Source organism: Nostoc sp., from assembly GCF_036919895.1.
Classification (GTDB): domain Bacteria; phylum Cyanobacteriota; class Cyanobacteriia; order Cyanobacteriales; family Nostocaceae; genus Nostoc.
On sequence record NZ_JBALBW010000097.1, the window covers coordinates 1 to 83847 of the forward strand.

The window sequence follows — 83847 nt, forward strand, 5'->3', positions numbered from 1 at the left end:
TCACTAGGAGTCCTCTTATGCTCAAGCAAGCAACTCCAAAACTATTTTTCTCACTGCTGCTACTGTACTAGTTAGTCACGCAAAGTGCTGTATATAGATAAAATTAACTAAATTCCAAAAATAAATTTTCAAAGAACAAATTATATTCTATTTTAAAATATTAATTATAAATTCAAAAAGCCAAATTTTTATTCTGACAGTAGCAGAAGAAAACTAAAACCACGGCTAGATAAACTCTTGGCTGCTACAAAGTTGTGATCCTTACTTTAAAGCATCTAGTAAATTGTGGCGGAAGTTATTTACCTTTTTAAGGAGGCTTTGCCCAAAGTCCTGTTAATCCAGATGGTAACGGGGTTTACGCCATGTTAGCCACCCTGTGGGTACTCTCTTGAGGAATTCGTAGAGTAACCACAGAAGCATCTAGAGAATAAAAGTCTACTTACTTTATATTTACTTGATAATTACTCTATTAAATCGGCACGAAAAAACAATTTTTCTTAAAATAGAGAAAGATTACCTAATATTGGTTGTGACAATATCTACTCAAATACTACCACTGGTTAAAGAACCGGAACGACTGGAAAACCGTTTAGCCGAAATTCCGCCGGAACCGGGAGTTTATTTCATGCGCGACAACAGCGATCGCATTATATATATAGGTAAGTCACGGAAGTTGCGATCGCGTGTCCGTTCCTATTTCCGGGATGGCTACAATAAGACTGAACGTATCGCTACGATGGTCAAGTTGGTGACAGAAATTGAATTTATCGTCACTGATACTGAAGCCGAAGCTTTAGCATTAGAAGCAAACTTGATCAAGCAGCACCAGCCATACTTCAACGTGCTGCTCAAAGATGATAAAAAATATCCCTATCTCTGCATTACTTGGTCAGAAGATTATCCGCGAATTTTTATTACCCGTAAACGTCAATTCGGTAAAGAAAAGGATAAATTTTACGGGCCTTATACTGATGCTGGTTTATTGCGAGAAGTTGTCCGCATCTGTAAACGCATCTTTCCCCAGCGACAACGACCTCAACCACTTTTCAAAGATCGTCCGTGCTTAAATTATGATTTAGGGCGTTGTCCGGGTGTGTGTCAAAAGCTGACTTCACCAGAAGAATATCGCAAAATTGTCCAAAAAATAGCGATGGTATTCCAAGGGCGAACTCAGGAATTGATTGATATTTTGACTCAACAGATGAATGCAGCATCTGAAGACTTGAACTTTGAGTCAGCAGCCCGGATTCGCGATCAAATTTCTGGGCTAAAGTCCCTGAATGCTGACCAAAAAGTATCCTTACCAGATGATACAGTTTCACGGGATGCGATCGCACTGGCAGCCGATGAAGAACACGCTTGTATTCAACTATTCCAGATTCGCGCTGGGCAATTAGTAGGACGTTTAGCTTTTGTGGCGGATGCTCATGCAGAACCAGGAGCTATTTTACAACGAGCTTTGGAGGAACATTACCAAACTGCTGACTCAGTGGAAATACCTTTAGAAATTTTGGTACAGCATGATTTACCAGATGCGGAGATATTGGCGGATGTCTTAACTCAACGTAAAGGGAAAAAAGTCACGATTTTGACTCCTTTACGGCAAACTAAAGCAGAATTAATTGAGATGGTAGAGCGAAATGCTCAGTATGAATTGCAAAGAATGCAAAAATTTGGCGATCGCAATCACCAAGCAATGCAAGATTTAGCCGCCATCCTCGATTTACCAGATGTACCCCACCGTACCGAAGGTTATGACATTTCCCACATTCAAGGGTCAAATGCTGTAGCTTCGCAAGTAGTGTTTATCGACGGATTACCAGCCAAGCAACATTATCGCCATTACAAAATTAAAAATCCCACGGTGACGGCGGGACATTCAGATGATTTCGCTAGTCTTGCTGAAGTTATTGGACGACGGTTCCGTAAGTATGAGGAAGATCCACAGTTGTCACGTTTGGGTAATCCAGATTGGCCTGATTTAATTATGATTGATGGCGGTAAAGGTCAGCTATCATCGGTTATCGCCGTTTTGCAAGAGATGAATTTACTAGAAGACTTGCGAGTTGTGAGTTTAGCAAAGCAGCGAGAAGAGATTTTTTTACCAGGAGAATCTAAACCCTTGACGACTGACGCAGAACAACCAGGGGTACAGTTGTTACGGCGACTGCGGGATGAAGCGCATCGGTTTGCAGTGAGTTTCCATCGTCAGCAACGTAGCGATAAATTAAAGCGATCGCGTTTAGATGAAATTCCTGGCTTAGGACATCATCGACAAAAGCAGCTACTAGGGCATTTTCGCTCAGTTGATTATATTCGCCAAGCTACAACCCCACAACTCGCTGAGGTTCCAGGAATCGGGCCGCGTTTGGCTCAAGAAATTTACGATTATTTTCATCCTGCTTGAGGAGACTAATAATCTGTCAAATTTCAATTTATGGGTAAACAATTTTGTAGTAAGGACTTGAGTACTTAGAAAATAAGGACTAAAGTCCTTACTACAAACCCTAAAAACTAGCTTGAAGTTCCACTCTCACAGAGCATTCAGTTAAGGTTGTCTGCGAAAATTTAAGATGTGTAAATACCGTAAATTTACGGTATCTCATCAGTATGCTAATTTTAATTAAATTATCTCACTAGAACTTAACCTCATAAATATTGTTAGGAAATATTAACTAAATATTAAGATAGACATTTTGTAACTAAATATACAGTAATTTATTGGTTTTAATTTTTGAATACAAGAACAGCTTTTTTTTATTAGTCTGAAATGACTATAAATAAGGCTCTCTCAAGGCATTCATTATAGGGATCAGTAAATATCTAAGTGGGATTTAATTAAAAAATAATTTATGTATCTAAAGTAGGAGGGTAAGAACGCTTAAATTCTCGGATAATATACAAAGATATCGAAAAGTTTTCAAACCTGAAATTTTGTTTAAAATAATCAGCCAATATTAAAGTCGTTTGTTAAGTTGGGTCAAACCAAAATTATTGCTACTTTAACTAGCAGTTTTCTCAAATAAAAAAGATTTACAACTAGGGGTTTTAAAATGCAGATAGTACAAAAAATTTACTGCCCAAATTGTGGCTGCCAAGCAGAACGTTATTATATTTCTGATAGTCAATTGACTCGGACACAATGCTCTAGTTGTGACTACTTGATGATTAGTTGCACCCGCACTGGCAAAGTCATTGAGGCTTATGCACCAGGGATTTATGCAAAGCGCTAGATAATAGAAATTAAAAATTAGAGAATATATTCTCTAATTTCTAATAATCAAAGTTACTTATCATAAATTTTGAAGAGTTTACTTTACAAATTACCCTTCTGTTGTCTGAGTTGTTGCTGTCGTATCTGTTCTTGTAATCTGAATTGTTGCTGTTGTCTAATTTGTTGATCTTGTCTAAGTTGTTGATCTTGTATTCTCAGTTTTTGCTGTCGTGAAAATTCTTGCTGTTGTAATCTAGTTTCTTGCTGTTGTAGTCTAAATTGTTGCTGGCGGATCATTTCTTGCCGTTGTCGCGAAAATTCTTGCTGTTGTATTCTTTGCTGTTGTTGTAGTTGTGGTTCCTGAAGGTTTAGCCGTAGCCATGTTTCCTTCATTTGTTCTTGTGTTTGCTGATTTCGCTCCTCTTGTTGTTGTCTGATTCTTTCTTGAAAAGACTCAGGTTGCTGAGGATTTGTCTGAATTATTTGTCCATAAGCAGGAGAATTAATCAGCAAAGTTTTTGCAGTAACAATCACTAGTAACCACAGTTTAAGCATCAATGGGCGATTCAACATACAGTTATTTGCTACGGGTTGGGTTGAGCGATCGCTTAACCTTAATATAACAATTTTTACCGCAGTCTATTTTGCAGCAATTGCGATTAACGTCCAGATATCTGCAAAGTCAAAGTAATTAAAGTTACTGACTGCAACGGATTTAATTCTTACTTGCTCTTAATTGTCCGCAAGCAGCATCGGCTTCTAAACCACGAGAATAACGCACACTTACAGCAGTATTTTGTTGCTTAAGGACGTTGACAAATGCTTCAATGCGATCGCGGTTGGGGCGTTTGTAGTCTACTTCTTGAATTGGGTTGTAAGGAATCAAATTCACATGACATTGAAATCCTCGCATACATTTTGAAAGTTCTAGTGCGTGTTCTGGTAAATCGTTGACACCAGCCAGGAGAACATATTCAAAGGTAACGCGCCGTCCAGTGATTTCTACATATTCTCGACATTCAGCCAACAAATCTTCTAGAGGATAGGCGCGGGCGCTGGGGATGAGTTTTTCTCGCAGCGCTTGGTTGGGTGCGTGGAGACTCACAGCCATAGTGATTTGCAAATTATTTTGCGCGAACTCACGAATGCGATCGCGAATACCCACTGTAGAAACTGTAAGCGATCGCTGCCCAATACCAATATCTTGATTTAGAGATTTTAGGGACGCTAGGACATTCTCAGTATTCAACAACGGTTCACCTAATCCCATAAACACGACATTGCTAACCCGTTGCTGAAAATCTTCTTGCACAGTCAACACTTGATCGATAATTTCGTGGCGTGCTAAGTTACGTTTGTAGCCTCCCTTACCAGTAGCGCAGAAATCACACGCCATTGGGCAACCCACCTGAGTAGAGACGCAAACTGTCAGACGGGCTTTTGGGCCTTCTCCCCTTTCTGCGAAGGTGGGGATGCCTACAGTTTCAATAATTTGGCCGTCTGTTAATCGCAAAAGATATTTGATCGTACCATCGGGAGCCTCAGAGCGGTAATGTAAAATTGAGCGCCCAATGGGGATTTCTGCTACTTCCGCACGCCATTGCTTAGAGAATACAGAAATATCAGCTAGCGATCGCACTCCCTTATCATAGATCCATTCATGCAGTTGCTTTCCTCTGTAAGCAGGTTGTCCTTGTTGCTGCACCCAAGCGCTTAACTCTGCCAGAGAAGCACCGAGAAGGGGAGGGATTAATTCTGATTTTTCTGGGTTGTGTGAGTCAACCTGAGAGACAAGAGGCGTAGCAGACATAAAAAAATCACGAGTTGATGTAGGATCTCTATCCTACACCTGCTAGATCGAGTTAGTCTTAACCAAAGTAGATGGGGAATTAACCAAAGGTTGTGCCGTTCCAGCCCCACATTGCACCCTTGGAGTCTGCAAACTCAATGTAAATCCGATTTTTAGGTACGCCCAGCGTTTGATTAATCTGTTGGCAAAAGTCCTGACTCATTGCTGCGGTTTGCTCTGGTTTCATCGTGCCAACACTCTTAATTTCAATGTAGCAAACCGGATCTGTATTTCCCGCAAAAGTCATAGGAACTTCTGGCTCAAAAGCAGTCATTACATAAGATTCTGGTTTTCCCAAATGTTTCGCTAACTTGGCTGATAGGTTTAAAAGCATTGACTCAATTTCAGCTTTTTGAGGAGCAGATGCAGAAGTTTGCACTTTAATTAATGGCATATTACTGAATTAGAAATTATTCACACTGTTTAAGTTTACCGAACTGTGGAGGCTTACAAGGGAGTTTGTAGTAAGCACTTTAGTGCTTAAATCAGGGCTAGAGCCGCTAACTACGAACCTATTAAAATTAATGAGACGAGCGAAACAGGTGACTATGTTCGGGATGATATAAACGCGATCGCCCTTTTGCTGTCGAGAGGGCTGGACTAATTATATAAAGCGTAGTCCGAATTAGTTTTTCTTTCTGAGTACATTCCGCCATTTCATTCAGTGGAACAACCTTAATTTTCTCATCAGGCCATCCGATGCGGAAGCAAATTGCAATGAGGGTTTCGGCTGGATAGTGTTCGAGTAGTTTAGCTTGGGCATTTTCGACGTGACGCGCACTGAGATATAGGCAGAGGCTAGCTTGATGTGCCGCGAGAGTGGCTAATTCCTCATTGGCTGGGACTTCTGTACGTCCACTGATGCGAGTCAAAATGATAGTTTGGACTAAACCGGGGACAGTCAATTCTACTTTGAGCTTGGCAGCAGCAGCTTGAAAAGCGCTGATACCTGGTATGACTTCAAAAGGAATATTTGCCTCTCTTAGGAGGTGCATTTGCTCGTGGATGGCGCTGTAGAGACTAGGATCGCCAGAATGGAGACGGACTAGAGATTTTTGCTGCGATCGCACCCTATCAATCATAATCGGCAAAATCTCTTCTAAAGTCTGATTCGCAGTTTTAATAATCTCCGCATCTTTTCGGCAAAGTTCTAAAATCTGTTCGGGTATTAAAGAATCAGCAAATAAAATCACATCAGCAGCAGCCAGTAGTTTCTGCGCCTTCACCGTCAATAAATCAGGATCTCCAGGGCCTGCTCCCACAATATACACAGATGCTTCTATGGCATATAGTGTTTTTTTATAACTCAGGTTTTCTGTATATTCACTTTTAGAAGAACCCACAACAATCCCTCAAAAAACTTTTTTGATATTTTCTCAGTATCTTTCCGGATTCTCTCTCTTTCGCTGGTAGAGAGTAATGGTAGATGCACCCTGGTTAAGCCCTAGAAAATATTCTGGGGCATTTTTTATTTTTGGTAATTGGTAATTGGTAATTGGGTAATAATCAATAGTTCTTCTTCCCCTGCTTCCCCTGCTTCCCCTGCTCCCTCATCCCCTCATCTCCCCATTCCCCTTGGGAGTCGGCACTACATCGGGTAAAGGACGTTTGAGTAAGTAAAGCCAAGCTAATCCAACTAATCCCAATAAAATCCCTAGAGTACTGACTACTTGTGCCATTCGTAATGGCCCCAGCATCAAGCTATCAGTGCGGAAACCTTCAATCCACAAGCGTCCTAGACTGTAGGCTGGCCAATAAACTAAAAATAGCGTGCCTACCTTTAAACGTGGCTTGCCGGATAAAGACCGGAAAAACAACGTTATTAGTAGCGCAAACACCATTAAATCCCACAGAGACTCGTACAAAAAGGTGGGATGGAAGTAGTCGAAACTAGCATATTCTACAGGACGATGATCTGGTGGAATATACAGCTTCCAGGGTAAATTGGTAGGATCGCCAAAAGCTTCAGAATTAAAGAAATTGCCCCAACGTCCGATCGCTTGCCCTAAAATCAGCGAAGGCGCTACTAAATCTGCTAGTTGCCAGAAAGAAACCTGCTTGATTTTGGCAAAGATTAACGCAGCTATAACGCCACCAATAATTGCTCCGTGAATGGCAATACCACCTTCCCAGATAGCAAAGATTTTTCCCGGAGTTGGGGCATATTTCGACCATTCAAAGAAAACGTAATATAGCCGTGCGCCAGGAATTGCCCCAATCAACAACCAAAAAAACAAATCGCCTAGCAACTCAGGATTGACGTTACGGCGCTTTGCCAACTCCTGGGAAAGAATTACGCCAATTAACACTGCCGTAGCAATCAATAAGCCATACCATCGAATACTTAGTGGCCCTAATTTCACCAGAATGGGCCCTGGAGAAGTAAATTGAAATGCCAAGAGCAAGGTGGAAAAATCCAGTGCCATGAGAAATTACCTAGAAAAGTTCGTTAACTACCCGCGCACTTTGCTAAGTACGGAGTTTCTTGCATCTCGAATACTAGAATTACACTTAAAATCCAGTATCCATATTTAGGAGTCTAATTCCTAACGCCTAGTTGAGCATAACTTTTACCACTAAAACAATTGAGTTTACCATTCTTGCTTAGAGCGCAAGATGGTAAATTTGAGTAAGTTACACAAAAGAGTTTCGATATAATCACCTAAACAACTTTGATATATATAAAATTGTGATTGCTATTTATCCTGGTAGCTTCGACCCCATCACTTTGGGACACCTAGACCTCATCGGGCGCGGTTGTCGGCTGTTTGAGCGGGTAATTGTCGCGGTACTGCGGAACCCGAACAAAACGCCACTTTTTAGCGTACAACAACGGCTAGAGCAGATCCGTCTTTCTACACAACATCTACCTAATGTAGAAGTAGACAGCTTTGATGGTCTTACCGTCAACTATGCCCAAATGCGACAAGCACAAGTTTTGCTTCGGGGTTTACGGGCTGTGTCAGATTTTGAAGTGGAACTGCAAATGGCTCACACCAATAAGACTCTTTCTACCCAAATAGAAACAGTTTTTTTAGCAACCTCAAATGAGTATAGTTTTTTAAGTAGTAGTGTGGTGAGAGAGATTGCAAGGTTTGGCGGCTCTATCGATCATCTCGTTCCCCCACACATTGCCCTAGATATATACCAATGCTACAATCAGAAATCTCCAATGTTGAACCCAATCTCAACGGAAGCAATCCCCCCCCTGAAGAATATCTCGGTGGAGAGGGAAGCGTAGATATTCAGCAGGAACTCAACCGCCTAGAGGAAATAGTTCTCTCTAGTCTCAGAATTCCTCTGACGGGACGCACTCTTATAGATGAAGAAAAGCTGCTGGAACAGCTTGATTACATCCGGCTGGCTTTACCATCACTTTTTCAAGAAGCAGCAGCCATCCTCGATCAAAAGGATGAAATTCTGCTAGAAGCGGAAGAGTATGGACAGCAGGTTGTTGAGGCCGCGCAAGCAAAAAGAGCGCAAATTTTAGCTGAAAGCGATATTATTCAACAGGCAGAACAAGAAGCTGAACAATTGCGGCGACAAGTGCAACAAGAGTGCGAGGGAATAATGCAAGAAACCCTCGCCGAGATTGAGCGCAAGCGGTATGCTTGTCAGCAAGAGTTAGAACTTATGAGGCAAACTGCGATCGCTCAGGCTCAAGACATTGAAGATGGTGCTGATGCTTATGCTGATGGCATTTTGGGCAATATCGAGCAGGATCTCAAAGATATGTTGCGAATTGTCACCAACGGAAGGCAACAATTGCAAATTGATAATCTCACGCAGCGCAATTCACCTCCTAGTAAAAAGAAATAGAGATTCTAATAATAGATGAGGAAAAATTCTAAGTTGGGTTTCGCCATTGCTTAACCCAACAATTTTTATTAAACAAAACTTTTTAGGAAGCTACTTGGTAATAGATTTAATATTTTGGCTTGTAATTAAGCAGGATTTTTTAGAAATGCTTACTTTCGCTCAAGTTAACTTTGGAGCAAATTTAGCTAGTCTACTGGGAATTATTTATTTTCTCTGGGCAATTATTTACTTGATTTTAACAGTAGCTTGGTTATCCCAACGTGGAACTAGGCTTAGAGGTTGGGCTTTAGCTCTTTACATTATCCAACTTATATTTACGCCAATTATAATGTTGTTAATTGGAACAATCTTGTTTTTTCAAGGTTGGCGCTTAGACCCAATTCTTCAATTTGGGCAGTTTTTATCGTTGCTATTAATTCTTTACCTGAGTATCAAAGATATTGTAATTAATGCAGTTTACAGAGATAGGTGATTTGATAATTTGCTGTAGAGACGTGAAATTTCACGTCTCTAGCCAAAATTGGGTGTTGTTATACAAGACAACTACAAAGTATATGTAAAATCTTCCACTAGCATACCGGGAACTAAACTACCTCCTAGTTGGCGACTTTCATAAGTACCAACTTCAGGTATGAATTCTTGAAAATCGGTCAAATCTACTAGGTTTTCTCCCCAGAAGCGATAAAGACTTTCATCAAAACGTAAGTTTTCAATGGGGGCGATAATTTCTCCATTTTCTACCCAAAAGCAAGCATAGCGGGTCATACCTGTGATTCTACCAGTTTGGCGATCGCTCCAATTCAAGTAATGCAAATTTGATAGATACAATCCTGTATCCAATTTCGGAAGAATCTGCTCAAATCCTAAATTTCCTGGGCTGATTTCTGGCGCACGTAGAGCCTCTGAACTATTAGCGCCATTGGCAGTTTTCTGATATTCCTTAGCAGTGCGAGAATTCACTAGAGTGTTTACCAAACGTCCTTTTTCGATTAAAGGTAACTCCGGTGCTGCCATTTCTCCCAATTCATTAAATCGCGGTACTAATCCGCGCTGAAAGTTTTCTTTCAAACTAAATGCTGTCGAAAGTTGTTTTTCTTGACGCGATAAAGCAGCTAAGGCGCTATTTCCCTGTTGGATATCAGCTTCGCTGATAGCTCCCCAAGAAAGCATGACTAATAAATCTGCAACAGCAGCAGGTGCAAAATAAGTTTTGTATTGTCCCCGTGGTAATTCTTTAGATGGCCGAGCCAGCAATTCGAGTTGCTTTTTGGCTTCGTTGATTTTGGCTATATAAGCAGATTCATCCCAATCACTTCCTGCAAATGTCCCCTTAACGGCTTGTCCAGAAGGAGAAAATAGAGAATAATCTAAGGTAAAAGAATCAGTAGCAAACCAGTGTTTTTGACCATTAGAATCACCATAAGCTTTAATTACTATTCCTCCTGCATATATACCAGTAAAATCTAATTCAGTAACTTGTTCTAATACAGTTTGTACTACTGCTTCCTCTGCCAATAAATTCCCAGAATGTACTTCCCGACTGGTATTAGTTTCTGATGGTAAAACTAGATATGGATCGATGGGTAATATAATAAGTTCGTCGCGTAGTTCCTGCAAAGCAGGATATGCTAATTGCCAGTCTAACTCCCAATTTCCAGTAAAGGGAAACTGCCGAACACTGCTGCGTTGATTTGCCATCAAAGTCAGTTCTATCCAACCATCAGCAACACAGCCAGTTTGTCGCACTTTTGCATGGTTGAAACGAGTAAATTGACTTCTTTCACTACTAAGTCTCACAGTGAATTGTTCATTTTCTGCTTTTTTTATAAGTAGAGTTTCAATCAGTCGATTAAAGCTGACTTCTAACGCAGATAATTCCTCAATTTTCATGGATATCAAATATTAATAGGAAATAGGGATGGGGAAAGTTAGGAGTTGTAAATTAGGAATTAGTAGTTATTATATTAAAGGTTTTTTAAATTCAAAACCCTAAGTAGGTAGGCGTAAACAAATTAAAGTTTGTAGTCAGGATTTTAGTCCTAATAATCCCAATACTGCTCGGTTAAGGATATTTGTAGGTTGGGTTTCGCTAAAGCTCAACTCAACAAACCCCGGAAGATGTTGGGTTTCGTTCCTCAACCCAACCTACACATTTTTTATTTTTTGCCTTAACCGAGCAGTATTGCTAATAATTCTTATTTTGAGCGATGAATCGCTTACTAAGAACTAAGATTTTATTTTACGTTCAATTATACCTACTTAACTACCAACTATTCACTCCTAACTCTTTCAACTTCCTCCACCAAAAACTTCGACATTAGCAAATACACAAACAGGTGAACCGTGTCCTACCCAAATAGCCTGATTTGGTTCTCCTTTGCCACAATAAGGAGTACCATACATTTGCCAGTTTTCAGCATTTCCTACTTGGATTAAGCTATGCCAAAATTCTGGTGTTGTGGCGCGATAGTTGGGATTGCGGAGGGTTTTAGTGAGTTTACCATTTTCAATTAATTTAGCGTACTCGCAACCAAATTGGAATTTGTAGCGGCGATCGTCAATTGACCAAGATCGGTTAGATTCCATGTAAACGCCGTATTCTATACCGCCAATAATGTCTTCAAAGCTTGCATTTAGAGGCTCTAAATTCAAGTTGCCCATGCGATCGATCGCTGGCCGATTCCATGAGGAAGCACGGGCACAGGCTACTCCTGCTACACCTGCTCTAGCTTGACTCTCTAGACTGCCTAAACCCCGTTGGAGTACTCCTTCTTTAACCAAATACTCGCGCGTTGCTACTGCACCCGTATCATCAAAACCATAGCTAGCAAATTCACCAGCCACGGTGGGATCAAAGGTGATGTTCATTAATGGCGAACCATATACCAGATTGCCAAAATCGCTTTTATTAACGAAGCTACCACCAGCATAGTTCCGCTCATCTCCCAAAATTCGGTCGATTTCTAGGGGATGCCCGACACTTTCATGGATTTGCAGCATCATTTGGTCTGGGGCTAAAACTAAATTGGTGCGGGTGGTTGGGCATTCTTCTGCTGTCAAGAGTTCTACTGCTTGGTCGCCAATTTGCCGCACCCGATGCCATAAGTTTTCTTGTTTTAATAGTTCTAGTCCACCTTGGTAACAGTTAGCTTGCGAACCATTGTTGCTGCGCTGCTGTATAATCACGCCATCTTGGGCGGTGGCTCCGTAATGAGTAGCTATAGATAGAGTTTTTTGATAAACTTCTGAGCCGTTGCTGCTAATAAACCAGGACTCCCTGTGAATGGTGCTAGCACTGGCTATGGTTTGTACAATCTTGTCGTCAACTTTTAGGGTTTGGCAAATACGAACCAGTAAATCGTTGATTTCTCCTGGACTTAAAGCATCTAATGGTTCAAGAAATGGAGATTTATATTCACCAACGACTTTAGGGCGTTCACTTTCACGAAAGGGATGTATCCACCATTCACTGGCTGCTAGTGCTTGTTTATAGGCTGTTTCGGCAGCAGCTTGTAGGGAAGACAGTTCCAGAGAGTTTGTTGCTGCATAACCCAGACAGCCGTTGACTAGAACTTCCAGCATGGCTCCGACAGTGAAGGATTTGCCATTTACTTGGGGTAAGCCATCACGGACTGCACGGGTTGTAGAAGTCTCCTTTACGGCTCTGATACCGATCCAATCAGCAGGAATGTCGAAACTAGCGATCGCTTTTTTTAGAGTAATCAACATAAGAATTTAAAATTTAATTCCGGTGCCAGCGTGTACCATCACGGCTATCAATTAGCGTAATACCTTCTGCTTGGAGTTCGTCACGAATGCGATCGCTTTCGGCAAAATTCTTACCTTTACGTGCTTCTTGCCTTTGCTGAATTTTCGCCTCAATTTCCGCATCGCTTAAACCACTACTCTTGTCAGTTTCGGCTTCTATCTCAGCTTCTAAACCCAAAACTCCAGCCAATGTGACAAGAGTTTGCCATTGACGCTTTAACTCATCTGGTGAGGTTTCGGTTTTCCCTTCATGCACAAGAATATGTCCTTCACGGCGCAATTCTTTGGCTAATTCAAACACCACTGTTAACCCACCAGGAAAATTAAAGTCGTTATTCACAACTTCTTGGAAACGCTCAAGATCGGGATTAGGTACTGGGTATTGGGGACTGAGTATTGGAATATTCCCATCTCCTAAATCCCAGCCTAGTTTTTTGCCGTATTGGTAGCCGAAAAGTAAACCTTCTTTAATGGTGTGCCAGCCATTGGTTGCTGCGGCGATCGCTTCGTCGGTAAAATCTATGGGTGTCCGATATTGAGCAGTCAGTACAAACAACCGCACAGCCATCGGGTCAACTCCTCGATCCAGCAATTCTCGAATAGTAGTGAAGTTGCCCAGAGATTTGGACATTTTTTCACCATCTACCTTCACCATGCCGTTATGCAGCCAGTAACGCGCTAAGGGTTTTCCGGTGACAGCCTCAGATTGGGCAATTTCGTTTTCGTGATGGGGAAAAATTAAGTCAGCACCACCAGCATGAATATCTATGGTATCACCCAAGCGATCGCGCACCATTGCCGAGCATTCTATATGCCACCCCGGACGACCTGCGCCCCAAGGTGACTCCCAAGCTGGCTCTCCTGGTTTTGCTGCCTTCCATAAAGCAAAATCAAAGGGGTCTTTCTTTTTCTGATACTCTGGATCTTCTACGTTGACGCGATTGCTTTGCCCCGCTTGCATATCTTCTAACTTGCGTCCTGAAAGCTTACCATACTCAGCAAACTGCCGGACTGCATAATACACATCGCCATCAGCAGGGTAAGCAAAACCTTTGTTTTCCAACTCATGAATCAACCGTTGAATGCCATTTATTGTGTGGGTGGCGCGGGGATATTCATCAGCTTCTTTGATTCCCAACCGCGCCATATCCTCAAAATATGCTTTGATAAAGCGATCGGCTACAGTTTCCATTGAGGAATGTTCAAGACAGGCGCGATTGAGAATCTTGTCATCAATATCAGTAAAATTTTGGATATATCGGACTTCATAACCGATAAACTGGAGGTATCGGCGCACTACGTCCCAAACGATGCAAGCTCTAGCATGACCCAAATGGCAGTAGTCGTAAACCGTCACGCCACAGTAATACATCTTAACCTTGCCTGGTTCGACTGTTTCAAACGGTTCTTGACGACGGGTGAGGGTATTGTAGAGTGTTAGGGTCATAACAGAGTAATGCTGAAATAAGAAGATACGTAATAATAGGGTAAAGCAGCTGGGATGGCAGTCCAGCATCCCTATGCTAGTGTTTTATGGACTCTCTGCGCTACATTACTATTTTTTGATTATTTGATAACAGCGCTATGCAATCAGCAGTTACACCCGAATCTTCGGCAATGGATACGCCCAAACAAGGAATGCCAGTAACAATTATTACGGGATTCCTCGGTAGTGGCAAGACGACTTTACTTAATCATATCCTCAACAACCAGCAGGGTTTGAAAACCGCCGTTCTCGTGAATGAATTTGGCGAAATTGGCATCGACAACGAGCTAATTGTTTCCACTGGTGAGAACATGGTGGAACTAAATAATGGTTGTATCTGCTGCACTATTAATAATGATTTAGTAGATGCAGTTTACAAAGTTTTAGAACGCCAAGAAAATCTAGATTATCTAGTAGTAGAAACAACTGGATTAGCAGATCCGTTACCAGTTGCTTTAACGTTTCTCGGCACAGAATTACGAGATTTAACTCGCTTAGATTCGATTATTACCGTGGTAGACGCGGCGAATTACAGCCTAGATTTATTTAATTCTGAGGCTGCATACAGCCAGATTGCTTATGGCGATGTCATTGTGCTGAACAAGGCTGATTTGGTTGATGAAGCCACTTTGAAGGAGTTAGAAGGAAAAATTAACGAAGTTAAGGAAGGAGCAAGAATTATTCGCGCCACGCGATCGCAAGTGCCACTTCCTTTAATTCTCAGTGTTGGTCTGTTTGAGTCTGATAAATATTTTGACACAGTGGTGGATGAACACGATCATCACGATCATGAACATCACGATCATCATGACGATCATGACCACTCAACATGCGGTCACGATCATCACGACCATGACCACGATCACCACGATCATCATCATTCTGACCATTTAGAAAATGATGGTTTTACTTCCATCTCTTTCCAGAGTGACAAGCCTTTTTCTATTAGGAAGTTTCAGTATTTCTTAGATAACCAACTACCCTCAAACATCTTCCGAGCGAAGGGGATTATGTGGTTTGATGAAAGTCCGAAGCGTCATATTTTCCACCTTTGCGGTAAACGCTTTACTTTGGATGATGATGATTGGCAAGGTCAACTGAAAAACCAACTTGTGCTGATTGGCCAAAATTTGGATCGTGAGGCTTTAATTACTCAACTCGAAAACTGCATTTGTTTACCTTCAACCTTTCGCGGTAAAGGGTTTGGGAAATAAAAGTTAAGAGTTAAAAGTTAAAATTTTGTACTCATTCCCAGGTTCTACCTGGGAATTCATTTTCAGATAATCTGTTATCTGTTCTGATGATTCGCTTCCTCACTTACATAAACATATCCATCGAAATTCTCTCTTTGAGCTAGATTCATTGCTACACCCCGCACTTCTTTAGTAAGGATGACTTAATTTTTATTTAAAGTTATTCTGATGGGTTAAGAACGACGATTATTTCTGATAGCCTGATTCCCAGAGGTTTCCAGTGAGGATTGCTAGAAGAAAAAGTACTGTCCCCAGAAACTGCTTGATAATCATTGGCGAACTTTTCGTAAGCATTAGGAGCAGCATCTACTCGCAAGATAACTTTACCCTGATAGCGGGCTAATTTGCTATTATCCAGCAAAATAGTACCACCGTAATCCCATGCTAATCCATAGAGTTTAAAGTTACCTAACTTCTTGCGTAACTCACTTAAGGAAGTTCCAACACCAATACCTTCGCGGGTTTTCCAAGCTGAACCCAGGTTACGCACATCTAGAGGTTTACTACGAGTATTATCACTCCAAACTACTAGCAGCGTAGATGCGGAGCAGCTTGTCGTTAGACATCGCCCCTGATTTAGGTTTACCTGAGTAGCTGCAAAACTACCTATTCCTTCAGGGCCAGAAATAGTTTTATCAACGAGATGGGATGCACCAAACAGCTTCACTAAATCTTTCTTGGTGGTTGTTCGTGTTATTGGCCCCACTCGTTCGCCAGGAACAATCAAGGTGTCTGTTAATGTTTGCGATTTAGCAACAGTAATTGGATGGTTTATTTTCTGTGGTAGTGCAAAGGCTGGATTTGCTGAATAATTTAGTAGTAGAGCTAAAGTAGCTGTAGCAATGCCTTTGATTGATGAATTCATGGGTTCTATTCTGGGTAGCAGCTTATGAGTAAGAAGCGTTAAAGAAACAACTCTTTACTCTTCAATTTTAACTACTACAAATTTCCAATTACTGATTCCCGATTTGCCAATAATTTTATTTCATCACTCTAGTAGCGTTGAAAATTGCTAGTAAAGCTACTCCCACATCAGCAAAGACAGCTTCCCACATTGTCGCTATACCAAAAATACCTAATCCAATAAATACAGCTTTAATTACTAAGGCAAAAATGATATTTTGCCAAACAATTGTACGAGTTTTTCTAGCGATTTGTATGGCTTCTGCGACTTTTGAAGGTGCATCTGTCATGATGACAATATCCGCAGTTTCAATGGCTGCATCTGAACCTAAGCCACCCATTGCCATACCAACATCGGCTCTAGCAATCACTGGCGCATCATTAATACCATCCCCAACAAAGGCAACTTTACCGTGCTTGCCGGCGGTGCTGAGTAACTTCTCAATGGCATTGACTTTTTCTTCAGGTAATAATTCGGCTTCATAAGCATCTATGCCTAGCTGTTGAGCAATCCGGGATGCGATCGCTTGATTATCTCCTGTCAACATTACTGTTCTCTTTACACCCATTCGCTTGAGTGTTTGAATAGCCTGTCTCGCATCTTCTTTGAGTTCATCAGCAATGACAATATACCCAGCGTAAATATTATCCACTGCTAAATGAACAACTGTTCCCTCTAGCTGGCAATTATCATGAGCAATATTCTCTCTGTGGAGTAGGCGATCGCTACCTGCGATCGCTACCCGATTATCAACCTTGGCTCTAATTCCATAGCCTGCAATCTCTTCATAATCTCTCACCTCAGAATCATCAATCTTTCCACCATAAGCCTTAAGGATAGATTGAGCGATGGGATGATTTGAGTGCGATTCTACTTTGGCAGCTAATTGCAACAATTCTGGCTCATTGTAGCCATTCCTTGGTACTATTTCTACTACTTTAAATACGCCTTGAGTTAAGGTTCCAGTTTTATCAAACACAACTGTATTAACTGCATTTAGAGTATCTAAAAAAGTAGAGCCTTTAACTAAAATACCACGTTTAGCTGCACCTCCCACACCTCCAAAGTAACCTAATGGAATACTGATAACTAGTCCACAGGGACAGGAGATAACTAGCAAAATTAGAGCGCGATAAACCCATTCTGAAGAAGTTGCACCAGGAATGAATAAAGGCGGTAATATTGCAACTGCTAGAGATGTAAAAACTACTATTGGCGTATAATATCGGGCAAATTTAGTAATAAATTTTTCTGTTTCTGCTTTTTTACTTTTGGCATTTTGCACTAAATCTACAATCTTGGCAATGGAAGAGTCATCAAAGAGTTTTGTGACTTTAATGCTGAGAACACCCATTTTATTAATCATTCCAGCCAAAACTGTCTCACCCAGCCTCACCGATCGCGGTACAGATTCTCCAGTTAATGCAGATGTATCAACTTGCGAATTTCCATCTATAATCTCACCATCTAAGGGAATCTTTTCCCCAGGTTTGACGACTATGATATCTCCAATATTTACTGTCTCTGGTGGGACTTTTTTTAGTTCTCCCTCAATTTGGATATTTGCATAGTCTGGGCGGACTTCTAATAAAGCTTTGATGGAACTACGGGAACGACTGACGGCAATATCCTGGAATAATTCGCCAATTTTATAAAATAGCATGACTCCTACAGCTTCGGGCAATTTATGAATTGCGATCGCCCCTAGTGTCGCTACTGTCATCAAAAAAGTTTCATCAAATACTCTACCTTTGAGTATATTACGTCCAGCAGTTTTTAAAACACTCCATCCACTTAATAAATAGGCAGGGATGAAAAGTAGATATTCACCTATTGAGTAGAATGTATTGTGTAATTGATTTTCAAAAATTACACCAGGCACATATAAACTTAAAATCGCTACCAAAGGCAATACCTCATTTTTCAGATTGAATTCTCCATCGTGATTATGGTCATGGTTATGATTATCATGATTATGATTGTGGTTATGATTCTCATGATGTTTGTGTTCATCGTTGCAACAACCTGAAGATTCTGAATGTAGTTTTTGTTTCATATTTTTTGTTGAGGCTAGTAAATTACTTGATGTATGAGCCTTTTTCTAAATGTAATAAAAAAAATATGTTTTTACAAGTTAAGTATTTAAGAATGAGAATCTATATCAGCTTTGAAGTTAAATATTTATGCTATATTTTGATTTAAATTAGAGCTTAAATCTTGTAAAAATAGCGATAAGGGTTCTCAATTATCTAGAAGAATCTTAAGATATAACTTTTGCTCTTAGTGAGCGTTATATCGCTCTGCATCAGATTTCAAAGGTGACTACGAGCTTTAATTTAATTAATGCTCCTATACTTACATCAAGCAAACAATCACTATCTTAGGAATACAAGTAAGTAGGCAAGAATAAATCAAACTATAATATGCAATATAAAATTAATTAGATTGTTTCTTGTTAAGTTGCTCCAGCCCTTAACACTAACCTCTAATTATTCATGCCCACTTGCTGAAGTACACAATTTAGATATTAAAGCCAGACTTCAAGCCTAGTTTGACTGCTTAATTCTGCTGTGGCAACTACTTTGCAATCAAACTGAGTCGATATGGAACTTTCTTGGATAATAAGTGTCAATCTGGCTATTCTTAGGCAAAACCCACTTGAAGTTTGAAAGTCAATAGAATACCCTAAACTAGTAGACAATTTTCTCAAGGAAATCTATGAACAAAAAAATTCTTCTGAATTTGCTTTCCACTTCCTCAATCTTTGTGTCGATGATGTCTACACTGGTGGCATTTCATCCTGCCCATGCTAGTGGTAGCATTACACAGCGATTGATGCACACACAAGACGGTCGTACCTGTATCACTAACCCGCATGGTGGAACAGATTTTGTGTGCATTCGAGATTCAGAGAGAAAAGTACCCTATACCTCATCTACACGTTCCTCGACCATTGTGACATCTGTATCAGATAAGAATATTGCTATGTTGAACTTTACTGATGAGGAAAGTGATGCTGCAATTAAGTTATTTAAATGTGACTGTCCATTGTGCATAAATTCCTTGCGTCAGTTGCAGGGTACTGGAAACTTGGTGTACTAAGGTTGAATAGCGCTTATAGCGATTACAACTTCTGTTAAATACATGTGATTAATTACGTATAGAAGGTATACGAAACCAAAAAAGCATTTTTAACTAAGTACCACTACTATTAAATCTAAATTCATTCTTGGGGCAGTTTGTAGGGGCAATTCATGAATTGCCCCTACAATGTCTAATTTTGGGTAAGTCCTGAAATAAAAAGACGCACAGAACTCTGTAGCTAAGAGTGTCCTGTTTATTCAACCACCTCATTTACAGGGAATCTATCAATCAACTGCATCGCCCGATAAGCATTACGCTGGAAAGAGTCTGGTAAATGGGGGACGTGGGGTATTTGTGATAATAAATCCAACGTCCGGCGGAGAATTCTCACCACATCGCCTTCATCTAAGGTGGTGTTTTCGCAGAGTTCTGTCCACTCCATTCCTAGCGCCCATTGTTCGACTATGGCAATTAACTCAAATTCCAACCATATAGGCAGCGCTACATTATACCGCCGTTGTAGTTGAAACATTTGGCGGCGAATTCCCCGCAATTTTGCTAAGGCTTCTGCCACTTCATTACTAAGCTCAAAGTTAACCTTGCTATCTGGACGAGGGGTTTCCATCACCAAACCTGCGGCGGCGGCGGCTAAGTGGTGGGGATCTAAGTTGTCCAATTCACCACTAGCGAATACTAAACCCAACCACAATTCATTCTCACCCCGAATGGCGGCAGCAATTCGCCCTAACACTGTGGGTACTAAGTTATCTAAAGCGCCAAAGTGTTGCAGAATTAAGATTAAGTTGAGAAATTCTTCCCAATGACGTTGTGACTGTTGCTCTACTTGCCCTTGCAACTGTTCGAGTTCGGCTTCTAGTTCGACATATTTGGCGCGACGCTTGAAAAGCGTGGCAGCATTGCCTGATTGATGTAAGGGATGAGCTTCTAATTGCTCTTGGACGGCAGTAGTGCGACTGAGTTGTTCTGCTACTTCTGGTGCCAGATGCAAAGATTCTATCGGATTGGGAATACGCATTGCGATCGCAATACTTTCTTCGTTCCCACGCCGCGACTGTCCGGGCTTCAAGGGCATCTCTGGCGGTGGTAGTATATCCGGTGACACTTCAATTCGCGGCAGTTCAGCATACAAATCGACTACATCCCCTGTGGTTGCCACATACCAGCGATTATCATACCCTAAGCATACCAAGTAAGGAGCTTGACCAGAACCCGGCGATTTTCCCACTAACACTGCGGTTACGGGTGAAGACACTGTGATGTTTTTGCCCTTGAGACTCAACAGAGTTCCTGATACTGCAAAGTCCAACATCATCCCCAGTTCTTCTTGTCTATCTTCCTGTGCTTGCTCTTGCAGAGTTTTCAATATCTGGCGTTCTACTTTTAAGCGTTGCCGCAATTTCTCATAAATAGCCAGTTCATTTTCATCAACTGCGGCGATTTGCTCGTGAAGTTGAGCTAATTGTTTTTCCAGTTCGGCCATCTCATCGTATTCTGGTCTTAGATGCAAGGTGGCCATGTACTGCCCAAAACTGCGTTCTATCAGTTCCCTGGTTTGGTCTAGGGTGTGCGTTTGCAGCAAGTTGAGTACCATGCCATAACTGGGCGTAAACTGGCTTACAAGGGGGTCTGGCTTGGATGTTCCCAAATACGCCGCTTCTTTGGCTCCTTCAAAGGGTGTTTGGACTGTCACCACATGACCTTGTTTATCCATCCCCCGGCGGCCTGCTCGTCCTGCCATTTGCAAAAATTCGGAAGCATTTAACAGGCGGTGTCCGGTGTCAGTCCGCTTGGAAAGGGTAGAAATTACTGTTGTCCGAGCGGGCATATTAATTCCCGCGGCCAGTGTTTCCGTGGCGAATACTACTTTAATCAGCCCTTGCTGAAATAGTTCTTCTACCAATGCTTTCCATGCAGGCAGAATCCCAGCGTGGTGGGCAGCAATTCCCCGGTATAGGGGTGCAATTTGTCCAGAACGCCCAGCTTCGGGATTGCGGGCTAAAAAGTCATCAATCTGTTGCCGCAAAATCTGGGATTCTTCATTATTTACCAACCATAAATCACCCACTTCTGCCACTGCTTTATCACATCCCCGGCGGCTGAAGATAAAGTAAATGGCTGGTAACATATCCCGTTGCTCTAACTGGCTCAAGGTATAAATTATACCAGGAGCTTCCGGTCTACCACTTCTCCCCCTGTCCCTTTCTCCCCCTCTGCCCTTCTTCTTCTGAAGAAGACGGGGGTTAATTTTGGTTTTGCTATCATTGAGCAGGGGAAATAACCCTTTAGGATTGCAAAAGTGAAATTCTAAGGGGACTGGGCGAAAATCGGAGTAAATTAGGTCAGTTGGGCCGTGAACGCGATTTAACCAATCGGTGAGTTGATCGCTATTGGCAACCGTTGCTGAGAGGGCTGCCAGTTGGACTTCACGGGGACAATAGATGATGGATTCTTCCCAAACTGTACCGCGCTGGCGATCGTTCATGTAGTGGCACTCATCAAGTATTACCGCTTCCACGTCTACTAATGAGATGCCTACTTGCCCGATGGGTGTGCCATAGAGCATATTTCGGAAAATTTCTGTAGTCATCACCAAAATCGGTGCATCCCTGTGAATGGAGGCATCTCCAGTTAACAGTCCGACTTGCTCAAACCCAAATTTTTCTCGAAAGTCACGTAATTTTTGATTCGACAGCGCCTTTAGGGGAGTGGTGTAAAATACACGTTTCCCTCTCGCTAGGGCGCGATAAATGGCGTATTCCCCGACTAATGTTTTGCCCGAACCTGTGGGCGCACAAACGACTACGGAGCGTCCGGCGTTTAGGGACGCGATCGCTTCTTTTTGAAACTGATCCAGATCAAAGGGAAATATAGACCCTAAGTCAAGTTCTGGAGACGGCGCAGGATAATTCACTCAATCACATTTGCAACCAGATTGTTTACTATACTAACGAGTCTTTTGTCAACTTCGTTAGGCATTGGGTACTGGGGATTGGGTACTGGGTATTTGGAAAACTCTTTCCCAGTCCCTAAGCCCTTAGTCCCCAGTCCCCAGTCTCTCATTTTCCCAGTTCTTGCGATCGCTCTGTGGCAGCTTTGACTGCTTCAATTAAAGCTGAACGAAATCCTGCTTGTTCTAGTTTGGCAATTCCCGCAATGGTTGTACCTCCGGGACTGGTAACGCGATCTTTGAGTTCTGCTGGGTGCATTTTAGTTTCATCCAACAGTTTCGCTGTTCCTAGTACGGTTTGCAAGGCTAGTTGATTAGCAATTGCTCTAGGTAAACCTGCGGATACTCCTCCATCAGCAAGTGATTCTACTAGCAGTGCCACGTAAGCGGGCCCGCTACCAGATAACCCTGTGACTGCATCCATCAGCCCCTCTGACACTTCCACTACTTCGCCCACAGCAGAAAAAACTTGTTGTGCTATTTGGTGATGCTTGGCATTGGTATATGCACCTGAACAAATGGCGGTAATTCCTGCTCCCACAGTGGCTGGGGTGTTGGGCATTGCTCTGATAACTGGCAATTGCACAAATGCAGCTTCTAGCTGACTTAAATGCACACCCGCCAATATAGAAATTATTAAGGGTAATTGTTCTCTATTAATAATATCAATATCTGCTAATTCTTGAGCGATCGCGCTGAACACCTGCGGTTTCACTGCCAAAAAGACTACTTCTTTTGCTTGGGTGAAAACCTCACTATTATCTGTCGTCACAGCAACACCGTATTGCTGTTTCAAAAAATCTAGGCGTGAAGGTAGCGGTTCGCTAACTATGACTTCTGATGGTTGATAAATTCCACGCGCGATAAGGCGGGATAAGAGCGCTTCTCCCATTACCCCACCACCAATTAACCCAAATTTTATAGTCATTATCGATCGTTAGTCATTTGTCATTAGTCGTTTGTCGTTTGTCATTTGTCACTATTATCAAAACCCAGAACAAATGACGAATGACAAAGGACTAACAACTAATTTAACTTTATTGTGCCATCCGGTTAGTTTCGTTACCCCAGGTTTGATTATTTGGAGAACCTGTAGGACGAGAGGAACGGGCTGGCGGTTGTGGTACTTCATGAAGAACGCCACCTTGGGTGCTAACTTGGACACAACTTGGCGTAAACAAGAAGATGCTCTCACCGATGCGCTCTTGATGTCCATCTAGTGCGTAAGTACCACCTGCAACAAAATCTACTGCTCGTTGAGCTTGATCTGGATCCATAATTGTCAGATTTAATACCACTGACTTCCGTTCTCGCAACGCTTGAATTGCCTGGGGCATTTCTTCAAAGGTGCGTGGTTCGAGAACTAAAACTTCCGAAATTCCGTTAATTGCTCCTGGCATACCAATCACATTCCCCATTGGCTTTGAACCTGCTGCGATATCATCTCCCATTGTAGGCACTGGTTCCCGCCAGCGTCGATTTTGAGCGGTTGCGCTCTCTTGTGGGGCTGGGGGTTGGGGATTTTCTTGCTGATACAGATTTTGGTAATTATTATTGTCTGTTTCTGGTTCTTCTTCGTAATACTCATATTCCACTTGCTCATTTAGACCTACAAAGTCTCTGAGTTTGGAAAAGATGTTGTTCATTGTGTGTGTACTCTCCTGGTGCGAATAGCCTGTTTGACTTGGCTTAGGATTTATTTAGATCGGAGCGATCGCTACATCGGTGGATACTTCAGCAAGTATTTTGCTATTTGTAACCCATACTACTGGTTTTGGCGATGAACTGACTACTTTTTGGAAAGGTCTGTGCATCGCCTAAACATAATAATGAGTCAAGATTATATCCTAAGGTTTGTCCGAAGGAAAGCTCTTTTTATCCCATTTCCCCTTGACGATTGCTCTTGTCAATACTATATCCTTTGTTTCTAATTGCACCAGTCTCTTACAAAATTCTTGTCATCAAATCCCGATCTCTATTAATACTGGCCTGGAAGGCTGACGATCGAGGGCTAAGAGCGATCGCCAAACAATATTGTTCCTAATCGCACCATCGTTGCGCCTGCTTGCACTGCTAGTTCGTAGTCGCCTGACATACCCATAGATAGGTGCTGCATTTTAATGTGCGACCAGTTTTGCTCCTGAATTTCCTTTGCTAGCTCACGATTGAGATTAAACACATTCAAAATTTCCGGATCTTTTAATCCTGAAGGTGGAATTGTCATCAAACCTTGAATTTGTAAATTTTTGTATTGATCGAGTGTAGGTAAATCAGCCAAAAGTTCTGGCACACTCCAACCAGACTTGTTGGGATCTGGGAGAATTTTCACTTGCAGGCAAACCTGGGGACTCACTCCTAGCTGTTGGGCTAATTGATCTAAGCGCTGTGCCAGCTTCAAATTGTCCACGGAGTGAATCCAAGGGAATTGTTCGAGGGCTTTTTTAGCTTTATTACTTTGTAAATGTCCAATAAAGTGCCAGATAATATCCGGTAAGTCTTGCAACTCGGCTTGTTTGCTGGCAGCTTCTTGGATGCGACTCTCCGCAAAATCACGAATTCCTGCGGAGTATGCAGACCGAATGGCCTCGGCAGGAACTTGTTTGCTAACAGCAATCAATTTGACTGAAGCTGGCAGAGAGGAGTGAATGGAAACAATACGTTCAGAAATCGAACTACTCATTGGAAGGTGCGTTGGAAAACACTCTGAAGCTGATCGTACTCCTGAGAATGTCCACTGCGCCGCAGGGTACGTAAGCGATTTTCCAACATCATTCTCGCCTCAGTCCGTCCTATAGGCTGGAATTTAACACCTTTAACGTCATTTGCGACCAAAAAAAACAGGCGCTGGGCATAAAGCGTGGTGAACAAATCCTGGTTGTCATCAACCATACAGATTTTGTAGAGTAAACCCCAAGTTGGATGGTTTATGTAAGTTTCTGCGTATTCTGGATTCATTTAAGAGTCAAGGTGTAGTCAAGGTGGGAGTATGTATATCTTTTCGCAGTGAATTCCAAACATTCAGACGATAATACCAACATTCGTCAGAATATTTGCTTAAAATGCAAAACTGCGGTTACGAAGACCTCGATCTAGTTTCTAATTGGCAGATGAAGCTAGTGGTAGTGAAGCGAAATGGTACAACAGAAGCCGCAAAGCTTAGATTCACAGAGTAGAGGCTGGTTGAGAAACATCACCATCTGCTTTGGTGACTTCAATTTACCAACTTGTAGAGACAAGGCACAAATAGTCCCGATCCTCTTATTGAAAGTTCGGTGGAGCAAGGGAAAACACCCTTTGAAGTTCCCAACGGCAGCAGCGAACTTTTCAACTTCTTTCCATACTGCCACAACTGCGGCTAAATGGCACAAAATAGATAATGGGATTGGGGATTGGGGACTGGGGACTGGGGATTAGGGACTAGAAAGAAAACTATTGGCTATTGATTATTCAGCATTTTCAGGGCTGCAAGTTGTGCTTGGGCTTTGTGCAGAGATTCATACCATTCTTTCTCAGGATTGCTGTCTGCGACAATTCCCGCACCAACTTGTCCCCAGACGGTGTTGAGTGCTGAGTATCTAAGAAGGGGTTCTTCACCTGCTTCACCAGATGCGGGGGCTAGTAGCAGGGTGCGGATTAAGATATTTAAATCTAAATGACCACGCCAATCTAAATAACCACAGGAACCGTAGAACAAGCTGCGGCGAAAGGGTTCTAGTTCTTCAATAATTTCCATACAACGCACTTTGGGACAGCCCGTGATTGTGCCACCTGGAAAGGTGGCGCGAATCAAATCAATGGCTGTGCGTTCGGCTTCGCCGTGCCGTAGGCATTCGCTTTTTAAAGTCCCTTTGATGTTGCTGACAAGATGCATTACATGGCTATATCGCTCAATTGTCAGCAATTCGTCAACAGTAACTGTCCCCCATTCACAAACTCGCCCTAAATCATTGCGTTCCAAATCTACCAGCATGATGTGTTCTGCACGTTCTTTGGTGTTGCTGAGTAAATCTTCTGCTAGTTGCATATCTTGTTCTAGTGTGACACCACGCGATCGCGTCCCAGCGATCGGTCTAGTTTCGGCTTGGCGATTTTGCAACATTACTAACCGTTCCGGCGAACAGCTGATGACTTCTCCCCAAGGCGTTTGCCAATAGCTGGCAAAAGGAGAAGGATTGATTTTTTGCAAAGCCTGATAAATTTCCCAACCAGCAGCCGATGTAGACGCTTGAAACCGCAATGAAAGATTTGCTTGAAAGATGTCTCCAGCTTGAATATATTTTTTTGCCTGGTTTACGGCTGTTTCATAATCTGCTTGCGATGTCAAAAACAGAGGAGGCGAAGAAGACACGGGGATATGAGGACAAGGAGAAATGGGAAATTCTTTCGCCGCGTCTTTCTTTGCTAATTTATCCTGTAACTCATCAAGTCTACTTGCATCACTGGCGGCTAGCCAAAGAATTTGTTGAGCGTGATCTAAAACGGCAAAAGAATCTGGTTCATACCAAAAAGCTATAGGAAATGGGAGGGGATCAATTTTATGATGGGGTAAATGTTCAATTTCCCATGCCACATCGTAGCCTAGCCAACCTAACCAACCGCCAGTGAAGGGAAGATGGGGAGGTGGGGGAGAAAATACTACCTCATCTTTCCCTACGCCTTTCTGTAATAACATTTCTAAAAAGGGAAAAACCTCTCCTACTTCTGGTGTCCACACTTGGGGGATGCCATCGACTAGACGAGGAGCGCCTGCACAGATAGAATATCGGCTGAGTTGGGGATGAGCGATTGGCGTTGGGTAGGGACTTTCTAGTAGGGTTGCAATTCCCGATGCGGCAGTGGGGCGAAAAAGAGCAGCAAAAACTTCTGAACCTGTGCGCTTTTCTAAAGGTAGCGATCGCCAATACCAAGGCTTGATCATACTGTTTCTAAGGGTTGCCAATAGTTAGTTAACAGTTTTCAGCAGTGAGTACGAATAACTACAACTACTGACAATTACCTCTATACCATTTTCTCGGTGCAAAATTAGACCTGAGTTCCTATAGCTAGCCGTATTCCCCAGAATACAATTAAACTGGCAATAGCAAGCCAGTCACGCCCTTTAAATCGTAAGTCGTGCCACTGCACTCTATGCTCGTTGGGACTGGTAAAACCCCGAACCATCATTGCATTCGCCATTTGATCGGCTCGTAAGAGCAGGTTTTCCAAAAGTCTCTCTGCGACTGTCATCCAAACCTTGAACCCTCCTTTCAATCCCAGCTTTTTCCAGTTAATTGCCCTTGTCATCACGGAGCGAAATAAGTTTTGCACTTCTTCTAAAACTAGAGGAATAAAGCGCAAGGACAAGGTTAAGGTTAAAGCAATTTCTGTGACAGGTAACTTGAAGCGTCGCAGGGGTTGCATGAGACTTTCTATGCCAGATGTGATTTCTTCTGGTGCGGTTGTCAGCAGATATAGGTTGGTGCTGTAAATTACGGTAAATATTAGTGTACTCAGCCTTACTGCCAAATCTAAGGAGCGACGAGTTACTTTGACTGGGCCTTTGTGAAATAGGACATAGCTGTATTTTTTGCGATCGCTTACTTGCTCTTGAACAATATTTTTGGAGTTTGCTTGCTGGGTTAATATTTGTTCATTAGCTGGTAAGCGTGGCTGATAATCTACACCCATTCCATCGGGACTGATGGCTCCGATCGCTAAAATAAAAAACGATAGCATTAACAGCCAACCCATTTGCTGCTGCCAGACTCGGCGGGGAATCCTAGCAATCAAAGTGGCAGCAATCAACACTACCACCAGCATTACCCGCCAAATATTGTTAGCCAAAACATAGCTTGTTAAAAAGCTCATCAGCCAGGCGAACTTGACTCGCGGATCGATTTTATGCAGCCAAGTTTGGGGTTGTTCTAAATAAAGTCCAAGTGGCAGCGATCGCAATAAATCCATTTTAGATAGAGTTAGGAGTTAGGAGTGAGGAGTTAGGAGTTTTGACTTTAACTCATAACTCCTGTACAGACGCTATTCATCGCGTCTCCTAACTTATTTTGACGCGAGTTGCTCTATTAACGTTACCAGTTTCGGCATCACGGACTTTTTTGCTGCGCCATAGCAAAATAATTGGTGTGCCTTTAAATCCTAGCTGTTGCCGAAATTGGCGTTCAATGTAGCGACGGTAATTGTCGTTGAAGCGTTTGGAATCATTGACAAATAGTGCGATCGTTGGTGGTTGGCTACTTACTTGTGTACCATAATAAATTTTACCCTGACGACCACCACGGGATGCTGGGGGTGAATGCCAACTCACGGCATCTGTTAAGACTTCGTTAATAACTGATGTGCTGACACGGCGTTTGTGTGATTCAGCCGCCGTTTTCACCAATTCGAGAATCTTTTCTACCCGTTGTCCTGACAAGGCACTCACAAAAATTGTTTCTGCCCATTCGGTAAAATGTAACCGTGATTGCAGAGTTTTTTCGTAGTCGTAGATTGTGTAAGAGTCTTTTTCGACAGCATCCCACTTATTAACGACGATGATGCAAGCTCGACCTTCTTCGATAATCCGCCCAGCTAACTTTTGGTCTTGCTCAGTGACTCCATCTACAGCATCTATTACTAATAAAACCACGTCAGCGCGACGAATCGCTTTGAAAGCACGGTTAATACTAAAAAATTCTGTGCCGTATTCTATATGTTTCTTTTTGCGAATACCGGCGGTGTCAATTAAGCGGTAGGTTTGTCCATCTCGTTCAATGACAGTATCAATAGCGTCGCGGGTTGTACCGGAAATTGGGCTGACAATTGCTCTCTCTTCACCGACAAAAGAATTGAGTAAGCTCGATTTGCCTACATTCGGGCGGCCGACAATTGCCACTTTGATTTCATTAGTTTCGGGGATGTCTTCAATTGCAGGGATGTGATTAACTAACTCGTCGAGTAATTCTCCTGTGCCGCTACCATGAATTGCGGAGATGGGGTAAGGTTCGCCTAATCCCAATTCCCAAAACTCGGCGGCTTGCATTAATCCTTGATCTGGAGATTCACATTTATTTACAGTTAGTAACACAGGTACGCGTTGTTGACGCATCCATTCGGCGATTTCTTGGTCTGCCGATGTGGGGCCTGTTTGACCATCTACGACAAAAATCGCAGCACAGGCTTCTGCAAGGGCTGTCATTGCCTGCTGGCGAATCAGTGGTAAAAATTCGGTATCATCATTAAAGACTAAACCACCAGTGTCTACGACTAAAAATTCACGACCATTCCAGAAAGCTGGTAGATAAGTGCGATCGCGTGTCACTCCCGGTTCATCATGGACAATCGCCGTTTGCTCCCCGGCGAGTCGATTAACCAGGGTGGATTTGCCCACATTTGGGCGTCCGATAATTGCAACAATTGGCAGTGCCATAAAACCAGGGTAAGTGAGAGGTGTAGTATATCACGTCCCTACATTTTACTCACTTTAAACTGGAAGTTTTAATAATTTTTCTACTTGGTAGGCTTTGATAGCTAAGAATCGAACAAAAAAACAGGAAATTATACTTATGTTGGAGATTGAAAATTTAGGAGTGAGTGTAGAAGAGTATTTGGATGGATTGGCAACAGGTATTGATATTTTGGAATTGAAGCGGTTAGAGGCAAGGGGAATTCCAACAAACCTAGCTCTGGAAGTTATGGCGATTGTACCAAAGGTAATCAATGGTACTGCTACTCCTGAAGAAGTTGTTAGAGGACTAATGATTTTAACACCATCGCTTCGGCAACAAGTTGAATAGGGGAATAGCCAAAAAATCATGCGTTTTGATTTTGGAGGTTAAGATATGTGTCGTAGTCGTGCATCAGTTTACTTCTAAGTCTCCCAAAGCTTTTAAAGTTGCTACCTCTGCTTCAGTCAACCCGATCGCTTCAGTAATAATCATGCCTTCATCAGGGCGGGCTGATCTTAAAGTTTGCAGACAATTGCCTGTTTCAAAATCCCAGCGTTTAACTATCTTTTCATAGCCACTGGTAAAGAGAGTTTTTCCATCAGACGATCGCCACAGTTAGTAGCCAACGTCTTTGATGTAACTGAAATCGCGATCGGACTCCACAACCATGTCTAAGTAAGTCTGTCTTGCCCAAGATTGACGAAAGACAATTTATTGAGCTTTTGTTAAGCATCCCTGTAGCAATAATTGCTCAACTATTGCGATCGCTTCTTCTGCCGTCATTTATTTACGTAGCAGTAACAGGTTAACTAAAATACTCCCATCATCAACTTGATTTTTTGCAAAAAGTTTACGTAAATAAACTAACAAAGATCCGACTTTTCTCAGACCTTTTCCGACCGTCAAACTTTATACCAAATAGTAGAGTATTTAGATAACCAGTATTTATATCCCCAACTTCTTAGAGGAGATATAGAGAAAGCGATCGCTTTCTCTATATAACTTGGGTAATTCAAAGTATTTTCGGAAAAACAAGCGTATGAAATTGTTAAAAACTCTTTTGTCTGTTGGAGCTATCTCTGTTATAAATATATGCTCTTTAAATGTTTTGATGCCTTCATCTGCCAAAGCACAAGTTCCTGACGGTCGGTATGAAATTCAGCCAAACAATCAGATTTTCTTCTATCCCGCAGACAAGACTAAAAACGCTATTGTAGTCTACACAGGAAAAGGAAAAGCTACGCATATTATTAACTACGGTGGTGCAATTTACACGGCATTTGAAGGAGGATCTATTTACCGGAGTCCAGATGGGCAAAATCTTGGTGGTGGAGGCCGCACTACGAAACCTTATCCTGGTTCAGCGACAGTAAATAAAATGCTAGTGTGCCAAAATGCTCTTTTTACCGCCTTTAAGGGGGGATATATTTACCGGAGTCCAGATGGACTAAACCTTGGCGGCGGTGGCAATACTGCAAGGGCGTATAAAGGGACTGGAGAGGTACAAAGGATGACGTGTACTAACAGAAATAGTGTTATCACTTATTTTGTAGGCGGTCAGGTGTATGAGAGTCCAGATGGTCTAAATCTTGGCGGCGGTGGGAACACACAGAAATTGGGAGGCAATTAAAGTTATTTGTAGCGACTGTCTTAAAAATCAAGCGAGCGCACTTCATACTATATTCAGATCCCCGACTTCGTAAAAGTTGTCGAGGATCTATTTTCATAACCCGATAATTTCATGCGATCGCACTTTCCAATACACGATCGTTTTCGGCAGTTGCGATAGATAAATTTAATACAATCCAATTACGTATTGATATAGTAATTCTAAAACTGTGTCTGGTGATGTTTTGGGCATTTTCTTAGGTCAAACTTAGGTTTAAAAAATAAAAAAGGTAGGAAACCCTACCTTTTACCCAAAAAAAGCATTTTGTAACCAAATACCATGTTCACTATCACACAAGCTTTTGACGAATCTATTGCAAAACTATGACAAGAGTATGACGCTTAATTTGCAATTGACTTTGCAATTACTCCCAGTTGCAATCCAGGCGGATAGCTACCTTCTTCCTTGATCCGCTTAATTTCAGCATCTGTGAGCCGCAAATTTAACTTTTGTGCCAACGATCGCACAATATCTCCCCGATCGATTACACCAGCTACAGCACCAGCCGGAGAAAGGACGGTAATTCGAGGTAACTGCTCATTTTCCAGCTTGTTAATTACCTCAGCTATGGTTGTTGCTTCGGTAACAGTGGGTATTTCTGTCAGAGGATGCACAATGCTGTGTAAGGTTTGGGTTTCCCATTCACTTCTTTGGGTTACACGAAAATCGTCAATGGAAACTAGACCCCGGTAACGTCCATCAGAAGCAGCAAAATAAACCTGTGAAGGGGCGGTTTCCAACAAGTATAAATCGGCAAAAGAACGCAATGTCTGGTCAGCATCTATAACCCGAAAGTCACGAGTCATCGCATCAGCCGCCACCACTTTAAGCAAGCTTTCCTGCAACGTAGTCATGTTGTCATAAGTGCTGGCGTTGCGGACAGCAAACCAACCTAACATTGCAATCCACAAACCAAGTGCTAACTCTCTTGTCAAGAAATCTACAACAAATCCCAGAGCGATCGCACCATAACCCAAAATTTGCCCAGCTTTTGCAGCCCAATGTACGGCTTGAAAACGATTACCCGTTATTTGCCATAGTGCTGCTTTTAACACTTGCCCTCCATCTAGAGGTAAGCCAGGAATCAGGTTAAATAGCGCCACCACTAAGTTAATTCTCGCCAAATCTCCCACCATAACACTGAGGGGACTGGTATCGGGAATTACGGTAACTCCTAGACTGAGTAGGAAAAATAGGATGATGCTCACCAATGGCCCTGCGATCGCTACTTGAAAGGCTTTGAAAGGAGTTTTAGATTCTTCTTCAATAGCAGCAATCCCGCCAAACAGAAACAGAGTAATTGAATTAACTTTAATGCCTTGCGATCGCGCTACCAAGCTGTGACCCAATTCATGTAGCAACACCGAACCAAATAGCAGCAGTGCCATAACTATTCCAGCACTCCAAGCGATAACAGTCCCCCATTCCTGGTAAGCTACCCCAAAGTTGAGGGTTGCCAACCCTAAAATCACAAACCATAAGGGGTCTAAAAATAGGGGAATGCCAAATAAAGACCCAATTTTCCAATTTGTTTGCATTACATTGTCCTAAAACTAGACATTGCCAGTAGTTTCTATACTGTAATATTTCCGTATATACTTATACATGTATTTATGAGCATCAATTTGGTACTGCGAGTTACGAAATGCTCTTATTTCTAGAATAGACAATTAATGTCTCTGAGCAAAACTCTGAAATTGGGAATTGTTTATTTTCTCTTCTACTCCCCTTATTAAATGTATGGAAAAAACCATGTTTTACTAGTTTTGTATTTAATCGCGGCGTTACAGGTAACGCCGCGATAAATGCAATAGTTATAGACGACCGATGTTAGTCAGTCCTAAAACAATGCCAATGCCGATAACATGACCAAAGGCCATCGCTGCAACAAATGTTGGAACACTGATCGGTAGGATAGGGAACTTGGGGCCAACTAGGGGTTTTTCGATCCTAGTACTTAGTAAAACCATTACTAAGCTACTGATGCTGATAATAATTCCTACTGTAGGATTCCACGCAGGTGTGGCGGGAACATTTGCAGCTGCTGCTAGTAAAGTAGATGAAATCAAGCTTTTGTCTCCTAAATGAAAAAGTTAACCCAGACCTCAAGATTATAAAATTACTAGGCCCAAAAGTTTTTGAGATAGTTTAGACTTTTCAGGTGATTATTCTAAATTCTTTGTTATATTTCCATGCGCGTTAAAATTTGCGGTATCACTCAACCACAGCAGTCTATAGCGATCGCCTCTCTGGGGGCAACGGCACTAGGATTTATTTGTGTACCAACTTCACCTCGCTACGTGACTACATCCCAAATTCGGGTAGCAGTAGCAGAACTCCCGGCAAATATTGACACAATTGGGGTTTTTGCCAATGCTAGTATCCCTGAAATCAGTCAGATAGTTGTTAATTCTGGGTTGACTGGTGTCCAGTTACACGGAGATGAATCACCAGATTTTTGCGACCAATTACGTCAAGAGTTACCCAATATCGAAATTATTAGAGCGCTAAGGATTCGTAGCCTTGAGCATCTGGACACTGCGGCTGATTACACAAAATACATAGATACTTTATTACTTGATGCCTATCATCCCGAACAACTTGGTGGTACAGGTAAAACCTTAGATTGGAAAATGTTAGAGCAATTTAACCCCAATTGCCCTTGGTTTTTAGCTGGAGGATTAACAGCAGATAATATTTTGGCAGCTTTAAGTCAAATTAGTCCTAGCGGCGTTGATTTATCTAGTGGTGTGGAACGCGCACCTGGAGATAAAGATTTAGATAAAGTAACTAAGTTGTTTGAGAAATTAGGGAGATGAGGAAGCAGGGGAGCAAGGGAGAAGAGTTTTCACCTCTGCCCCATTCCCCATTCCCTAAAAGAATGCTGCTTGGTGGCGAATCAAGTTAAAAAATTCTTCGCGGGTTTTATGGTCTTCTTGGAAGACACCAACCATTGCACTAGTGACAGTCCAAGAACCTGGTTTCTGCACGCCCCGCATTACCATGCACATGTGGCTAGCTTCCATGACAACGGCTACACCTTGAGGCTCCAGAATGGTTTGAATTGCTTCGGCAATTTGGCGGGTTAACCTCTCCTGTACTTGCAAGCGACGAGAATACATTTCAACAATGCGGGCCAATTTACTTAGTCCGACAACTTTTTGGTTGGGGATGTAAGCAACGTGCGCTCTACCCATAAATGGCAGCATGTGGTGTTCGCACAGACTAAAGAAATTAATATCTCGAACTAGTACCATCTCGTTATGCCCTTCATCAAAGATGGCATCGTTAACGAGTTCTTCAAGGGATTGGTTATAGCCACTAGTAAGAAACCGCATTGCCTCGGCAACTCGTTTGGGTGTTTTGAGGAGTCCTTCGCGTTCGGGATCTTCGCCAACGCCCAATATTATTGCCCGCACTGCGTCCTTCATTTCCTCTATCTGTTCCTCTTTTGGCGGGAACACATCTGCTGGTCGCCCATTATGAGTATTGCGATCGGGTCTAGGAGTTATGGCTTCTGCTAAATCTGGAATCAGAGGCGATTGAGAGCAATTGGAACCGTTAGAACTAGCAATAGTCATGATTCAGTCTTGGTTATGGTTTAAAAGTTGGTCATTAGCCATTAGTCATTGGTCATTAGACATCTTTGCGAATTAAGCTTAAAGCCTTGATAAATAAGGGTAAAAACATAATTTCCAGATAAGTCTATAACTAAAAAACAAATGACAAATGATAAATGACAAATGACTAATTAAAGTGAGCCAGCGCTGGGCATCAGAGTCAATTCGTCAATAACTGCCTGTTGTGGTAATAGAACTGTGTAAAGAATTGACTGAGCAACAATTTCTGGGGTTAACATTTTGGAACGGTCTAAGTTGACATGGACTGTTTCTGTGTCCCAAAGTTCGGTATTGACTGCGCCGGGACAGATAGCTGTGACACGAATGCCGTGGATGCGTTCTTCTTGTGCCAGGGTTTGAGAGAGGGCAATCAAACCAGCCTTGCTGACGCTATATGCTCCCCAACCGGGAAAGGGTTGCTTGGCGGCTATTGAGGCAACATTGATAATTGTCCCTGTACCGCGATCGCGCATTGAAGGTAAAATCCCCACAATGCACTGAAATACGCTGGTGAGATTCAAGTTAATTACCTGCTGCCAGTCCTCTAGGGGGGTTTCGCTCAAAGTGGCTGTGTAGGCAAGGCCAGCATTGTTTACCAGAATGTCTATATCGCCAAAATCAAGGGCGATCGCTTGGATCTTTTCTTTGACTTCAGAGATCCGCGCTAAATCTACAGCGTAAGCTTTTGCTTCCACCCCAGTATGTTGCACAGCTTCTCTTACCGCCTCCAATTTATCTAAAGAACGGCTGACTAAGGCGACATCTATTCCGGCTTTGGCAAAGGCTAAAGCCGTTGCTTTTCCAATTCCGCTACTGGCCCCAGTAATCAGGGCGCGTCTTTTTTGCTCAAGACTCATGGTGTCTCCCAATTTTTTGGCAGTTCCTAAAGCCTATTACCATCCAATTATTCACACTTCTGGGTTTTGATATATTAAAGGAATCTAAAAATCTGATGATTTCCATTAGGCAAATGCTATTATGCGATATGATCTTGGCTTTTTGCGGGTTTTACCAGTGAAGACAAAAATCACCGCCTGGAAAACCACGCCGCGGACTCAAATTAGATTACTTCATAATACAAAAACTACTCAATCAAATTGAGTAGGTTTGCAAAACATGCAAATGCCTATGGCTAGATTGTTAAAAATCTTTAAGCACATAGGCGATTATAGCATTGCTGCTTGGCTAATCTATCATTATGGAGTTGCTTTAATGGGCAACTTCTGTGAAAACACCAATTTTGCGGAATTTTTCATAACGCATTTGACGGCGTTCTGGAGCGGTTAAACGATTGAGTTCGTCTAAATTTTCTAACAGCACTTGCTTGAGAGTGGTAGCAGCTTTTAAAGGATCCGAATGAGCGCCACCAGTGGGTTCAGGGAGTATTTGGTCGATAATTCCCAACTTTTTCAGGTCGTGGGAAATAATTTTTAGAGCAACGGCGGCTTGGGGAGCTTTACCAGCATCTTTCCACAAAATGGCGGCGCAGGCTTCGGGAGTGGCGACGGTGTAAACGGAGTGTTCAAACATGAGTAGGCGATCGCCTACACCAATACCGAGTGCGCCACCAGAGCCACCTTCACCGATGACTGTGCAGATAATTGGCACATCTAAGCAGAACATTTCTCGCAAGTTGTAAGCGATCGCTTCTCCTTGACCTTGATGTTCTGCTTCTACCCCAGACCAAGCTCCTGGTGTGTCGATAAAAGTTAGTATGGGCATACTAAACTTGTTGGCGTGTTCCATCAACCGCATCGCTTTGCGGTAGCCACCAGGGTAAGGCATTCCAAAGTTACGGGCAATATTATCTTTGGTGTCCCGGCCTTTTTGATGACCTAACATCACCACAGGTTGCCCACTCAGACGGCCGACACCACCAACTAAAGCCGGATCGTCACCACCACAGCGATCGCCATGTAATTCCATCCATTCATCACTAATAGCCTGAATGTAATCGAGAGTACTGGGGCGACGCGGATGACGAGCAACTTGCAATCGCTGGGACGGGGATAGACTCGTGAAAATTTCCTCACGCAGTTGCATGGCCCGTGCTTCTAGTTGACGAATTTGACCAGATACATCGACACCATTTTCTTCTGCAAGTTGCCGAATTTGCTCGATTCGGGTTGCAAGTTCTGCTAGGGGCTTTTCAAAATCTAACAGTAGCGGTTTACGCTCGGTAGTTGCCATAGTTAGGGGGTAGGGAATAGGGAATAGGGGATAGGGAATAAGGAATAGGGGATAGGAAATATTATGTATTGAGGATGAAGTTAAAACTCCTTCTCTGTAACCTGTCACCTATTCCCTGTCACCTGTAACTAAACCAGCAGTGGTCTAAATCCATGTTTTACTGACACCCGGCCAATCTGCTCCATTTTATCTACGGTAATCTGATTCCGTCCCCACGAAAAGTTCGTGTATAACTTCTCAAATTCCAGCAGCATTGATTCGGCAAAACAAGCAAATAATTGGCGGGCTGGCACATCCATATTGACTATTTTCATAATCTTCCAGTCAATATCCAGGGAATGCTCTACAATTCCACCACTTAACACGTGTACACCAGGATATTGAATTTTTGTCGCTAAGTTTTTAGGATAACCACCATCAATCAACAAACAGGGTTGTTTCAAAGTGGTGGGGTCAATTTCCACGCCTCTGGGCATACTAGCAACCCAAACTACAACATCAGCTAGGGGTAGTGCTTCTGTCAAACCCATAATTTTCCCCCGCCCTAGTTCGCCTTGCAACTCTTTGAGACGTTCTTGATCGCGGGCGATTAGCAGAAGTTCTTTGACATCTGTTCTCGCATCTAGCCAGCGTGTAACTGCACTGCCAATATCCCCAGTTGCTCCACAGATAGCAACAGTCGCGTTTGATAGATCAATTCCTAGTTGTTTCGACGCTTCTTCCACCTGCTTACAAATAATGTAAGCAGTATGAGTGTTTCCTGTGGTGAAGCGTTCAAACTCTAGTTTGATATTGCGGACTTGGCTAAACTGCTCTAACTTAAAGTTTTCAAAAATAATCGAAGAAAATCCGCCTAAAGCTGTGATGTTAATGCCGTGCTTCTGTGCATGAGCCATAGCGTTGAGAATTTTTCGCGTTGCGGCTTTGATGCGGCGACTAGCCAGCATTTCCGGCAAAAAGCAAGATTCTACATACCGTCCTTCAATTTGTTGCCCAGTTACACTGGTGACAATAATGCTATCGACAATTTGCGGCGGGGCGCTGCACCAAAAGTCTAGCCCTTGATCGGCATATTCTGGGTATCCCAATTCTTGAGCTACCGCTTGAGCGTGTTCTAAACTAGTCAGATGTCCAATTAGACCAAACATGTAGTGATTATTAGGCTTATGCTGTCTTGAGGGCGGGGAAATTTTGTAGAGTTTAGCAGTTAGGAGTTAGGAGTACGATTCATAATTTCTCACTAATCATTCCTCACTCCTGACTTTTTTAAGCACCGATGAGTCCGTAGGCTGACAGGCGCATAATATCGCGTGTTGTGAAACCAATGTTACTTAGTGCTTCACCGTACTGAATCATAAAGTCTTCTACTAAAGCATCTTTTTCCATTGCCATTGTGTGGGCATCACCCTCTACTTGGTTGAGCATTCTCCAGACGATGGGTAGGTTCTGGCGGTTTGCAAGTTCAAGTTCAGCTTTGGATTCTGTAAAGTGTTCTTTCAACCAAACTTCTCCAAAGTTGAGGTGGCTATATTCTTCTTTGACTACTCCTTCGGTGATTTTACGGGCGAAATCGTCGGCGACGGGGATGTAAATGTTATATGCTGCGATCGCAAAACATTCAATAATTAAAGATTGAATCAACAGACATGTAACCACTTTTCCTTCTGCGGCGGCTGTTTGGAAATTTTGGTGTAGCCCGGAGAAGAACTCCTTAGCAAATTCCAAATCTGGGGTTACTTGCAAATTCCGTCCACAAGCCTCAAATCCTTTCTTATGACGACTTTCCATCTTGGATAGGCGAATCAATTCATCATGAGATTCTGGCAGCAGGTCGGCTAGTGTGATGTAATTTTCATGGGCTTCTTGTTCCCCTTCAATCACGATCGCATTAATCCGGCTATAAGCATCTTTGTATGTTTCGCTTTTGAAATCTAATTCTTTAGATTGGTCTGTTAACTGCTGCATGGTATGTTTACTCCTGTAAACTTGATTATTTGACACCAGGATTGAATTTACCCTATGAACTGAGGGTAACAATCTCTGTGGTTTAATTTAACTTAACAAGTAACTATGCTTATAGATTAACTTTTGCTGGGGGCAATGCTCTAGTACTAGCAAAACAAATGCTTTGCAGATAAATATATGTCCGAACCAAAGTGGAATCTGAAATCTGGCGATTTTTTGAGTCTAGTAATCTTACTGGTAGGGGCATTTATTGTTTTACTACCTCTGTTTGTGGTTTTTCTCACCTCCTTTATACCGACGGGAGCAACCCCAGAAAATGTTTCCCAAAATAACTGGTCTTTAGCTAACTACCACATTGCATGGCAGCAGGGAAAATTTTTGCTGGCGTTTGCTAATTCTACCTTGGTAGCGATCGCTGTGACGGCGTTTCAAATTGTCACTTCTGCTTTAGCTGGTTATGCCTTAGCACGGTTGAAGTTTCGGGGTCGCCAAGTACTGCTATTGGTTGTTTTAGCCACTTTGGTGATTCCCTTTCAGTTATTGGTGATTCCCATCTTTTTGGTTTTGAAGTGGGGACACATGATAAATACATACTGGGCGCTTATTTTACCCACTGCTGTTAATGGGTTTGGAATTTTCTTGCTCCGTCAATATTTCCAGACAATTCCCGTGGAGTTAGAGGAAGCCGCAGCCATAGATGGGGCTAACAGACTGCAAATTTTATGGTGGGTGATGTTACCTTTAGCCCGTCCAGCCTTAGTGACGCTGTTTTTGTTCACCTTCATTGGTGAATGGAATGATTTGTTTAAACCTTTGGTGTTCACAACCCGTCCCGAATTAAGGACGGTGCAACTGGCCTTGGCTGAGTTTCAAGAACAGTTTACAAATAATTGGCCTTTGATGATGGCGGCGGTGACAATAGCAACAGTTCCAGTGATGGTATTATTTCTCATTGGTCAACGCCAGTTTATTCAGGGTATAGCTACTACAGGGATTAAAAATTAGCAAAGTCAGCAATTCTAATTTTAGATTTTAGAGAAGTGCAATGTCAGAAAATTCCGCGCCAACATAGTATTAATTTTTACCAAAAATACAAAATTATCTCTATTGTATTTGGTGCAATGTCCAAGATACTCAGTGAGATTTCCTAGAAATCGGAATCGCTATCTTTACCGTTGTATCTGTATTTGTGGGAAGATTTAATGTAAATAATTAAAGTGATATGTCAGAAATACCCCAAGATGACGGCATTTGGATTGTGACGGATGAAACGCCGCAAATATCCATTCATGACGGTGTTAAAGGCGGGAGTGGTAATACACGCAGTTGGGGAGACGAAATTATTAGGGATAGTACTGGTAGCAAAGGGGTAGGAGATGCTGTTAAGGTTAGCGCTCAAACATTAGAGCAAAATATGACTCACTTTCTCAAAGTTGTGGGAAGTTTGTTTAGTCAAGCTGAACAGCAAGCAAAAGTCAACTCCAAGATGCAGCTAGATGAAATTGAGCTATCGGTAGAAATTAGTGCAGATGGGGAAGTTAAATTAATTGGCAATGGTGCTAAAGCTGGGACTAAAGGAGCGATTAAGCTGAAGTTCAAGCGCCAAGAACAAGTGTGAGATGGCAAAAAATTGGGCGATCGCGATCGGAATTAACCAGTATGATTATCTGCAACCGCTAAACTATGCCAAGCAGGATGCACTGTTAATGCAAGAGTTTCTGGGCAATGAGGCGGGGTTTGAGCGGATATATTTCTTCTCTGATGACTCTCCTGATATTGATGGAAAACCAACTCGCCCAAACCGAGCTAACTTGCTGCGAGTCTTGCGGCAGTTATTTGAAAAACCCTTTATGGGAGGAGGGGATAATTTCTGGTTTTTCTTCAGTGGGCATGGGATGAGACACGCTGGCCGTGATTATCTCATGCCCTGTGATGGCGATCCAGAGGATGTTGAAAGTACGGCAATTGCGATTAACGTTGTGACTGAACGCCTACGTCGCTGCGGTGCTGATAATGTTGTCCTCATTCTGGATGCTTGTCGTAGTCTAGGTACTCGTGCTGGCGAAGGAATTGGGCGACAAACCGCAGAAGAAGCACGTCAACAAGGAGTTATTAGTATTTTTTCTTGTAGCCCACAGGAGTATTCTTATGAAATTGAGGCTTTACAACAAGGTGCTTTTACTACTGCATTACTAGAAGGGTTAGGAATTCGAGGTAAATGCGCTACTGTTGAACGATTGGATCAATATCTCAAGTTTCGTGTGCCTGAACTGGTTCGCCAGCATAAGAATACAAACCAAACACCTTATGTTATTGCTGAACCTGTGGATAAATCCCACCTAATACTTGTGCCACGATATGCAACTCAAACAGATATCGCCACGTTGAAAAATGATGCTTATCAAGCAGAAGCCGACAGGAATTTAGATTTAGCAGAGCAATTATGGATTCGGGTATTAGCTGCGGCTTCAGGGCAAGATACAGTTGCTATCAAAGCAATTCAAAGAATTGAAAGGTTGCGGTGGGAATCTCAAGAACCATCTTCACCACAACCTCGTTCTAGTGTTGAAAATTCCACTAAGGGAATATCTACAGTTGAAAAAAATCCCTTACAAACCTTTCAATTTGAAGTGGTTACGGTAAATGCACAAGGAAATATCACCAACCGCCGTAATGAGAAAGCGAAATATTTTGAAGAAGATTTACGAAATGGTGTCACCTTGGAAATGGTGCAGATACCAGGGGGAACCTTTATGATGGGTTCACCAGAAGGGGAAGCAGAGAGAAATAAAAATGAAAATCCACAGCATCAGGTAACAGTTCCTGGGTTCTTCATGGGGAAATATCCAGTTACCCAAGCACAGTATCAAGCCATTATGGGGACAAATCCTGCCAACTTCAAAGGTGAGAAACGACCTGTAGAACAGGTGACTTGGGATGAAGCTGTAGAGTTTTGTAAAAAGCTGAGTCAGACAACAAGATGCACCTACAGGCTACCGAGTGAAGCCGAATGGGAATATGCTTGCCGTGCGGGAACAACTACACCTTTTTCTTTTGGTGAAACGATAACCACAGATTTAGTTAATTACGACGGTAACTATCCCTACGCTTCTGCACCAAAAGGTAAATATCGTAAAGAAACAACAAATGTAGAAATATTTTTACCAAACTCTTTCGGTTTATACGATATGCATGGTAATGTATTAGAATGGTGTCAAGATGTATATAATGACAATTACCAGGGTGCGCCAAAAGATGGTAGTGCGTGGCTGACTGGTAAAGATAATAACATGAAGCTGCTGCGTGGCGGTAGTTGGATCTTCAACGCGTGGAATTGCCGTTCTGCCTTTCGCTGCTGGCTCGCGCGCGCGTTTCGTTACGACCTTGTGGGTTTTCGCGTGGTGGCGGTGTCTGTGGCGTGAGGATTCCCTTGCCCTTTGCACTCTTCCCCTTTTGCCCTCTGCACTTCTTATTCTTTACCCTTCTTCACTCTCCGCCGTAGGCGGTTAAAATTTTTTCAAGAAAGTTGATGTCTTGATATCAAAAATATTATACACTACATTTAATCAGATTTCTCAATTAATTTGAGAGTTTGAGGATGGGGCAGTAATTCGTAGGTTGGGTTGAGGAACGAAACCCAACATTACCCATCACAATAATCAACGCTGATGTTGGGTTTCACTTCGTTCAACCCAACCTACAATTTCAGCTAGAATTTCGGCGCTACTCTTTACCTATATTTAGTAATTCGTAGGTTGGGTTGAGGAACGAAACCCAACATTACCCATCACAATATCAAACGCTGATGTTGGGTTTCACTTCGTTCAACCCAACCTACAATTTCAGCTAGAATTTCGGCGCTACTCTTTACCTATATTAGAGTCAAATACAATTTCTTGCCCAGCACCCCACGTAATATCATACGTGCCCTGACGAACAGAACGATGAAAACTGGAATATTCCCAATCTTTTGGAGCTTTCACTAAACCATGTTTGACAGGATTGTAGTGAATATATTCAAGGTGATTTTTAAAATCTACCTCGTCTCTAATCAAGTGTTCCCAAAAACGACGCTGCCAAATACCTCGCTCTTTTTTATTTTGCCTAGAGGTAGATAAGTTTTCCTGTGATAGAGTAATGCACTGGCGACTAAAATAGCTTTTGATCAAACGCCAACGAGTAGGAAAATTGCGATCGCCCTGTGGTAATGTCCAAATACAGTGCAGATGATCTGGTAATAAAACAAAGGCATCAATTATAAATGGGTGTTGTTGGATTACATACCGAAAAATATTTCTCAATAAAGATACGTTAGTCGGTAAGCATAATAGTCTTTGTCTTTTATGCGTTACAAGTGTAAAAAAGTAAGTGCCACCTTCTATTGTGGCTCGGCGATATTGCATTGAGTTAATTTTATGATGGTTATATTTTGGGCTTTATACCAAAGTATTGGTTATAAAATATACCGTCAGCTTATTGTTTTTGAGATGTGAGTTAAGAAATGAGTGAAGGACAATCTAATAACCTAAAGTAGATGTTGGGTTTCGTTCCTCAACCCAACCTACGATTATGTTTGATTTAGAGTTTGACGATACCCTTAGTCTATTTGCGGTCTCTGGAGACGCTTCAAAAGTTAAGCGGTAAAATATAGGATGGTGGTGCGTTATCACAAAGGTCAACGCACCCTTATTTAAAGAAGCGGCGAGTCCAAACAATTACTTCACAGATGTCACTGTTTGGTTTACTACTGGACGTGCTTTTTTACGGTCTGACCTGCGCGTTCCACCAGCCATCTCATACTCATCACTATTTTTGCCATAGCGAGATGCAACATTCAATAGCATCTGCTCAGAATAAGTATTCAACTCACGTTCTGCTTCTATTAATGCATTGTGTGTCTTATCTACTATTGTTTGTGCTTGATTATAAGCGGCTAGCTTCTCTCGTAACTCAATTACTTTCGTGTTGTAAGTAGCAATTGAAAACCCATTACTAAAGTCTAACTGAGGGTTAATTGTCTGCATTCCTTCAATCCGTCGTTCAGCTTTGGTTAGTGACATGGAGTTTCGTTTCCGTTGCGTCATATAGTTCTCCTGTTTGAATTAATTTATAAATAACCCTGATACACTGAGTTATTTATATATCATCAAAGTACGCAATAAGCAGATGCACCAGCCACAGTGAAGTTACAGAATTATAAAAGCATAGGATGGCATTAACCAATTAGATAGATGCGGGTATATTTGCTGAAATTCGTTGAGAAAAGCAGGTTTTGAAGTTGCAAAAGCTAGTTTTGAAGTCGCAAAAGCTAGTTTTGAAGTCGCAAAAGCTAGTTTTGAAGTCGCAAAAGTTAGTTTTGAAGTCGCAAAAGCTGGTTTTGAAGTCGCAAAAGCTGGTTTTGAAGTCGCAAAAGCTAGTTTTGAAGTCGCAAAAGCTGGTTTTGAAGTCGCAAAAGCTTTATCTCATGTAGAGACGCGATAAATCGCGTCTAAAAAATTGACGAGTTAGAGAGACGCGATAAATCGCCGTCTCTACAAAGAATGTACTTGTCAATTATTCTTTGACAGACTACTAACTAATCGTAACAACAGCTACCATCGCATCGGCTAGAAGGGGATGAGACGAAGCACACTAAAAAATTTATTTTTATAAATGAAAATTTTATTTTATTTATGTGTTAGGTAGCTTTCAGGATGTTATCTGTATAATCTATCATTCAGTTTAAATTATCGAATGTATAATCTATCATTCAGTCTGATTGATTATTGACCTCTGTTACTCATTGATAGGTTGAAACTTGAGGATTAGGGCATCTCTTTTTAAGACACAACATACCACTCACCTAGTAGTTATTTATTAACGTAATTTGAGAAGTTATGTCGGCATACTCTATCCTAGACATTGCTTGAACTTTTGCTACATAAATCATGAGCCATTATATGAATAGCTAGCACGTTTACGGCACTTTCCGATGTCTCAGGATTTATTAAACTCCTTTCAAGAAGCCTACAGCAATCTCGAACTATTTCCGTTGATGGAACGGAACGAAATGGAAAGATTTAGAGTCGAATATGGTGATGATTTAATTGCAGACCTTAATCAATTAGTGGAAGATAGTCCTAATGGAGATGGCAAAATTGTCTTTACAGGACATCGAGGATGTGGTAAGTCTACTTTGTTAGCTGAGTTTAGCCGACAAATCCAAGATAAATATTTTGTAGTTCTCTTTTCTATTGCTGACAAAATTGAAATGTCGGCTGTTAATCATATTAATATATTGTTTGCGATCGCAGTTAATTTAATGACAGAGGCAGAAGCCCGCCGAGTTGATATTCCACAATCTACTAAAGAAGCTCTTTATAAGTGGTTTGCTACCCGCACTCGCACTGAAGAATCAAATTTGCAAGCAGAAACTAGTATAGGTTTTGACCTCCTAAAATTGATTAGCTCTAAATTAAAAGCTGATGCTAGCGTTCGGGATGAAATTAAGCAAGAATTTGAACGCAAGTTATCAGATTTAGTTGCCAGAATTAATGAAATCGCTGCTCTAATTCAAGCTGCAACTAAACAAAACGTTTTAGTAATTATTGATGATTTAGATAAACTTGACTTAGGAAGAGTTAATGAAATTTATCGAGATAATATTAAAGCTCTCTGTCAACCTAACTTTCAAATTATTTACACCATCCCCATCGCAGTCCTTCGGGAAACATTTATCAGTACAATAATTACCACTGAAACCAACGATCAAGTTGTAGCAATGCCTGTTTTAAAAATATTTAATAAAGGTAAAAATCGCTTTCCTAATGCTCAACCTCGCCCGGAAGCAACAAAGATTCTTGGTGAAGTTTTACAAAAACGGATTCCCAGTGAATTAATCGCGGCTGAAACTGCTGAAAAAATGGTGATTTATAGTGGTGGCGTGTTGCGAGAGTTAATTCGGATTGCTAAGGAATGTTGCCGGATATGTTTGCGAACGATCCGACGAAATCCTTCAGCCGAAGTTATCATTGATGATAAAATTCTTCTGCAAGCAATTAACAAAATTCGCAATGATTTTTCTATCCGTTTAGGAAAGGTTGACATAGATATTTTGCAGAGTGTTTATGAACAATTTATGCCCAATGACCCTAAACAAGCAGAGTTTTTAGATTTGCTACATGGGCTATACGTTTTAGAATATCGCACTGATGAAACTTGGTATGATGTTCATCCAATTATTATCGAAAGCTTGAGAAGACAGGGAGCTATTAATGTTCAATGAAGAATCATTAGATAATCAGGGAGAAAATCAAGATGCGTATGATGATTTAATTGTTTCTATTGAAGCTCAAAAACGGGGATTGAATCTACTAATTGCAGTTTCCGATGATGCTAGCTTTCGTGATGAAATTATAGCCCAATATGAAGCTGAACTACAACCTGCATTCCGTCCATATCGAGTGACTTTAGCCCGTCAGGAACCGAGCCTGAAAGCTGCTCTTAACCAACTGCTACAACAAGAAGAATATCTTCGTCAGCAAAACCCGGCAGTGATTACTGTGACAGGTGCTGAACAACTTTATTTTCTCAGATTGGGAAAAGAGCAATCGGAGCAGGAGAAATTTTTTGGTTACTTGCAATGGACAAGAGAAGGATTGCGTGAGTTTCCTTTTGCAATAGTCCTTTGGGTAACTAATCAAATTTTAGTGAACCTGCTTAAAAAAGCGCCTGATTTTTGGAGTTGGCGTAATGGTGTATTTCGGTTTGAATCTCAAAAGACAAATGCTATTCCTGGTAAAGAATTAGAATCTATACGTTTTGTTTTTCGAGATACAGAATTAGCCAGTACAGATACTAATGAAAATAACCCCTTTTTCTTGCCTATTCAAGATTTACAAAGACTGATTGAGAAAATAGAACAAGAACGGGGGACTAAAGACCCTATGTTGGCTACTTTATACTCAAGATTGGGTGATATTTACCACAGTAGATTAGATCGGGGTGAATCTCAAAATTATCAAGAAGAACAGAAATTAGCAATTAAGTATTGGTGTCAGGCGAGTGAACTACAAAATGAATTAGGTTTGCAAATAGACTTAGCTAATAGCCTCAACAATTTAGCTGGAATATATCGTGCAACAGGACACTACAGCGAAGCTGAACCCTTATATAAACAAGCTTTAGAACTTAGAAAACGGCTGCTAGGAGACAACCATCCTTCTTTTGCCACTAGCCTGAATAATTTGGCGGGACTCTACAAATCTACTGGCCAATATAGTAAAGCTGAACTGTTATATCAACAAGCTTTAGAACTGAGAAAACGTCTGTGGGGAGAAAACCATGCCGATGTCGCCGTCAGTCTGAACAATTTGGCATTACTATATGATGAACAAGGGCGTTATGACGAAGCAGAACCTCTGTATCTGCAATCATTAGAAGTCGAAAAACGTTTGGTTGGCGAAAATCATCTCTCTTTCGCTCTTATACTAAATAATTTAGCGCTACTTTATTATCATCAAGGACGTTACAGTGAAGCTGAACCGTTGTCGCAACAAGCAATAGAGTTAGATAAGCGATTTTTGGGAGAAGAAAATCCTGATGTTGCAACAGATTTGCACAATTTGGCATTGATATACCGCGCTCAAGGACGCTACGATCAAGCAGAATCTTTATTTTTGGAATCATTAGAACTCAAGCAGCGTCTATTACAAAAGGCGCATCCACTTTTAGCAGATACTATCTACGCTCTTGGTTATATGTATAGGGAGCAGGGGCGCTATGGTGAGGCAGAATCTTTATGTATAAAAGCCTTAGAACTTGATAAGCACCTATTGGGAGAAAATCATCCCAATGTTGCCGAAAGTCTCAATAATTTGGCAGAAATTTATCGTGAAACCGGACGTTATGGTGAAGCCGAGCCGCTTTATTTGCAAGCTTTAAGTATTTGTGAGGGAGTGTGGGGTGTAAATCATATTCGTAGTGTCACTATTCGTCAAAATCTAGAAAAACTTGCCGCAGCAATAGAGAATAATGGAGAGTGCGATCGCAGGTTAAGCTAACTATAACCTAGAGATAGCAAACGATCGCACTCAACAAGAACTAACTTGAGCTATACCTACCTTTCCTTTAACAAAGGGATTTCGCCCCAAGTCTTGTTTTTTGGGAGATGGTAGCTGGATTTAAGCTGTACTAGCGAACGCTGACGAAACCAGCTTGCTCAATTGCCCTTTGTCCTTGGTCAGTTAATAAAAGTTTGGTGTACGCATCTCCAATCTGTTGTTCCCGACCTTTGTTCTGCTTTATAATCACAAACAAATTAGCGATCATGGGATAGCTGCCATTTTTGATAGCTTCAGTATTTAGCTGGTTACGCTGACTTGGACATTGCTCAGGCGACACCATCGGTTCCCGATAGGGGGGAATTAGCTTATCAGAAGTCTGACCCAATGGCAAAGCTTTTACGCTACATTGAAAGACTACTGAACGGGCAGAAGCGTAATACACACCACCAGGGGTTTTACTGACTTGGCGCACCGCCTCTGTAGCAGAGTAGATATATTGTACGTTAGAGCCAAGTGCTTGCCCCTTTAAGTTGCTGTTGCTAGGAAATATTAGTGTATCTGCGTCTTCAGGTCGTTGGGAAAAAGGAGTGATGGGTAGATTTGTCCCACCGACTTGATTCCAGTTAGTAATTTTCCCCAAATAAATCTGCTGCAATTGGTCAACAGTTAAACCCGACACCTTAAGAGATGGGTTGACTACCACTGCTATTCCATCCATACCTACCTGACGTTGCTCAAGGGTGAAGCCTCGCTCTTTTGCAATAGCTTGTTCTTCGTCTGTAAGGGGACGAGAAGACTGAGCAAAGTCCAATTTCCCATCAAGCAACATCCGAATGCCTGAGCTAGAACCAGGGCTAGCATTAGTAGGGTCTACATAACGTAATTGTAGTTCCGGGCGATCGTTCTGAATCTGAGAATCTACTAATTGCCGGATAGATGCCCAAGCTGTACTACCTCCGTAGTTGAATGAGCCAGGAGGAACATTAGCAACTGTCTGAAAAGTTGATGCGTTTGCGTTATTGATGCTGTTGATATTTTGAGCAGAGGAAGAGTTAACACTGTTGCGGGATAATAAATTCGGCTTTAGTAACCACCAAAGCAATCCGCCAATAACCATCAGTGTTAGAACTTTACCAATAATCAAACCTCTGAGAAAGAGGCCGATTTCACCATTAATTAAAGATTTTCTTTGATTTGTATTGTCCATATTTTTAAATATTGTTTATTGTATTTATCTTACAGGAATCTCTAAGTATTTATCCTAGAATAATTTTCATAATATTTAGATTCAAAGTGAATATGTAATAGCTAGTTAATAGCTATCTTTATGATTGCTGTTAGATTCTTAACTTTTTCTAATGTATGACTCATATTTGATTTTTGAAAAAACTCAGTATGACTCAAAGAGCCTTCTTTACTGTTGTTTCTTGCCTATCTATGCAAATAAATATGGCTATGCCACGCTATGCGAACAGAAATCAAAGTTAACTGCTATGGTGAGATGCAGTTTGCTCTTTAGTAGTCTTTCTAATGCTGCAATTGCTTTTACAGGCTCCTCTTTTGGCTATTAAGCGATTCACATTAACATTACTGAACCTTTGCTCAACCAATTTTTCTATAAAATTATTTAATTGAGTGGGTTGGTTTGGAGATGATGCACCTGTATTAATAAATGTGTAGATTAAAACTATCACTATCAAACTAGTGGTGGCACCAAGCCCTATTCCTAGTAGTAAAATAAAGTTTCTATAATTTAGTAAATAAGTATCATCAGTGTTTTGGTTGATACCAACAAATTTTGAGGATTGTGGCAATTCCAGATCGGAATTAAGTGCTTGCAAAGCTTCTGCCGCCGACTGATAACGCTGATTATAGCGATCGCGAACCATTGTATCTAAAATATTTGCCAGATTGTCACTTACCTGTGCGCGATCGCGCCAAATAACTTCTCCAGTATTAGGATCTTCTTGTAGTTGCTCAGGGATTAAACCTGTCAAAGCTTGAATGCCAATCATCCCAACTGCATAGATATCGCTGCAAAGTTTTGGCTTTCCCTTAGCCTGTTCGCTTGGCATATAGCCAGGAGTCCCAACAGAAATTGTTAAGCCTGCTCCCAAAGCCCCAATTTTCTTAATACTCCCAAAATCAATTAGTACGATCTTTCCATCGGAGTATCGCCGCATTAAGTTTTGAGGCTTAATATCTCGGTGAATAATATCGTGTTGGTGGACGAAAGCCAGCACTTCTAAGATATCTTTTAATAAATTTAAGACTGTATTCTCGCTAAGACGCTGACCTGCTACAATTTCTTGAGTAAGGGCATGACCATCAATAAATTCCTGGACTAAATAGAAATCTCCATCTTCATTAAAATGGGCAAACAGTCTCGGAATTTGATCGTGATCGTTGCCTAGCTGGTATAAAACTTCCGCTTCCCGATCGAATAGCTTTTTAGCGATGGGTAGAACAGCAGGGTTGGAATCTTTCGGATGGAAATGTTTAACTACACAATGGGGTTGTCCTGGTAAATCCAAGTCAATGGCTAAGTAAGTATCACCAGAACCTCCACTTCCTAAGTGTTTGATAATTTCAAAGCGATTCCGAAGTATTTTTCTGTTGAGAGAGGATCGATGCCTGTTACGTATAGTACCCCTTAACAAGTAAGTATTACCAGATTCTCCGCTTTCCACCAATTTGACAGTTTCAAAGCGACTTCGGAGTGTTTTTCTGACTAGAGGGTTCTGGCTCATGTGGCGTATACTACTTCTTAATTTACTGACCATTCAGAGCTTGGGCGAGGTTATGAATAACTGCTTGCTGTTAGATTTGCTTGTATTTGCGGCAGTTAGCCATCGGGTGGCCTATAGTTCGGACAAGTACTTAGGCTAAGTTTGACCTTAGTTGCTTAATTGCTTTATTTAATACCTTTATAGGTATCTTAATACAAAATTCATTTATGAAATACTTTTGTAATTTTATCACTTAAGTAAATGTAACACTAGTCCACAGTCTTTCAACCGTGGGTAAAAGTTAACAATTCAAAACTCAAAAATGAAAAAAGCCCCCAATTGAGGGCTGATTAAGTTGTCCGCGTGGATTGAACAACTAATTAATTAATACTCACAGTAGATAAATTAATCCGAACAAAATAATCCAAATTACATCAACGAAGTGCCAGTAGATTTCAGCTGCTTCAATACCAAAGTGCTTTTCGTTACTATAGTGACCCGGAGTGCGCGATCGCCACAACACAGCAACAATTGCCAAAACGCCGATAGTAACGTGCAATCCGTGGAAACCAGTCAAAACGTAAAATGCACTAGCAAATAAATTGGTAGTTAAACCAAATTCTAAATGGGTATATTCATATACTTGACCGATCAAGAAAATAGCACCCATCGCAGCGGTAATTGCTAACCAGATTCGCGCACCTCGCGGATCGTTCTTTTTAATAGCAGTGTCGGCATTGTGCATGACAAAACTACTAGAAATTAGATTGATGGTGTTGACTCCAGGTAACAATAGTTCTAATTCTGGAGTCCCTGCTGGCGGCCACACGGGTAAGGTAGCACGGAAAGCCAAGTAAGCTCCGAACAGTCCCATAAAAATCATTCCTTCAGCAATCAGGAAGACATATAGTCCAAACAGGCGATGGTCTGGATGTTCTTCGTGATGACCGACGGACGCTTCCGCCGCGTGGTGATGATTCAGTTCCGTTTTAGCTGGGTCAATGATTTGACTTTGCATGAATTTTGATAAGTGGGGATTGGGGATTGGGGATTGGGGATTGGAGATTGGGGATTGGAGATTGGGGATTGGGGATTGGGGATTGGGGATTGGAGATTGGAGATTGGGGATTGGAGATTGGGGATTGGGGATTGGGGATTGGGGATTGGGGATTGGGGATTGGAAAATAGTATTTTGAATTTATTCCCTAGTCACCAGTTCCCAGTCCCCAATCCCCTGTTTATTTCCGGTCTTCGGGATTAGCGGCAACCTCTGGGTCGGGTTCTGCTCTTAATACTGAGTTTGGCCCGCCAGATAAGACGGGATTGGGATCGTATAAAGGTACACCTTCATTAGCATTTTCCAAACCGTAGTCGTAGGGGCCTGTAGCCAGCACTGGAGTTTGATCGAAATTTTCGATCGCAGGTGGTGAGGTTGTCATCCACTCTAAAGTAAGCGCCCTCCAAGGATTATTACCAGCTTTCTCGCCGTACAACCAACTCCAAATAGCATTGATGATGAAGGGGAATGTCGAAATTGCCAGTATGTAAGAACCATACGTACAGATTTCGTTCAATGTGGTGAATTTGGGGTCATATTGGGCAATCCGGCGATTCATGCCCATTAAACCTAGTTTGTGCATGGGTAAGAAGGTCATGTTTAGCCCGACAATTGTCAAGGCAAAGTGAACCTTACCCCAAAATTCGTTTACCATCCGTCCCGTCATTTTCGGGAACCAGTGGTAAATGGCTGCAAAAATCCCTAATACGCTACCGCCAAATAGGACGTAGTGCAAGTGGGCAACCACAAAATAAGTATCGTGAACGTGAATATCAAAGGGCACTGCTGCCAACATCACGCCACTGATGCCACCGATTACAAAAGTGCCAACAAAGCCGATAGCGAACAACATGGCACTGTTAAGCCGGATTTTTCCACCCCACATGGTTGCTAACCAGCTAAATATTTTAATCCCTGTGGGTACGGCGATGATCATGGTGGTGATCATAAAGAACATCCGTAACCAACCGGGGATACCGCTGGTAAACATGTGGTGCGCCCAAACAATTAGCCCCAAAAAGCTAATAGCAAGAGACGAATAAGCGATCGCTTTATAGCCAAAAATCGGCTTGCGAGAATGGATGGGGATAATTTCTGAAATTGCGCCAAAGAAGGGCAAAATCATGATGTAAACGGCTGGATGGGAGTAAAACCAAAACATGTGTTGGTATACTACAGGGTCGCCACCGCCAGTTGGGTTAAAAAATGTTGTACCGGCAATTAAGTCAAAGGAAAGTAGAATCAGACCTGCTGCTAAGACTGGGGTTGATACCAAAACCAGTGAGGAAGTAGCAAACATCGCCCAGCAAAACAAGGGCATTTTGTGGATGTCCATGCTAGGGATACGCATCTTGATCAATGTCACCAGGAAATTTATCGACCCCAAAATTGAGGACGTACCCAGCAGCAGGACACTCATAATCCAAATGCCCTCACCCACTTGTCCTGTTACCAAACTCAGGGGAGGGTAGGAAGTCCAACCGGCATCAGGTGCATCGCCTACCACTAAACTAGCGATTAGCAACACACCCGCAGGGGGAATCATCCAAAAGGCAACAGCATTCAGCCGAGGAAATGCCATATCTTTTGCCCCAATCATCAGGGGAATTAGATAGTTAGCAAATCCTGCTCCGGCTGGCACAATCCACAAGAAAATCATGATTGTGGCGTGCAGCGTGAATAGACTGTTGTAGACTTCTGGGGTGACAAAATCTACCTCTGGGGTTCGCAGTTCGGTGCGAACCAAGTCAGCCATTACGCCGCCAATGCAGTAAAAAATAAACGAAGTGACTAGGTATTGAATCCCAATCACCTTATGGTCGGTTTGAAAGCCAAAGAAGTCTTGCCATTTTCTGACCCCTGGTTCTTCAAGAAGGGCGGGGATATTGGCAGTTTCTTGCAACTGAGCTTGTGTCATAAGAGTGCTGAGTGCAAAGTGTTGAGTATTGAGTGACTAATGGTGAACTTGATGGAGGATTTCTGGTTTAATTCCCATGTCCTTGGTGTAAGGAGCGAGAAAATCATTTGGGGATAAATTCGCTGGGTTAACAGCAACGGCTTGATTTAGCGTTTCTTTGCTGGCAACTAGCTGTTCTTGCATCCATTTGCCAAATGCTTCTTCTGACTCAACAACTACTGGCGCTCTCATTGCACCGTGATAGGGGCCACAAAGTTCAGCACAGATCAGGACATAATCTCCTGCTATTTTGGGGGTGAAGCGAATATTGCTTTGCCTACCGGGGATCGCATCTTGTTTCAGGCGGAACTCTGGAACCCAAAAAGCATGGATGACATCGTTGGCTGTCATATTGATTTCCACTTCTCGCCCGATGGGGACGTGCATTTCACCTGTAGTGATACCAGTTTCAGGATAGGTGAAAATCCAGGCATATTGTAAACCTGTGACGTTGACCTGTAATTGTGCTGGTTTGCCTGCTTTATCAGGAGTTCCCCCAATCGTCGGGGCAACAATACCGACACCTGGGGCATTCCGCAGTTGGGGAATTTGGTCAGCATTACGAACTTCTGCCGTAGCTGGATCTTGCATTGCCTCATCAGATTTTTCTTGATTGAGGTTGGGTTCGGTGTTGGGAGGACTATCGCTTAAAGTTGCGGCCATAGCACTTCCATGCCCTGGCATTTTCATCGACTCCTGATTCATCGGTGCTTCATGGATAGCATGGGGATCAAAGCCACCGATTTCGTTGTAAACATCAAAGCTGTAAACAGAAATACCGATAACGATAATTGCTGGGATCGCCGTCCAGAGAATTTCTAGAGGTACATTGCCCTCAACTGGTGGGCCGTCTTCATTGTCACCTGCACGCCGACGGTATTTAAATGCGGAGTAAATTAAAATACCTTCAACGAGTAGAAATATCCCTGTAGAAACGATCATCATCGCGTTGAACAGACCATCCACCAAGACGGCTTCATCAGTGGCGGCTGCTGGCAACAGACCGTGATTTTGACCGTACCAAAAGCTGGCTAGCGTTAGCACGATGCCAATGAGTAATGTCCAGATGGAACTTGGAATCTTCACGGCTTACTTAATTGAATTTACTATGTTATCTCGAAGCTACTCACTTACTAAGGTAGTCTAGGCTGTCAGACATGGGGGACAAAGGTCTGAAATTTTTATTAATTTTTTTGGCTATTTTAGTAATTTTGAGTATGAGTTTACTATCATACAACGCCAAAAATAGATGCAAACCAGTGAAAAAATTTAAGGAAAAATTTATAATGCTTAAATTAATTGCCATTAACGGGTCGCCCCGATTCCTCACCAACTTGCTGTACTGAAGTTGATGAGGAATGGGCGCTCCGAGACTCTTTACTGGGGACTAGGAAAGAAGAGTATTTTTCCCAATTTTGGTTAGGGTTTGAATACCCATCAAAATTGTCCCAATCCCTAATCCCCAGTCCCCAGTCCCCAGTTCAATCAATTTCTGACATCTTGAAAAATACCTAAAGCTTCAGGCAAAACCTTGCTGGAGTGATTCAAAGTATAAGTGAGTGCTAATCTATAAACCTTTAGCCTATACGCTAGGGTGAAGATAGGACACTAAAAGAAGATTGAAAATTTTAAGAGAGCCACCAAGAGCAGGCAGAAGGTATCATTCATGAGCGAATTTGTCCTACAACAACAAAATGAAGCGGCTCTTGAGCAGCAAAAGCCCAAGGAAATGATTCGGCGCTTGGTGTGGAAAATATGCATAGCCACCTTAATTTTGATGGCAATAGGCAGTGCCACCCGCGTGATGAATGCTGGACTTGCTTGCCCAGACTGGCCCTTATGCTATGGCGAACTTGTGCCAGCCAAGCAAATGAATCTCCAGGTGTTTCTGGAGTGGTTTCACAGATTGGATGCAGCAATAATAGGTTTAAGCGCGATCGCACTTTTCGGTTTGTCCTGGTGGCATCGTCGTGTCTTACCCTCTTGGCTACCTTGGGCATCCACATTCGCCCTGTTTTTAATCGTCTTCCAAGGCATCTTGGGAGGACTCACCGTTACCGAACTGTTGCGGTTTGATATCGTTACCGCCCATTTAGGAACGGCGCTGTTATTTTTTAGTACGCTCCTGATTATCGGCACAGCACTCACCCCCTATCAGGGGAATGGAACCGTTGGGAAGTTGCCTTGGGTCGGTTTAACTGCTGCTGTTCTGGTTTACCTACAAAGTCTCTTGGGTGCTTTGGTAGGCTCTCGCTGGGCGCTACACCAATGCTTAGGCGGTTCTCAACTTTGTACTGTGATGTACAGCCATATTGCTGGTTTAGTGCCGCCAACAGTGGCAATCTTGGCAATGGTATTTATCTGTTGGCGGACACCAGCACTACATCCAGCCTTACGGCAACTGGCAAATATGGCTGGTGGGTTGTTGACATTACAAATCTTGTTGGGATTCGCCACTTTCAAATTACATCTCCAAGTCGAACCTCTCACCGTCTCTCATCAAGCTATAGGAGCAGCTTTGCTGGGTACTTTGGTGGCTTTCACAGTTCTTGCGTTGCGTGATTCAAGTGCTGAGTCACGAATGCTGAGTGTTGAGTAGGGAATGGGGCATTGGGAATGGGGCATTGGGCATGGGGCAATAATTAACAGTTCTTCTCCCCCTGCTCCCCCTGCTCTCCCCACTCCCCACTAAACGATGAAGGACGCAACGGCGAGTATTGCGACCTACGCGGGTGCAGAAAATCTGTGTTTTCGTTTGTCTGAAAGAGCCAGCTTGAGCATGGGCTGTATAGCTGTATATAAGTTTTTGTTGAAAAATAAGGAACCAGAGCCAAAATGATTGAGACTAATGTCTCTCGCCACCACCAAACATTCTTCCAGGTAGTTCAAAGTTATTACCAGCTAACGAAGCCTCGGATTATTCCGTTGCTTTTGATTACCACGGCTGGGAGTATGTGGATTGCTGCTAAGGGAGAAGTCGATCCATTGCTGTTGCTAGTAACTCTCACTGGTGGCACTTTGGCTGCTGCAAGCGCCCAGACGATTAACTGTATCTACGATCGCGATATTGATTATGACATGGAGCGGACGCGCCATCGTCCGATGCCTTCCGGTAAGGTTCAGCCGCGCGATGCTCTAATTTTTGCGATCGCACTGGCGACTCTTTCCTTTACACTCCTAGCAGTATTTGCCAATTTGTTAGCCGCCTCGCTAGCTTTCTCTGGCATCGTCTTTTATATTTTGGTCTATACTCACTGGCTAAAACGCCACACCACCCAGAATATCGTTGTTGGTGGGGCGGCTGGGGCAATTCCGGCGTTAGTGGGTTGGGCTGCTGTCACGGGCACTTTAAGCTGGTCAGCATGGTTACTTTTTGGCATCGTCTTTTTGTGGACACCACCCCATTTCTGGGCTTTAGCCCTGATGATTAAGGATGACTACGCAAAAGTTGGGATACCAATGTTACCTGTGATTGAAGGTACTATAGTAACCGTGAAGCAGATTTGGTACTATACGCTGCTAACTGTAGTTGCAACCGTGTTATTGTTTTATCCCTTGGGCGCGAGTGGAATTCTTTATGCTGCGATCGCTGTAAGTCTGGGAGGATTATTTATCCACAAGTCTTGGCGGTTGTTGCAAAATCCAGAGGATCGCGCTGTAGCTAAAGAGTTGTTTCTCTTTTCCATCTCCTACATGATGCTGTTGTGTCTGGGGATGGTAGTTGATAGTCTTCCCGTTACCCATAATTTAATTAATGCAGCGATCAATCAGTTGCATTTTATAGCTTAGGGGATGGAAAATTTAGCGATCGCGTTTGGTAAAGGGGCGCGATCGCATCTCTAAAACTTAAAATCCATTGAGCAAATTTACTTCTAGTGGCGGCTCCAGTCTCAAGTTACTTTTGCTAGCGTAGTGATATAGAGTTTATCGCTCCCCAGCAAGCGCGTGGAGGCAAAAGGATTAATATGGCTCATTTAAATCAGCGTCGTCCCCAAAATGTCAACGGCGATTTTTATGTAGATACTACCTGTATTGATTGTGATACCTGTCGCTGGATGGCTCCTGAAGTATTTTATGATGTAGATGACCAATCGGCTGTTTATCATCAACCAACTAATGAAACGGAAAGATTAGCCGCACTGCAAGCACTTTTAGCTTGTCCTACCAGTTCTATTGGCACAGTTGAGAAACCCAAAGATATCAAAGTAGCTCAAGAAAAGTTTCCAATATTAGTAACGGAAAATATTTACCACTGCGGCTATCATTCTGAAAAATCTTACGGTGCTGCTAGCTATTTAATTCAACTTCCAGAAGGTAACATTTTAGTGGATTCGCCCCGGTTTACGCCGCCTTTAGTCAAGCGTTTAGAAGAACTGGGGCCGATTCGTTATATGTACCTAACTCATAAGGATGATGTGGCAGATCATCAGAAATTTGCCGAGCATTTTCAGTGCGATCGCATCCTCCACGTTGATGATATTACTGCGGATACTCGCAATGTAGAAATACAGCTAACTGGTGCTGAACCATTTACTTTGACACCAGATTTATTAATTATCCCAGTTCCCGGTCACACCAAAGGACAAACCGTCCTACTTTATCAAAATAAGTTTCTCTTCACTGGCGATCATCTCGCTTGGTCAGAAAGCTTGCATCAACTAGCTGCATTCCACAATGCCTGCTGGTATTCTTGGTCAGAACAGACTAAATCGATGCGTAACTTGGCTAATTACTCTTTTGAGTGGGTGCTACCAGGTCATGGGCGAAGGTTTCATGCTGATAGGGAAACCATGCGCCAGCAGATGCACAAGTGTATTGAGTTAATGGAATCTTTGGATTGACCGAATAATTCATAATTATTTGGTCATCTGAAAAAGCCCACGAAGAACTTAACCCCCTAACCTTCTTGCCGACGCGGGAAGGGGGAAAATTCAAAGTCTCTCTCTTTTTAGGCTACGGTGTACACACAAGTATGACCAGTATAGGTTTCAACTCTTCTAATAGTTTCGTAGGGTGCGTTATGGACACGCCGAAATAACAAATGAGTATGCCGAAATAACAAATTTAAGGAAGGGATTGGGGGTTAAATCTGTACTGCACTCAACTGAGAACCGCTACATATTGCATACAAACCAGCGATCGCTATAACCTGGGTTTTAGAACCCTTTTACCCAGACACGGATTATGAAAAAGCTGATCAACAAGCCAGAAGACTTTGTGCGGGAAAGTCTAGAAGGTATGGCGGCGGCTCATTCCGATTTAATTAAACTGAACTACGATCCTACTTTTGTCTATCGAGCCGATGCACCTATTCCGGGTAAAGTAGCAATTATTTCAGGTGGTGGCAGTGGACATGAACCCATGCACGCTGGCTTCGTAGGCAAAGGAATGCTTGATGCAGCTTGTCCTGGTGAGGTTTTCACTTCACCGACTCCCGACCAAATGCTAGAAGCAGCCAAACGAGTAGATGGAGGCTCTGGTATCCTTTATATCGTCAAAAATTACAGTGGCGATGTGATGAACTTTGAAATGGCCACGGAATTAGCCCGTGCTGAGGGTATCCGAGTCTTAAATATTTTAATTGATGACGACGTAGCAGTTAAGGATAGCCTCTATACCCAAGGACGGCGGGGTGTGGGAACAACAATACTGGCGGAAAAAATTTGTGGCGCGGCGGCTGAGGCTGGGTATGATTTGCCACAAATAGCAAATTTATGTCGCCGAGTAAATCTGAATGGGCGAAGTATGGGAATTGCCCTAACATCTTGTACAGTCCCCGCTAATGGAACGCCAACATTTGAATTGAGCGATCGCGAAATTGAATTAGGTATCGGTATCCACGGTGAACCAGGAATAGAACGTACAGCTATCAAATCAGTAGATGAAATTACCGAAGTTTTGACGCGATCGCTCATTGAGGATAAAGCATACAGCCGCATACTACGCGAATGGGATGAAGATAAAGGAGAATGGATAGATGTAGAACTAACAAATCTACCATTTGCAAAAGGCGATCGCCTATTAGCTTTCGTCAATAGTATGGGTGGAACCCCAATTTCTGAACTGTATATTGTTTACCGCAAACTCGCCCAAATCTGCGAACAGCAAGGATTGCAAATTGTGCGAAACTTAATCGGCCCTTACATCACATCTCTAGAAATGCAAGGTTGCTCCATTACCCTGCTGAAATTAGATGATGAAATGATCCGGTTATGGGATGCACAAGTAAAAACACCAAGTTGGCGCTGGGGAATTTAACTAATTACGAATTATTATGGTAACTCAAGCGCAGATATTGCAATGGTTAGAGGCTTATGCAACTGATATAGAGGAGAATAAAGCATATTTGACAGAATTAGATGCTGCGATCGGAGATGCCGATCACGGTATCAATATGGATCGTGGCTTTAAAAAGGTAAGTATTCAGTTACCAACTCTTATAGACAAGGACATCAGCAACATTCTCAAAAGTGTCAGTATGACCTTGATTTCTTCCATTGGCGGTGCAAGTGGCCCTCTTTATGGAACCTGGTTTTTACGAGCCAGTACAGCAGTAGCAGATAAGCAAGAATTAACAGCAGAAGATGTGTTAGAGCTACTCCAGGCAGGCTTAGACGGTGTGCTGCAACGTGGCAAAGCTCAACTAGGAGACAAAACAATGGTGGATGTACTGTCTCCATCTGTAGACGCTTTTAGGCAGTCTGTAGGAGAGGGAACGCTGGAAGCGATGCAACAGGCTGTAGCAGCAGCCCAAAGGGGATTAAAAGAAACTATACCAATGCAAGCGAGGAAGGGACGGGCTAGCTATCTGGGGAAACGGAGTATCGGACATCCAGATCCAGGAGGGACTTCTGCTTATTTGATGTTGAAAAGTTTACTAGGGGTATTGGATAGTTCTAGGTAATACTATTTTTTCCAACTTATCTGGTTATTTGATTCACAACAGATGCACTCTGAATACGCCATTTACCTCGTTCTCGAATCAAATCATACCTAACTCGCAAATTATCGTTAGAAGAGTTTTTAAACTGACCATTTTCATATAACTGCGTCACTTCCTTTACCGTAGCTTCCACTGCTGCCCGATCTGCAAATAAATCAATTTTCTCGACAGATTCCACTTTTAAACTATGGCTGTACTTGCGGTAGCGATTGTCTGACCTATCCTGTTGAGCAATCAGCCGCCATTGAGATAAAGCTGAACCTGTTAAAATCTGGTCTAAATTATTAATCTCATGATTTGGCCCTAAAGCTGCGGCTTTGGTAGATAACCAAGTCCCAATAACTTTCTCTGCCGTTGTCTTTGTTAAAGGGCCTTCTTCTGATTCTAGTTTGCTATTTGCATCAGGAATAGATACTGGTGGTTGATTTATCCCTATAACCAACCGTGGCTCGTTCGGAGAGAGTGGAGGAAAAAACAGATTTTTTAACCATCCAAAAGTTGTTGTGGCTAACACCCAAAAAACTAATATACTTACCAAGGAAATAAACACTCTCCATACGAGCCGTGTTTTTCCTTCTATGGTGTTCGCAAAAGTTCGCCGCCGCCGGGGACGACGAGCATGAGGACGATTATCTAGTACACGCTCTCGGCTCACAGATGGAGTTGGTTTTCTCCTTCTGCGCTTTTGATTATGACTGGGCGCGGGACTTTTACCTGAACCGTTCAAATGCTGATTAGTGTCTCTGCTCACCCGTTCAGCAGCAGGAACCTCTGATTTTACACTTTCAGATGAATTCCACAGAGGCGGTGAGAAGTTTGGATATTCAGGTATTTCTTTTATTGGTGTTTCTGGTAAATCTGAGTTAGGCGTTCTGCTGTGATTAGATTGCCCTGAATTCCTAGTTGAATTGTTGTGGAAATGAGGATTATTTGTCTTAGACCGAGGAAAAGACTGGGGGTTAATTACAGTCCATTCATTAGTTGTTTCTGCATCATTTGGCAGTGCTTCTAAATAAGCTTGCACTTGTTGGTTAGCAAAGTAATCTTTTAGGAAAGCTTGCTGGTTTGCTAAATCTCGGAAATGGGGAAATACTTCGTGTTGCAACCACTGTTCGGCATATAGACACAGCCCAGGTAATAAATCTGGAGAGTCTTGAGATTTTTCCCGAATAAAAGCTAAAGCCTCGTACTCCTGACTAAGTTCTAAAACCCGAGTTGCTTCTTCAGTTTGTCCCAAAAGTAACGCACATAACGACTGTTCTAAATGGACATCTTGGCGCTTACCCAGACGCAGAAGCATTTGCCTTGCTTGACGAATTAAAGCAGGTTGCCGTTGAGCAAATCCCCGTGCTATCAATGCATAAACAGCTAAGTAAGTGGCAACAGCAGAAGAACGTTTGCTTTGGGCTTCAAATAACTTGTGCTGTTCTGCGACTGTTAAGTGGTTGCGTAACTGCTGGATAAATCGCAGAAAGTCATCTATATTTAAGCCAGAGTCATCATTGTTTGTGCCATCAATGCCACCACGATCTTCTAAAAGATTTTGCAATAATTCCAAGCCTTGGCTGCGTTCGGCAGTCTTTTCTTGAGGTAGTGCCAACAACTCCAAAATTCGATATGGTCGCAATTTATAAAGATCCGCCTGAATTTCCGCCTGGACACTAGAGAACAACCCTTCGCGTACTAGCAGTTCTTGCCCAGTTTCTAGGGATATGGCAGCATTTTCGTAGTGACCTTGCTGCCACTGTTCGCGACCTAATTCTAAACAAGCAAGGGCAACAGTGAGAACAACATTAGGATGTTCTGCATTTTCATAAATTTCTTCGTCTGCTAAATTACTGCTCTTTCTTGCACTTGTAGCACCATTTTTATTTACCAGGTACGGACGACCTAGTTTTAAAACAAGTTCATATTCCCCCAACTCTTGCAAAATTAATAAAGCACCAACTAATTCGTCTTGGGTAATTTCGATACCCAGACTTTGAGTGTCAATACCCCTTTTAGTGCTTTCTGGACGATTTTCCAGCGCTACTGCGGCAGCAGCAAGGTTATCAGGGTCATAGGCATGGGCAAGATAAAGCTGATCGTAGGTACTGCGTTGTTTTGGATCTGATAAAACCACGTAAGCTTCTTCTATGAGTTGTTTACGAGAAGAAATTGCTGCCTGAGAATACTCACGTCGTGGCAATTGTACAATGCGATCGCTGTATGCCTGACGCAATTGTTCTTCACTTGCCGCCAACGGTAGTCCTAAAATTCGGTAGTAATCTAGCGGAATTCGCACAGCCTACTTCCCCTGCACCGTGATCAACATAATTTACCTAGAGCTTTCCAGGTCTGTAAAACCGTGCCATAAAAATGCCGTGTAGAACTTACTCTACAAGTGTATATTGCAACAACTTGTTTTGTACCTTCCCGAAATTTTGAGTCACATTTTAGTACTAATTTTTTGCTTTCGCCTAGAAAGCCTCAATTGTTTGTCTTAATTCTTAGTATTTTTGTTTAACACAGACTATTATCAGCCTTCGATACCACAAACCACAACTACCGCTTTTAATCACGGCATAAATGTTGTGGTTCCTAGAATCTATTGATGATTGATTTTTTCGGTACTTTCCCAGTATGCAGTAACAAAAATACTACTATGGGGAATTGACCCTGATAACAAGAGAACAAGATGATATCATAATTAACCTTTAATTACAATTACCTACTTGGGTCTATAGATTTTTGCGTCCTTTTTTTTAAATTGTTAGTGGATATGCAGAAAGCAGTCGATCTTGATTGCTAGTCTATGAAGGGGAAAAGTGAGAGAGAATAACTTAAAGCAACATATATTGTCGTTAAAGTCAAATCCTCACGGGGTATGGGCTGAAAAGTTAAAAATCAAAAATTAAAAATTCACCTATTCCCTAAGACCCTTTTTTGGTGCATAAATAAAGTTTGATTGTTGAGTCTTACAAACGCTAGCCTGTTAAAAGCTGAGGTTTTAGCAGACCAACTTATTTAAGACCGTAACTTTAAGTTGTACAACAGGGATACTCAAAAATAATGGTTCAAGAGCGTACTTTACCCACATTTAATCCTGCTAATACGCGCATTACTAAAGAAGAAGGATTATGGTTGTATGAAGACATGGTATTAGGGCGCTTGTTTGAAGACAAGTGCGCTGAAATGTACTACAGGGGCAAAATGTTTGGTTTTGTCCATTTGTACAACGGTCAAGAAGCAGTTTGTACTGGTGTTGTCCAGTCAATGCGACCAGGTGAAGATTACGTTTGTAGTACTTACCGCGACCACGTTCATGCTTTAAGTGCGGGTGTACCAGCAAGAGAGGTAATGGCAGAATTATTTGGCAAAGCCACAGGTTGCAGCAAAGGGCGCGGTGGTTCTATGCACATGTTTTCTGCCGAACATCGCTTGCTGGGTGGCTATGCTTTTGTGGCTGAGGGAATTCCTGTAGCAGCTGGAGCAGCTTTTCAAAGCAAATACCGCCGCGAAGTGCTGGGAGATAAAAACGCTGACCAAGTGACAGCTTGCTTTTTTGGTGACGGTGCAGCTAATAATGGTCAGTTTTTTGAGACACTAAATATGGCAGCTTTATGGAAACTGCCAATTCTGTTTGTAGTCGAAAATAATAAGTGGGCCATTGGGATGTCTCACGAACGGGCGACTTCCCAGCCAGAGATTTATAAAAAAGCCAGTGTGTTTAACATGGTGGGCGTGGAAGTAGATGGCATGGATGTACTAGCAGTCCGAGCCGTGGCTCAAGAAGCCGTAGCCCGTGCCCGTGCGGGTGAAGGCCCAACATTAATTGAGGCGCTGACCTACCGCTTTCGGGGTCACTCATTGGCTGACCCAGATGAAATGCGAAGCAAAGCGGAGAAAGAATTTTGGTTCGCCCGCGACCCAATTAAGAAGTTGGCAGCTTATTTGCTGGAGCAAAATTTGGCGGATGAAGGAGAAATCAAAGCTATCGATCGGAAAATTCAGGATGTAATCGACGAAGCCGTTAAATTCGCCGAAGACAGCCCCGAACCAGACCCCAGCGAGTTATATCGTTTCGTGTTTGCAGAAGACGAGTAAATTCTGGGAATTGGGGACTGGGGACTGAGTATTGGGATACTGGAAAGATTTCCCAATCCCTAATCCCTAATCCCTAATCCCTAATCCCTAATCCCTAATCCCTAATCCCTAATCCCAGGACTAAAATTTGTGTTTAGCATTGCAGTTCAACAGCAACAGTACAAGACGTACATTCTTTCTGACGAAGCCGCTGGTTCTCAATTGGAAGTCGTACCCGAACGCGGTGGGATTGTCACCTGTTGGCGCATTCAAGGACAAGAAATTTTCTACCTGGATACTGAACGCTTTACTCACCCTGAGTTGAGCGTCAGAGGTGGGAATCCAATTTTGTTTCCGATTTGTGGCAATCTACCAGATAATACTTACACTCATAACGGTCAAAAATATACTCTCAAGCAACACGGTTTTGCGCGGGAATTGCCGTGGAAAGCAACAGAACAAAAAACTGGAGATAAAGCTAGCCTCACTGTTGTTCTTGATAGTAATGAGCAAACTAAGGCAGTTTATCCTTTTGATTTTCAGCTAGCTTTCACCTACGAACTTCAAGGTAATACTCTAGAAGTTCGGCAGCAGTATAAAAACTTGTCATCCACACCAATGCCTTTTTCGGCTGGTTTCCATCCCTACTTTTTGTGTGGTGATAAAACTCAGCTAGAGGTTGAAATTCCCTCTAAGCAGTATCAAGATAATCAAACTAAGGAAATTCACTCTTTTGACGGCAATTTTGACTTTAGCCGTGATGAAATTGATTTTGCCTTTGGAAAGTTAACGAGTCAATCGGCTACTGCGACAGATGGCAGTCGGAAGTTAAAACTGACCTTGGATTATGATGATTTCTCTACTTACCTGGTATTTTGGACAGTCAAAGGCAAAGAATTCTACTGTCTAGAACCGTGGAGTGCAACTCGTAACTCTCTCAATACTGGTGATAACCTGACTGTGTTAGCGCCAGGAGCTAGCCACACAGCATCTATAAGGTTGACTGCTAATTTTTTATAAACCACTTTACAAATCTACAGATGTATATGCTATGATGGCAAAGTTGCGAAATAAAGCGAAAGGGTCGCTAACTCAACGGTAGAGTACTCGGCTTTTAACCGATTAGTTCCGGGTTCGAATCCCGGGCGACCCATATAGAAGTTTAAAAAATACTCGCTGAAGCTTTTGAGATGAAAGTAGAAGCGAGTTTTATTGTTAGGAAATTTCTGAATCCGATCGCTGTTGGGAACCAAAAATTTTCGGATCAGCGATCGCTTTTTACTAAAGATAAAAAAGATTACAGTTTAAGCGAAATTAACGAAGTTGTCAGTCATTTCAGTAATTATACGGTTACTTAAGTGCGAGTTAAAGGTGAATAACTGAATTGAGCTTTTCAACTGGAAGTAACACATGCGGGCGAATTTTGAGCAATCTGTCCTCCAACAGGCTCCTCACGCAGATGAAGCTTACAAATCACTAGCGTATTATCACCTTTATCGGGGGGATTGGGCGCAAGGGGTAGGGGTAGATGAATGGTCAATTTGTACAAACTGCTACTAACATCAATGGAATCAAAAACATTGATGGAGTACTAAAATACACGAGTACTCCATAAACAATAATTATTTTCTTCTCTTTTTATTTTTTTGATGATGTGTAGGGCGATCGCTTGTCTTATCCAAGGAAGTGCGATCGCTCTTTTTAATTGCAGTCAGCGCGTTAAATTACATTAACTATGCACAATATAGTCCCAAATGCAATAGTCAGAGGAAAAGGCGATCGCGGCATCTGTCACCGAAACAGTTTGAAATCACCATTTTAGATAACTGGGCTACCATAACTACTAGATGTAGAGTAACTAAATGTACAGCAATACAGACCAACTGTGGGCATAGTACAGCAGTATAGAGCATAATTTATAGTAACAATGGCGTAAAGTTTTTCAACATAGATACACCACACTAGTTATAATTTCCTATAAGTTGAAAAAACTCTTAAGATTTAGCGTAATGATTACGCTTCTCTCAGACCGACTAGCTGACAACCACATTAGGAGGATTATCTATGGCGCTTGTACCACTGCGGCTGCTGTTGGATCACGCAGCTGAAAACGGTTACGGCATCCCAGCTTTTAACGTTAACAATTTGGAGCAGATTCAAGCGATCATGAAAGCTGCTGTCGATACAGATAGCCCTGTAATTTTGCAAGCTTCACGCGGCGCTCGTAATTATGCGGGAGAAAATTTTCTACGCCACCTGATTTTGGCAGCAGTAGAAACCTATCCTCAGATTCCCATTGTCATGCACCAAGATCATGGTAATGCCCCTTCTACTTGCTATTCAGCAATGAAGAACAACTTCACTAGCGTGATGATGGATGGTTCTTTAGAAGCTGATGCGAAAACTCCCGCTAGCTTCGAGTACAACGTTAACGTTACCCGCGAAGTTGTAAACGTAGCTCATGCTCTAGGTGTCAGTGTTGAAGGTGAACTCGGTTGTTTGGGTTCTCTGGAAACTGGTGCTGGTGAAGCTGAAGATGGTCACGGGTTTGAAGGTACACTCGACCACTCACAACTGCTAACCGACCCTGATGAAGCTGTTGAATTCGTAGAAGCAACCCAAGTAGATGCTTTGGCTGTTGCCATCGGCACAAGCCACGGCGCTTACAAGTTTACCCGTAAGCCGACTGGCGAAATTTTGGCCATCAGCCGCATTGAAGAAATTCACCGCCGTCTGCCCAACACGCACTTGGTAATGCACGGTTCTTCCTCGGTACCTGAAGATTTGCTTGCACTGATTAACCAGTATGGTGGTGCAATTCCTGAAACCTACGGTGTACCTGTAGAAGAAATCCAAAAAGGTATTAAGAGTGGTGTACGTAAAGTAAACATCGACACCGACAACCGTTTGGCTATTACTGCTGCTGTACGTGAAGCTTTGGCTAAAAAACCAGAGGAATTTGACCCCCGTCACTTCCTCAAGCCTTCTATTACATACATGCAAAAGGTTTGTGCTGAACGCTATCAGCAATTTGGCACAGCTGGCAACGCCAGCAAGATTAAGCAAATTTCCTTAGAAGATTTTGCTGCTAAATATGCTAAAGGTGAACTTAACGTTGTTACCAAGGCAGCTGCTAAAGTTTAATTTTGACAACTAATAAATGGGGGCATAGTTTTGCTATGCTCCTAAAAAACTGAGGATTTTAATGTTGTCAGAAACCGGGTAAACACCCGGTTTTTTGTTTTATTCATCAGGTTTGGGAATGGGGCATTGGGCATTGAAAAGAGTCAGAGGGGCGGGGGAAAACTCTTTTCCCTTGTTAATTGAACCCTGCACCCTGCACCCTGCACCCTTGCTTCTTCCCCTACCTAGAATACTCGATGTTGTAAAGAGGGCATTTGACGGCGGACTTGTTCGAGTCTAGTGGGCTTGATTTCTGCGATCGCAATTCCCGGTTTTTCCCCAGCATCGGCTAAAATTGCGCCCCAAGGGTCGATAATAACGGCGTGTCCGTGGGTTAGACGGCGGCCATAGTTGTTACCTGTTTGGGCAGGAGCAATGACGTAGGCTGTATTTTCGATGGCTCTGGCTTGTAGTAGTACTTGCCAGTGGTCTTTGCCGGTAAAGGCGGTAAAGGCGGCGGGAATAAAGATAACATCCGCTCCTTTATCTGCTAGATGACGGTACAGTTCAGGGAAGCGGACATCATAACAAATAGAAAGCCCTAGATTACCCAGTTTTTCTGAGAAATGGACGGGGGGTAGTTGCGTACCAGCTACAACAGTACTGGATTCCCGATAGGTGTTGCCGTCAGGGACATCAACATCAAATAAGTGTACTTTGTAGTAGCGGGCAAGTTCTTGGCCGCTTGGATCGATAAGTAGAGTGGTGTTATAAACTTTGCCTGTATTGTCTACGGGAAGTGGAAAGCTGCCGCCCAAGATAGTAACTTGAAAGCGTTGAGCCATTTTTTTGAGAAATTTTTCACTTTCAAGAGCGATCGCATCACCTTGCGCGAGTTTATCTTTTTCTTCTCCCATATAGGAAAAGTTTTCTGGCAAGCCTACCAATTCAGCACCTTGACGCACGGCAAGCTCTATTAATTCTTCTGCCTGAGCCAAATTTTTGTGTAGATCGGGCACACTTGTCAATTGAATAGCGGCGGCTAAATAAGACTTCATAGATTCAACAACGAACAGTTGATTTATGGGAGATAGATTATCAAAATATATCGCTACTTCAACATCTATGGAACTTAATTAGAAATAACTCAGCCAAGATTTTCTTGAATTGACTTGTTTAATTGCTGATTTTAATCTTCCTCTAAGTTCTAACAACCTGAGTCAGATTGAGATTAGGTTACGATCGCACCCTGATAAAAGTTGTCTGCTGTGGATATTTCTATTCTCATTCAAACATTGATTGCTGTGTTTGTCTTGGCAGATGCTATCAGCAATAGACCGATTGATTTAGTAAGAGCATGATACCCGATCAAATAAAGTTATAGATAAAGCGATGATGTTGCGATCGCAGTTATTTTGCTATGTGCGCTAGAAATTAGTAGTGCGGGAATTTACAAGAGTTGTTTTTGAGGCAGAAAACTCCTAAGAATATTTCAGAGTCGGAAACTGCATAAGAATGTAAACAAGTTTGAGAAACGAGAAATTCGCGCCTCTCAAACTTGTTTATAAAAATTAACCTAAAGTGAGAACAACATGGATAACTCAAGAGGATTTTGTGAACCAATTGAGTTTCAAAGATATTTTTCGAGAGTGGAAGCTAATGTACTTTTAGGTACAGCGCCTACCACCATATCTACTTTTTGTCCATCTTTAAAAATCATTAATGTGGGAATACTGCGGATGCCGTATTGACTAGCAACTTGAGGATTTTCATCCGTGTTGACTTTGACGACCTTGATTTGACCTTTGTACTGTTCGGAGATTTCATCGACAACAGGAGCTACCATACGGCATGGTCCGCACCAGGGTGCCCAAAAGTCAACTAAAACAGGTACATCGCTGTCGAGTACTTCTTGCTTGAAACTAGAATCGGTAACTTGTGCGGCTGTTGACATGCCTAAAACCTTCGCCAATAATATCAGAACTTGGTGAAAATTCTACCATAGCAAAAACCTCAGCTTGGGAGTGCGAGGATGTACATTTGCAAAGAAGCTCTCTTATTTTATTTACAAACATAAGGAACCGCCCGAACAATAGTCCGGGCGGAGTGTGGTGTGAGGAGTGAACGGAAACATGCGTCTCCGCTATCTCTATTGTAGGCGACATATCGGATTTTTCCAGCAATTGTTTAGGGGGCTGGAAAAATTTGTTGGGGATTGGGGAAGATGGGGCCCCCTCTGAGGATAAGGGGTAAAGGGGATTGGTAAAACTTTTGTCTAGTACCCAGTCCCCAGTCCCTTTATTTCCCCATACCTAATTGTTGAGCTTTTTGGTAAACTTTACCCTCAGTTAATAGGGAAGGCGCAATCACAACTTCCACTTGCTGCATTTCTTTAATATTTTTGGCTCCTAAAGTTCCCATACTTGTCTTTAAGGCTCCTAAAAGATTGTGAGTGCCATCATCTAGTCCTGCTGGGCCAATGAGTATTTGCTCTAGGCTGCCAGTGGTGGCAACGCGAATGCGGGTGCCACGGGGCAAGACTGGGCTGGGAGTCGCCATACCCCAATGATAGCCTCGTCCTGGGGCTTCTGTGGCTCTGGCAAAGGGAGAACCAATCATCACACCATCAGCACCGCAGGCGATACATTTACAAATGTCGCCACCAGTGATTAAACCGCCATCAGCAATAATGGGGATATAGTTACCAGTTTCGTTGTAGTAATCATCTCGTGCTGCTGCACAATCTGCGATCGCAGTTGCTTGTGGCACACCCACACCCAAAACCCCACGGGATGTACAAGCAGCACCAGGGCCAATTCCCACTAGTACGCCAGCCGCCCCAGCTTTCAACAAATTCAACGTCACTTCGTAAGTTACGCAATTCCCTAACACCACAGGGATGGGCATGGAACGACAAAATTCTGCTAAATCAAGTGGTACTACAGATTCTGGTGACAGATGTGCAGTAGAAACTACCGTAGCTTGGACAAAAAATAAATCTGCCCCAGCTTTTGCTACCGCCTCGCCGTATTTACTTGCACCGGCTGGAGTTGCGCTTACCGCAGCAATGCCACCTTGTTGTTTAATTTCCTGAATACGTTTTTCAATTAATTCCGGCTTTATTGGTTCGGCATAGAGTTCTTGCATCAGGGCAACAAATTCATCTTTCCCCACAGAGGCAATCCGATCTAATATTGGCTCTGGGTCAACGTAGCGAGTGTGAATCCCCTCTAAATTGAGGACACCTAATGCTCCTAACTGTGACAACCGTACAGCCATGCGAACATCTACTACGCCATCCATAGCACTGGCAATTATCGGAATTTCTCGCTCAATATTTCCAATCCGCCACTTAGTGTCTGCCAAACTGGGGTCTAGTGTTCTGTTACCGGGGACTAGAGCAATTTCATCTATTCCATAAGCTCTGCGAGCTGTTTTTCCCCGCCCAAGTTGAATTTCCACGCTTTAACTTTTCTCAAATCTGTTTAAGCTAGGGTATCAAATTGTGGAGGGAATTGGTGCGTTTTTTTTTCCCGAACTACACAGATAAATTCGAGTTACCCAAGCCGCAGCTTGAAATTTTGGCGGATGCAAAGTATTTACCAATCAACCAAATGAGCCAAAATTGTTCACTGGTTTTTGTATTGTGTTGTTTGAAGGTTGATGTTGCCCTAGTTTTTCGATAATTGTAGTTCTATGTGTCTATTATCACCTTAGTTAGTATCACGATTATTGGCATTAATTGTCTTGATTTGCCTATTTTGAGTTACATCAAGATCGTGCAAATTCCTACTGATGATTTACCGTTTATTTTTAGCTGCATCGACACCAGTGTAACCAGTTGCCAACCAAATTATTGCTCTAGCTCCATCGCGAATAGATTTTTCGATAGACTCAGGCGGTTTTTCTGAAGGAACTGGCACTGGTTTTAAATAAATACCTCGACTACCCAAAATAATTTCGCCGATGACACAAGCCCGACGCATGTGGAAGTCTGAAGTAATCAAATAAACACTCTTGATCCCACGAGCTTGCAAATCATCCACTAACGTGGTAAAATTAGTAACTGTATCTACAGCTTTATAGTCCAAGTGTAAACGCTTGGGATCAACACCAGCTTTGGTAAACACTCGTTGGGTGAATCTAGGTGGACTGCCTCCAGTAATCCAAATCGGTATATTTGGATGCTGGCGGACAAACTCAGCCGTAAATTTCTCTCGCTCTAAACGTCTCGTTGAACCACCCAAAACTACAACTGCTTGCGGCTGTACAAATTGGCTTTGTACTTCTTTGTATCCCCACCAGATGATTAGTGGTAGAACAAAAGCCATGAAATGAAAAGATTTACTTGTAAAGAGTAGCTTATTCAAGGCTCAATAACTTTTTTTACTTATTCCAAAATTTCCTCTAGCTAGAAGAAAAACAACAATTGATAGTAGAGTAGCAAACTCCTCGATAATCTGCCCAAAAATATAAATTTGGGTGACTTTCGTGTTACAGCGCGATTGAGTGGGCTTGAAGTTTTTCCTCTAATTGATGGATTATCCTAACCTGTATCTGAGAATTCATCAAAGGGTTCTACCATCTTGTCGGAGAACCCCATTTAGCTTATCTGGAAAACCTCTCTCTAAATCTCTCTTATTTTAGGAGAGAGATTTTGAAATTTCCCACTTTCCGCATCGGAAAGGGGGTTAAGAGGTTAGGTTTTCCGTAGGTTTTTCTAGAAGACGCGAAGTTTCGCGTCTCTACACACTGTTTTGAAATATGATTAGCATCTATCCTACTCGCTAGTTGCTGCTTCTAGCCAGATTTCCACATCATCTGCTAGCAACTTTTGTGCAGCATCCAGCATTGATGCTGCTATGTCTTTGAGGTCTTCCCGGTTGTTCAAGTAAGTTTTCAAGGCTTCCATTGGGTCGATGCTGCTACTTGCACTCAATTCAGGAATCCGGGGCCTGGCTAATTGACTCAATAATTCTGCTTGAATGGTGTAGGTGTGAGCGGGACTTAAAGCAGTATGTAGAGAGGAACTGTCAATTAAGTCCATTTGTTCGGAGCGGAGTTTGTAAATTAGCCGCACTACGGCATCTTGAATATCATACTTAGCGATCGCTTTCATTAACAACGCTTGCGGATCGTCAGCTTTCGAGATATCCACCTCAATGGTACGGAAAGTCCGAACTGTTAAGGGACAAAATTCCCATTCAGCCTTCCCCCGCTCAAGTTCCAGCATTACATAGCCTTTGTCTTCTTTTTCCTCACTAAAATCTACCCGCTCAATACTCCCTGGATAAATCACCGGCGGGTTATTAGATTTATTCAGATTCTGGTGACGGTGAACGTGTCCCAACGCTACATAATCAAAACAAGGTCGCGTCAGCAAAGATAGGGGTAGAGTAAAGCCTTTACCCACTGCCAAAAAGCGTTCTGCGCCCAAAGTCGCATTGTCAGCCATCAAGTGAGCCAGAAGGACAGTTGGCACATCGGGGTCAAGACGGCGAATTTCCCCTTCCATAACAACTCGTAGGCGTTCGGTTAAAAGTTCGTTGACTTCCGCCAAAGATGAACCTTCTGTTTCTTGGCGAGTCATCAGAGTCGAACGCGTCAACCAAGGGAGGGTAATTACTTGCACTTTGCCATTGCGGGTTTCGATGCAGTGAGTAGTTAATGTATCACCAACAACAAAACCTGGCACTCCCAAAGTACGATAAATATTTAAACTTGCTCCTCCCTGTCCTTGGGAATGTTGGTCGTGGTTGCCTACCAACAACACTGTTGGAATATTGGCATCCATAAGACGGCGAAATTGGCTAGCAAAAGCTTGTTGTACATAAGGCGGTGGTGTCGCATCTGGGAAAGCATCGCCACCAAATATCACCATATCAACAGCGTCTGTCAGCGCTCGGTCAATACATACAGACAAAGTATTGACAAAATCCTCCAATCGTGTATTTAATCCAGTGGCAGGATTAATTCGTCCGTGGGAGAAGCCGCTTCCCATGTGGATGTCGGAAAGATGGAGGATTTTAATCATATTTGTCTTTTGTCCTTAGTCATTTGTTCTTTGTCATTTGTTCTTTGTCTAAATACTAATGACAAATGACCAATGACCAATGACTAATAACTAAATATGAATTCCACATTCGGTTTTCTCACTTCCCCGCCAGCGTCCGGCGCGTTCGTCTTCGCCTTCACCTACTTTGGTGGTGATGGGTTCGTCGCCAATACTGGGATAACCTTTGTCGTGGAGAGGGTTGTAGATGACTCCGTGTTCAGCTACGTAAACCCAGCTGTCTTGGCGTGTCCAAGCAGCAATGGGATTTACTTTCAGCCGGCCTTTACCATCTAATTCAAATATGGGCATATTAGCACGCGTTACGGCTTGGTCACGGCGGCGGCCTGTGATCCAAGCGATGCTGTTGAGTTCGTCTAGACCCCGTAATAGTGGTTCAATTTTTGTAATGTGGTGGAATTTGGCAATATCTGTGTCCCAAAGTTTGTCGCCGTATTTAGCTTCAAAGGCTTCACGAGTGTCTACATCTGGAGTTTTGAAAGTTTGCAGATCCAAGTTGTAGATTTGTATAGCTTCGGCTACTAATTCTAGGCTTTCAGGGAAGTGGTGCAAGGTGTCGAGGAAGATTACAGGAACGGGATGCTTCAGTTCACTGTAAAGAATATGGGTAATTATCATGTCATCCACGTTAAAGGCGCTTGTTTGCACCAATCCCGTTGGGATATTCTCTATAGACCATGCCAGTATTTCTTTGGGAGTGGCAGTTTCAAATTGCTCATTTAATTTTTCTAAGTCAAAAGCGATCGCTTGGTTTATAGATGCCGTGGAGACTGTCATGATAATCTTCTGTTCAAATATTTTTACCTTGGTTAAGTTTTATTTTACCCCAGAAAGACTCGTATTCCGCTCGGATATAAGGTAATTATTCTGTTCGGAAATTACTACATTATGGGAATGGGAAATGGTGAAAACAGTTCCGAGTTTTGAGTGCTGATGAGGGCGTTGCCCTATTTTTAGTTAGTCAAAACGAATACATGAGGAATAAATAAATTATTTACTAAGAAACTTTACGGAACTTTAAGTTTTACAGAGCTTTTATAGATATTTATACTGATTTTGATATGGTTAAAGGACTATTAAGAAAAAGGATTTTACTGAGATGAAAGATTCAAAATTGCCCAATTCTTTTGGACAATCAATAACTATGGGCGCTTTAATAATGTTGACCAGCGTTAGTATTATTACAATAATGAACTTTTTCTAAAATCGAGATTTCTAATTTTAGTAATAAAACTTCACATAGCCCTGCTCAAAACTGAGTGGGACTTTTGCTTTTTTATCGAGATAAATCTGTAGAAAATAATTTTTAATGCGTGTTATTACGTAGTTTTGCAATAAGAGAATTGAAAATTGGGATGCGATCGCTACCTTAGTTTTATAAGGTGAACAAGTTCGTAGTCAGGACTTTAGTCCTGGATTTTTAAGCACTGAAGTGCTTACTACGAACTCATCAAAATTAATGGAATAGACTACTAGTGACCGACTGGCGCTTTTACTCCTGCACCGCCTTTGCCCAGGAATAGTAACAGAGGTAATGAGCAAAGAAACCCGATCCCTACGACTCGAAAGCAATCTGCGTAAGATAAAACAGCAGCTTGAGTATCTACAGTTTGACTTAATAAAGCTAGTGCTTGTTGTTGAGCCGTTGTCGCATCCATACCTTGATTTTGCAGTGCCCCATTCAGTAAATCGAGGCGCTGATTGGTTTCTGGATCGTAAGGACTAAGTTTTGATAACAAGATATCTCGATGAAAAGTTTGTCGTCGGTCAAGCAGAGTAGTAAGCAGCGCAATGCCGATACTGCCACCTAGTTGTCGAGTCAGGTTATAGAAACCAGAACCAGCAGAAACATCTTTTTTCGGTAGTGGGCCTAAAACTGCCAAACTTAAAGGGAGAAACATAAATACAGTAAAGGCTCCGCGCCATACCAATGGCCAAAATAAATCATCTATACCAGTTTGTGGCGTAATTGCTGCTAGTTGAAACATGACTCCAGATGAGCCGACAGCACCGATCGCAATTAAAAATCGGGCATCAACTATACTGCTGAGTTTGCCTAATAAAACCATCCCGATCGCAGATGCTAAAGCCCCAGGTGCTAATAATAGTCCTGTCTGGGTTGCTGTAAAGTGCAGCACACTCTGAGCAAAAATCGGCACAGCAAAGAGTGCGCCATAAAGCCCCATACCCACCACTGCTGAAAGAACGCTTCCCGCAGCTAGAGAACGGTGATGCAAAACTCTCAAATCCACGGCAGGGTGAGCTATTTTCAGTTCTCGCCAAATAAACAACCCCAAGCCAATAATGCCCAGAATGGTCAGAGTGATGATGAAACTAGAGGAAAACCAGTCATCTTGCTCTCCTTCTTCTAATACAGTTTGTAAACTGCCCACCGCGACGATTAAAAACCCGATTCCCCACCAATCAACAGCTTGGTTTTGGGTATCGCTTTTTTCCTTATTCTTGGGCAAAAATGCCAAAGACATGGCTACTGCGATGATCCCAAAGGGAATGTTGACAAAGAAAATCCAGCGCCAGCCTAAACCATCTACTAAGAATCCTCCTAATGTTGGGCCAATTGCCGGGCCAGCAATCACACCCACACCAAAAACTGCTTGAGCTAAACCTTGTTCGGCTGGGGGAAAAGTCTCGAACAAAATCGCCTGGGCTTTCGCTAGCAATCCGCCACCGCATAAACCTTGAAGAATCCGGGCGACAATCAACATTGGGAGATTGAAGGATAGCCCACATAAAACAGAGGAAATTGTAAAACCAATCAGTGAGAAAATAAAGTAGGTTTTCCGCCCAAAGTAATCTCCCAACCATGCAGATAAGGGAATTAAGACGACGTTAGCGATCGCATATCCGCTTACTACCCAACCCACTTCACTCACAGTTGCACCCAAGGTTGCTTGAATGTCGGTGAGAGCGACGTTAACAATACTGGTATCAATAACTTCTAAAATTGCACCAAGAGAAGCCGTCAAAGCGATCGCCCACTTCAATGGCCCGTGAACATAACCAAATTGATCGGTACTAGAACGTCTAATATTAGTAGCCATTTTAATTTGTAATTCGTAATACTCGCTAAAGACCAGAAGCAAGCTAGGTAAAGCTTTATTTTGAAAAATTGGTATCAATCCGATACCTGGATTGGGCTATTTATTTGGCATCACAGAAGCTAAAGTTAAGTATTGTATATATACGCTACGGTAGCGTATCATATAAGAATGGTCAAGGGAGACTTCAACGAGAAGTAGCAAAAATACTTATGCTAAAGATGGATGGTAGTTTCTGCTGTTTTCGTGCATGAAAACTGCGTTGTAGGGCTTATTTGTTTCCCAGATGCTTGTTCTGTACCCAAAGATAGAAGCAAATTGCCAAGAAAATATTGCTTGGGGATGATAATTTTATGAATAAGCAAATTAACGTACCTTCTGGACGGCCACGTAGCATCCACGCCGACCAAGCTATTCTGCAAGCGACCTTAGACTTGCTTGCAGAGGTAGGATATCAGAGCATGAGCATAGAAGCGATCGCTTCTCGGGCTGGAGTTGGAAAAACAACAATCTATAGGCGTTACACTTCCAAAGAAGAACTCGTTGCAGACGCGATAGAAAACCTGAGAAATGATTTAGCGATCCCCGATAGTGGCAGCTTTTGGGGAGACATGGATATTTTGATTAATAATGCCGCTAAAAAAATAGATAGTCCCCTTGGTCGTCAGACACTTGCGCTGATAATTAGTACAGCATCTAGCAATCCTCAATTTGCCGAGGTTTACTGGACAAAATATACCAAAGTCCGACGTGAAGCTTTGTCTAAAGTACTTAAGCGGGCAAAATCTAGAGGCGAAATCCACAAGGATGCGGACATTGAGCTAGTTATCGACCTTTTAAGTGGGTCACTCTACTATGCACTTATTTTTAAACCCATAACCGAGCCAGTAGAAGCGTATATGCGCCGCACAATGAACCTTCTGCTCAAAGGTATTGGGGTATAGGGAATCAGGGAATGGCTTGTTGCAAGTTATAACTCAAGTCCCCTTATCCCCTGCTCCCTTGCTTCTTCCCCATTCCCTAGTCTCCAATCCCCAATCCCCAGTCCCAACTTGTTAGCAAAATAACTTTCCATTATAGGTCATAAATGAGATGATGGAGAAATTAGAGAAAAGGTGAACAATTGTTATTTTTCTCCTTCCGCTTCTGGTTGCAGAATAGCATTACAGTACTGAATGAGGGTTGTCAAGCGATCGCTAATCGTCTGAAGTCTCGTTTGTGCAGTCGATGCTTGCCGCGCTCCTTGCAAAAACATCACATCTATTGCCAACAAGCGCAATTGTTTACTCATTTCCGTTTGATAAGACTGGACTCGCCAGTTTTCATCAGCCAAAGGCACAATCTCCTGTCCGAAAAATTGCTGCAACGAGGCTACACGCTGTCGCAGTTCGGGTGCAGCGATTTGGGTATTTGTGGCATCCGTGCGTAATTGCTCTAGCAAGGTTACGAGTGCCAAATATTTCTCAGGGTTTAAAGACATCCAGTGCTAGTTAAGATAGTATTAATGTCAAGTAATTTTTCTTCTACAATAAACTTTCTTAAACACTTATCAGCACTAAAAGCTTCAAATTATGGTTTGAGGCTTTGTTTGCCATCAATGGATTTTCAAGTTCACGATCCTTGAAACTCAAACTGGATGACTACCATTCGCAATTGGAAAATCATCCTGACACTGTTTTTTCTACCCGTCTCTGGGTGACAGCATCTTCTTCAGTTGATGCTGGCAGTTTTATTTATCATTCACTTAATCTACCGATCCTATCCAAACCCAATTGTATGAGCAGTCTAGCTATAAATTCACCAGTTGATCTAGCCATTCCGGAATGGTTGAAAAAATGTTTGAAGGAATCATCCACAAGTAACGGCACACTGGAAGATGACCGAAGGCATAGTGATACAGTTTTAATTGGTCGCGCATTTGAATTTGCTTACCAACTGCATCAAGGTCAATACCGGAAATCGGGCGAAGCATACATTGCCCATCCAATCGCTGTAGCCGACTTGCTGCGTGACTTGGGAGGCAGTGCTGCTATGATAGCAGCTGGATTTCTCCATGATGTCGTTGAAGATACAGAAGTCACAAGTGAAGAAATAGAAGAACGCTTTGGCCCAGAAGTGCGGCAATTGGTTGAAGGTGTCACCAAACTTTCTAAAATCAATTTCACCAGCAAAACCGAAAGCCAAGCCGAAAACTTCCGGCGGATGTTTTTGGCAATGGCGCAAGATATTCGGGTAATTGTGGTGAAATTGGCAGATCGTTTGCATAATATGCGAACTTTACAATATATGTCAGAGGCTAGCCGCCGCCGCAGCGCCCAGGAAACGCGAGATATATTCGCGCCTTTAGCCAATCGCTTGGGGATTTGGCGAATTAAATGGGAACTGGAAGATTTGGCTTTTAAGTATTTGGAACCGGAAGCTTATCGCCAAATGCAAGAGCATGTTTCTGAAAAACGGACGGCGCGAGAAGAGAAACTGGCTAAAGCTACGAATATGTTGCAAGAGCGTTTGCAGCAAACCGGAATCCACTTTCAGGATATTAGCGGTCGTCCCAAGCACCTCTATGGCATTTACCAAAAAATGCATCGACAGCAAAAGGAATTTCATGAAATTTACGATGTGGCTGCGTTGCGGATTATTGTCCAAACCAATGAGGATTGCTATCGGGCGTTGGCGGTGGTTCATGATGCTTTTCGCCCAATTCCTGGGAGATTTAAGGACTACATTGGGCTGCCGAAACCTAACCGTTACCAGTCGCTGCATACTGGGGTGATTGGACTAACTGGCCGTCCTTTAGAAGTGCAAATTCGGACAATCGAAATGCATCATATCGCTGAGTATGGGATTGCCGCCCATTGGAAATACAAGGAAACAGGGGGTTCTAGTATTAGCCATTTAACAGCGACAGATGATAAGTTTACTTGGCTGCGGCAGCTGCTAGAATGGCAAACCGATCTCAAGGATGCACAAGAATATCTTGATAGCGTCAAAGATAATCTATTTGAAGATGATGTCTATGTCTTCACCCCCAAGGGGGATGTTGTACCTCTAAGTCCCGGTTCTACCACTGTAGATTTTGCTTATCGCATTCATACGGAAGTGGGAAACCACTGTTCGGGGGCGCGGGTGAATGGGCGAATGGTATCTCTTTCAACCCGGCTACACAATGGCGATATTGTAGAAGTTCTCACCCAAAAGAACTGCCATCCGAGTTTGGATTGGTTGAACTTTGTCAGAACTTCGGCGGCAAAATATCGGATAAAACAATGGTACAAGCGATCGCGCCGGGAAGAAAATGTTGCCCGTGGACGGGAATTGTTAGAAAAAGAACTCGGTAAAACTGGTTTTGATAGTCTGCTGAAGTCCGACGCAATGCAGATTGTCGGCGAAAAATGTAACTACCACAGCGTCGAAGATTTACTCGCTGGTTTGGGTTACGGAGAAATTACGTTGAACCTAGTGCTAAATCGTTGGCGAGAAGTGGCGAAGGGACAACAGCCAGTTTCTACAGTATCGCCTTTTATTCCCAAAGAACCAACATCAAAGGCTTTGCGAGATGCACCTCCAACTACTTCTCGCGCCAGTGATTCGCCTATTGTTGGTGTGGAGGGGCTGGTATATTATTTAGCTGGGTGTTGTACCCCGATTCCTGGCGAACCGATTATTGGTGTGGTGACGCGAGGGAGGGGAATTTCAATTCATCGCCAAGGCTGCCATAATCTAGAGACTGTGGAGTATGAGCGCTTAGTACCAGTTAGATGGAATCCAGGCGCAGAAAATAGCGGTCGTCCGCACACATATCCAGTGGATGTACAAATTGAAGCTCTTGACCGTGTAGGGGTGCTAAAGGATATTCTCTCACGGCTGAGTGACCAAGGAATCAATGTCCGCCATGCTCAGGTGAAAACGGCTATTGGTCAACCTGCATTGATGGACTTAGGAATAGATATACGCGATCGCTTTCAATTAGAGCAAGTGTTTGTGCAAATTAAAAAAATGAGCGACATTTTGAATATCCGCCGCGTTGGGCAAATTGACGAGTAGGTGATTTGTGGGGTGCGTTAACGGAGTTTGACGCACCAATTTGCGATCGTTTTTAGGAGTCGAACCGCAGAGGCGCAGAGAAAGAGAGGAGGAAATCAATAGCAGTGTTATTACTTAAGCGAGTGTATTATATTTGATTTTTTTAAATAAACAGCAGTTTATTTTACATCTTTATTAAGCTGCGTTTGTCATAACCTTTGTTAAGACGTGATGTTATTTGGAATTTTACGTCTTTTTACGGAGTATTTAGTTCTAATTTATTCAAACTTCATGTTTGAGTTATGTAGATTACAGGTGTTAGTTACTAATAATTAAAGCTAGTTTGGACATACTTTAAATTTATAAAAGTTTGATAAAGTATGTCCAAACTTCTGGTTAGTCAATATCACACAGAAGTAGAAAGAATTATTCAATTTGGCGGTTCACGTAAAGAAATATCGATTCGGGTTGTATTTCAAAACTTAGTTAATGAATATTGCAAACCTAGAGAATTTAGACTTATTCCCGAACTAGATTACAAAACACCTAGCGGTAAACTTGTTTATCCAGATGGGACTGTGAAAGATGCTTTGCGTTTGGATTGGGGTTACTGGGAAAGTAAAGATGAATACGACAATTTAGATCAGGAAATCGAGAAAAAACTAATAAAAGGCTACCCAGATAGTAACATTTTGTTTGAAGACTCCCAAACAGCAGTTTTAATTCAGAGTGGACAAGAAACTATGCGTGTCCCGATGAAAGATGCTGACGCGCTGGATGGAATAATTACATATTTTATCAACTATGTTCGCCCGGAAGTTAAAGATTTTAGAGAGGCGATTGAAACTTTTAAGCAAGACTTACCGACTGTTTTAAATGCTTTGCGTGACTTAATTGATAGTCAAATCGAAACAAACGCAGCTTTTAAAATAGCGAGGGCTAAATTTTGGGGTATCTGCAAAGAATCAATTAATCCTGAAGTTACTTTGCTGGATGTTAGAGAAATGATGATTCAGCATATTTTAACTGAAGATATCTTTATCAGCATTTTTAATGAATCTCAGTTTCATCGAGAAAATAATATTGCTCGTGAATTAAAAACTATCATTGACAACCTTTTTTACAGGTAGTACTAAAAAAAATACTCTTGGTACTATTGAACGTTATTATGGAGTCATTAGAAGAACTACGGCGAATATTTATAATCATCATGAAAAACAGAAGTTTTTAAAAGTGCTTTATGAGAATTTCTATAAAGCATATAATCCGAAAGCGGCTGATAGGTTAGGTATTGTCTATACGCCCAATGAAATTGTGCGCTTCATGATTGAAAGTGTAGATTATTTAGTTCATCAAAATTTTGGTAAGCTGCTAGCTGATAAAGATGTCGAAATTTTAGATTCGGCCTTTTTGCAAAGAAACACTGTATTTTGATAGACACTTCAATGGTAGAACTTACCAATGGTTCGATATTTTTAATGAACATGATCTGCAAAATAAATATATAGCTTTTTCTGCTTTGGGAAATATAAAACCATTTCATTGCTTAGGTAGCGATTCCATAATTGACTTACACCTAACAGGAGATTCTCAATGCCTTCCCCTCTACCGCTACGATAAAGACGGGAAACGCATCGACAACATTACCGACTGGGGATTATCCCAATTTAAAAATCACTACAACAACTCGACAATTACCAAATTAGATATTTTCCACTACACTTACGCAGTCTTACATAATCCAGCCTATCGCACCAAATACGAACTCAATCTAAAACGAGAATTTCCTCGCATATCCTTCTACGAAGACTTTCAACAATGGGTTAGCTGGGGTAAAAAATTGATGGATTTGCACATCAATTATGAAACTGTCGAACGCTATCCTTTAAAACGAATTGATTTACCTTTGGCTGAAAGTAATAAAAGAACACCAAAAGCAAAACTAAAAGCCGATACAACTAATGGAACCATTATTTTAGATGATGTCACAACTTTAGAAGGTGTCCCCAAAATTGCTTGGGAATATCGCCTTGGCAATCGTTGTGCTTTAGAATGGATTTTAGATCAATACAAAGAAAAGAAGCCTAAAGATCCGACAATTGCTGAAAAATTCAATACATATCGCTTTGCAGATTACAAAGAACAAGTGATAGATTTATTACAAAGAGTCTGCACCGTCAGCGTGGAAACAATGCAGATTATTCAACAAATTGAGGTGTTGTAATCGATTCGCTAACTTTTTGAATATCCGCCGCGTCGGTCAAATTGACGAGTAAGTATCCCAATTGTAGCGATTGTCTTGAAAGTCAGGCAATCGTTAATAAAAAACTGAGGCTGGAAAAATGCTCATGTTCCATCGCGCTGCGTATGCATGAGAAAATCAGATAATCCAATCGCAATTGTTGCGATGATGCCAGGGAAGGAAAAAAGATGTCAGAGAATTTAAGAAGCCAAATTGTGACGCAAGGCGTACAGCGATCGCCAAATCGAGCTATGCTGCGGGCAGTTGGTTTTAAAGATGAAGATTTCAACAAAGCTATTGTCGGTGTAGCCAACGGTTACAG

General features: G+C 42.3%; 75 protein-coding genes, 1 tRNA gene and 1 pseudogene. 36 read left to right on the forward strand and 41 right to left on the reverse strand.

The genetic code is table 11. The features are described 5' to 3' along the window. Nucleotides 1-529: 529 nt before the first annotated feature. Both uvrC and V7K55_RS19595 read left to right on the forward strand, forming a co-directional pair. A complete protein-coding gene (uvrC, locus tag V7K55_RS19590; protein ID WP_334834262.1) occupies nucleotides 530-2407 on the forward strand; it encodes an excinuclease ABC subunit UvrC in 1878 nt (625 codons plus the stop codon). 646 nt (nucleotides 2408-3053) lie between these two features. Then, nucleotides 3054-3233: a replication restart DNA helicase PriA gene (locus tag V7K55_RS19595; protein ID WP_334834263.1), complete on the forward strand. Its 180-nt coding sequence runs from the start codon at nucleotides 3054-3056 to the stop codon at nucleotides 3231-3233. Between the two features lie 83 nt (nucleotides 3234-3316). Here V7K55_RS19595 and V7K55_RS19600 read toward each other — a convergent pair whose 3' ends face one another. The 5 genes from V7K55_RS19600 to lgt all read right to left on the reverse strand — a co-directional run bounded on the left by V7K55_RS19600 (nucleotide 3317) and on the right by lgt (nucleotide 7489). Further along, on the reverse strand, nucleotides 3317-3787 hold the full coding sequence (locus V7K55_RS19600; RefSeq protein WP_334834264.1) for a hypothetical protein: 471 nt from the start codon (nucleotides 3785-3787) through the stop codon (nucleotides 3317-3319). A 142-nt stretch (nucleotides 3788-3929) separates the two neighbouring features. Continuing rightward, nucleotides 3930-5024 carry a 23S rRNA (adenine(2503)-C(2))-methyltransferase RlmN gene (gene rlmN / locus V7K55_RS19605; RefSeq protein WP_334834265.1) on the reverse strand — a complete coding sequence of 365 codons (1095 nt, stop codon included), beginning with the start codon at nucleotides 5022-5024 and terminating at the stop codon, nucleotides 3930-3932. Nucleotides 5025-5103: 79 nt separating this feature from the next. Beyond that, nucleotides 5104-5457, reverse strand: a complete 354-nt coding sequence (locus V7K55_RS19610) for a phenylpyruvate tautomerase MIF-related protein (RefSeq protein ID WP_334834266.1) — start codon at nucleotides 5455-5457, stop codon at nucleotides 5104-5106. A gap of 127 nt (nucleotides 5458-5584) precedes the next feature. After that, entirely contained in the window at nucleotides 5585-6373 is a 789-nt protein-coding gene (cobM, locus tag V7K55_RS19615) for a precorrin-4 C(11)-methyltransferase (protein ID WP_334834344.1), read from the reverse strand. Nucleotides 6374-6613: 240 nt separating this feature from the next. After that, a complete protein-coding gene (gene lgt, locus V7K55_RS19620) occupies nucleotides 6614-7489 on the reverse strand; it encodes a prolipoprotein diacylglyceryl transferase (protein ID WP_334834267.1) in 876 nt (291 codons plus the stop codon). A 263-nt stretch (nucleotides 7490-7752) separates the two neighbouring features. On the opposite strand from lgt, the gene coaD reads away from it, so the two are divergent. From coaD to V7K55_RS19635, 3 genes are all read left to right on the forward strand, one after another. Next, nucleotides 7753-8304, forward strand: coding sequence for a pantetheine-phosphate adenylyltransferase (gene coaD / locus V7K55_RS19625; RefSeq protein ID WP_334834268.1), 552 nt, complete (start codon nucleotides 7753-7755; stop codon nucleotides 8302-8304). Continuing rightward, a complete protein-coding gene (locus V7K55_RS19630) occupies nucleotides 8214-8882 on the forward strand; it encodes a DivIVA domain-containing protein (RefSeq protein WP_334834270.1) in 669 nt (222 codons plus the stop codon). The genes coaD and V7K55_RS19630 overlap by 91 nt, the downstream gene beginning before the upstream one ends. A 145-nt stretch (nucleotides 8883-9027) precedes the next feature. Further along, a complete protein-coding gene (locus V7K55_RS19635) occupies nucleotides 9028-9354 on the forward strand; it encodes a Ycf66 family protein (protein ID WP_334834271.1) in 327 nt (108 codons plus the stop codon). 71 nt (nucleotides 9355-9425) lie between these two features. Here V7K55_RS19635 and V7K55_RS19640 read toward each other — a convergent pair whose 3' ends face one another. The 3 genes from V7K55_RS19640 to cysS form a co-directional block, all read right to left on the reverse strand. Further along, nucleotides 9426-10772 carry a TldD/PmbA family protein gene (locus tag V7K55_RS19640; protein WP_334834272.1) on the reverse strand — a complete coding sequence of 449 codons (1347 nt, stop codon included), beginning with the start codon at nucleotides 10770-10772 and terminating at the stop codon, nucleotides 9426-9428. 399 nt (nucleotides 10773-11171) lie between these two features. Then, on the reverse strand, nucleotides 11172-12611 hold the full coding sequence (locus tag V7K55_RS19645; protein WP_334834273.1) for a TldD/PmbA family protein: 1440 nt from the start codon (nucleotides 12609-12611) through the stop codon (nucleotides 11172-11174). Nucleotides 12612-12624: 13 nt separating this feature from the next. Then, nucleotides 12625-14097 carry a cysteine--tRNA ligase gene (gene cysS / locus V7K55_RS19650; RefSeq protein ID WP_334834274.1) on the reverse strand — a complete coding sequence of 491 codons (1473 nt, stop codon included), beginning with the start codon at nucleotides 14095-14097 and terminating at the stop codon, nucleotides 12625-12627. Between the two features lie 137 nt (nucleotides 14098-14234). Between cysS and V7K55_RS19655 the strand changes: the two genes are divergently transcribed. Beyond that, nucleotides 14235-15350, forward strand: a complete 1116-nt coding sequence (locus V7K55_RS19655) for a CobW family GTP-binding protein (protein ID WP_334834275.1) — start codon at nucleotides 14235-14237, stop codon at nucleotides 15348-15350. A 199-nt stretch (nucleotides 15351-15549) separates the two neighbouring features. Here the strand turns inward: V7K55_RS19655 and V7K55_RS19660 are convergent, their stop codons facing one another. Together V7K55_RS19660 and V7K55_RS19665 are read right to left on the reverse strand one after the other, a co-directional pair. Then, the gene (locus tag V7K55_RS19660; RefSeq protein ID WP_334834276.1) at nucleotides 15550-16254 is read right to left on the reverse strand and encodes a hypothetical protein; all 705 of its coding nucleotides are present in this window, start codon (nucleotides 16252-16254) and stop codon (nucleotides 15550-15552) included. A gap of 115 nt (nucleotides 16255-16369) precedes the next feature. Then, complete coding sequence (locus tag V7K55_RS19665) at nucleotides 16370-18349, reverse strand: heavy metal translocating P-type ATPase (RefSeq protein ID WP_334834277.1); 1980 nt, start codon at nucleotides 18347-18349, stop codon at nucleotides 16370-16372. Between the two features lie 662 nt (nucleotides 18350-19011). Between V7K55_RS19665 and V7K55_RS19670 the strand changes: the two genes are divergently transcribed. Then, a complete protein-coding gene (locus V7K55_RS19670; RefSeq protein WP_334834278.1) occupies nucleotides 19012-19395 on the forward strand; it encodes a hypothetical protein in 384 nt (127 codons plus the stop codon). Nucleotides 19396-19630: 235 nt separating this feature from the next. On the opposite strand, the gene V7K55_RS19675 is transcribed toward V7K55_RS19670, so the two are convergent. The 5 genes from V7K55_RS19675 to pipX all read right to left on the reverse strand — a co-directional run bounded on the left by V7K55_RS19675 (nucleotide 19631) and on the right by pipX (nucleotide 25300). Continuing rightward, nucleotides 19631-22309 (reverse strand): DEAD/DEAH box helicase, encoded by a 2679-nt coding sequence (locus tag V7K55_RS19675; RefSeq protein ID WP_334834279.1) that lies wholly within the window; start codon nucleotides 22307-22309, stop codon nucleotides 19631-19633. Nucleotides 22310-22454: 145 nt separating this feature from the next. Next, entirely contained in the window at nucleotides 22455-23273 is an 819-nt protein-coding gene (gene proC / locus V7K55_RS19680) for a pyrroline-5-carboxylate reductase (RefSeq protein ID WP_334834280.1), read from the reverse strand. A gap of 109 nt (nucleotides 23274-23382) precedes the next feature. Then, nucleotides 23383-23991, reverse strand: a complete 609-nt coding sequence (locus V7K55_RS19685; RefSeq protein WP_334834281.1) for a cell division protein SepF — start codon at nucleotides 23989-23991, stop codon at nucleotides 23383-23385. Between the two features lie 365 nt (nucleotides 23992-24356). Then, nucleotides 24357-25025, reverse strand: a complete 669-nt coding sequence (locus V7K55_RS19690; RefSeq protein ID WP_334834282.1) for a YggS family pyridoxal phosphate-dependent enzyme — start codon at nucleotides 25023-25025, stop codon at nucleotides 24357-24359. Continuing rightward, entirely contained in the window at nucleotides 25022-25300 is a 279-nt protein-coding gene (gene pipX / locus V7K55_RS19695; RefSeq protein WP_334834284.1) for a transcriptional coactivator PipX, read from the reverse strand. Before pipX ends, V7K55_RS19690 begins: the two co-directional genes overlap by 4 nt. A 177-nt stretch (nucleotides 25301-25477) precedes the next feature. Between pipX and V7K55_RS19700 the strand changes: the two genes are divergently transcribed. Further along, on the forward strand, nucleotides 25478-25759 hold the full coding sequence (locus V7K55_RS19700; protein WP_334834285.1) for a hypothetical protein: 282 nt from the start codon (nucleotides 25478-25480) through the stop codon (nucleotides 25757-25759). Nucleotides 25760-25781: 22 nt separating this feature from the next. Here the strand turns inward: V7K55_RS19700 and V7K55_RS19705 are convergent, their stop codons facing one another. From V7K55_RS19705 to der, 3 genes are all read right to left on the reverse strand, one after another. Further along, nucleotides 25782-27263, reverse strand: coding sequence for an anthranilate synthase component I (locus V7K55_RS19705; RefSeq protein WP_334834287.1), 1482 nt, complete (start codon nucleotides 27261-27263; stop codon nucleotides 25782-25784). A 104-nt stretch (nucleotides 27264-27367) separates the two neighbouring features. Next, nucleotides 27368-28288 carry an energy-coupling factor transporter transmembrane component T family protein gene (locus V7K55_RS19710; RefSeq protein WP_334834288.1) on the reverse strand — a complete coding sequence of 307 codons (921 nt, stop codon included), beginning with the start codon at nucleotides 28286-28288 and terminating at the stop codon, nucleotides 27368-27370. A gap of 88 nt (nucleotides 28289-28376) precedes the next feature. After that, a complete protein-coding gene (gene der, locus V7K55_RS19715; RefSeq protein WP_334834289.1) occupies nucleotides 28377-29747 on the reverse strand; it encodes a ribosome biogenesis GTPase Der in 1371 nt (456 codons plus the stop codon). A 136-nt stretch (nucleotides 29748-29883) separates the two neighbouring features. On the opposite strand from der, the gene V7K55_RS19720 reads away from it, so the two are divergent. From V7K55_RS19720 to V7K55_RS19730, 3 genes are all read left to right on the forward strand, one after another. Further along, nucleotides 29884-30114: a hypothetical protein gene (locus V7K55_RS19720; protein WP_334834290.1), complete on the forward strand. Its 231-nt coding sequence runs from the start codon at nucleotides 29884-29886 to the stop codon at nucleotides 30112-30114. 338 nt (nucleotides 30115-30452) lie between these two features. Then, a complete protein-coding gene (locus tag V7K55_RS19725) occupies nucleotides 30453-30575 on the forward strand; it encodes a hypothetical protein (RefSeq protein ID WP_334834291.1) in 123 nt (40 codons plus the stop codon). 230 nt (nucleotides 30576-30805) lie between these two features. Beyond that, nucleotides 30806-31396 (forward strand): hypothetical protein, encoded by a 591-nt coding sequence (locus tag V7K55_RS19730; RefSeq protein ID WP_334834292.1) that lies wholly within the window; start codon nucleotides 30806-30808, stop codon nucleotides 31394-31396. Between the two features lie 380 nt (nucleotides 31397-31776). Here V7K55_RS19730 and V7K55_RS19735 read toward each other — a convergent pair whose 3' ends face one another. Both V7K55_RS19735 and psaK read right to left on the reverse strand, forming a co-directional pair. Then, a complete protein-coding gene (locus V7K55_RS19735) occupies nucleotides 31777-32973 on the reverse strand; it encodes a site-2 protease family protein (RefSeq protein ID WP_334834294.1) in 1197 nt (398 codons plus the stop codon). A 276-nt stretch (nucleotides 32974-33249) separates the two neighbouring features. Continuing rightward, nucleotides 33250-33504, reverse strand: coding sequence for a photosystem I reaction center subunit PsaK (gene psaK / locus V7K55_RS19740; protein ID WP_334834295.1), 255 nt, complete (start codon nucleotides 33502-33504; stop codon nucleotides 33250-33252). A 123-nt stretch (nucleotides 33505-33627) separates the two neighbouring features. On the opposite strand from psaK, the gene V7K55_RS19745 reads away from it, so the two are divergent. Then, complete coding sequence (locus V7K55_RS19745; protein WP_334834296.1) at nucleotides 33628-34254, forward strand: phosphoribosylanthranilate isomerase; 627 nt, start codon at nucleotides 33628-33630, stop codon at nucleotides 34252-34254. Between the two features lie 54 nt (nucleotides 34255-34308). Here V7K55_RS19745 and folE read toward each other — a convergent pair whose 3' ends face one another. From folE to V7K55_RS19770, 5 genes are all read right to left on the reverse strand, one after another. After that, nucleotides 34309-35016, reverse strand: a complete 708-nt coding sequence (gene folE, locus V7K55_RS19750; RefSeq protein ID WP_334834297.1) for a GTP cyclohydrolase I FolE — start codon at nucleotides 35014-35016, stop codon at nucleotides 34309-34311. A 170-nt stretch (nucleotides 35017-35186) separates the two neighbouring features. Continuing rightward, a complete protein-coding gene (locus V7K55_RS19755) occupies nucleotides 35187-35912 on the reverse strand; it encodes an SDR family oxidoreductase (protein ID WP_334834299.1) in 726 nt (241 codons plus the stop codon). Nucleotides 35913-36264: 352 nt separating this feature from the next. Next, complete coding sequence (locus V7K55_RS19760) at nucleotides 36265-37245, reverse strand: acetyl-CoA carboxylase carboxyltransferase subunit alpha (protein ID WP_334834300.1); 981 nt, start codon at nucleotides 37243-37245, stop codon at nucleotides 36265-36267. Between the two features lie 128 nt (nucleotides 37246-37373). Continuing rightward, nucleotides 37374-38393: a long-chain acyl-[acyl-carrier-protein] reductase gene (locus V7K55_RS19765; RefSeq protein ID WP_334834302.1), complete on the reverse strand. Its 1020-nt coding sequence runs from the start codon at nucleotides 38391-38393 to the stop codon at nucleotides 37374-37376. A 118-nt stretch (nucleotides 38394-38511) separates the two neighbouring features. Then, on the reverse strand, nucleotides 38512-39210 hold the full coding sequence (locus tag V7K55_RS19770; RefSeq protein ID WP_334834303.1) for an aldehyde oxygenase (deformylating): 699 nt from the start codon (nucleotides 39208-39210) through the stop codon (nucleotides 38512-38514). Between the two features lie 177 nt (nucleotides 39211-39387). On the opposite strand from V7K55_RS19770, the gene V7K55_RS19775 reads away from it, so the two are divergent. The 3 genes from V7K55_RS19775 to V7K55_RS19785 all read left to right on the forward strand — a co-directional run bounded on the left by V7K55_RS19775 (nucleotide 39388) and on the right by V7K55_RS19785 (nucleotide 42632). Continuing rightward, complete coding sequence (locus V7K55_RS19775; protein ID WP_334834304.1) at nucleotides 39388-40215, forward strand: carbohydrate ABC transporter permease; 828 nt, start codon at nucleotides 39388-39390, stop codon at nucleotides 40213-40215. Between the two features lie 217 nt (nucleotides 40216-40432). Next, on the forward strand, nucleotides 40433-40828 hold the full coding sequence (locus tag V7K55_RS19780) for a Pepco domain-containing protein (protein ID WP_334834305.1): 396 nt from the start codon (nucleotides 40433-40435) through the stop codon (nucleotides 40826-40828). A 1-nt stretch (nucleotide 40829) separates the two neighbouring features. After that, on the forward strand, nucleotides 40830-42632 hold the full coding sequence (locus tag V7K55_RS19785; protein ID WP_334834306.1) for an SUMF1/EgtB/PvdO family nonheme iron enzyme: 1803 nt from the start codon (nucleotides 40830-40832) through the stop codon (nucleotides 42630-42632). 438 nt (nucleotides 42633-43070) lie between these two features. On the opposite strand, the gene V7K55_RS19790 is transcribed toward V7K55_RS19785, so the two are convergent. Both V7K55_RS19790 and V7K55_RS19795 read right to left on the reverse strand, forming a co-directional pair. After that, nucleotides 43071-43613, reverse strand: a complete 543-nt coding sequence (locus V7K55_RS19790) for an REP-associated tyrosine transposase (RefSeq protein ID WP_334834307.1) — start codon at nucleotides 43611-43613, stop codon at nucleotides 43071-43073. A 312-nt stretch (nucleotides 43614-43925) separates the two neighbouring features. After that, a complete protein-coding gene (locus V7K55_RS19795; protein ID WP_292699465.1) occupies nucleotides 43926-44294 on the reverse strand; it encodes a hypothetical protein in 369 nt (122 codons plus the stop codon). A gap of 172 nt (nucleotides 44295-44466) precedes the next feature. On the opposite strand from V7K55_RS19795, the gene V7K55_RS19800 reads away from it, so the two are divergent. The 3 genes from V7K55_RS19800 to V7K55_RS19810 all read left to right on the forward strand — a co-directional run bounded on the left by V7K55_RS19800 (nucleotide 44467) and on the right by V7K55_RS19810 (nucleotide 48251). Then, the gene (locus tag V7K55_RS19800; RefSeq protein WP_334834308.1) at nucleotides 44467-44691 is read left to right on the forward strand and encodes a hypothetical protein; all 225 of its coding nucleotides are present in this window, start codon (nucleotides 44467-44469) and stop codon (nucleotides 44689-44691) included. Nucleotides 44692-45181: 490 nt separating this feature from the next. Then, nucleotides 45182-46474 (forward strand): ATP-binding protein, encoded by a 1293-nt coding sequence (locus V7K55_RS19805; RefSeq protein ID WP_334834309.1) that lies wholly within the window; start codon nucleotides 45182-45184, stop codon nucleotides 46472-46474. Continuing rightward, nucleotides 46464-48251, forward strand: a complete 1788-nt coding sequence (locus V7K55_RS19810; protein WP_334834311.1) for a tetratricopeptide repeat protein — start codon at nucleotides 46464-46466, stop codon at nucleotides 48249-48251. Before V7K55_RS19805 ends, V7K55_RS19810 begins: the two co-directional genes overlap by 11 nt. A gap of 130 nt (nucleotides 48252-48381) precedes the next feature. Here V7K55_RS19810 and V7K55_RS19815 read toward each other — a convergent pair whose 3' ends face one another. The 3 genes from V7K55_RS19815 to V7K55_RS19825 form a co-directional block, all read right to left on the reverse strand. Then, nucleotides 48382-49461, reverse strand: coding sequence for a PstS family phosphate ABC transporter substrate-binding protein (locus V7K55_RS19815; RefSeq protein ID WP_334834312.1), 1080 nt, complete (start codon nucleotides 49459-49461; stop codon nucleotides 48382-48384). Nucleotides 49462-49738: 277 nt separating this feature from the next. Further along, complete coding sequence (locus V7K55_RS19820) at nucleotides 49739-51004, reverse strand: serine/threonine-protein kinase (RefSeq protein WP_334834313.1); 1266 nt, start codon at nucleotides 51002-51004, stop codon at nucleotides 49739-49741. 370 nt (nucleotides 51005-51374) lie between these two features. Next, nucleotides 51375-52001: a cytochrome c oxidase subunit 3 gene (locus V7K55_RS19825; protein WP_334834314.1), complete on the reverse strand. Its 627-nt coding sequence runs from the start codon at nucleotides 51999-52001 to the stop codon at nucleotides 51375-51377. Between V7K55_RS19825 and V7K55_RS19830 the strand changes: the two genes are divergently transcribed. Further along, nucleotides 52000-52179 carry a hypothetical protein gene (locus tag V7K55_RS19830; RefSeq protein WP_334834315.1) on the forward strand — a complete coding sequence of 60 codons (180 nt, stop codon included), beginning with the start codon at nucleotides 52000-52002 and terminating at the stop codon, nucleotides 52177-52179. The genes V7K55_RS19825 and V7K55_RS19830 overlap by 2 nt on opposite strands. Nucleotides 52180-52221: 42 nt before the next feature. On the opposite strand, the gene ctaD is transcribed toward V7K55_RS19830, so the two are convergent. Both ctaD and V7K55_RS19840 read right to left on the reverse strand, forming a co-directional pair. Beyond that, nucleotides 52222-53958, reverse strand: coding sequence for a cytochrome c oxidase subunit I (gene ctaD / locus V7K55_RS19835; protein ID WP_334834316.1), 1737 nt, complete (start codon nucleotides 53956-53958; stop codon nucleotides 52222-52224). A 36-nt stretch (nucleotides 53959-53994) separates the two neighbouring features. Then, nucleotides 53995-55083 (reverse strand): cytochrome c oxidase subunit II, encoded by a 1089-nt coding sequence (locus V7K55_RS19840; protein WP_334834318.1) that lies wholly within the window; start codon nucleotides 55081-55083, stop codon nucleotides 53995-53997. 580 nt (nucleotides 55084-55663) lie between these two features. Here V7K55_RS19840 and V7K55_RS19845 point away from each other — a divergent pair. The 5 genes from V7K55_RS19845 (at nucleotide 55664) to dhaL (ending at nucleotide 60901) form a co-directional block, all read left to right on the forward strand. After that, nucleotides 55664-56596, forward strand: a complete 933-nt coding sequence (locus V7K55_RS19845; protein ID WP_334834319.1) for a COX15/CtaA family protein — start codon at nucleotides 55664-55666, stop codon at nucleotides 56594-56596. Nucleotides 56597-56832: 236 nt separating this feature from the next. Next, nucleotides 56833-57786, forward strand: coding sequence for a heme o synthase (locus V7K55_RS19850; RefSeq protein ID WP_334834321.1), 954 nt, complete (start codon nucleotides 56833-56835; stop codon nucleotides 57784-57786). Between the two features lie 176 nt (nucleotides 57787-57962). Beyond that, a complete protein-coding gene (locus V7K55_RS19855) occupies nucleotides 57963-58838 on the forward strand; it encodes an MBL fold metallo-hydrolase (protein ID WP_334834322.1) in 876 nt (291 codons plus the stop codon). A 343-nt stretch (nucleotides 58839-59181) separates the two neighbouring features. Next, nucleotides 59182-60255 carry a dihydroxyacetone kinase subunit DhaK gene (gene dhaK / locus V7K55_RS19860; protein WP_334834324.1) on the forward strand — a complete coding sequence of 358 codons (1074 nt, stop codon included), beginning with the start codon at nucleotides 59182-59184 and terminating at the stop codon, nucleotides 60253-60255. A 16-nt stretch (nucleotides 60256-60271) separates the two neighbouring features. Then, entirely contained in the window at nucleotides 60272-60901 is a 630-nt protein-coding gene (dhaL, locus tag V7K55_RS19865; RefSeq protein WP_334834326.1) for a dihydroxyacetone kinase subunit DhaL, read from the forward strand. A 16-nt stretch (nucleotides 60902-60917) separates the two neighbouring features. Here dhaL and V7K55_RS19870 read toward each other — a convergent pair whose 3' ends face one another. Then, nucleotides 60918-63224, reverse strand: a complete 2307-nt coding sequence (locus V7K55_RS19870) for an IMS domain-containing protein (protein ID WP_334834327.1) — start codon at nucleotides 63222-63224, stop codon at nucleotides 60918-60920. Nucleotides 63225-63991: 767 nt separating this feature from the next. Here V7K55_RS19870 and pdhA point away from each other — a divergent pair. From pdhA to fba, 6 genes are all read left to right on the forward strand, one after another. Next, nucleotides 63992-65026, forward strand: a complete 1035-nt coding sequence (gene pdhA, locus V7K55_RS19875) for a pyruvate dehydrogenase (acetyl-transferring) E1 component subunit alpha (protein ID WP_334834328.1) — start codon at nucleotides 63992-63994, stop codon at nucleotides 65024-65026. 129 nt (nucleotides 65027-65155) lie between these two features. Next, entirely contained in the window at nucleotides 65156-66025 is an 870-nt protein-coding gene (locus V7K55_RS19880) for an aldose epimerase family protein (protein ID WP_334834329.1), read from the forward strand. A 61-nt stretch (nucleotides 66026-66086) separates the two neighbouring features. Further along, nucleotides 66087-66158, forward strand: a tRNA-Lys gene (locus V7K55_RS19885). A gap of 37 nt (nucleotides 66159-66195) precedes the next feature. Next, complete coding sequence (locus V7K55_RS19890; protein WP_334834330.1) at nucleotides 66196-66363, forward strand: hypothetical protein; 168 nt, start codon at nucleotides 66196-66198, stop codon at nucleotides 66361-66363. A 52-nt stretch (nucleotides 66364-66415) separates the two neighbouring features. Beyond that, complete coding sequence (locus V7K55_RS19895) at nucleotides 66416-66565, forward strand: hypothetical protein (protein WP_334834331.1); 150 nt, start codon at nucleotides 66416-66418, stop codon at nucleotides 66563-66565. 504 nt (nucleotides 66566-67069) lie between these two features. Beyond that, on the forward strand, nucleotides 67070-68149 hold the full coding sequence (gene fba / locus V7K55_RS19900) for a class II fructose-bisphosphate aldolase (RefSeq protein ID WP_334834332.1): 1080 nt from the start codon (nucleotides 67070-67072) through the stop codon (nucleotides 68147-68149). A gap of 224 nt (nucleotides 68150-68373) precedes the next feature. Here the strand turns inward: fba and V7K55_RS19905 are convergent, their stop codons facing one another. After that, nucleotides 68374-69186: a carbon-nitrogen hydrolase family protein gene (locus V7K55_RS19905; RefSeq protein WP_334834333.1), complete on the reverse strand. Its 813-nt coding sequence runs from the start codon at nucleotides 69184-69186 to the stop codon at nucleotides 68374-68376. A 210-nt stretch (nucleotides 69187-69396) separates the two neighbouring features. Here V7K55_RS19905 and V7K55_RS27580 point away from each other — a divergent pair. Further along, nucleotides 69397-69477: pseudogene (locus V7K55_RS27580) on the forward strand (MarC family protein); the annotation flags it as partial. Nucleotides 69478-69758: 281 nt separating this feature from the next. On the opposite strand, the gene trxA reads toward V7K55_RS27580, so the two are convergent. The 6 genes from trxA to V7K55_RS19935 form a co-directional block, all read right to left on the reverse strand. Continuing rightward, nucleotides 69759-70082 (reverse strand): thioredoxin, encoded by a 324-nt coding sequence (trxA, locus tag V7K55_RS19910; RefSeq protein ID WP_012411836.1) that lies wholly within the window; start codon nucleotides 70080-70082, stop codon nucleotides 69759-69761. Nucleotides 70083-70426: 344 nt separating this feature from the next. Continuing rightward, the gene (locus V7K55_RS19915; RefSeq protein ID WP_334834334.1) at nucleotides 70427-71590 is read right to left on the reverse strand and encodes a GuaB3 family IMP dehydrogenase-related protein; all 1164 of its coding nucleotides are present in this window, start codon (nucleotides 71588-71590) and stop codon (nucleotides 70427-70429) included. A 338-nt stretch (nucleotides 71591-71928) separates the two neighbouring features. Next, nucleotides 71929-72459: a YdcF family protein gene (locus tag V7K55_RS19920; RefSeq protein WP_334712976.1), complete on the reverse strand. Its 531-nt coding sequence runs from the start codon at nucleotides 72457-72459 to the stop codon at nucleotides 71929-71931. A 449-nt stretch (nucleotides 72460-72908) separates the two neighbouring features. Continuing rightward, nucleotides 72909-74162 carry an exonuclease SbcCD subunit D gene (locus tag V7K55_RS19925; RefSeq protein ID WP_334834336.1) on the reverse strand — a complete coding sequence of 418 codons (1254 nt, stop codon included), beginning with the start codon at nucleotides 74160-74162 and terminating at the stop codon, nucleotides 72909-72911. 90 nt (nucleotides 74163-74252) lie between these two features. Continuing rightward, nucleotides 74253-74978 carry a phosphoadenosine phosphosulfate reductase gene (gene cysH, locus V7K55_RS19930; RefSeq protein ID WP_334834337.1) on the reverse strand — a complete coding sequence of 242 codons (726 nt, stop codon included), beginning with the start codon at nucleotides 74976-74978 and terminating at the stop codon, nucleotides 74253-74255. A gap of 695 nt (nucleotides 74979-75673) precedes the next feature. Further along, a complete protein-coding gene (locus V7K55_RS19935; RefSeq protein ID WP_334834338.1) occupies nucleotides 75674-77263 on the reverse strand; it encodes a DHA2 family efflux MFS transporter permease subunit in 1590 nt (529 codons plus the stop codon). 350 nt (nucleotides 77264-77613) lie between these two features. Here V7K55_RS19935 and V7K55_RS19940 point away from each other — a divergent pair, with 350 nt between their 5' ends. Beyond that, nucleotides 77614-78204, forward strand: coding sequence for a TetR/AcrR family transcriptional regulator (locus tag V7K55_RS19940; protein WP_334834340.1), 591 nt, complete (start codon nucleotides 77614-77616; stop codon nucleotides 78202-78204). Nucleotides 78205-78386: 182 nt separating this feature from the next. Here V7K55_RS19940 and patD read toward each other — a convergent pair whose 3' ends face one another. Continuing rightward, the gene (gene patD, locus V7K55_RS19945) at nucleotides 78387-78740 is read right to left on the reverse strand and encodes a heterocyst frequency control protein PatD (protein ID WP_334834341.1); all 354 of its coding nucleotides are present in this window, start codon (nucleotides 78738-78740) and stop codon (nucleotides 78387-78389) included. Nucleotides 78741-79036: 296 nt separating this feature from the next. On the opposite strand from patD, the gene V7K55_RS19950 reads away from it, so the two are divergent. The 4 genes from V7K55_RS19950 (at nucleotide 79037) to V7K55_RS19965 (ending at nucleotide 83507) form a co-directional block, all read left to right on the forward strand. Continuing rightward, complete coding sequence (locus V7K55_RS19950) at nucleotides 79037-81304, forward strand: RelA/SpoT family protein (RefSeq protein ID WP_334834345.1); 2268 nt, start codon at nucleotides 79037-79039, stop codon at nucleotides 81302-81304. A 359-nt stretch (nucleotides 81305-81663) separates the two neighbouring features. Next, nucleotides 81664-82413, forward strand: a complete 750-nt coding sequence (locus V7K55_RS19955; RefSeq protein ID WP_334834342.1) for a hypothetical protein — start codon at nucleotides 81664-81666, stop codon at nucleotides 82411-82413. Further along, nucleotides 82391-82717 (forward strand): hypothetical protein, encoded by a 327-nt coding sequence (locus tag V7K55_RS19960; RefSeq protein WP_334834343.1) that lies wholly within the window; start codon nucleotides 82391-82393, stop codon nucleotides 82715-82717. Before V7K55_RS19955 ends, V7K55_RS19960 begins: the two co-directional genes overlap by 23 nt. Further along, on the forward strand, nucleotides 82707-83507 hold the full coding sequence (locus V7K55_RS19965; protein ID WP_334834346.1) for a type ISP restriction/modification enzyme: 801 nt from the start codon (nucleotides 82707-82709) through the stop codon (nucleotides 83505-83507). The genes V7K55_RS19960 and V7K55_RS19965 overlap by 11 nt, the downstream gene beginning before the upstream one ends. Nucleotides 83508-83847: the final 340 nt, after the last annotated feature.

What these genes read in the sequence shown, in the direction of transcription:
- V7K55_RS19785 (WP_334834306.1), top strand. Translation starts at nt 40,830, where the DNA reads ATGGCAAAAAATTGGGCGATCGCGATCGGAATTAACCAGTATGATTAT.
- V7K55_RS19920 (WP_334712976.1), bottom strand. Translation starts at nt 72,459, where the DNA reads ATGGCTTTTGTTCTACCACTAATCATCTGGTGGGGATACAAAGAAGTA.
- V7K55_RS19855 (WP_334834322.1), top strand. Translation starts at nt 57,963, where the DNA reads ATGGCTCATTTAAATCAGCGTCGTCCCCAAAATGTCAACGGCGATTTT.
- trxA (WP_012411836.1), bottom strand. Translation starts at nt 70,082, where the DNA reads ATGTCAACAGCCGCACAAGTTACCGATTCTAGTTTCAAGCAAGAAGTA.
- V7K55_RS19765 (WP_334834302.1), bottom strand. Translation starts at nt 38,393, where the DNA reads ATGTTTGGTCTAATTGGACATCTGACTAGTTTAGAACACGCTCAAGCG.
- V7K55_RS19955 (WP_334834342.1), top strand. Translation starts at nt 81,664, where the DNA reads ATGTCCAAACTTCTGGTTAGTCAATATCACACAGAAGTAGAAAGAATT.
- V7K55_RS19640 (WP_334834272.1), bottom strand. Translation starts at nt 10,772, where the DNA reads ATGAAAATTGAGGAATTATCTGCGTTAGAAGTCAGCTTTAATCGACTG.
- fba (WP_334834332.1), top strand. Translation starts at nt 67,070, where the DNA reads ATGGCGCTTGTACCACTGCGGCTGCTGTTGGATCACGCAGCTGAAAAC.
- V7K55_RS19685 (WP_334834281.1), bottom strand. Translation starts at nt 23,991, where the DNA reads ATGAACAACATCTTTTCCAAACTCAGAGACTTTGTAGGTCTAAATGAG.
- V7K55_RS19660 (WP_334834276.1), bottom strand. Translation starts at nt 16,254, where the DNA reads ATGAATTCATCAATCAAAGGCATTGCTACAGCTACTTTAGCTCTACTA.
- V7K55_RS19665 (WP_334834277.1), bottom strand. Translation starts at nt 18,349, where the DNA reads ATGAAACAAAAACTACATTCAGAATCTTCAGGTTGTTGCAACGATGAA.
- V7K55_RS19925 (WP_334834336.1), bottom strand. Translation starts at nt 74,162, where the DNA reads ATGATTAAAATCCTCCATCTTTCCGACATCCACATGGGAAGCGGCTTC.
- der (WP_334834289.1), bottom strand. Translation starts at nt 29,747, where the DNA reads ATGGCACTGCCAATTGTTGCAATTATCGGACGCCCAAATGTGGGCAAA.
- V7K55_RS19770 (WP_334834303.1), bottom strand. Translation starts at nt 39,210, where the DNA reads ATGCAGCAGTTAACAGACCAATCTAAAGAATTAGATTTCAAAAGCGAA.
- rlmN (WP_334834265.1), bottom strand. Translation starts at nt 5,024, where the DNA reads ATGTCTGCTACGCCTCTTGTCTCTCAGGTTGACTCACACAACCCAGAA.
- cysS (WP_334834274.1), bottom strand. Translation starts at nt 14,097, where the DNA reads ATGACCCTAACACTCTACAATACCCTCACCCGTCGTCAAGAACCGTTT.
- V7K55_RS19830 (WP_334834315.1), top strand. Translation starts at nt 52,000, where the DNA reads ATGAATTTTGATAAGTGGGGATTGGGGATTGGGGATTGGGGATTGGAG.
- V7K55_RS19825 (WP_334834314.1), bottom strand. Translation starts at nt 52,001, where the DNA reads ATGCAAAGTCAAATCATTGACCCAGCTAAAACGGAACTGAATCATCAC.
- cysH (WP_334834337.1), bottom strand. Translation starts at nt 74,978, where the DNA reads ATGACAGTCTCCACGGCATCTATAAACCAAGCGATCGCTTTTGACTTA.
- ctaD (WP_334834316.1), bottom strand. Translation starts at nt 53,958, where the DNA reads ATGACACAAGCTCAGTTGCAAGAAACTGCCAATATCCCCGCCCTTCTT.
- V7K55_RS19670 (WP_334834278.1), top strand. Translation starts at nt 19,012, where the DNA reads ATGAACAAAAAAATTCTTCTGAATTTGCTTTCCACTTCCTCAATCTTT.
- V7K55_RS19805 (WP_334834309.1), top strand. Translation starts at nt 45,182, where the DNA reads ATGTCTCAGGATTTATTAAACTCCTTTCAAGAAGCCTACAGCAATCTC.
- lgt (WP_334834267.1), bottom strand. Translation starts at nt 7,489, where the DNA reads ATGGCACTGGATTTTTCCACCTTGCTCTTGGCATTTCAATTTACTTCT.
- V7K55_RS19690 (WP_334834282.1), bottom strand. Translation starts at nt 25,025, where the DNA reads ATGAGTAGTTCGATTTCTGAACGTATTGTTTCCATTCACTCCTCTCTG.
- V7K55_RS19940 (WP_334834340.1), top strand. Translation starts at nt 77,614, where the DNA reads ATGAATAAGCAAATTAACGTACCTTCTGGACGGCCACGTAGCATCCAC.
- V7K55_RS19635 (WP_334834271.1), top strand. Translation starts at nt 9,028, where the DNA reads ATGCTTACTTTCGCTCAAGTTAACTTTGGAGCAAATTTAGCTAGTCTA.
- V7K55_RS19760 (WP_334834300.1), bottom strand. Translation starts at nt 37,245, where the DNA reads ATGGCAACTACCGAGCGTAAACCGCTACTGTTAGATTTTGAAAAGCCC.
- V7K55_RS19710 (WP_334834288.1), bottom strand. Translation starts at nt 28,288, where the DNA reads ATGGATTTATTGCGATCGCTGCCACTTGGACTTTATTTAGAACAACCC.
- V7K55_RS19745 (WP_334834296.1), top strand. Translation starts at nt 33,628, where the DNA reads ATGCGCGTTAAAATTTGCGGTATCACTCAACCACAGCAGTCTATAGCG.
- V7K55_RS19655 (WP_334834275.1), top strand. Translation starts at nt 14,235, where the DNA reads ATGCAATCAGCAGTTACACCCGAATCTTCGGCAATGGATACGCCCAAA.
- V7K55_RS19820 (WP_334834313.1), bottom strand. Translation starts at nt 51,004, where the DNA reads ATGAGCCAGAACCCTCTAGTCAGAAAAACACTCCGAAGTCGCTTTGAA.
- V7K55_RS19735 (WP_334834294.1), bottom strand. Translation starts at nt 32,973, where the DNA reads ATGCAAACAAATTGGAAAATTGGGTCTTTATTTGGCATTCCCCTATTT.
- V7K55_RS19730 (WP_334834292.1), top strand. Translation starts at nt 30,806, where the DNA reads ATGAAATTGTTAAAAACTCTTTTGTCTGTTGGAGCTATCTCTGTTATA.
- V7K55_RS19950 (WP_334834345.1), top strand. Translation starts at nt 79,037, where the DNA reads ATGAGCAGTCTAGCTATAAATTCACCAGTTGATCTAGCCATTCCGGAA.
- V7K55_RS19645 (WP_334834273.1), bottom strand. Translation starts at nt 12,611, where the DNA reads ATGTTGATTACTCTAAAAAAAGCGATCGCTAGTTTCGACATTCCTGCT.
- V7K55_RS19890 (WP_334834330.1), top strand. Translation starts at nt 66,196, where the DNA reads ATGAAAGTAGAAGCGAGTTTTATTGTTAGGAAATTTCTGAATCCGATC.
- V7K55_RS19790 (WP_334834307.1), bottom strand. Translation starts at nt 43,613, where the DNA reads ATGCAATATCGCCGAGCCACAATAGAAGGTGGCACTTACTTTTTTACA.
- V7K55_RS19775 (WP_334834304.1), top strand. Translation starts at nt 39,388, where the DNA reads ATGTCCGAACCAAAGTGGAATCTGAAATCTGGCGATTTTTTGAGTCTA.
- V7K55_RS19630 (WP_334834270.1), top strand. Translation starts at nt 8,214, where the DNA reads ATGCTACAATCAGAAATCTCCAATGTTGAACCCAATCTCAACGGAAGC.
- V7K55_RS19895 (WP_334834331.1), top strand. Translation starts at nt 66,416, where the DNA reads ATGCGGGCGAATTTTGAGCAATCTGTCCTCCAACAGGCTCCTCACGCA.
- V7K55_RS19795 (WP_292699465.1), bottom strand. Translation starts at nt 44,294, where the DNA reads ATGACGCAACGGAAACGAAACTCCATGTCACTAACCAAAGCTGAACGA.
- V7K55_RS19705 (WP_334834287.1), bottom strand. Translation starts at nt 27,263, where the DNA reads ATGATCAAGCCTTGGTATTGGCGATCGCTACCTTTAGAAAAGCGCACA.
- V7K55_RS19935 (WP_334834338.1), bottom strand. Translation starts at nt 77,263, where the DNA reads ATGGCTACTAATATTAGACGTTCTAGTACCGATCAATTTGGTTATGTT.
- V7K55_RS19595 (WP_334834263.1), top strand. Translation starts at nt 3,054, where the DNA reads ATGCAGATAGTACAAAAAATTTACTGCCCAAATTGTGGCTGCCAAGCA.
- dhaL (WP_334834326.1), top strand. Translation starts at nt 60,272, where the DNA reads ATGGTAACTCAAGCGCAGATATTGCAATGGTTAGAGGCTTATGCAACT.
- V7K55_RS19850 (WP_334834321.1), top strand. Translation starts at nt 56,833, where the DNA reads ATGATTGAGACTAATGTCTCTCGCCACCACCAAACATTCTTCCAGGTA.
- proC (WP_334834280.1), bottom strand. Translation starts at nt 23,273, where the DNA reads ATGACTATAAAATTTGGGTTAATTGGTGGTGGGGTAATGGGAGAAGCG.
- V7K55_RS19700 (WP_334834285.1), top strand. Translation starts at nt 25,478, where the DNA reads ATGGTACAACAGAAGCCGCAAAGCTTAGATTCACAGAGTAGAGGCTGG.
- V7K55_RS19845 (WP_334834319.1), top strand. Translation starts at nt 55,664, where the DNA reads ATGAGCGAATTTGTCCTACAACAACAAAATGAAGCGGCTCTTGAGCAG.
- V7K55_RS19610 (WP_334834266.1), bottom strand. Translation starts at nt 5,457, where the DNA reads ATGCCATTAATTAAAGTGCAAACTTCTGCATCTGCTCCTCAAAAAGCT.
- pipX (WP_334834284.1), bottom strand. Translation starts at nt 25,300, where the DNA reads ATGAATCCAGAATACGCAGAAACTTACATAAACCATCCAACTTGGGGT.
- V7K55_RS19720 (WP_334834290.1), top strand. Translation starts at nt 29,884, where the DNA reads ATGTTGGAGATTGAAAATTTAGGAGTGAGTGTAGAAGAGTATTTGGAT.
- V7K55_RS19815 (WP_334834312.1), bottom strand. Translation starts at nt 49,461, where the DNA reads ATGGACAATACAAATCAAAGAAAATCTTTAATTAATGGTGAAATCGGC.
- folE (WP_334834297.1), bottom strand. Translation starts at nt 35,016, where the DNA reads ATGACTATTGCTAGTTCTAACGGTTCCAATTGCTCTCAATCGCCTCTG.
- V7K55_RS19755 (WP_334834299.1), bottom strand. Translation starts at nt 35,912, where the DNA reads ATGAGTCTTGAGCAAAAAAGACGCGCCCTGATTACTGGGGCCAGTAGC.
- dhaK (WP_334834324.1), top strand. Translation starts at nt 59,182, where the DNA reads ATGAAAAAGCTGATCAACAAGCCAGAAGACTTTGTGCGGGAAAGTCTA.
- V7K55_RS19600 (WP_334834264.1), bottom strand. Translation starts at nt 3,787, where the DNA reads ATGTTGAATCGCCCATTGATGCTTAAACTGTGGTTACTAGTGATTGTT.
- patD (WP_334834341.1), bottom strand. Translation starts at nt 78,740, where the DNA reads ATGTCTTTAAACCCTGAGAAATATTTGGCACTCGTAACCTTGCTAGAG.
- pdhA (WP_334834328.1), top strand. Translation starts at nt 63,992, where the DNA reads ATGGTTCAAGAGCGTACTTTACCCACATTTAATCCTGCTAATACGCGC.
- V7K55_RS19905 (WP_334834333.1), bottom strand. Translation starts at nt 69,186, where the DNA reads ATGAAGTCTTATTTAGCCGCCGCTATTCAATTGACAAGTGTGCCCGAT.
- V7K55_RS19810 (WP_334834311.1), top strand. Translation starts at nt 46,464, where the DNA reads ATGTTCAATGAAGAATCATTAGATAATCAGGGAGAAAATCAAGATGCG.
- V7K55_RS19780 (WP_334834305.1), top strand. Translation starts at nt 40,433, where the DNA reads ATGTCAGAAATACCCCAAGATGACGGCATTTGGATTGTGACGGATGAA.